Annotated in this window: 100 protein-coding genes and 1 pseudogene (1 of these 101 only partly in view); 40 read left to right on the top strand and 61 right to left on the bottom strand. The window is 55.8% G+C overall.

Annotated elements, in window-relative coordinates; genetic code table 11:
- Positions 1–8 precede the first annotated feature (8 nt).
- The 14 genes from phnC (at position 9) to phnP (ending at position 10,741) form a co-directional block, all read left to right on the top strand.
- Complete coding sequence (gene phnC, locus CSE01S_RS17435) at positions 9–797, top strand: phosphonate ABC transporter ATP-binding protein (protein WP_042291065.1); 789 nt, start codon at positions 9–11, stop codon at positions 795–797.
- Positions 798–846: 49 nt separating this feature from the next.
- Entirely contained in the window at positions 847–1,863 is a 1,017-nt protein-coding gene (phnD, locus tag CSE01S_RS17440) for a phosphonate ABC transporter substrate-binding protein (protein WP_042291067.1), read from the top strand.
- 78 nt (positions 1,864–1,941) lie between these two features.
- Positions 1,942–2,721, top strand: coding sequence for a phosphonate ABC transporter, permease protein PhnE (phnE, locus tag CSE01S_RS17445; protein ID WP_042291069.1), 780 nt, complete (start codon positions 1,942–1,944; stop codon positions 2,719–2,721).
- 20 nt (positions 2,722–2,741) lie between these two features.
- The gene (gene phnF, locus CSE01S_RS17450; RefSeq protein WP_042291072.1) at positions 2,742–3,467 is read left to right on the top strand and encodes a phosphonate metabolism transcriptional regulator PhnF; all 726 of its coding nucleotides are present in this window, start codon (positions 2,742–2,744) and stop codon (positions 3,465–3,467) included.
- A complete protein-coding gene (gene phnG, locus CSE01S_RS17455; protein WP_042291074.1) occupies positions 3,468–3,920 on the top strand; it encodes a phosphonate C-P lyase system protein PhnG in 453 nt (150 codons plus the stop codon).
- Positions 3,917–4,513 (top strand): phosphonate C-P lyase system protein PhnH, encoded by a 597-nt coding sequence (gene phnH / locus CSE01S_RS17460; protein WP_042291077.1) that lies wholly within the window; start codon positions 3,917–3,919, stop codon positions 4,511–4,513. Before phnG ends, phnH begins: the two co-directional genes overlap by 4 nt.
- On the top strand, positions 4,513–5,580 hold the full coding sequence (locus tag CSE01S_RS17465; RefSeq protein WP_042291079.1) for a carbon-phosphorus lyase complex subunit: 1,068 nt from the start codon (positions 4,513–4,515) through the stop codon (positions 5,578–5,580). The genes phnH and CSE01S_RS17465 overlap by 1 nt, the downstream gene beginning before the upstream one ends.
- 46 nt (positions 5,581–5,626) lie before the next feature.
- Positions 5,627–6,418 carry an alpha-D-ribose 1-methylphosphonate 5-phosphate C-P-lyase PhnJ gene (phnJ, locus tag CSE01S_RS17470; RefSeq protein ID WP_042291331.1) on the top strand — a complete coding sequence of 264 codons (792 nt, stop codon included), beginning with the start codon at positions 5,627–5,629 and terminating at the stop codon, positions 6,416–6,418.
- Complete coding sequence (gene phnK, locus CSE01S_RS17475) at positions 6,415–7,173, top strand: phosphonate C-P lyase system protein PhnK (RefSeq protein WP_042291081.1); 759 nt, start codon at positions 6,415–6,417, stop codon at positions 7,171–7,173. The genes phnJ and phnK overlap by 4 nt, the downstream gene beginning before the upstream one ends.
- A gap of 9 nt (positions 7,174–7,182) precedes the next feature.
- Entirely contained in the window at positions 7,183–7,863 is a 681-nt protein-coding gene (gene phnL / locus CSE01S_RS17480; protein ID WP_042291083.1) for a phosphonate C-P lyase system protein PhnL, read from the top strand.
- Complete coding sequence (gene phnM / locus CSE01S_RS17485; protein WP_042291085.1) at positions 7,860–8,996, top strand: alpha-D-ribose 1-methylphosphonate 5-triphosphate diphosphatase; 1,137 nt, start codon at positions 7,860–7,862, stop codon at positions 8,994–8,996. Before phnL ends, phnM begins: the two co-directional genes overlap by 4 nt.
- A 2-nt stretch (positions 8,997–8,998) precedes the next feature.
- Positions 8,999–9,553: a ribose 1,5-bisphosphokinase gene (gene phnN, locus CSE01S_RS17490; RefSeq protein WP_042291088.1), complete on the top strand. Its 555-nt coding sequence runs from the start codon at positions 8,999–9,001 to the stop codon at positions 9,551–9,553.
- Entirely contained in the window at positions 9,540–9,974 is a 435-nt protein-coding gene (gene phnO / locus CSE01S_RS17495) for an aminoalkylphosphonate N-acetyltransferase (protein WP_042291090.1), read from the top strand. Before phnN ends, phnO begins: the two co-directional genes overlap by 14 nt.
- Positions 9,975–9,982: 8 nt before the next feature.
- Positions 9,983–10,741: a phosphonate metabolism protein PhnP gene (gene phnP / locus CSE01S_RS17500; protein WP_042291093.1), complete on the top strand. Its 759-nt coding sequence runs from the start codon at positions 9,983–9,985 to the stop codon at positions 10,739–10,741.
- A gap of 40 nt (positions 10,742–10,781) precedes the next feature.
- Here the strand turns inward: phnP and yjdP are convergent, their stop codons facing one another.
- From yjdP to CSE01S_RS23630, 8 genes are all read right to left on the bottom strand, one after another.
- Positions 10,782–11,105 (bottom strand): DDRRRQL repeat protein YjdP, encoded by a 324-nt coding sequence (gene yjdP, locus CSE01S_RS17505; RefSeq protein WP_042291095.1) that lies wholly within the window; start codon positions 11,103–11,105, stop codon positions 10,782–10,784.
- Positions 11,106–11,200: 95 nt separating this feature from the next.
- A complete protein-coding gene (locus CSE01S_RS17510; protein ID WP_042291098.1) occupies positions 11,201–12,985 on the bottom strand; it encodes a T6SS phospholipase effector Tle1-like catalytic domain-containing protein in 1,785 nt (594 codons plus the stop codon).
- A 3-nt stretch (positions 12,986–12,988) separates the two neighbouring features.
- The gene (locus tag CSE01S_RS17515; RefSeq protein WP_042291099.1) at positions 12,989–13,507 is read right to left on the bottom strand and encodes a DUF3304 domain-containing protein; all 519 of its coding nucleotides are present in this window, start codon (positions 13,505–13,507) and stop codon (positions 12,989–12,991) included.
- 15 nt (positions 13,508–13,522) lie between these two features.
- Entirely contained in the window at positions 13,523–14,071 is a 549-nt protein-coding gene (locus CSE01S_RS17520; protein WP_042291101.1) for a DUF3304 domain-containing protein, read from the bottom strand.
- Between the two features lie 15 nt (positions 14,072–14,086).
- The gene (locus CSE01S_RS17525; protein WP_042291105.1) at positions 14,087–14,635 is read right to left on the bottom strand and encodes a DUF3304 domain-containing protein; all 549 of its coding nucleotides are present in this window, start codon (positions 14,633–14,635) and stop codon (positions 14,087–14,089) included.
- Positions 14,636–14,644: 9 nt separating this feature from the next.
- On the bottom strand, positions 14,645–15,472 hold the full coding sequence (locus CSE01S_RS17530; protein WP_042291106.1) for a DUF4123 domain-containing protein: 828 nt from the start codon (positions 15,470–15,472) through the stop codon (positions 14,645–14,647).
- A gap of 3 nt (positions 15,473–15,475) precedes the next feature.
- Positions 15,476–17,815: a type VI secretion system Vgr family protein gene (locus tag CSE01S_RS17535; protein ID WP_072015017.1), complete on the bottom strand. Its 2,340-nt coding sequence runs from the start codon at positions 17,813–17,815 to the stop codon at positions 15,476–15,478.
- A 111-nt stretch (positions 17,816–17,926) separates the two neighbouring features.
- A complete protein-coding gene (locus CSE01S_RS23630) occupies positions 17,927–18,244 on the bottom strand; it encodes a hypothetical protein (RefSeq protein WP_042291108.1) in 318 nt (105 codons plus the stop codon).
- A 258-nt stretch (positions 18,245–18,502) separates the two neighbouring features.
- On the opposite strand from CSE01S_RS23630, the gene fdhF reads away from it, so the two are divergent.
- Both fdhF and yjcO read left to right on the top strand, forming a co-directional pair.
- Positions 18,503–20,650, top strand: a complete 2,148-nt coding sequence (fdhF, locus tag CSE01S_RS17550; protein WP_084589031.1) for a formate dehydrogenase subunit alpha — start codon at positions 18,503–18,505, stop codon at positions 20,648–20,650.
- A 115-nt stretch (positions 20,651–20,765) separates the two neighbouring features.
- Positions 20,766–21,455 carry a Sel1 family TPR-like repeat protein YjcO gene (gene yjcO / locus CSE01S_RS17555; protein WP_042291118.1) on the top strand — a complete coding sequence of 230 codons (690 nt, stop codon included), beginning with the start codon at positions 20,766–20,768 and terminating at the stop codon, positions 21,453–21,455.
- 47 nt (positions 21,456–21,502) lie between these two features.
- Here the strand turns inward: yjcO and gltP are convergent, their stop codons facing one another.
- From gltP to nrfA, 7 genes and pseudogenes are all read right to left on the bottom strand, one after another.
- On the bottom strand, positions 21,503–22,813 hold the full coding sequence (gene gltP / locus CSE01S_RS17560) for a glutamate/aspartate:proton symporter GltP (RefSeq protein WP_042291121.1): 1,311 nt from the start codon (positions 22,811–22,813) through the stop codon (positions 21,503–21,505).
- Positions 22,814–23,156: 343 nt separating this feature from the next.
- Complete coding sequence (gene nrfG, locus CSE01S_RS17565) at positions 23,157–23,765, bottom strand: heme lyase NrfEFG subunit NrfG (protein ID WP_042291123.1); 609 nt, start codon at positions 23,763–23,765, stop codon at positions 23,157–23,159.
- A pseudogene (gene nrfF / locus CSE01S_RS17575) lies at positions 23,752–25,906 on the bottom strand (heme lyase NrfEFG subunit NrfF). The gene nrfG and the pseudogene nrfF overlap by 14 nt, the downstream one beginning before the upstream one ends.
- Complete coding sequence (gene nrfD, locus CSE01S_RS17580) at positions 25,899–26,855, bottom strand: cytochrome c nitrite reductase subunit NrfD (RefSeq protein ID WP_042291132.1); 957 nt, start codon at positions 26,853–26,855, stop codon at positions 25,899–25,901. The pseudogene nrfF and the gene nrfD overlap by 8 nt, the downstream one beginning before the upstream one ends.
- On the bottom strand, positions 26,852–27,523 hold the full coding sequence (gene nrfC, locus CSE01S_RS17585) for a cytochrome c nitrite reductase Fe-S protein (RefSeq protein ID WP_042291135.1): 672 nt from the start codon (positions 27,521–27,523) through the stop codon (positions 26,852–26,854). The genes nrfD and nrfC overlap by 4 nt, the downstream gene beginning before the upstream one ends.
- Positions 27,520–28,083 (bottom strand): cytochrome c nitrite reductase pentaheme subunit, encoded by a 564-nt coding sequence (gene nrfB / locus CSE01S_RS17590; protein WP_042291137.1) that lies wholly within the window; start codon positions 28,081–28,083, stop codon positions 27,520–27,522. Before nrfB ends, nrfC begins: the two co-directional genes overlap by 4 nt.
- A gap of 46 nt (positions 28,084–28,129) precedes the next feature.
- Positions 28,130–29,566, bottom strand: coding sequence for an ammonia-forming nitrite reductase cytochrome c552 subunit (nrfA, locus tag CSE01S_RS17595; protein WP_042291139.1), 1,437 nt, complete (start codon positions 29,564–29,566; stop codon positions 28,130–28,132).
- A 432-nt stretch (positions 29,567–29,998) separates the two neighbouring features.
- Between nrfA and acs the strand changes: the two genes are divergently transcribed.
- From acs to CSE01S_RS17615, 4 genes are all read left to right on the top strand, one after another.
- Positions 29,999–31,957, top strand: a complete 1,959-nt coding sequence (gene acs / locus CSE01S_RS17600) for an acetate--CoA ligase (RefSeq protein ID WP_042291141.1) — start codon at positions 29,999–30,001, stop codon at positions 31,955–31,957.
- Between the two features lie 232 nt (positions 31,958–32,189).
- Entirely contained in the window at positions 32,190–32,504 is a 315-nt protein-coding gene (locus tag CSE01S_RS17605; RefSeq protein ID WP_042291143.1) for a DUF485 domain-containing protein, read from the top strand.
- Positions 32,501–34,150 (top strand): cation/acetate symporter ActP, encoded by a 1,650-nt coding sequence (gene actP, locus CSE01S_RS17610; RefSeq protein ID WP_042291146.1) that lies wholly within the window; start codon positions 32,501–32,503, stop codon positions 34,148–34,150. Before CSE01S_RS17605 ends, actP begins: the two co-directional genes overlap by 4 nt.
- 155 nt (positions 34,151–34,305) lie before the next feature.
- A complete protein-coding gene (locus CSE01S_RS17615; RefSeq protein ID WP_042291148.1) occupies positions 34,306–35,595 on the top strand; it encodes a Gfo/Idh/MocA family protein in 1,290 nt (429 codons plus the stop codon).
- Positions 35,596–35,610: 15 nt separating this feature from the next.
- On the opposite strand, the gene CSE01S_RS17620 is transcribed toward CSE01S_RS17615, so the two are convergent.
- Both CSE01S_RS17620 and CSE01S_RS17625 read right to left on the bottom strand, forming a co-directional pair.
- A complete protein-coding gene (locus tag CSE01S_RS17620) occupies positions 35,611–36,300 on the bottom strand; it encodes an LrgB family protein (protein WP_042291151.1) in 690 nt (229 codons plus the stop codon).
- Positions 36,293–36,703: a CidA/LrgA family protein gene (locus CSE01S_RS17625; protein WP_042291154.1), complete on the bottom strand. Its 411-nt coding sequence runs from the start codon at positions 36,701–36,703 to the stop codon at positions 36,293–36,295. The genes CSE01S_RS17620 and CSE01S_RS17625 overlap by 8 nt, the downstream gene beginning before the upstream one ends.
- Before the next feature lie 103 nt (positions 36,704–36,806).
- On the opposite strand from CSE01S_RS17625, the gene CSE01S_RS17630 reads away from it, so the two are divergent.
- From CSE01S_RS17630 to CSE01S_RS17645, 4 genes are all read left to right on the top strand, one after another.
- Positions 36,807–37,718 carry a LysR family transcriptional regulator gene (locus CSE01S_RS17630; protein ID WP_042291157.1) on the top strand — a complete coding sequence of 304 codons (912 nt, stop codon included), beginning with the start codon at positions 36,807–36,809 and terminating at the stop codon, positions 37,716–37,718.
- 254 nt (positions 37,719–37,972) lie between these two features.
- Positions 37,973–38,641 carry a glutathione S-transferase family protein gene (locus tag CSE01S_RS17635; protein ID WP_042291160.1) on the top strand — a complete coding sequence of 223 codons (669 nt, stop codon included), beginning with the start codon at positions 37,973–37,975 and terminating at the stop codon, positions 38,639–38,641.
- A 343-nt stretch (positions 38,642–38,984) separates the two neighbouring features.
- Positions 38,985–40,334: a guanine/hypoxanthine transporter GhxP gene (gene ghxP / locus CSE01S_RS17640; protein WP_042291165.1), complete on the top strand. Its 1,350-nt coding sequence runs from the start codon at positions 38,985–38,987 to the stop codon at positions 40,332–40,334.
- Positions 40,335–40,482: 148 nt separating this feature from the next.
- Positions 40,483–42,129, top strand: coding sequence for a Na+/H+ antiporter (locus CSE01S_RS17645; protein WP_042291168.1), 1,647 nt, complete (start codon positions 40,483–40,485; stop codon positions 42,127–42,129).
- Positions 42,130–42,174: 45 nt separating this feature from the next.
- Here CSE01S_RS17645 and soxR read toward each other — a convergent pair whose 3' ends face one another.
- On the bottom strand, positions 42,175–42,633 hold the full coding sequence (gene soxR, locus CSE01S_RS17650) for a redox-sensitive transcriptional activator SoxR (RefSeq protein ID WP_042291170.1): 459 nt from the start codon (positions 42,631–42,633) through the stop codon (positions 42,175–42,177).
- Between the two features lie 85 nt (positions 42,634–42,718).
- On the opposite strand from soxR, the gene soxS reads away from it, so the two are divergent.
- Positions 42,719–43,042, top strand: coding sequence for a superoxide response transcriptional regulator SoxS (gene soxS, locus CSE01S_RS17655; RefSeq protein WP_042291172.1), 324 nt, complete (start codon positions 42,719–42,721; stop codon positions 43,040–43,042).
- Between the two features lie 2 nt (positions 43,043–43,044).
- Here soxS and pdeC read toward each other — a convergent pair whose 3' ends face one another.
- Positions 43,045–44,631 carry a cyclic di-3',5'-guanosine monophosphate phosphodiesterase PdeC gene (gene pdeC / locus CSE01S_RS17660; protein WP_042291175.1) on the bottom strand — a complete coding sequence of 529 codons (1,587 nt, stop codon included), beginning with the start codon at positions 44,629–44,631 and terminating at the stop codon, positions 43,045–43,047.
- 580 nt (positions 44,632–45,211) lie between these two features.
- On the opposite strand from pdeC, the gene CSE01S_RS17665 reads away from it, so the two are divergent.
- Positions 45,212–45,493 (top strand): YjcB family protein, encoded by a 282-nt coding sequence (locus tag CSE01S_RS17665; RefSeq protein WP_042291177.1) that lies wholly within the window; start codon positions 45,212–45,214, stop codon positions 45,491–45,493.
- Positions 45,494–45,539: 46 nt separating this feature from the next.
- Here CSE01S_RS17665 and CSE01S_RS17670 read toward each other — a convergent pair whose 3' ends face one another.
- From CSE01S_RS17670 to CSE01S_RS17685, 4 genes are read right to left on the bottom strand one after another with little or no spacing between them, the layout of a single operon-like run.
- Positions 45,540–46,415, bottom strand: coding sequence for a 4Fe-4S binding protein (locus CSE01S_RS17670; RefSeq protein ID WP_052406308.1), 876 nt, complete (start codon positions 46,413–46,415; stop codon positions 45,540–45,542).
- Complete coding sequence (locus CSE01S_RS17675) at positions 46,415–47,203, bottom strand: dimethyl sulfoxide reductase anchor subunit family protein (RefSeq protein WP_042291180.1); 789 nt, start codon at positions 47,201–47,203, stop codon at positions 46,415–46,417. Before CSE01S_RS17675 ends, CSE01S_RS17670 begins: the two co-directional genes overlap by 1 nt.
- Positions 47,196–47,825 carry a DMSO/selenate family reductase complex B subunit gene (locus tag CSE01S_RS17680; protein WP_042291182.1) on the bottom strand — a complete coding sequence of 210 codons (630 nt, stop codon included), beginning with the start codon at positions 47,823–47,825 and terminating at the stop codon, positions 47,196–47,198. The genes CSE01S_RS17675 and CSE01S_RS17680 overlap by 8 nt, the downstream gene beginning before the upstream one ends.
- Positions 47,822–50,206, bottom strand: a complete 2,385-nt coding sequence (locus CSE01S_RS17685) for a DMSO/selenate family reductase complex A subunit (protein ID WP_042291185.1) — start codon at positions 50,204–50,206, stop codon at positions 47,822–47,824. The genes CSE01S_RS17680 and CSE01S_RS17685 overlap by 4 nt, the downstream gene beginning before the upstream one ends.
- A gap of 1,073 nt (positions 50,207–51,279) precedes the next feature.
- Here CSE01S_RS17685 and CSE01S_RS17690 point away from each other — a divergent pair.
- The gene (locus CSE01S_RS17690; protein WP_042291188.1) at positions 51,280–53,991 is read left to right on the top strand and encodes a cation-transporting P-type ATPase; all 2,712 of its coding nucleotides are present in this window, start codon (positions 51,280–51,282) and stop codon (positions 53,989–53,991) included.
- 62 nt (positions 53,992–54,053) lie between these two features.
- Here the strand turns inward: CSE01S_RS17690 and ssb1 are convergent, their stop codons facing one another.
- Positions 54,054–54,578, bottom strand: a complete 525-nt coding sequence (ssb1, locus tag CSE01S_RS17695; RefSeq protein ID WP_042291190.1) for a single-stranded DNA-binding protein SSB1 — start codon at positions 54,576–54,578, stop codon at positions 54,054–54,056.
- Positions 54,579–54,832: 254 nt separating this feature from the next.
- Between ssb1 and uvrA the strand changes: the two genes are divergently transcribed.
- A complete protein-coding gene (gene uvrA / locus CSE01S_RS17705; protein ID WP_042291194.1) occupies positions 54,833–57,655 on the top strand; it encodes an excinuclease ABC subunit UvrA in 2,823 nt (940 codons plus the stop codon).
- Between the two features lie 42 nt (positions 57,656–57,697).
- Here the strand turns inward: uvrA and CSE01S_RS17710 are convergent, their stop codons facing one another.
- From CSE01S_RS17710 to dnaB, 6 genes are all read right to left on the bottom strand, one after another.
- Positions 57,698–58,054, bottom strand: a complete 357-nt coding sequence (locus CSE01S_RS17710) for an MmcQ/YjbR family DNA-binding protein (RefSeq protein WP_042291198.1) — start codon at positions 58,052–58,054, stop codon at positions 57,698–57,700.
- A 2-nt stretch (positions 58,055–58,056) separates the two neighbouring features.
- On the bottom strand, positions 58,057–58,473 hold the full coding sequence (locus CSE01S_RS17715) for a secondary thiamine-phosphate synthase enzyme YjbQ (protein WP_042291200.1): 417 nt from the start codon (positions 58,471–58,473) through the stop codon (positions 58,057–58,059).
- Between the two features lie 107 nt (positions 58,474–58,580).
- The gene (gene aphA / locus CSE01S_RS17720) at positions 58,581–59,333 is read right to left on the bottom strand and encodes an acid phosphatase AphA (RefSeq protein WP_042291203.1); all 753 of its coding nucleotides are present in this window, start codon (positions 59,331–59,333) and stop codon (positions 58,581–58,583) included.
- Positions 59,334–59,528: 195 nt separating this feature from the next.
- A complete protein-coding gene (gene tyrB / locus CSE01S_RS17725; protein WP_042291207.1) occupies positions 59,529–60,722 on the bottom strand; it encodes an aromatic amino acid transaminase in 1,194 nt (397 codons plus the stop codon).
- A gap of 158 nt (positions 60,723–60,880) precedes the next feature.
- Entirely contained in the window at positions 60,881–61,960 is a 1,080-nt protein-coding gene (alr, locus tag CSE01S_RS17730) for an alanine racemase (RefSeq protein ID WP_042291210.1), read from the bottom strand.
- Positions 61,961–62,111: 151 nt separating this feature from the next.
- Positions 62,112–63,527 (bottom strand): replicative DNA helicase, encoded by a 1,416-nt coding sequence (dnaB, locus tag CSE01S_RS17735; RefSeq protein ID WP_042291212.1) that lies wholly within the window; start codon positions 63,525–63,527, stop codon positions 62,112–62,114.
- A 64-nt stretch (positions 63,528–63,591) separates the two neighbouring features.
- Between dnaB and CSE01S_RS17740 the strand changes: the two genes are divergently transcribed.
- On the top strand, positions 63,592–64,575 hold the full coding sequence (locus tag CSE01S_RS17740; protein ID WP_042291338.1) for a quinone oxidoreductase: 984 nt from the start codon (positions 63,592–63,594) through the stop codon (positions 64,573–64,575).
- A 180-nt stretch (positions 64,576–64,755) separates the two neighbouring features.
- On the opposite strand, the gene pspG is transcribed toward CSE01S_RS17740, so the two are convergent.
- From pspG to CSE01S_RS17755, 3 genes are all read right to left on the bottom strand, one after another.
- Positions 64,756–64,998: an envelope stress response protein PspG gene (gene pspG / locus CSE01S_RS17745; RefSeq protein ID WP_042291214.1), complete on the bottom strand. Its 243-nt coding sequence runs from the start codon at positions 64,996–64,998 to the stop codon at positions 64,756–64,758.
- Between the two features lie 133 nt (positions 64,999–65,131).
- Positions 65,132–66,127: a tRNA dihydrouridine(20/20a) synthase DusA gene (gene dusA, locus CSE01S_RS17750; RefSeq protein ID WP_042291216.1), complete on the bottom strand. Its 996-nt coding sequence runs from the start codon at positions 66,125–66,127 to the stop codon at positions 65,132–65,134.
- Positions 66,128–66,210: 83 nt separating this feature from the next.
- Positions 66,211–67,521 carry a conjugal transfer protein TraF gene (locus tag CSE01S_RS17755; protein ID WP_042291219.1) on the bottom strand — a complete coding sequence of 437 codons (1,311 nt, stop codon included), beginning with the start codon at positions 67,519–67,521 and terminating at the stop codon, positions 66,211–66,213.
- Positions 67,522–67,803: 282 nt separating this feature from the next.
- On the opposite strand from CSE01S_RS17755, the gene zur reads away from it, so the two are divergent.
- On the top strand, positions 67,804–68,319 hold the full coding sequence (gene zur / locus CSE01S_RS17760; RefSeq protein ID WP_042291221.1) for a zinc uptake transcriptional repressor Zur: 516 nt from the start codon (positions 67,804–67,806) through the stop codon (positions 68,317–68,319).
- A 78-nt stretch (positions 68,320–68,397) separates the two neighbouring features.
- Here zur and CSE01S_RS17765 read toward each other — a convergent pair whose 3' ends face one another.
- The 4 genes from CSE01S_RS17765 to CSE01S_RS17780 form a co-directional block, all read right to left on the bottom strand.
- Complete coding sequence (locus tag CSE01S_RS17765) at positions 68,398–68,607, bottom strand: CsbD family protein (RefSeq protein WP_042291340.1); 210 nt, start codon at positions 68,605–68,607, stop codon at positions 68,398–68,400.
- Positions 68,608–68,738: 131 nt separating this feature from the next.
- Positions 68,739–70,064: an MATE family efflux transporter DinF gene (gene dinF / locus CSE01S_RS17770; protein ID WP_042291223.1), complete on the bottom strand. Its 1,326-nt coding sequence runs from the start codon at positions 70,062–70,064 to the stop codon at positions 68,739–68,741.
- Between the two features lie 120 nt (positions 70,065–70,184).
- Entirely contained in the window at positions 70,185–70,793 is a 609-nt protein-coding gene (gene lexA / locus CSE01S_RS17775) for a transcriptional repressor LexA (RefSeq protein WP_042291226.1), read from the bottom strand.
- Positions 70,794–70,915: 122 nt separating this feature from the next.
- Positions 70,916–71,284 (bottom strand): diacylglycerol kinase, encoded by a 369-nt coding sequence (locus CSE01S_RS17780; RefSeq protein ID WP_042291228.1) that lies wholly within the window; start codon positions 71,282–71,284, stop codon positions 70,916–70,918.
- A gap of 170 nt (positions 71,285–71,454) precedes the next feature.
- Here CSE01S_RS17780 and plsB point away from each other — a divergent pair, with 170 nt between their 5' ends.
- Complete coding sequence (gene plsB, locus CSE01S_RS17785) at positions 71,455–73,875, top strand: glycerol-3-phosphate 1-O-acyltransferase PlsB (RefSeq protein ID WP_042291230.1); 2,421 nt, start codon at positions 71,455–71,457, stop codon at positions 73,873–73,875.
- A 36-nt stretch (positions 73,876–73,911) separates the two neighbouring features.
- Here the strand turns inward: plsB and ubiA are convergent, their stop codons facing one another.
- The 5 genes from ubiA to malK form a co-directional block, all read right to left on the bottom strand.
- Positions 73,912–74,784, bottom strand: a complete 873-nt coding sequence (ubiA, locus tag CSE01S_RS17790) for a 4-hydroxybenzoate octaprenyltransferase (protein ID WP_042291233.1) — start codon at positions 74,782–74,784, stop codon at positions 73,912–73,914.
- A gap of 12 nt (positions 74,785–74,796) precedes the next feature.
- Positions 74,797–75,294, bottom strand: coding sequence for a chorismate lyase (gene ubiC / locus CSE01S_RS17795; RefSeq protein WP_042291236.1), 498 nt, complete (start codon positions 75,292–75,294; stop codon positions 74,797–74,799).
- 190 nt (positions 75,295–75,484) lie between these two features.
- Complete coding sequence (malM, locus tag CSE01S_RS17800) at positions 75,485–76,423, bottom strand: maltose operon protein MalM (protein WP_042291237.1); 939 nt, start codon at positions 76,421–76,423, stop codon at positions 75,485–75,487.
- 108 nt (positions 76,424–76,531) lie between these two features.
- Positions 76,532–77,857: a maltoporin gene (locus CSE01S_RS17805; protein WP_042291240.1), complete on the bottom strand. Its 1,326-nt coding sequence runs from the start codon at positions 77,855–77,857 to the stop codon at positions 76,532–76,534.
- Between the two features lie 113 nt (positions 77,858–77,970).
- Positions 77,971–79,080, bottom strand: a complete 1,110-nt coding sequence (gene malK / locus CSE01S_RS17810) for a maltose/maltodextrin ABC transporter ATP-binding protein MalK (RefSeq protein ID WP_042291242.1) — start codon at positions 79,078–79,080, stop codon at positions 77,971–77,973.
- Between the two features lie 370 nt (positions 79,081–79,450).
- Here malK and malE point away from each other — a divergent pair, with 370 nt between their 5' ends.
- From malE to xylE, 4 genes are all read left to right on the top strand, one after another.
- Positions 79,451–80,641 carry a maltose/maltodextrin ABC transporter substrate-binding protein MalE gene (malE, locus tag CSE01S_RS17815; protein WP_042291245.1) on the top strand — a complete coding sequence of 397 codons (1,191 nt, stop codon included), beginning with the start codon at positions 79,451–79,453 and terminating at the stop codon, positions 80,639–80,641.
- A 129-nt stretch (positions 80,642–80,770) separates the two neighbouring features.
- The gene (malF, locus tag CSE01S_RS17820) at positions 80,771–82,315 is read left to right on the top strand and encodes a maltose ABC transporter permease MalF (protein ID WP_042291248.1); all 1,545 of its coding nucleotides are present in this window, start codon (positions 80,771–80,773) and stop codon (positions 82,313–82,315) included.
- 14 nt (positions 82,316–82,329) lie between these two features.
- Positions 82,330–83,220: a maltose ABC transporter permease MalG gene (gene malG / locus CSE01S_RS17825; RefSeq protein WP_042291250.1), complete on the top strand. Its 891-nt coding sequence runs from the start codon at positions 82,330–82,332 to the stop codon at positions 83,218–83,220.
- A gap of 321 nt (positions 83,221–83,541) precedes the next feature.
- Complete coding sequence (xylE, locus tag CSE01S_RS17830; protein WP_042291255.1) at positions 83,542–85,017, top strand: D-xylose transporter XylE; 1,476 nt, start codon at positions 83,542–83,544, stop codon at positions 85,015–85,017.
- A 55-nt stretch (positions 85,018–85,072) separates the two neighbouring features.
- Here xylE and CSE01S_RS17835 read toward each other — a convergent pair whose 3' ends face one another.
- The 11 genes from CSE01S_RS17835 to pgi form a co-directional block, all read right to left on the bottom strand.
- Positions 85,073–85,777 (bottom strand): GntR family transcriptional regulator, encoded by a 705-nt coding sequence (locus CSE01S_RS17835; protein ID WP_042291256.1) that lies wholly within the window; start codon positions 85,775–85,777, stop codon positions 85,073–85,075.
- Positions 85,778–85,816: 39 nt separating this feature from the next.
- Positions 85,817–86,680, bottom strand: coding sequence for a DUF7916 family protein (locus tag CSE01S_RS17840; RefSeq protein WP_084589032.1), 864 nt, complete (start codon positions 86,678–86,680; stop codon positions 85,817–85,819).
- A complete protein-coding gene (locus tag CSE01S_RS17845; protein WP_042291258.1) occupies positions 86,677–87,726 on the bottom strand; it encodes an oxidoreductase in 1,050 nt (349 codons plus the stop codon). The genes CSE01S_RS17840 and CSE01S_RS17845 overlap by 4 nt, the downstream gene beginning before the upstream one ends.
- On the bottom strand, positions 87,726–89,420 hold the full coding sequence (locus CSE01S_RS17850; RefSeq protein WP_042291261.1) for a PTS transporter subunit EIIC: 1,695 nt from the start codon (positions 89,418–89,420) through the stop codon (positions 87,726–87,728). Before CSE01S_RS17850 ends, CSE01S_RS17845 begins: the two co-directional genes overlap by 1 nt.
- A 24-nt stretch (positions 89,421–89,444) precedes the next feature.
- Positions 89,445–89,765, bottom strand: coding sequence for a PTS lactose/cellobiose transporter subunit IIA (locus CSE01S_RS17855; protein WP_042291262.1), 321 nt, complete (start codon positions 89,763–89,765; stop codon positions 89,445–89,447).
- A gap of 143 nt (positions 89,766–89,908) precedes the next feature.
- Positions 89,909–90,319, bottom strand: coding sequence for a phosphate-starvation-inducible protein PsiE (gene psiE / locus CSE01S_RS17860; protein WP_042291264.1), 411 nt, complete (start codon positions 90,317–90,319; stop codon positions 89,909–89,911).
- A 161-nt stretch (positions 90,320–90,480) separates the two neighbouring features.
- On the bottom strand, positions 90,481–92,577 hold the full coding sequence (locus tag CSE01S_RS17865) for a YjbH domain-containing protein (protein WP_042291266.1): 2,097 nt from the start codon (positions 92,575–92,577) through the stop codon (positions 90,481–90,483).
- Positions 92,577–93,314: a capsule biosynthesis GfcC family protein gene (locus CSE01S_RS17870; protein WP_042291268.1), complete on the bottom strand. Its 738-nt coding sequence runs from the start codon at positions 93,312–93,314 to the stop codon at positions 92,577–92,579. Before CSE01S_RS17870 ends, CSE01S_RS17865 begins: the two co-directional genes overlap by 1 nt.
- Positions 93,311–93,949 carry a YjbF family lipoprotein gene (locus CSE01S_RS17875; RefSeq protein ID WP_042291275.1) on the bottom strand — a complete coding sequence of 213 codons (639 nt, stop codon included), beginning with the start codon at positions 93,947–93,949 and terminating at the stop codon, positions 93,311–93,313. The genes CSE01S_RS17870 and CSE01S_RS17875 overlap by 4 nt, the downstream gene beginning before the upstream one ends.
- Positions 93,950–94,062: 113 nt before the next feature.
- Positions 94,063–94,305 carry an exopolysaccharide production protein YjbE gene (gene yjbE / locus CSE01S_RS17880; protein ID WP_042291277.1) on the bottom strand — a complete coding sequence of 81 codons (243 nt, stop codon included), beginning with the start codon at positions 94,303–94,305 and terminating at the stop codon, positions 94,063–94,065.
- A gap of 417 nt (positions 94,306–94,722) precedes the next feature.
- The gene (gene pgi, locus CSE01S_RS17885) at positions 94,723–96,369 is read right to left on the bottom strand and encodes a glucose-6-phosphate isomerase (RefSeq protein ID WP_042291280.1); all 1,647 of its coding nucleotides are present in this window, start codon (positions 96,367–96,369) and stop codon (positions 94,723–94,725) included.
- A 314-nt stretch (positions 96,370–96,683) separates the two neighbouring features.
- Here pgi and lysC point away from each other — a divergent pair, with 314 nt between their 5' ends.
- The 3 genes from lysC (at position 96,684) to CSE01S_RS17900 (ending at position 99,563) form a co-directional block, all read left to right on the top strand.
- Complete coding sequence (gene lysC / locus CSE01S_RS17890; protein WP_042291284.1) at positions 96,684–98,033, top strand: lysine-sensitive aspartokinase 3; 1,350 nt, start codon at positions 96,684–96,686, stop codon at positions 98,031–98,033.
- A 195-nt stretch (positions 98,034–98,228) separates the two neighbouring features.
- Positions 98,229–99,155, top strand: coding sequence for a ketopantoate/pantoate/pantothenate transporter PanS (gene panS / locus CSE01S_RS17895; protein ID WP_042291287.1), 927 nt, complete (start codon positions 98,229–98,231; stop codon positions 99,153–99,155).
- A gap of 135 nt (positions 99,156–99,290) precedes the next feature.
- Positions 99,291–99,563 (top strand): YjbD family protein, encoded by a 273-nt coding sequence (locus tag CSE01S_RS17900; protein WP_042291290.1) that lies wholly within the window; start codon positions 99,291–99,293, stop codon positions 99,561–99,563.
- Here the strand turns inward: CSE01S_RS17900 and rluF are convergent.
- Positions 99,560–100,435, bottom strand: a complete 876-nt coding sequence (gene rluF, locus CSE01S_RS17905) for a 23S rRNA pseudouridine(2604) synthase RluF (protein WP_042291291.1) — start codon at positions 100,433–100,435, stop codon at positions 99,560–99,562. The genes CSE01S_RS17900 and rluF overlap by 4 nt on opposite strands.
- A 158-nt stretch (positions 100,436–100,593) precedes the next feature.
- Positions 100,594–101,553, bottom strand: coding sequence for a YbgA family protein (locus tag CSE01S_RS17910; RefSeq protein ID WP_042291296.1), 960 nt, complete (start codon positions 101,551–101,553; stop codon positions 100,594–100,596).
- A gap of 187 nt (positions 101,554–101,740) precedes the next feature.
- Here CSE01S_RS17910 and CSE01S_RS17915 point away from each other — a divergent pair, with 187 nt between their 5' ends.
- A complete protein-coding gene (locus CSE01S_RS17915; RefSeq protein ID WP_042291299.1) occupies positions 101,741–102,271 on the top strand; it encodes a lipocalin family protein in 531 nt (176 codons plus the stop codon).
- Between the two features lie 36 nt (positions 102,272–102,307).
- Here CSE01S_RS17915 and CSE01S_RS17920 read toward each other — a convergent pair whose 3' ends face one another.
- From CSE01S_RS17920 to metH, 3 genes are all read right to left on the bottom strand, one after another.
- The gene (locus CSE01S_RS17920) at positions 102,308–104,305 is read right to left on the bottom strand and encodes a BCCT family transporter (RefSeq protein ID WP_042291302.1); all 1,998 of its coding nucleotides are present in this window, start codon (positions 104,303–104,305) and stop codon (positions 102,308–102,310) included.
- Between the two features lie 243 nt (positions 104,306–104,548).
- Positions 104,549–106,183, bottom strand: a complete 1,635-nt coding sequence (locus tag CSE01S_RS17925; RefSeq protein ID WP_042291306.1) for a Na/Pi cotransporter family protein — start codon at positions 106,181–106,183, stop codon at positions 104,549–104,551.
- Between the two features lie 162 nt (positions 106,184–106,345).
- On the bottom strand, positions 106,346–110,029 hold the full coding sequence (gene metH / locus CSE01S_RS17930; RefSeq protein WP_042291308.1) for a methionine synthase: 3,684 nt from the start codon (positions 110,027–110,029) through the stop codon (positions 106,346–106,348).
- 196 nt (positions 110,030–110,225) lie between these two features.
- Between metH and iclR the strand changes: the two genes are divergently transcribed.
- Positions 110,226–111,050, top strand: a complete 825-nt coding sequence (gene iclR, locus CSE01S_RS17935) for a glyoxylate bypass operon transcriptional repressor IclR (protein WP_042291309.1) — start codon at positions 110,226–110,228, stop codon at positions 111,048–111,050.
- 36 nt (positions 111,051–111,086) lie between these two features.
- On the opposite strand, the gene aceK is transcribed toward iclR, so the two are convergent.
- The 3 genes from aceK to aceB form a co-directional block, all read right to left on the bottom strand.
- Positions 111,087–112,829 (bottom strand): bifunctional isocitrate dehydrogenase kinase/phosphatase, encoded by a 1,743-nt coding sequence (gene aceK / locus CSE01S_RS17940; RefSeq protein ID WP_042291311.1) that lies wholly within the window; start codon positions 112,827–112,829, stop codon positions 111,087–111,089.
- Between the two features lie 105 nt (positions 112,830–112,934).
- Positions 112,935–114,239 carry an isocitrate lyase gene (aceA, locus tag CSE01S_RS17945; RefSeq protein WP_042291314.1) on the bottom strand — a complete coding sequence of 435 codons (1,305 nt, stop codon included), beginning with the start codon at positions 114,237–114,239 and terminating at the stop codon, positions 112,935–112,937.
- A 31-nt stretch (positions 114,240–114,270) separates the two neighbouring features.
- Positions 114,271–115,343 carry the 3' portion of a malate synthase A gene (gene aceB / locus CSE01S_RS17950; protein ID WP_042291316.1) on the bottom strand. The gene runs 529 nt beyond the window's last position, so 1,073 of the gene's 1,602 nt are visible here — the last part of the coding sequence; its start codon lies beyond the right edge, outside the window; it ends in the stop codon at positions 114,271–114,273.

Below are 115,343 nucleotides of genomic sequence, written 5' to 3' on the forward strand. Positions count from 1 at the left end.
GCCGCATCATGCAAACGATTATTCGCGTCGAAAAACTCTCCAAAACGTTCAATCAGCAGCAGGCGCTGCACGCCGTCGATCTGAACATCGTTTCCGGTGAGATGGTGGCTCTGCTTGGGCCGTCGGGTTCCGGCAAATCCACCCTTTTACGTCACTTAAGCGGGCTGATCACCGGTGACAAAGCGCCGGGCAGCCACGTCGAGCTGCTTGGTCGCACCGTCCAGCGCGAAGGCCGTCTGGCGCGCGATATCCGCAAAAGCCGCGCCCATACCGGCTATATCTTCCAGCAGTTCAACCTGGTCAATCGCCTGACAGTACTTGAGAACGTCCTGATTGGCGCGCTCGGCAGCACGCCGTTCTGGCGCACCTGCTTTAGCTGGTTCACCCAGGAACAGAAGCAGCGCGCGTTACAGGCGCTGACCCGCGTCGGCATGGCGCACTTCGCGCACCAGCGCGTTTCTACCCTTTCCGGCGGCCAGCAGCAGCGCGTGGCCATCGCCCGCGCCCTGATGCAGCGGGCGAAAGTGATTCTGGCCGACGAGCCGATTGCCTCGCTGGACCCGGAATCCGCGCGCATCGTGATGGATACCCTGCGCGACATCAACCAGACCGACGGCATCACCGTCGTCGTCACGCTGCATCAGGTGGATTACGCCCTGCGCTATTGCGAACGCATTGTGGCGCTGCGTCAGGGGCATGTGTTCTACGACGGCAGCAGCCAACACTTCGATAACGATCGCTTTGACCATCTGTACCGCAGCATGAACCGCGTCGAACAGAACGCGCAGGCTGCTTAATTCAAAAAGACCAGGCAAGTGAAATAGCCTGGAACAATGCGAGGATATTATGAATTACAAAACGGTTGCCGCGTTGGCGTTTACCAGCATGTTCAGCGTCAGCACCCTGCTCACCCCGGCACATGCCGAAGAACAGGAAAAAGCGCTGAACTTTGGCATTATTTCGACCGAGTCACAGCAAAACCTGAAACCGCAGTGGGACCCGTTCCTGAAGGATATGGAAAAGAAACTGGGGGTCAAGGTCAATGCCTTCTTCGCCCCGGACTACGCCGGGATCATCCAGGGGATGCGCTTTAACAAAGTGGATCTCGCCTGGTACGGCAATCTTTCCGCGATGGAAGCGGTAGATCGCGCCAACGGCCAGGTCTTCGCCCAGACTGTCGCCGCTGACGGATCGCCCGGCTACTGGAGCGTACTGATCGTCAACAAGGACAGTCCGATCAACACTCTCGACGATCTGATCGCCCAGCGCAAAGATCTCACTTTCGGCAACGGCGATCCTAACTCCACCTCTGGCTATCTGGTTCCCGGGTATTACGTCTTCGCAAAAAACAATATCTCCGCCAGCGACTTCAAACGCACCGTTAACGCCGGTCATGAAACCAACGCACTGGCGGTAGCGAACAAGCAGGTCGACGTCGCCACCAACAACACCGAAAACCTCGACAAGCTGAAAACCTCCGCGCCGGACAAGCTCAAAGAGCTGAAGGTGATCTGGAAGTCGCAGCTGATCCCGGGTGATCCCATCGTCTGGCGGAAAAATCTTTCTGAAACCACCAAGGACAAGGTGTACGACTTCTTTATGAATTACGGCAAAACGCCGGAAGAAAAAAGCGTGCTGGAACGTCTGGGCTGGGCGCCGTTCCGTGCCTCCAGCGACCTGCAACTGGTGCCGATTCGCCAGCTCGCCTTGTTTAAAGAGATGCAGGGCGTGAAGGACAACAAAGGACTGAGCGACGAAGAGAAAGCTAGCAAAACCTCGGCGATTAAAGGGCAACTGGACGATCTCGACCGTCTGACTGCCGCGCTCGGCGCCATGACCAGCGTGAACAAAGCGGTGCAATAACCCCTGGCTATAGGCCGGATGACGCTGTGCTTATCCGGCCTATACCCGCGTCAAATCGTCGTCACTTATGGAGCAACTATGCAAACCATTACCGTCCCCCCGCCGAAGCGAAGCTGGTTCTCGCTCTTGAGCTGGGCCATCCTGCTGGCTGTACTGGTCGTGTCGTGGAAAGGCGCCGAAATGGCCCCGCTGACGCTGATTCAGGATTCCGGCAACATGGCGACGTTCGCCGCCGACTTCTTCCCGCCGGACTTCAGCCAGTGGCGGGACTACCTCGGCGAAATGGCCGTCACCCTGCAAATCGCCGTCTGGGGCACCGCGCTGGCGGTCATCCTGTCCATTCCTTTTGGTCTGATGTGCGCCGACAACCTCGTACCGTGGTGGATTTACCAGCCCATGCGCCGTCTGATGGACGCCTGCCGCGCCATCAACGAAATGGTGTTTGCGATGCTGTTCGTGGTCGCCGTCGGTCTCGGTCCGTTTGCGGGCGTGATGGCGCTGTTTATCCACACCACCGGCGTGCTGTCGAAACTGCTTTCCGAAGCGGTCGAAGCTATCGAACCCGGCCCGGTAGAAGGTATCCGCGCCACCGGCGCCAATAAGCTCGAAGAAATTCTCTACGGCGTACTGCCGCAGGTCATGCCGCTGCTCATCTCCTATTCGCTGTACCGCTTTGAGTCCAACGTCCGCTCCGCCACGGTGGTCGGCATGGTGGGCGCAGGCGGCATCGGCGTCACCTTGTGGGAGGCGATACGCGGTTTCCAGTTCCAGCAAACCTGCGCGTTGATGGTGCTCATCATCATCACCGTCAGCCTGCTGGATTTCCTCTCCCAGCGTTTACGTAAGCACTTTATCTGATTCGCGAGGCATTGATGGCTATGCACTTGTCTACACATCCGACCAGTTACCCGACGCGTTATCAGGAGATTGCCGCGAGACTTGAGCAGGAGCTTCGTCAACATTACCGCTGCGGCGACTATCTTCCGGCGGAGCATCAGCTTGCCGCCCGTTATGAGGTGAACCGCCATACCCTGCGCCGGGCCATCGATCAGTTAGTTGAACGCGGCTGGGTGCAGCGTCGTCAGGGTATCGGCGTGCTGGTGCTGATGCGCCCGTTCGACTACCCGCTGAACGCCCAGGCGCGCTTTAGCCAGAATCTGTTGGATCAGGGCAGCCATCCCACCAGCGAAAAGCTGCTGGCGGTACTGCGACCGGCTTCCCGCCACGTTGCTGATGCCCTCAGCGTGCAGGAAGGCGACAACGTCATTCACCTGCGAACGCTACGCCGGGTCAACGGTATCGCCCTGTGCCTGATCGATCACTACTTTTCCGACCTCAGCCTCTGGCCGCTGTTGCAGGGCTTCCATAGCGGCTCGCTGCATGACTATCTGCGCGAACAGTCCGGGCTGACGCTGATGCGTACCCAGACGCGCATCAGCGCCCGCCGCGCGCAGGCGAAAGAGAGCAAGGTACTGGAAATCCCGAACATGGCGCCGCTGCTCTGCGTGCGCACCCTGAACCATCGTGAAGGTGAGGAGCAGGCAGCGGAGTACTCCGTCAGCCTGACCCGCGCCGACATGATCGAATTCACTATGGAGCACTGAATGCACATCGATACCGCCACCCGCCAGCGCTGGATGCGCGCGTTGTCCTGGAGCAACGCCGAAACGCTGAACGCACTGATGCAGGCGCTGAAGCTGGCGCCGGAATACACGCTTATCCGCGCGCCGGAAACCGGTCTGATGCAGATCCAGGCGCGCATGGGCGGCACCGGCAACCGTTTCTTTGCCGGCGATACCACGCTCACCCGCGCGGTGGTGCGCCTGAACAGCGGCACGCTCGGCTACAGCTACCTGCTGGGACGCAATAAACAGCACGCCGAACGGTGCGCCGTCGTCGACGCGCTGTTACAGGAGCAGGCCCATTTTCAGACGCTCATGGAAACCTTAATCGCCCCGCTGGAGGCCGAACGCGAGGCGCAAATCGCTGCCCGCCGCGCTGAAGTGAACGCCAGCCGGGTCGACTTCTTTACGCTGGTACGCGGAGATAACGAATGACACGATCCACGGAACTACAAACCGCCTTTACCCTGCCCGTTCAGGACGCGCAACAGAGCTTTCGCCGCCTGCTGAAAGCAATGAGCGAACCGGGCGTGATTGTCGCCCTGCATCAGCTTAAGCACGGCTGGCAACCGTTGAACCTTGCCACCACCAGCGTCCTGCTGACCCTGGTCGATGGCGACACGCCGGTATGGCTGTCACCTGCGGTGAACAACGACATCGCCAGCCAGAACCTGCGTTTTCATACTCAGGCGCCATTGGTCGAGCAGCCGCAGCTGGCAGCGTTTGCCGTCACCGACGAGCGCATCAGCCGCGAGCAGCTTAACGCCCTTTCTGCGGGTTCCGCCGTGGCGCCGGAAACCAGCGCCACGCTGATCGTCCAGGTCACCAGCCTCAGCGGCGGGCGGATGCTGCGCCTGACCGGGGCGGGGATCGCCGAAGAACGGATGATCGCGCCGCAGTTACCGGACTGTCTGATCCACGAACTGACCGAACGCCCGCATCCCTTCCCGCTGGGCGTCGATCTGATACTTACCTGCGGCGAGCGCCTGCTGGCCATCCCTCGCACTACCCACGTGGAGGTGTGCTGATGTACGTCGCCGTTAAAGGGGGCGAGAAGGCGATAGCCAACGCCCATGCGCTCCAGGAGAACCGCCGTCGGGGCGATGCCGCCATCGGCGAACTGAGCGTGGCGCAGATTGAACAGCAGATGAACCTGGCGGTTGACCGGGTGATGACCGAAGGCGGTATCGCCGACCGCGAACTGGCGGCGCTGGCGCTGAAACAGGCCAGCGGAGATAACGTCGAAGCCATCTTCCTGCTGCGCGCCTACCGCACCACGCTGGCGAAGCTGGCGGTGAGCGAACCGCTGAACAGCGCGGAGATGCGCCTGGAGCGGCGTATTTCCGCCGTCTATAAAGACATTCCCGGCGGGCAGCTTTTAGGCCCGACTTACGACTACACCCATCGCCTGCTCGATTTCACCCTGCTGGCGAACGGCGAAACGCCGCCTCTGCGCACCGCCGATCACCCAACGGAACCCGCGCCGCACGTCTTTTCCCTGCTGGCGAAGCAGGGGCTGGCAAAGCGCGAAGAGGATACCGGCGCACAGCCGGACGATATCACCCGCACACCGCCGGTCTACCCCTGCTCGCGCGCCTCACGCCTGCAACAGCTCATGCGCGGCGACGAAGGCTACCTGCTGGCGCTGGCCTATTCCACCCAGCGCGGTTATGGCCGCAACCACCCGTTCGCGGCGGAGATCCGCAGCGGCTACGTTGAGCTGGAAACGGTGCCGGAAGAGCTGGGATTCGCGGTAAACGTTGGCGAACTGCTGGTGACCGAATGCGAGATGGTCAACGGCTTCGTCGCCCCGGACAATGATGCGCCTCACTTCACCCGCGGCTACGGGCTGGTGTTCGGCATGAGCGAACGCAAAGCCATGGCGATGGCGCTGGTGGATCGCGCGCTACAGGCACCAGACTACGATGAAACGGTCACAGGACCGGCGCAGGACGAGGAGTTCGTGCTGGCGCATGCGGATAACGTCGAGGCGGCGGGTTTTGTTTCGCACCTCAAGCTCCCTCATTACGTCGATTTCCAGGCCGAGCTGGAACTGCTTAAACGCCTGCAACAGGAGGCCGACCGTGACGACTAACCTCTCCGGCTACAACTTTGCGTACCTTGATGAACAGACCAAACGCATGATCCGCCGCGCTATCCTGAAGGCGGTGGCGATCCCTGGCTATCAGGTGCCGTTCGGCGGCCGCGAAATGCCGATGCCCTACGGCTGGGGCACCGGCGGCATTCAGATCACCGCCAGCGTGATCGGCGAACCGGACGTGCTGAAAGTGATCGACCAGGGCGCCGACGACACCACCAACGCGGTGTCGATCCGCAACTTTTTTAAGCGCGTCACCGGCGTAAACACCACCGAACGTACGGAAGACGCGACGCTGATCCAGACCCGCCATCGGATCCCGGAAACGCCGCTGACCGAAGATCAGATCCTGATCTTCCAGGTGCCGATCCCAGAGCCGCTGCGCTTTATCGAACCGCGCGAAACCGAAACCCGCACCATGCATGCGCTGGAAGAGTACGGCGTAATGCAGGTGAAACTGTACGAAGATATCGCCCGCTTCGGCCACATCGCCACCACCTACGCCTATCCGGTGAAGGTGAACGGGCGCTACGTGATGGACCCGTCGCCGATCCCCAAATTCGATAACCCGAAAATGGACAGGATGCCCGCTCTGCAACTGTTTGGCGCCGGGCGCGAAAAGCGCATCTACGCCGTACCGCCGTACACCCGCGTGGAGAGTCTCGATTTCGACGATCATCCGTTCAGCGTCCAGACCTGGAATGAGCCGTGCGCCATTTGCGGGTCAACCCATAGCTATCTCGACGAAGTGGTGCTCGACGACAGCGGCAAACGGATGTTTGTCTGCTCCGACACCGACTACTGCAGCCAACAGAGTGAGGCCCAACGCCAATGACGCAGCCGCTGCTTTCAGTGAATCACCTGACCCACCTTTACGCGCCGGGCAAAGGCTTCAGCGATGTCTCGTTTGACCTGTGGCCGGGCGAAGTGCTGGGCATTGTCGGGGAGTCCGGTTCCGGTAAAACCACCCTGCTGAAGTCAATCTCTTCGCGCCTGACGCCGCAGTCCGGCGAGATCCAGTATCAGAACCGTTCGCTGTATGCGATGAGCGAGGCCGACCGTCGCCGCCTGCTGCGCACCGAATGGGGCGTGGTGCATCAGCATCCGCTGGACGGCTTGCGACGCCAGGTCTCAGCGGGAGGCAACATCGGCGAACGGCTGATGGCGACCGGCGCGCGCCACTACGGCGAAATCCGCGCTACCGCGCAAAAATGGCTCGAGGAAGTGGAAATTCCGGCCTCGCGCATTGATGACCTGCCGACCACCTTCTCCGGCGGAATGCAGCAGCGTTTGCAAATCGCCCGCAATCTGGTCACCCATCCAAAGCTGGTGTTTATGGATGAACCGACCGGCGGGCTGGACGTTTCGGTGCAGGCCAAACTGCTGGACCTGCTGCGCGGGCTGGTGGTGGAGCTGGATCTGGCGGTGGTGATTGTCACCCACGATTTGGGCGTTGCGCGCCTGCTGGCGGACCGTCTGCTGGTGATGAAGCAGGGCCAGGTGGTGGAAAGTGGATTAACCGACCGCGTGCTCGACGATCCGCATCATCCATACACGCAGTTGCTGGTGTCGTCGGTATTACAGAATTAAGAGGCCAACATGATTCGCGTTGAAAACGTCAGTAAAACCTTTGTTCTCCACCAGCAAAACGGCGTGCGTCTGCCGGTACTGCAAAACGCCTCGCTGACGGTAGCGCGCGGCGAATGCGTGGTGCTGCACGGTCACTCCGGCAGCGGAAAATCGACGCTGCTGCGCTCGCTGTACGCTAACTATCTGCCCGACGAAGGGCAGATCCGGATTCGTCACGGCGACGAGTGGGTGGATCTGGTGCAGGCGCCAGCGCGCAAGGTACTGGAAGTACGTCGTTCTACCATCGGCTGGGTCAGCCAGTTTCTGCGGGTGATCCCCCGCGTGTGCGCGCTGGACGTGGTAATGCAGCCGCTGCTGGACCTCGGCGCGCCGCGAGAAGCATGCGCCGCCAAAGCCGCGAGTCTTCTGACCCGCCTCAACGTACCCGAGCGCCTGTGGCATCTCGCCCCCTCGACCTTTTCCGGCGGCGAGCAGCAGCGGGTCAACATCGCCCGCGGCTTTATTGTCGATTATCCCATCCTGCTCCTCGACGAGCCCACCGCCTCGCTGGATGCCAAAAACAGCGCCGCCGTGGTGGCATTGATTACCGAAGCGAAAGCGCGCGGCGCGGCGATTGTCGGCATTTTTCACGATGAATCCGTGCGCGACCGGGTGGCGGATCGTTTGCATCTTATGGGAACAACACCATGATTATCAACAATGTAAAGCTGGTGCTGGAAGACGAGGTAGTGCAGGGATCGCTGGAAATGCACAACGGGATGATCCACGCTTTTGCCGAAACCCAGAGCCGTCTGCCGGAGGCGCTGGACGGCGAAGGCGGCTGGCTGCTGCCGGGACTGATTGAACTGCATACTGATAATCTGGATAAATTTTTCACCCCGCGCCCAAAGGTGGACTGGCCCGCCCATTCAGCGATGAGCAGCCACGACGCGCTGATGGTCGCCAGCGGTATCACCACCGTTCTGGACGCGGTGGCGATTGGCGACATGCGTGACGGCGGCGACAGGCTGGAAAATCTGGAAAAGATGATTAACGCGGTGGAAGAGACGCAAAAGCGCGGCGTCAACCGCGCCGAGCATCGCCTGCATCTGCGCTGCGAGCTGCCGCATCACACCACCCTGCCGTTGTTTGAAAAGCTGGTCGGCCGCGAGCCGGTCACGCTGGTTTCCCTGATGGATCACTCGCCGGGCCAGCGCCAGTTCGCCAACCGCGAGAAGTATCGCGAATATTATCAGGGCAAATATTCCCTCACCGACGAGCAGATGGCCCGCTATGAAGAAGAACAGTTGGCGCTCGCCGCCCGCTGGTCGCAACCTAACCGCAGCGCTATCGCCCGGCTTTGCCGCGAGCGCAACATCGCGCTGGCAAGTCATGACGACGCTACGCCCGACCACGTGCGCGAGTCACATCAGCTTGGCAGCGTGATCGCCGAATTTCCCACCACCTTCGCCGCGGCGCAAGCGTCGCGCGAGCATGGCATGAATGTGCTGATGGGCGCGCCGAACATCGTGCGCGGCGGTTCACACTCCGGTAACGTCGCCGCGCATGCGCTTGCCGAGCTGGGGCTGCTGGATATTCTTTCGTCCGATTATTACCCCGCCAGCCTGCTCGACGCCGCCTTTCGCGTCGCCGATGACGATGCCAACCGCTTTACCCTGCCGCAGGCCATTCGTCTGGTGACCCGCAACCCGGCGCGGGCGCTGAATCTGAACGATCGCGGCGTTATCGCCGAGGGCAAACGCGCCGACCTGGTACTGGCGCACCGCAAAGGCGACCACGTGCATATCGATCACGTCTGGCGTCAAGGAAAAAGGGTGTTCTGACTATGGGAAAACTGATCTGGCTGATGGGGCCGTCCGGCTCCGGTAAAGACAGTTTGCTGGCGGCGCTGCGCCAGCAGGAACATGCGCAGCTCCTGGTCGCGCACCGCTACATTACCCGCGCGGCCAACGCCGGAAATGAAAACCATATCGCCCTGAGCGAACAGGAATTTTTCACCCGTGCGGGACATAACCTGCTGGCGCTGAGCTGGCACGCCAATGGTTTATACTACGGCGTCGGGGTGGAGATCGACCTGTGGCTGAACGGCGGATTCGACGTGGTGGTTAATGGCTCCCGCGCCCATCTTCCCCAGGCGCAGGCGCGTTACGGCACAGCGCTGATGCCGGTCTGTTTGCAGGTCTCCCCCGCCATTCTGCGCCAGCGGTTACAGGCGCGCGGACGCGAAAGCGAAGCGGAGATTGCCGCCCGTCTCGAACGCGCCGCCCGCTACGCGCCGTTTGACTGCCATACGCTGAACAATGACGGCAGTCTGCTACAGTCAGTCGATACGCTGTTAATGCTGATCGGACGAAAGGAGAAAAGCCATGCCTGCCTGTGAACTGCGTCGCGCCACGGCGGACGACACCCACGCCGTCTATGCCCTCATTTGCGAACTAAAGCAAGCCGAGTTCGATCATCAGGCGTTCAGCGCCGGCTTTGCGGCGAACCTGCGGGATAGCAATCTGCGCTATCAGCTTGCGTTGCTCGACGGCGAGGTGGTGGGCATGATTGGTCTGCATATGCAATTTCATCTCCATCACGCCAACTGGATCGGCGAGATTCAGGAACTGGTGGTAATGCCCCAGGCGCGCGGCCTGAAAATCGGCAGCCAACTGCTGGCCTGGGCAGAGGACGAAGCCAGACGCGCGGGGGCGGAGATGACCGAGCTTTCCACCAACGTGAAGCGTCTTGACGCCCACCGCTTTTACCTGCGCGAAGGTTACACCCAGAGCCATTTTCGCTTCACCAAAGCGCTGTGAGGCAACCGATGAGCCTGACCCTCACCTTAACCGGAACCGGCGGCGCACAAGGCGTTCCAGCGTATGGCTGCGACTGCGCGGCCTGCCGCCGGGCGCGCCAGCATGAAGCGTATCGTCGTCGCCCGTGTAGCGGCGTGATTAAATTTAATCATGCGGTAACATTGCTGGACGCGGGCTTGCACGATCTTGCGGATCGCTGGCCTGCCGGATCTTTTGAGCAATTTTTACTCACCCATTATCATATGGATCACGTGCAGGGGCTGTTTCCGCTGCGCTGGGGCGTGGGCGCGACGATCCCGGTGTACGGGCCGCCTGACGAACAGGGCTGCGACGATCTGTTTAAGCATCCCGGCATTCTCGACTTCAACCATACCGTCGAGCCGTTTGTGGTGTTTGATTTGCAGGGATTGCAGGTGACGCCGCTGCCGCTGAATCACTCAAAGCTGACCTTTGGCTATCTGTTGGAGTCTGCCCACAGCCGGGTGGCGTGGCTTTCGGATACCGCCGGGCTGCCGGATAAGACGCTGAAATTTTTGCTCAACAACCGCCCGCAGGCGATAGTGATCGACTGTAGCCATGAACCGCGACCAGACGCGCCGCGCAACCATTGCGATTTAAACACCGTGATTGCGCTGAATGAGGTGATTGGCTGCCCACGGGTGATCCTGACGCATATCAGCCATCAGTTTGACGTGTGGATGATGGATAACCCGCTGCCGGACGGCATCGAAGCGGGGTATGACGGGATGGTACTGGTGCTGGACTAAGCGTTTTCCCTCCTCCGCGGGAGAGGGCAACAGACTGCCCTTACCACCGTTCGTAATCTTCTTCCAGCCTGCGTTCGTCCTCTTCTAATCGACGTCGGTCGTCATCCAGCTGGCGCTGGCGTTCGTCTAAACGGCGGCGCCTGTCCTCGAGCTGTCGGCGGCGATCGTCGTACTGTCGACTGTCGGTTTGACGGCTGCGATCGTAACGATCGTCATCATCGTCATTACGGCTGCTGCCGGGGTTATAGGCGTCGTTGATCGCCTGCTGAATATTGCCAATGGTGTCATCAATCACATCGGCCTGCGCCAGTTGGCTGGTTAAAGTCAGCAGACCCAATAGCAGGGCGGAAGAGTAACGTTTCATAAGGCCAGACTCACAGGTGAACTGGCCTTAAGGTAATGACTGGCTATTGGCTGGAGTAGCGGAGGAATCTCAAATTCTGTCGCGATCAGTCCTCATCAGGCCTCAGGCATCTCCATTGAGCGGATCACAAAAAAGTCCTGCGAAATACCCGCGCCTTTTTCAACGGTTTGCAGGTCGTGTACAAACCACGCGTACATTTCTGGCGGTGCTGCATCTATGGGAAATGGCTGGGGCTTACCGAGGTGCGCCGCATGAAAATAATCCAGAAATCGCTTCGCACGCCACAGCGCGGGTCCATACACGTTCGGTACGATATCCCTGCGCCTGTCCATGGGATTCTGTTCCATACTGTTTCGCATTCTTATGGCAGTATCCTTCACATCATCAAGCCAGCCCCAGTTTTGCTGTAACACAGACAGTTCACTGGCGTACTGCCCGGCGGTCTCTTTCGCCTCCTGCGTAATGCCTGCAAACCCTGCCGATGCGCCAGCAGAGGCCAGCGTATCGCCGCGCTGCTTTTCGTATTTCATGCATTCTGTTCGGTACTGATAGTACTGACGACCCAGCCAGTCGATATAGCTGTCCAGATGACGATTTTGGCTTGCGGTACTTAATAAAGTAAAGGGCAATGCGCTCTGGTAAGCTTCTGCCCACTGCAGTACGGACTGGTTTTTGACGTTGTCCTGGATGATGAAATATTCAGCAACCACGGGGTTGCTTTCATTCAACGTCTGAAAATCAGGGAAAGGCACACCCGCCATGGTCGCCTCGCGGTACATTCTGTGCAGCGCCACGCGGCAGAGTTCCGCACTGGGTTTCTGTTCGTCCGGTTTCAGGCCACCGCCAATATCCTCCGCGCATCCGGGATAGAGTTCTTCCTTGTGCGCCGGGTTATTGCCGGTGCGGTACAGGCTGCGCCAGACGCGGGTTTCATGGGCGGCGACGAGATGCAGGCTTTTCTTTACCGCCTTAGGCAAGGGGGTGTCCTGGTCGATGGATTTGTCTCCCAGAAATACGCTGATTCCTTTTAATGGCCCGCCAAACGCAGAGATAAAGTAATCTACGCCGTTGTTGTTGCTGGCTGACGTACGCCGTGAGCAGTCAAACAGGCCGGTAAAGACGATATCGACAGGTATGCCCTGGTAGGTATATTTATCCCCCTCTTTCTGACAAATATCTTTCAGCAGACTGTCGAGAAATTTACGTGCCAGGGTAGCGCCGAGATCGAAGCCGAACAGAGAGACAGAGATAAGCCTGATGGGAACCGGACTTTTTTTAACAGCTTCTTTGTATCCTTCTTCAAACGATATTTTTGTCGATGCAATACGGGTATCAGCACCCGTTACCAGCATATCTGCTATCACAGGGTTATCACGAAGCCAGGGGGTTGCTTCGATAACACTTTTTTTGGCAGCCTTTTTTGTCGTATCGGAAGCCAGTTTTTTCCATTCCGTAGGGTTAAGAAGTTTCTTTCCCTGGTTTTTTAAAACCTCGTACCAGTTGTTGCCTTTTATAGAATCCATGCCCGCGTCTTTGGCCATTTCGCCGGGCTGCTCTTTTAAATTATCCTTTATGCTGTCCAGACCGCTATCCATGACGGTGTGAAGTTTTTCAACGAGAGTTTCATTAAAAGGAGTGCCCAGGCCTGAAATGTAAAATGCATCATACGTTTCTCGAGGGGTGTTCTGTTGTATGCTTGGAAATGCTCTATACAAACGCGCAATATTGCTGAGACGATTCTCCGGTGCATCCTGTTCGATATTTCGATGAATTCCATCAAAAAAGAACCCCACATGCCATACCCGTGAACAGTTCCCTAAACCAGCATCTTCCGCCTGCTGGGCCCGGTTTGCCGCGGCAATAAGGCTTTCAATATCCATATGTTAGTTTCCTTTTTTTAATTCTGAGGCCTGGTCTTTGATATCGTGAGAATCAGGATGATTAAATCCGGTACTCCACCATAACCGGACATTATCTTCAGGCAGAAAATAGACATGAAGATAGTTTTCACCCCACTGGCGGACGGGCATAGGCATTACCGTGCGGCGTGATTCTAATCTCATACCCTTAAGGTATTGCTCGTGAGTTATATCCAGTGTCCAGATCACTTCCGCCTTATCCCCGCTGATACTGCCGCAGCAGGTGGCGCCGCCCCCGCCATGAGCAAATGCGTTCGCACCTGCAACACCATTCACGCTAAACCCTAAAACAGGTCTGTCGAGTTCATTGTGAATAATCAGCGTCACCGGCCCCGACGGCGGTCCCCAGACCGCCGCCCACACCGACCAGCCAAGATAAATCACCACCGGCAGTATCAGTGCTCCCCAGAGCCATTTTCCCCAGCGGGCATAACCCCGGTTAACCGCACCGTCTATTTTGGCGAACGCCTTAAAAAATCCCATTTTAATCCCTCAGAATCAGTGCCTGTTCTGGCGCTGCTTTTCTGCCACCTGTACGGCTATCTCCTCAGCGGACGGACTGTTAAAACCCGTGCTCCACCATAAATAGACTTTGTCATCGGGCAGGAAATAGACATGGAGATAATTTTCGCCCCACTGGCGCTGCGGCATGGGTAATATTTTTTTGTGGACTTCTGTACGCACCCCCGCTTTGTATTGCGCAAGTGTGTAATCGACAGTCCAGATAATTTCAGCCTTATCCCCGCGGATGCTGCCGCAGCAGGTTGATTTACCAGGACCAGTCCCGTAAGGATTACTTTTATCGCGTGCAAACGCATTTCCTCCCGCCACGCCATTTACGCTAAATCCTCTTATGGGCCTGTCGAGTTCACTGTGAATAATCAGCGTCACCGGCCCCGACGGTGGTCCCCAGACCGCCGCCCATACCGACCAGCCAAGATAAATCACCACCGGCAGTATCAGTGCTCCCCAGAGCCATTTTCCCCAGCGGGCATAACCCCGGTTAACCGCACCGTCTATTTTGGCGAATGCCTTAAAAAATCCCATTTTAATCCCTCAGAATCAGTGCCTGTTCTGGCGCTGCTTTTCTGCCGCCTGTACGGCTATCTCCTCAGCAGACGGACTGTTAAAACCCGTGCTCCACCATAAATAGACTTTGTCATCGGGCAGGAAATAGACATGAAGATAGTTTTCACCCCACTCACGTCCTGGCAAAGGAAGTGTTAACTTGCGGGTCTCTTTACGCAGCCCTGCGTCGTATTGGGCTCTGGTGGTACTGAGTGTCCAGATCACTTCCGCCTTATCCCCGCTGATGCTGCCGCAACAGGTGGCTGCACCGGGACCAGTCCCGTAAGGATTACTTTTATCGCGTGCAAACGCATTTCCTCCCGCCATGCCATTCACGCTAAATCCCAGAACAGGCCTGTCGAGTTCACTGTGAATAATCAGCGTCACCGGCCCCGACGGTGGTCCCCAGACCGCCGCCCACACCGACCAGCCAAGATAAATCACCACCGGCAGTATCAGTGCTCCCCAGAGCCATTTTCCCCAGCGGGCATAACCCCGGTTAACCGCACCGTCTATTTTTTTATACGCACGGAAAAATCCCATATTCTGGTTTCATCCCTGACGTTGAATAATATTTTTGAATACTTGCTCCAGCGAGACTTTTCCCTGCGCAACATTTTCTAATGCAGAGTGCATAGCTCCTGACTCCAGTATTTTCTTGCCACCATTGAGATAAAAAAAGGCATACAGTTTTTGCTCTGCACCCATTTTCATCTTCGCTTCGCATGCCTTGTTCAGCGCTTTCTTGACCATATCGCGCTGTACACACGGAGAGAAATGCTGACTGGAGGGCAACTTTTGCCAGGCGGTTAATACACTGGTGACAACCGGGTCATCTGCGATGTATTGCCATTCTTCTTTATTCATCCGTATGGCGCTATCTCTGGCATTTATTACCCGCGAAGGGGGAATATTTACAGGCTGCCATCCATTCTCTTCAGGTGACCACCACTGAGAAACCCCTCTAAATAATATACTGTGCCATTCCCGATCGTTACGGCTCGCCAGCAGACTCATGACATTCCGGACATAAAAACGCACTAATGACGCAGATCCATCGGGCGAAATAATTGTGCATGCAGCAGAAAGCTGAACGGCTAAAGCTCCGCCTGAGCGTGAAGAAGCGATAACAGCCGCTAAACCCGGCATGGAATCAATATAACGCTCTACCGCCTCCTTATTTTTTAAAGCGAACAACCAGGGTCCATAGTTTCTGAATTCTGCAAGTTGTGGATGGAGATAAAGCGAATACAGAGCCGATGCGTGTTCATTATAAAAAGTTTGAAAAGCATCCGGTGTTTGCGCGCCGCCTTCCAATAGCAGAAAGAGATGAGTGGTCGTTGATTCAGGTAGCGCCTGCATCATTTTTGTGGCATCCATTGACTACGCTCCCTGAACAATAGCGTCGTTGGCTTTGATGGCATTGAGAAGACACTCAATACATATTGAGCCTCTAAGCGGCGGATACTGGCCGGGGATAAGCGGAATGGGTAACGGCATGGTGGCCGGAGCCGCCGCCATCGTCCGCTTCGTCCGCCGCAGGTACGTCCCCGTGGTGCCGTACTCGACTTTCCCCGCTTCCAGCCGCAGGTAGCTCCCGCCACCAATCAGCGTGATGCGTTTCTTCCCGGCAAACGTGATGTCACTTGTCGACGTCAGGATCAGTTTCTTCTCCGCAAAAAGCTCTATTTTCCCGTTCTGCGCCTGCATCTCCACCGGGCCTTCGCTGGCTTTCAGGCTCAATTGCCCCGTCCGGGCAAACAACCCCATTTTTTCACCCGCCAGCGCCGTCATGTTACCCATCACGCCGGCGCTGATATCTCCTCCGGCGTTGATGGCGACATTTTTTGTTGCGGTTATCTGCATATGTTCCCCGCTGGTCAGCGCCATCCCTTCGGGTGCGGAGAACAGCAGGGTTTCGTTCAGCGGCTTCAGGCGCTTTTCAAACATCTGTATCTGGCTTTCACAGTCAGCCTTCAGCGCCTGCGCCTGCTCCGCCGCCATCTCCAGTTGCTGAAGCTGTTGCAGGCAGATGTCGATTTCCTTAAGCGCGGTGTTCATATCCAGCACCTCGCCCTGTGCCTTCTGCTGCCCGTCCGCGGTGATAAAGAGCCCCTTCGCCACCCGTATCACACCGTATTCATCTGTCCGGAGTTCAAAGCCCTTACCGCGGGGCTTCTCCTGTGCATCCACCAGATGTCCGGAGTTCAACTGGGTCTTGCCGTACTCTGTGGCGAGTTTGATATGTTCTTTCTGGCGCTGGTCTTCCATCCGCAGCTTGTTGTTCGCGGGCGTGCGCAACACGTTGCGGGTATGGTTGTCGCGGGCAACATGATCCGGGTGCTCAGAATCATGCAGGGCGTAAGCGATATACGGCAGGTCGATGTCGCCGTTGCTGTACGCGATGGCCACTTCGGTGCCGTCGATAAGCGGCGTGTGCCAGCCGTACGTTTCCCCGGCATACGGCTTCGCCATCCGCAGCCACAGGTACGCGAAACCCTGCTCCGCATCGTTCCGGTCAAAGTCCAGCCTGACGCGGTAGCGGCCCTGTTCGTCCAGGTGAGCGTAAATGTCGTTCTTCTCCCGGCTCTCAATGCGGGCAGGCAGGGTGCCGTGTACTTCCGGGCGATGCGTTTCCGCCGGGCGGAAGCAGTAACGCTCCGTGTAGGGCATCCCGTCGACGGAAACATGCAGGCGGGTGTCACGGGCGGCGTGGTACTTTACTTCCGTTATCACCATGCCGTCCCGGAGCGCGCGAATCACCTCCCCTTGCGGCTCCAGCACCTGGCCGGGCATCAGGCCGGCGGCGTTACTCTCAAGATGAATACAGGCCGACGCGTTCAGCTCGCGTTCATGGTGGATACGGGCATAAAAGGCGCCGGATTCGGTCTCCGGCTCCGGGTCAGTATCGTCGCCCGCCTCCCGGTACGGCGCGGCGTACCGGTAGTGCTCTCCGGTGGTCACCGCGTCACTGCGCACGCTCACCGTGGCGTCCATCGGTGTCCCGGCGGTGCGGTAGTTGTAATCCCGGGCGCTGACCATGACTGGCACCGCCTGGTTCAGGGTGTACACGTCCCACACCGACTCCTCTGCCCCGTCATACAGCCCGGACGGTTCGCGGTACGGCAGGCTGACGTCAAATCGGTAGTTCAGCTGGCTGTCGGCAAAAATCACCACTTCGAGCCCGCGCGCCTCGTCCGTCTCCGTGCGCCAGAAAATCCCGACCTCTGAAAGTATGCGCTGCACAAACTCCAGGTCCGTCTCCCGCCACTGGGTTATCAGTTCCCGCGCCGGGTACGTCCGCTCCAGGCGGAAGTCAAAATCCGCGCCTTCCAGGCCATGTCGGCGTAATACCTGCTCCACCACCTCCGGCACGGACTGGTGTTGGAAAATGCGGCACTGGCGGGTGCGGCTGAGCAACGCCAGGCGAGAGCTCATCACCACCTGGTAATGCGACTGGTCGGCGGTGGTGGAAATCCACTCAAGACGGGTGATGATGCCGTGCACCGCCTTGCCGCTGCGCATGCGCAGGGTGGCGTGTTTCATCAGCGCGTCTTCCGGGGCGAGGTTGTTCTGCGGGGTGGTGAAGTCGATGGTCCAGCGGAATGGTTCGCTGAGGGCTTCGCGCCCGGTAAACTTCAGTACATCCACTTTTACCGGGCTGTCGTAAATTTCCAGCAGATAGCGCGCCTGCCCGTCAAACAGCACTAGCCAGTTATCCATAACTAAGACCTGATTTAAAATTGTGGTCAAATCAGGATAGTTGCATGCCGAAACAGTAGTGTAAATAGCTGAAACAGGAGTTAAATTCTGAAATAGTAGGGCTTTTTCAAATTACCAGCCCCTTATGCCGCGTCCGCGCCCGCCGCTGCGGGTAATACGTTGGTTCCTGGTTCGGGTTTTAATCACGCCGCTTTGCCCTTCCATCGCATCCCGGGCGTATATCACCAGGTGGATAATCGCGTTTTCCCGCTGGCTGACGTCAATCCATGCGGACCATGCCGGCGTTTGCGTCTCACTTTCCAGCGTAGAGCAGGTTATTGAAATCATGCGCCAGCCCGCCGTCAGTTGTCCTACGGCTTTCATTTTGTGGCTGTGTAGCAGCCCGCAAACTGCGACATCGTCTTCAGCCACCAGAATCACCGGTTTCATCGCATGGTTCCATTAGGCAATTATGTTAAGTCTGCACCATTCTGTCGTCCGCACCAGCCGGCATGTTTTTTTTGCATGACGGAAATTAAATCCATGTCACATCTCCTGCCCTTTCGACACGTCAATTTTGACGATTGCCTGTTTTTCGTCAGGGTTTTGCCCAATAAAGGGTCGTAAAGTCAGGAAATACTCACAACAAAAACATGGCATAGAAGCTGCATAATGGGCAGGTAAGAACTGTTTAACTGGAGCAAAGTGATGAAAAAAGTCGTCACGGTTTGCCCGTATTGCGCATCAGGTTGCAAAATCAACCTGGTGGTCGATAACGGCAAAATCGTCCGGGCTGAGGCAGCGCAGGGGAAAACCAACCAGGGGACCCTGTGTCTGAAGGGCTACTACGGCTGGGATTTTATTAACGATACCCAGATCCTGACCCCGCGCCTGAAAACCCCTATGATTCGTCGCCAGCGCGGCGGCAAACTGGAATCCGTTTCCTGGGATGAAGCGCTGAATTATGTCGCTGAACGCCTGAGCGCCATCAAGGCGAAATACGGACCCGACGCCATTCAGACGACCGGTTCGTCGCGTGGCACCGGGAATGAAACCAACTACATCATGCAAAAATTTGCGCGCGCCGTTATTGGTACCAATAACGTTGACTGCTGCGCTCGCGTCTGACACGGCCCATCGGTTGCAGGTCTGCACCAGTCGGTCGGTAACGGCGCAATGAGTAACGCAATTAACGAAATTGATAACACCGATCTCGTGTTTATCTTCGGGTATAACCCGGCGGATTCCCACCCCATCGTGGCGAATCACGTGATTAACGCGAAACGTAACGGCGCGAAAATCATCGTCTGCGATCCGCGCAAAATTGAAACCGCGCGCATTGCCGATATGCACATCGCGTTGAAAAACGGCTCGAATATCGCGCTGTTGAACGCCATGGGCCACGTCATTATTGAAGAAAACCTGTACGACCAGGCGTTTGTCGCTTCGCGTACGGAAGGCTTTGAAGAGTACCGTAAGATTGTCGACGGTTATACGCCGGAATCTGTTGAGGATATCACCGGCGTCAGCGCCCACGACATTCGTCAGGCGGCGCGGATGTATGCCGGGGCGAAAAGCGCATCGATCCTGTGGGGCATGGGCGTCACCCAGTTCTATCAGGGCGTGGAAACCGTTCGTTCGCTGACCAGCCTCGCGATGCTGACCGGTAACCTCGGTAAGCCGAGCGTCGGCGTCAACCCGGTGCGTGGCCAGAACAACGTACAGGGCGCCTGCGACATGGGCGCGCTGCCGGACACCTATCCGGGCTATCAGTACGTGAAGTTCCCGGAAAACCGTGAGAAGTTCGCCAAAGCCTGGGGTGTCGACAGCCTGCCGGAACATACCGGCTATCGCATCAGCGAGCTGCCGCACCGGGCGGCGCATGGCGAAGTGCGCGCGGCGTACATCATGGGCGAAGATCCGCTACAGACTGATGCCGAGTTGTCAGCCGTGCGTAAAGCGTTTGAGGACCTGGAACTGGTTATCGTGCAGGACATCTTTATGACCAAAACCGCGTCGGCGGCGGATGTGATTTTACCGTCTACGTCGTGGGGCGAGCATGAAGGGGTCTTTACCGCCGCTGACCGTGGTTTCCAGCGCTTCTTTAAAGCGGTCGAACCGAAGTGGGATCTGAAAACGGACTGGCAAATTATCAGTGAAATCGCCACCCGGATGGGCTACCCGATGCACTATAACAACACCCAGGAGATCTGGGACGAGTTGCGTCATCTGTGCCCGGATTTCTACGGCGCCACGTACGAGAAAATGGGCGAACTGGGCTATATCCAGTGGCCGTGTCGCGACACGTCCGACGCCGATCAGGGCACCTCGTATCTCTTTAAAGAGAAATTTGATACCCCGAACGGTCTCGCGCAGTTCTTTACCTGCGACTGGGTTGCGCCGATCGACAAGCTGACCGAAGAGTACCCGATGGTGCTGTCGACGGTTCGTGAAGTTGGCCACTACTCCTGCCGCTCAATGACCGGTAACTGCGCGGCGCTGGCTGCGCTGGCGGACGAGCCGGGCTATGCGCAAATCAACGCCGCCGACGCCGCGCGTCTGGGCATTGAAGATGAAGCGCTGGTCTGGGTTCATTCGCGTAAAGGCAAAATCATCACCCGTGCGCAGGTCAGCGAACGCCCGAACAAAGGGGCGATTTACATGACCTACCAGTGGTGGATTGGCGCCTGTAACGAGCTGGTTACCGAGAACTTAAGCCCGATTACCAAAACGCCGGAGTACAAATACTGCGCCGTACGCGTTGAACCGATCGCCGACCAGCGCGCCGCCGAGCAGTATGTGATTGACGAGTACAACAAGCTGAAAACCCGTCTGCGCGAAAGCGCAATGGGTTGATTCTGACATGCCTTACCTGGCATGTTTAACGACAGCAGCCTCCTCCGTGGAGGCTGTTTTTTTATCCAGACGATCTCTTTATACTGTCTTTTCCGTACCCTAACTAAAACGCAAAATGAAACCACTTCTTGCATTGATGTTATTCATGACATTCTTTGCCCATGCTGCCGCCCCGGAACCGGGAAGCCAGTATTTGCAGGCCGCAGAGGCAGGAGACAGACGCGCACAGTATTACCTCGCTGACAGTTGGTTTAGCTTTGGCGACTTAAGCAAAGCCGAATACTGGGCGCAGAAATCCGCCAGTAATGGCGATGCCGACGCCTGTGCGCTACTGGCGCAAATCAAAATCACCAACCCGGTCAGCCTCGATTACCGTGAAGCGAAAACGCTGGCCGAAAGGGCGGCGCAAGCGGGCAGTAAAGCGGGCGAGATCACCCTCGCGCGGATTCTGTTGAACACCCAGGCCGGGAAGCCCGACTACCCGAAAGCGATTTCCCTGCTGCAAAACGCCTCGCAAAATCTCGAGAGCGACGTGGCGGTTGATGCGCAGATGCTGCTTGGACTGATTTACGCCAACGGCGTCGGCATTCCGGCAGACGATGACAAAGCGACCTGGTATTTCAAACGCAGTTCCGCCATTTCCCGTACCGGCTATTCCGAATACTGGGCGGGAATGATGTTTCTGAACGGTGAACAGGGCTTTATTGAGAAGAACAAACAGAAGGCGCTGCACTGGTTGAATCTGAGCTGCACCGAAGGATTCGATACCGGCTGCGAGGAGTTTGAGAAGTTAACGAACGGGTGATTCAGATTGCCGGATAACGCGATGCTTATCCGGCAACCTGTTAACCGTTACTGGGCGGTTTTATCAAATTTGCCCAGCACCTCGCGCTCGTAAGCCAGCGCTTTCTTGCGGTCAAACTTGTGTTCCCACTTGGAAATGACCAGCACCGCCAGCGCATTCCCCACCACGTTCAGCGCGGTACGCGCCATGTCGAGGATACGGTCGACACCAGCGATGAACGCCAGACCTTCCAGCGGAATACCCACGCTGCCTAATGTAGCCAGTAGCACCACAAATGACACGCCCGGCACGCCGGCAATCCCTTTCGACGTAACCATCAGCGTCAGCACCAGTACGATCTCCTGCCACAACGACAGGTCGATCCCGTACAGCTGCGCAATAAAGATGGCGGCAATACTCTGGTACAGGGTGGAACCGTCAAGGTTAAAGGAGTACCCCGTTGGCACGACGAAGCTGGTAATCGACGCTGGCGCGCCGTAGGCTTCCATCTTTTCGATGATACGCGGCAGCACACTCTCGGAGCTGGCGGTGGAGTAAGCCAGGATCAGCTCGTCTTTCAGAATGCGAATCAGGATCCAGACGCTAAGTCCACACAGGCGCGCGACAATCCCCAGCACCACCAGCGCGAAGAACAGAATCGCGAAGTGAACCAGCAGCACCAGTTTTGCCAGCGGCCACAGGGAGGCAAAACCGAAGTTAGCGACGGTCACGGCAATCAGTGCGAACACCCCGACCGGCGCATAACGCATGACCATATGGGTGACTTTAAACATGGTTTCGGAGATGGAGCGGAACACCGTCACCAGCGGTTCACGGTGTGTGGCAGGCAGCGAAGAAAGCCCCAGGCCAAACAGTACCGAGAAGAAGATGATCGGCAGCATGTCGCCTTTCGCCATCGATGCCACGATGTTGGTTGGCACCAGCGAGAGTATGGTGCCCATCAGGCCATGCGCATGGCTCTGCACCTCCGCCGTCGTGTTCTGGTATTTCGAAATATCCACGGTCGCCAGTTGCGACATATCAATGCCGGAACCGGGTTGAAACACATTCGCCAGCGTGATACCCAGAATGATGGCGATGGTCGTGATCACTTCGAAATAGATAATGGTTTTGGCGCCGATACGCCCAAGCTGTTTGGCATCACCCACCCCGGCAATACCGACAATCAGCGTCGAAATCACGATAGGGACGACGATCATTTTGATCAGATGGATAAAGATATCCCCTGCCGGTGACAGCAGGTTAGCAATCAGCCATTCACGGCTGTCGCTGTGATAGTGCAGGTAACTCCCCAGTAGAATGCCCAGCACCATGGCAATCAAAATCTGCCAGGCCAGGCTGAGTTTAAAACTTTTCATAACAGCGGACTTCCTCAATGGAGCGCCAGTCCCCTCGTCAAAGCGGGAATGGATACATACTGAAAGGGTATGAATTGTGTTGCGTTGGGTTATAGAGTTTTTTAACGCGCATAATCAGTACCATTTGCAAGGCATCTTGCGCAACCCTTTCAGAACAGCGCATTTAGCTGAAATAATGCATAATAACGCGAGTTTATGGCGTTTATTATGAATAACTATTTGTTATGGAAAGATTTTTAAAAGTGCGTTTTTGAATTATAACTTTCAGGAATTATTTTGCGTATGATGTTCATTTGCCTGTTTTTTAAACAGCAAAAACGACATAAATCACAAAAAAACAAAATCATTTCTGACGATTCTGCAACAACTTCGCCATATTTATTGCGTCAATCACCTGTGCGCGGTTTACCCGGGGTGAATTGAGATCAAGGGCTTTTTGCCACTGGATAATCGCCTCGCGGTAATCAGCCTGCATAAACGCATCCGAGGCCAGGAGCATCAGCGCGGTCACCTCACTGGCGTCCAGCGCTAATGCTTTATCAATCATCTCACGGGCCAGCGGCGTCATATGCTGTCCCGCCTGATAGTAAAGCACCGTCGCCAGCGCGGCGTAAAGCTCGGCGTTCTCCCCGCGCAGTTGCAGCGCCTGACGATACGCCCGCTGCGCGTTAGCGTAGTCGTTACGCCAGAGATAATACTCGCCGAGTAACGCCCACTTTTCGCTGTCCTGGGGATTCGCGCGAATCTGGTTCTGCAACGTTCGCAGTTGCGCTTGTGGAGTTTGCGCGTCGGTAAACGCATGCAGCGGATCTGCCAGACGCTGCTGTTCGCTGCGTACCGCCTGCCATTTCGGCGACAGCAGATAGCCGCTAAAGCAGATAATCACCATCAGCATGACGGCCGCCGCCAGACGTTTTACGGGCAGAGAACGGTGGGAGTCAGGCTGCATCATCGTTTGTCCTTTTGGGCGTTACCGCGCGCCACAGGATCCCCACCACCACCAGCAGTAACAGACACGGCAGCGCCCAAAGCAGCAAAGTTTGTCCGTTCAGCGGCGGATTGTAGCGAACAAAGTCGCCGTAGCGTTCGGTCATCCAGACAGTAATTTCCGCTTCGCTTTTCCCCTCCGCCACCATTGTGTAGACCTGATGGCGCATACTGACCGCCACCGGCGCGTTGGATTCCAGTAAGTTCTGGTTCTGGCACTGGGGACAACGCAACCGGCTGGCGACAGAAAGCGCTTTCTCCTGCTGCTGCGGGTTAGCGAAGGTCCAGGTATCGACGACCTGAGCGTGGACGGTAAGCGTGAAAAAAAGTAGCGTAACCAGGATGAACAGCCTGTGAAATGGCGCCGTATTACGCATTTTCCCTCCTCCCGCGCCAGCCGCTCAGTAGCGCGCCGACAATCATCAGCAGCCCACCGCCCCAGATCCAGCGCACGCCGCTTTGAACGTACAACCGCATGGCGTAACGTTCCGGACCGGTTTTCTCGCCCATTACCGCATACCAGTCGTGTATAAGGTTCCAGCGAATGTCCGGCTCCATCATCTGCTGGCGGCGCGCGGTATAAAACCGCCGCTCCGGTGTCAAATTGCCAATACGATTCTCCCCCTGCCACAGCGCAATCTGCGCTTTCTCGGTAGTGTAATTGCCCTTTGCTTCAAGCTCGAGCCGGTCGAAGCGGAAGGTGTATCCTGCCAGCGCCACCTGCTGCCCCGGACGTAAATTCAGGCTAATCTCCTGACGGCTGACGCTGGACACCACAATCCCCAGCGCCGCGATCAGCACGCCTGTATGGGCAATCAGCGCCGGAAGCTGTCGTCGCCAGGCAGATTTACGGTTTCTTATCGTCGCCACAACGATGACGACCAGCATCAGCAGGCCGAACGGCAGCGTAGCGCGATTGAAATAAGGCGCGCCTACGGAAAGACGTCCCCAGCCAAGCAGACCGTAAATCATCGGGTAAAGCGTCCCCACCAGCACGATCAGCAGTACCGCGCAAAAAAGCAGTAGCGTCGCGAGTATCAACGTTTCGCGCGACCCGTTCCCCGCACGCGCTGTCGGTTGACCATCACGCGCCCGCCAGGCGTACAGCGCAAGCGAAGCGAGACTCAGCACGGCGAACAGCGCAAACAGCGGCGCCGCGCGCACGTTATCCAGCGCAAAAGCATGCACAGAGACCAGAATGCCGGAGCGCACAATCAGCGTGCCCAGCAGTGAAAGAATCAGGGTGACGACCGCCAGCAGCAGTGACCAGTGGCGAAAAATCCCCTGTCTGCGCGAAAGCGACAGACTGTGCAGCAGCGCGCTGGCGGACAGCCAGGGCAACAGAGAGGCGTTTTCCACCGGGTCCCAGAACCACCATCCGCCCCACCCCAACTCGCAGTACGCCCACCAGGAGCCGAGGATGATGCCGAGGGTCAGCGCGCACCAGCCGGGCAGCGCCCAGCGCCAGCACACCCGGGCGGCCGCGGCAGTAAAATCGCCGTGAAGCAGCGAGGCGAGCGCCACGCCCGTAGCCACCATCAGCCCGCCATAGCCCAGATACAGTAGCGGCGGATGCAGGATCAACCCCAGATGCTGCAGCATCGGGTTGAGATCGCGCCCTTCTATCGCGGGAGAGAAAATACGTGCAAACGGATCAGACCACACCACCACAAACAGCAGCAGCAACGCGGTGATCAGAGAAAGAAGGCTGAGCGTCAGCGGAAACAGCGCATCCGATTGTTGACGGTAGCGCCAGGCAAACAGCGCGCTCCAGGCAGAAAGAAACAGCACCCATAGCAGTAAGGAACCTTCATGTCCGCCCCATACCGCCGCCAGCTTTAGCCCCCACGACAGCAAGCTGTGGCTGTGCTGCGCCACGTAGATGACCGAAAAGTCGCTGCTCAGAAAGGCGTTTATCAACAGCGTAAACGCCGCCAGCAAAAGCGCGAACTGCGTCCAGACGCCGACGCTCGCCAGGCGCATAACGCCCAGCCAGCGCCGCTGAATCCCGGTCAGCACGGCAAGCGGGGTCAACACGTTGACCCCAAGGCTTAACAACAGCGCCAGAAAACCGGCTTCAGGTAGGAACACGTCCAGGTTATGCAACCGTCAGTTGCCCCGCATACAGAATAAAGAAACGTAACAGCAGAACGCCGGTCAGGCTGGCGCCGCAGGCCGCCAGCACACCGTGGAAGGTGGATCCACGATTCGCCCACGGCTTCAACAGCATCGGCACAATCAGCCCCAGCCCCGCGACGCCGATCCAGAACCACCAGGTCCAGAATCCACCGCCTAACGCGGCGGAAAGCGCGCGCATTTTGCCGTCATCGCCCAACGCCAGGCCAACAAAAAAGGCCGCCAGCAGGAAGATTTCCAGCCACACCACCGGTGTTTCCATTCGGTGAACAAAGTGCGCTTCCGTACTGTGTGGGTTGCTGCGCTGGCGCAAGGCCATTGCAATGAGCGCCACCGCCGCGCCGGAAGAGATCCCCGAGAACAGGAACAACACCGGCAGGACCGGGTTATTCAGGAACGGGTAGGACTTGAGCGCGGAAAGCAAAAATCCGGTGTAGGCGCCAAGCAGTACCGCCAACACCAGCATCAGCGTTTCAAGCGCGCGATGAAACGGCGTGATGAGCGACAGCGCTTTTGGCAGCACACTCAGACGCGGCAGCCAACGCTGTTGCAGAGCAATCAGCTCTTTTTCAAAGATTTTCGCCAGCCACAGTACCAGCACCACCATGTACAACTGGAACAGCATGACCCCCATCGACATCACTGACGTAAAACTGTAGTGAAACATCAGTTTCCAGAAGGTCCACGGACGCGTCAGATGGAAGATCAGAATCAGCAGGCCGAGAATTATCGCCCCCGGCCCGACCACCAGCGTTGTACGCAGCAGCGTACTGTCAGCGCCGCCCGCCTCCGGATGGAAACGACGCAGCAGAATCGCCAGCGTGACCAGCCCGGCGGAGATACCGATCAAAAACAGATAGATGGCGATGGGCCAGTCCCACACCAGCGATTCAAAGTGGAAAGCAGATGCGTTTGTCATTGGCTCACCTCCCCAAATTTAAAGGGAACGCGGTAGACCTTCGGTTTCGTGCCCAGCGCCAGCTTGTAACGGTAGGTGGGTTTCTGCTGTAACAGCCGCGAAATATCACTGTTGGGATCGTCAAGATTACCAAAGGTCAGCGCCTTCGTCGGGCAGGCCTCAACGCAGGCTGGCAGCTTGCCCGCTTTCAGGTTGGTCTTACGGCAGAAATCGCACTTATCCGCCGTTTTCGTCACCGGATGAATAAAGCGCACCCGGTATGGACAAGCGGCGATACAGTACTGGCAACCGACACAGAGATCCGGGTTGACGTCCACAATACCGTTGGCGGCATCGCGATAGGACGCGCCGGTCGGACAGACGTCCACGCACGGCGCATGATCGCAATGCTGGCATGAATGACGGAAAAAGCGGTACTTCACGTCCGGAAACGTCCCCTGCGGTTCGCTGCGAATAATCGTCAGCCGCGAGACGCCTTCCGGCACGTTGTTCACTTCCCGACAGGCATCCATACAGGCGGTACAGCCGATGCATAACGATTCATCATGCACCATGCCGTAACGCACGCCGTTGATATTCAACGTTTTCGCTACCACGCGTCCTGCTGTGCCGCTAACCGCCACCAGCGCGCCGACGCGGGTGATAAACTGGCGACGGGAGCAGCTCATGGATGCTCCTTAAGCAAGGGAACCGACGCCGGATTAAAGTTCGGATTGTTGCGCTGATCGCTGTGGCAATCGACGCAGATTTTAATCCGCCCTTTATCGCTTAACGTCTGCATTGCGTCTTGCTTCGGATGCAGTGAGTGACAGCTGGCGCAGGCCACTTTCGTGACGTGAACATCGTGCGGCCAGAAAGCTTTTTGCAGTTGCTCGGGCAGGTGACAGGACATACAGACGCTGTTTTGCTGCTCGACGTTGTACATCGGCTCGTTAAAGCGCATCACATCCTTCACCCCTTCACGGTGCTGCGGCGACGGCTGGCCGTGGCAGTTAGTACAGGTGACCGGCAGTTTATTATTCGGATTGGTGGCGGACGCATGCTTGCCGTGCATCCCGTCGGTGTCCGGCTTATGACAGTCCAGGCAGGCGGCGTCCGGGCTACGCTGTGGCGTGACCTCCCAGCGATCAGACTCCTGCGGCGTTGGCGTGGCGGTTGCCCCACTCAGGCTCCATAACAGACCTGACGCCAGCACCCCAGCAGTTAATAACGAACGTAATACGCTCATATTCACTCCGTTGAGTAATCCGCCCCTGTGTGTGGGGCGGAAGGGGTTATTGGCTTAACAGACCGTTTTTACGCGCCTGGTCTTCCCACTGCGGAATCACCGTTTTGATGAAGTCCTGTTTTTCAGCGTTAATCTGCTGCATGTTCAGACCGATCGCCGCCTGGGCTTTCTCTTTGGTGGAGATATCCGGCAGGGCGATCTCGTGGGTGATGCCTTTGGTCGCCAGCAGACGCGCCAGTTTGGTACGGGCATCAGCGGCTTTATCCATCGCGCCGCCCAGCATCCGCAGCCCTTCTTCCGGCGCATGCATATGAATGCCGTGAGAGGCGATCGACAGATCCCAGCGCCATTGCGCATGGCGAATGTCTTCCAGAATCGGCTTCATTTCCGCTTCCGTCGCTCCGGCATCCCAGGCCGCCTTCGCTTCGAAGTGGGCATGAACCAGTTGATCCTCGACGTTGATTTTCAGCTCGTTGATCGACTTTTTACGCTCGGCGACCACGTTTTGCAGCGCAGCCTTGTCCTGGGTATGGCAGTTCGCGCAGGTCTGGGCGAAGTTGTCGAATGGATTGCCAATCTTGTGGTCGGTGTAGAGTTTACCTTCCGCGTTCTGCACTTTTGGCATGTGACAGTCAATACAGGTCACGTTGTTTTTACCGTGAATACCCGCGCTCCAGGTCTCATATTCCGGGTGCTGCGCTTTTAACATGGGCGTTTTCGACAGCGAGTTGGTCCAGTCAGAGAACGCGATGGCGTCGTAGTATTTCTCCATGTTCTCGACCTTCATTCCCTCATCCCACGGGAACTTAACGGCTTTGTTTTTACCGTCGAAATAGTATTCTACATGGCACTGACCGCAGACCATTGACTGCTGGTCAAAGCGGCTGGCCTTATCGAACGGCTTGCCGATGGTTTCCATTGCGCGTTCCGCATAGGGGCGCGACAGGGTCAGTTCCGGCTTGCCTTTCGCGAAATCGGCGGATGCGGTGTTATGGCAGTCGGCGCAGCCTAAGTTATTGACGATCTCCGGTCCCCCACGCGCCCATTTGCCGTGGAAGTAGCCATCTTCCCCCTCTTTTTGGATCAAACGCGCCACGTCCGGGCTTTTGCAGCTCCAGCAGGCCATCGGCAGCGGACCGTCTTCGGCGTTTTTCGGCGCGCCCGTACGCAGGGTTTCCCGCACGTCGGTTACCGCATACGCGTGCCCGCGCGGTTTGTTGTAGTCACGAGAGAAGGGATAACCTGCCCACAGGATCACCAGCCGCGGATCTTCCGCCAGCGCGTCTTCCCGCGTGGACTGTTCCGACGTGGCTTTCCAGGAGAGGTATTGATCGGGATGTTGAGGCGCGAAGACGTCATTTTTCGCTTCAACGGTAACGGTTTTTGCGGGTGCGGCAGTTTGCTCAGCGTAAACAGCAGAAATGAAAAAAAGCGGTACTATCAGGCTGAAAAAACGGCGTGCACGATGTGTAATCCTTGTCATAGAGGTCTCATCCAGATTGCGCCATTGCTCTTAATGACGGTTCTTTTTTATTCTTTCCATGACGATAACCGCACATAACCGTCATGACATTGCCCTAATCTAGATGTAACAAAAAACCACACGGAAAATGTTGTCTTTAATCAATTGTAAGTGTATGTAAAATACCACTTTAGAGTTAGCCAGCCCATTTTATCGCTACTCCCTTTGTGCTTTTCCTCGTCGAAACACCTTCATAAAAAATTAACATAACCGTCTGTTGCGAAAAGAATTCCCCAACTTTTTTTGGCCTTCTTCAAAAAACGTATTGCCGATTATTTGCACAGTTCCGTTATTGCGTGATCTGCCGCGCAAATACTAAACAAAACTGACTAAACCCCTACATTTAACGTTTATGAGACATATTATTAACATCTTACAAGGAGAACAAAAGCCATGAGCCAAATACATAAACACGCCATTCCCGCCAATATTGCGGACCGTTGCCTGATAAACCCGGAGCAGTATGAGGCAAAATATCAACAATCAATTAACGAGCCGGATACCTTTTGGGGCGAGCAGGGCAAAATTCTCGACTGGATCAAACCGTATACACGCGTAAAGAACACCTCTTTCGCGCCGGGCAACGTCTCGATTAAATGGTACGAAGACGGCACGCTCAACCTGGCGGCGAACTGCCTTGACCGCCATCTGGCGGAAAATGGCGATCGCACCGCCATCATCTGGGAAGGCGACGACGCATCGCAGAGTAAACACATTAGCTACCGCGAACTGCATCGTGACGTCTGCCGCTTTGCCAATGCCCTGCAGGCGTTAGGCATTGAGAAAGGCGACGTGGTGGCGATTTATATGCCGATGGTGCCGGAAGCCGCCGTCGCGATGCTGGCTTGCGCGCGCATCGGCGCGGTGCATTCGGTGATCTTCGGCGGTTTTTCGCCGGAGGCGGTTGCCGGACGCATTATCGACTCCAGCTCGAAGCTGGTGATCACCGCCGATGAAGGGGTGCGCGCCGGGCGCAGCATTCCGTTGAAGAAAAACGTCGACGATGCGCTGAAAAATCCGAACGTAACAAGCATCGAACATGTGATTGTGCTCAAGCGCACCGGCGGCACTATCGACTGGACGGAAAACCGCGATTTGTGGTGGAGCGACGTCATTGAAAATGCTAGTGCTGAGCATCAGCCTGTTGAAATGAATGCGGAAGATCCGCTGTTTATTCTTTATACCTCCGGCTCTACCGGCAAGCCGAAAGGCGTGCTGCATACCACCGGCGGGTATCTGGTGTATGCCGCGAGCACCTTTAAATATGTGTTCGACTACCATCCGGGCGACATCTACTGGTGCACCGCCGACGTGGGTTGGGTCACCGGACACAGCTACCTGCTGTACGGCCCGCTGGCCTGCGGCGCCACGACGCTGATGTTCGAAGGGGTGCCCAACTGGCCGACGCCAGCGCGTATGGCGCAGGTGGTCGATAAGCATCAGGTCACGATTTTGTATACTGCACCGACCGCGATCCGTGCGCTGATGGCGGAAGGCGACAAAGCGATCGAAGGCACCGACCGTTCCTCCCTGCGCATTCTCGGCTCCGTTGGCGAGCCGATCAACCCGGAAGCGTGGGAGTGGTACTGGAAAAAGATCGGCAATGAGAAATGCCCGGTGGTCGATACCTGGTGGCAGACCGAAACCGGCGGTTTCATGATCACCCCGCTGCCGGGGGCGACAGAGCTGAAAGCCGGTTCCGCCACCCGTCCGTTCTTTGGCGTGCAGCCTGCGCTGGTGGATAACGAAGGCAATCCGCAGGAAGGGGCGACCGAGGGCAACCTGGTGATCACCGACTCCTGGCCGGGTCAGGCGCGCACGCTGTTCGGCGATCATGAGCGTTTCGAGCAGACCTACTTTTCGACCTTTAAAAATATGTACTTCAGCGGCGACGGCGCGCGTCGTGACGAAGATGGCTATTACTGGATCACCGGTCGCGTGGACGACGTGCTGAACGTGTCCGGTCACCGTCTGGGCACCGCGGAGATTGAGTCCGCGCTGGTGGCGCATCCCAAAATCGCCGAAGCGGCGGTGGTGGGTATTCCGCACAGCATTAAAGGCCAGGCGATTTATGCCTACGTGACTCTGAACCACGGCGAAGAGCCTTCTCCGGAACTGTACGCGGAAGTGCGCAACTGGGTACGAAAAGAGATTGGTCCGCTGGCGACGCCGGACGTGCTGCACTGGACCGATTCCCTGCCGAAGACCCGTTCCGGCAAAATTATGCGCCGTATTTTGCGCAAGATCGCGGCAGGCGATACCAGCAATCTGGGCGATACCTCGACCCTTGCCGATCCTGGCGTGGTAGAGAAACTGCTCGAAGAGAAGCAGGCTATCGCGATGCCTTCATAATGAGAACAGGCCGGATGGCGCTGCGAAGCGTTTTATCCGGCCGACATTTCTGACCTTACCCCTCTCTTCATCGGGAGGGAAAATATAAAACCCCCCAAAGGATTTCGTGTTGCAGGAAGGCGGCAAACGAACACATCCCCAGTCGCAGAGTGAACCAGGCGACTGGGGTGGGTAAGTGCGGCCAACGCACCTGTGGCGCGAAAGACGCAGGGGGCCTCTGGAGAGCTCTGTGATGAATGACACTATTTATCAGCGGATAGAAGACAGTGCGCGTTTCAGGGAGTTAGTCGAAAAAAGGCAACGGTTTGCCACCCTTCTGTCGGTCATCATGTTGGTGATTTATATCGGCTTTATTTTACTGATTGCTTTCGCGCCTGGCTGGCTGGGTACGCCGCTCCACGCGGGAACCAGCGTCACCCGGGGTATCCCCATTGGCGTCGGGGTCATTCTGATCTCCTTTATTCTGACCGGCATTTATATCTGGCGGGCGAACGGCGAATTCGACCGTCTTAATAATGCAGTACTGCACGAGGTTAACGCATCATGAAGAGAGTCCTGACGGCGCTTGCCGCCACACTACCCTTCGCGGCCAACGCGGCGGATGCCCTTAGCGGTACAGTAGAGCGCCAGCCAACCAACTGGCAGGCCATTATTATGTTTTTAATTTTTGTCGTATTTACGCTCGGAATTACCTACTGGGCCTCTAAACGCGTGCGTTCGCGCAACGACTACTACACGGCGGGCGGCAATATTACTGGTTTTCAGAACGGACTGGCGATTGCGGGCGACTACATGTCTGCCGCCTCTTTTCTGGGCATCTCCGCGCTGGTGTTCACTTCCGGCTACGACGGCCTGATTTACTCGCTGGGCTTCCTGGTGGGCTGGCCGATCATTCTGTTTCTGATCGCCGAGCGCCTGCGTAATCTGGGACGTTATACCTTTGCCGATGTGGCCTCCTACCGTCTCAAGCAAGGCCCGATCCGCATTCTTTCCGCCTGCGGTTCGCTGGTGGTGGTGGCGCTGTATCTGATCGCCCAGATGGTCGGCGCGGGCAAACTCATCGAACTGTTATTTGGTCTGAATTACCACATTGCGGTGGTGCTGGTCGGCGTGCTGATGATGATGTACGTGCTATTCGGCGGTATGCTGGCGACGACGTGGGTGCAGATCATCAAAGCGGTGCTGCTGCTGTTCGGCGCCAGCTTCATGGCCTTTATGGTGATGAAGCACGTCGGTTTCAGCTTCAATAACCTGTTTACCGAAGCAATGGCGGTTCATCCGAAAGGCACCGCCATCATGAGCCCTGGGGGGCTGGTGAAAGATCCGATCTCCGCGCTGTCGCTGGGCCTTGGTCTGATGTTCGGGACCGCCGGTCTGCCGCATATCCTGATGCGCTTCTTCACGGTGTCAGACGCGCGCGAAGCGCGTAAAAGCGTGTTCTACGCCACCGGCTTTATGGGTTACTTCTACATTCTGACCTTTATTATCGGCTTTGGCGCGATCATGCTGGTCGGGGCAAATCCGGCGTACAAAGACGCGGCGGGCGCGCTGATTGGCGGCAACAATATGGCGGCGGTACATCTGGCTAACGCGGTCGGCGGCAATCTGTTCCTCGGCTTTATCTCCGCGGTCGCTTTCGCCACTATTCTCGCGGTGGTGGCCGGACTGACGCTGGCGGGCGCGTCGGCGGTTTCGCACGATCTGTACGCCAACGTGTTTCGTAAAGGCGCCACCGAGCGCGAAGAACTGCGGGTGTCGAAAATCACCGTACTGGTGCTGGGCGTCATCGCCATTATTCTTGGCGTACTGTTTGAAAACCAGAACATTGCCTTTATGGTCGGCCTGGCGTTTGCCATCGCGGCAAGCTGTAACTTCCCGATCATCCTGCTTTCCATGTACTGGTCGAAGCTGACCACCCGTGGCGCGATGATGGGCGGCTGGTTAGGGTTACTGACGGCAGTGGTGTTGATGGTGCTTGGCCCGACGATTTGGGTACAGATCCTCGGTCACGAAAAGGCGATCTTCCCCTACGAATACCCGGCGCTGTTCTCCATTACCGTGGCGTTCCTCGGCATCTGGTTCTTCTCGGCCACCGATAACTCAGCGGAAGGAAACCGCGAACGCGAGCAGTTCCGCGCCCAGTTTATCCGTTCCCAGACCGGATACGGCGTCGAACAAGGCCGCGCCCATTAATCACTCTCCCCCTCCCCGGTCTTTATGGCCGGGGATCACATTTTTCTTCCTGCGTTCTACCCATCTCCCGCGATAGCGCTACAGTACCCAAACAAGAGTGAAACGCTGTTTTTATTACATCAACACGTTAATTCATTTTAAGAGAAGGGAATGCGATGAAGAAATATGCCCTGGTGGGAACCGGCGGTCGCGCTGGATTGTATATTTCGGCAATTGGCGGGCAATGGAAAGAGAACGCCCGGCTGGTTGCCTTCTGCGATACCAACCAGACCCGGATGAACTACGCCAACACATTACTGGAAAAAGAGGGCGCTGCGCCGGTACCGACCTGGAAAGCGCAGCAGTTTGAGGAGATGATCCGTGAAACGCGCCCGGACATTATCATCGTTACCACCATGGACCGCACCCACGATGATTACATCGTCCGGGCGCTGCATGCGGGCTGCGACGTGATCACCGAAAAACCGATGACTATCGACGAAAAGCGCGCCCTGCGTATTCTGGATGCCATTGAAGAAACAGGCCGCCAGGTGCGCGTCGCCTTCAACTATCGCTATGCCCCACACCACAGCAAAGTGCGCGAACTGCTGATGAACGGCACGATCGGCGAGGTTTACTCCGTCCACTTCGAATGGCTGCTGAACACCGAGCATGGCGCAGACTATTTTCGTCGCTGGCACCGCGAAAAGCGCAATAGCGGCGGCCTGCTGGTGCATAAATCGACCCACCATTTCGACCTGATGAACTTCTGGTTGGCCAGCACGCCAGCGCGCGTTTACGCTGAAGGCGGCCTGCGTTTTTATGGCAGAGAGAACGCCGAACGACGCGGCGTCACGCAGTTTTATCCCCGCGCCCACGGCTACCCGCAGGCGAAAGACGACCCGTTTGCCCTGCAAATGGCAGAGAATCCGCAGTTGAAAGCGCTCTATCTGGATGCGGAACATGAGGATAGCTACTTCCGCGACCAGAGCGTGTTCAGCGACGGCATTACCATTGAAGATACGATGTCGGTGCTGGTGAAATATCAGAATGACGTACAGCTGACGTATTCACTGAACACTTATCTGCCCTGGGAAGGGCTGAACGTGGTCTTTAACGGCAGCAAAGGCCGTCTGGAGATGAAGATCGTCGAGAAATCGTACGTTAACGCTGGCGGCGAACGCGCCAACGAAGGCAGCCTCGAGACCTGCGATATTACCGTCTTCCCAATGTTTGCCGCGCCGTGGAAAGCTGACTTCACGCTGGGCGAAGGCGGACACGGCGGCGGCGACAACGCGATGCTCGCCGATCTGTTTGGCGAGGTGAAACACGACCCGCTTCAGCGCGCCGCCGACCACCGCGCCGGGGCGATGTCGATCCTCACCGGCATCGCCGGAAACCTCTCCATGCAGCAGCAGCGTCCGGTCCACTTTAACGAATTTGCGCTGGCGTCGCGTCTGACATAACCCAACCGCCGCCGGTCAGAACATCAGCTTCGCGACCAGCGGCGCAATGAGCACCATCACGACGCCGGAGAGCATCATCACCAGGCTGGCGACGACGCCCTCCTGCTGCCCCAGTTCGTAGGAGCGCGCCGTTCCTGCGCCGTGAGACGCCGCGCCGAATCCGGCGCCTTTCGCCATACCTTCGCGTATCGACAGCCGCAGAAACAGCGCATCGCCAACCGCCATGCCAAACACGCCGGTCACCACCACGAACAGCGCCACCAGATCCGGCTGTCCGCCGATAGGCTCCGCCGCCGCCAGCGCAAACGGGGTGGTCACCGAGCGAACGGCCAGGCTGCGCTGGATTTCATCGGAGAGCGTAAACAGCCGCGCCAGCCAAACCGAACTGGTGACCGCCACCACCGTTGCCGTCACCACGCCTGCGCTAAGGGACATCCAGTGACGTTTGATGATGGCAAAATTGTCGTAGACCGGCACTGCAAAGGCGATGGTCGCCGGACCAAGCAGCCACAATAACCAGTGCGACTCGCCAATATAGCTTTGCCAGGAGATATGCCCAAACACCAGCATCAACACCAGCAGCGCCGGGGTGAGCACCAGCGGCATCAGCGGCAGTCGGCGAAAGCGGCGATACAGGCGCTTGTTGAGAAAATAGATGACCAGTGTGATGACCAGACAGAGCGCGCTAAGCTGAAAATTACTCACGATTTAACCTGCGCAACTCATAGCGATACACCTTGTCCACCACCCACGCGGTCGCACCGAGTACCATCAGGGTGCTGAGCGCAATCACGGCAAAAATACGCCAGCCGTCGATCAACAGCAGTTGCGCATAGTTCACCACCGCCACCACCGCGGGCACAAAGAACAGCAGCATTTCCGCCAGCAGCCAGCGGGCCCCCACCCGCACCCAGCGCAACGGCAGGATCCGACACACAATCAGCGTCAGCATTAGCACCATGCCCACCAGATTGGCCGGAAGCGGCAAATGCAGCCAGGAGACAAGGTTTTGCGCAACGATAAACAGACCAGCGTACAGCAGAACCTGAACCGGAACCTGAAGTCGCTGTACGACAACAGGCGTAATGCGGCGTATCGCCACAGCCATGAAGGGATGTCCTGAAAAATAATTCGGAGCGCCAGTATAGAGAGCGCCCGTCGATGAAAGAAATGAATTAAAATCATTGCGGTCATAGTCGTAAGGAATAGTCATGGACATCAGAACGCTGCGTTATTTTGTCGAGGTGGTGCGCCAGCAGAGTTTCACCCGCGCGGCGGAGAAGTTGTATGTCACGCAACCCACCATCAGCAAAATGTTAAAAAATCTTGAAGACGAGCTTAACTGCACGCTGCTGATCCGCGACGGGCGCAAGCTTTTGCTCACGGACACCGGACGGGTGGTGTTTGAGCGCGGGCTGGCGATTCTGGCGGAGTTTCGCCAACTGGAAGCGGAGCTGGGAGACATCAACCATCTCAACAAAGGCCTGCTACGGTTAGGCATTCCGCCCATGGTCGGCATGTTGATGGCGGGGCCTATCAGTCTGTTTCGCCAACGCTATCCGGGCGTCGAGCTGAAGGTCGCGGAGTTTGGCGGCCTGACGGTGCAACAGGCGGTGATGAATGGCGAACTGGACGTGGCGATGACCGCGCTGCCGATAGAAGCTGAAAGCGGTCTGGCGACCCTGCCGCTGTTTAACCATCCGCTTTGCGTCCTGGCGCCCCGTGCCGGTCAGTGGACAACCTGTGAGTCCGTTTCCCCCGAAACGCTGGCGGAGCACCCGCTGCTGATTTACAACGAAGATTTCGCCCTGAGCCGTCAGTTGATGCAGCTTTTTAGCGAACGCAACGTCAAGCCGCGCATTGCGGTACGCAGCGGACAGTGGGATTTTCTTGCGGCGATGGTACAGGCAGGCGTCGGCATTGCTATTCTGCCGGAGCCCATCTGTGAACGGCTGGATAAAAACACGCTGCGCTGGATCCCGCTGGAAAGCGAACTGCGCTGGCAGCTCGGGATGATTTGGCGCGAAGGGGTCTACCTTTCCCATAGCGCCAAAGCGTGGCTTTCATGTTGCGAAGGATTCTGGGCAGGGGCATCGCAAACCATCAACCCGGCAAAAAACTAAAGCGCCACAAGGGCGCTTTAGTTGTTTTCCGGTCTTTGTCTTTCTCTCTATCCCGCTGAGTTCACGGGAGGGTTTCCCCCGACGTCAACACCCCTCATTCGAGCACGTGGTGGAGGTTCCGGTTTGTGTTGATACTGTAAGTGTATGCCGAGGCCGCCTGTTTGCCAGCCGACATGGTGATTTTTTAGCCGAATTTTTTTCGTCATCTTCCACAATTTTCTATAGTTAAGAAGATGAATTCACAGGAGCCTCACATGCTAACGGTACATCATTTAAACCAGTCTCGTTCCCAGCGCATTCTCTGGGCGCTGGAAGAACTATCGCTGCCCTACCAGATTGTCCGTTACCAGCGTGAAAAGACCCTGCTTGCCCCGCCGGCGTTGAAAAAAGTGCATCCGCTCGGCAAGTCGCCCGTGGTGGAGGATAACGGCGTCGTCATTGCGGAATCGGGTGCAATCCTTGAATACTTGCAGGAAACCTACGACAACGAAGGCAAATTTAAACCCGCCGACGCGGAACAGAAGCGGCAGTACCGATTCTGGCTGCACTATGCGGAAGGTTCGCTCATGCCGTTACTGCTAATGAAACTGGTCTTTGTCAGTCTTGGCAAGCCGCCGGTTCCCTTTGGCTTGCGCGCGCTGGGCGGTGCGCTGGGAAAAGGCGTGCAGAAAGCGTATCTCAATCCACAACTGGAAACCCACGCGCGTTTCATTGACGCTCACCTTGCCGAACATCTCTGGTTTGCCGGAGAACCGTTCAGCATGGCCGACATTCAGATGAGTTTCCCGCTGTTTGCTCTACTGGCGCGCGGCGGCATCGATAATCTCTCCCACATCGAGGCATGGAAAAAACGGGTGGAAATGCGTCCGGCCTGGCAGCGGGCGATTCAACAGGGCGGCCCCTTTGAGATCCCCGGGGGGTGAGGACGAAAATGTCTCCTGTGCCCCGCGCATGGGCGAAACGACACGGCAAATTATGTTGCCAGATTGCGCATCGACGGTAACGTTTGCGCATCAGTTGATGATTTCTTCGTCGTTAACGCAAGAAATGCATAAAAAGCGACAAAGTTCAGTTGAAAATCGCCATATGATCGCTGGATAATCGTTTGCTTTTTTTTACTACCCGTTTTTTTATGCGCGGAGCTAAACGTTTGCTTTTTGCGACTCCCCTTTTGTCGCGACAGAGCACAGGGAATTGACGTTTCGCTGGCAGTGGATTGTCCACCACGCATAAAGACGAAAAATAAACTCTCAGGGGATGTTTTCTATGTCTACGCCTTCAGCGCGTACCGGCGGTTCACTTGACGCCTGGTTTAAAATTTCACAACGTGGAAGCACTGTCCGTCAGGAAGTGGTTGCCGGGTTAACAACGTTTCTGGCGATGGTGTACTCGGTTATCGTGGTGCCGGGCATGCTGGGCAAAGCTGGCTTTCCGCCTGCCGCGGTATTTGTCGCGACCTGTCTGGTGGCGGGGTTAGGCTCCATCGTTATGGGGCTGTGGGCGAATCTGCCGCTGGCGATCGGTTGCGCCATTTCACTGACCGCATTTACCGCGTTCAGCCTGGTGCTCGGTCAGCAGATCAGCGTGCCGGTGGCGCTGGGCGCGGTATTCCTGATGGGGATTCTGTTTACCATTATCTCTGCGACCGGCATTCGTAGCTGGATTTTGCGCAACCTGCCGCAGGGCGTCGCGCATGGCACCGGTATTGGTATCGGCCTGTTTTTGCTGCTAATTGCGGCAAATGGCGTAGGCCTGGTAATCAAAAACCCACTGGATGGCCTGCCGGTGGCGCTGGGTGACTTCGCAACGTTCCCGGTGATCATGTCGCTGGTCGGACTGGCGGTAATCCTCGGCCTTGAAAAGCTGAAAGTGCCGGGCGGCATTTTGTTGACCATCATTGGTATTTCGATTGTCGGGCTGATCTGTGATCCGGCGGTGAAATTCTCCGGCATTTTCGCGATGCCGTCGCTGAGCGATGAAAACGGCAAATCGCTGATTGGCAGCCTGGATATCATGGGCGCGCTGAATCCGGTGGTGCTGCCAAGCGTGCTGGCGCTGGTTATGACCGCAGTGTTTGACGCAACCGGCACCATCCGCGCCGTGGCGGGGCAGGCGAATCTGCTCGACAAAGACGGCCAGATCATCGACGGCGGCAAAGCGCTGACCACAGATTCCCTGAGCAGCGTGTTCTCCGGTCTGGTGGGCGCAGCGCCGGCAGCGGTGTATATCGAATCCGCGGCAGGGACGGCAGCGGGCGGTAAAACCGGCCTGACAGCGATCACCGTCGGCGTTCTGTTCCTGCTGATCCTGTTCCTCTCTCCGCTGTCCTATCTGGTGCCGGTATACGCGACGGCGCCTGCGCTAATGTATGTGGGCCTGTTAATGCTGAGCAACGTGGCGAAAATTGATTTCGCCGACTTCGTCGACGCGATGGCGGGTCTGGTCACAGCGGTGTTCATCGTGCTGACCTGTAATATCGTTACCGGCATCATGATCGGCTTTGCCACGCTGGTGATTGGTCGTCTGGTTTCCGGCGAATGGCGCAAGCTGAACGTGGGTACGGTGGTGATCGCCATCGCGCTGGTGACGTTCTACGCGGGCGGCTGGGCGATTTGATCGCGAAGTGATTCCGAAAACGGGTGGCTTTGGCCGCCCGTTTTTATTTTCACCGCACATTTCGTTGTCTTTTGCGATACTCTGAAAAAGGTAAAATCGAGGCACGAAGCCTCTCAGGCACATAAAAAACATCGCAAACAGGGAACGCATGGAAATTTTTTTCACAATACTCATCATGACCCTTGTGGTCTCGCTGTCCGGGGTATTTACGCGCGTATTGCCCTTCCAGCTCCCCTTACCCCTTATGCAGATTGCCATCGGCGCACTGCTGGCATGGCCCACATTTGGTCTGCATGTGGAATTTGATCCCGAACTGTTTTTAGTTCTGTTTATTCCGCCGCTGCTGTTCGCCGACGGCTGGAAGACGCCGACGCGCGAATTCCTTGAACACGGGCGAGAGATCTTCGGTCTGGCGCTGGCGCTGGTGATTGTCACCGTTGTCGGCATCGGTTTTCTGATTTACTGGCTGGTGCCGGGCATCCCGTTGATACCCGCTTTTGCGCTGGCGGCAGTACTGTCGCCAACCGATGCGGTGGCGCTTTCCGGCATCGTCGGTGAAGGACGTATTCCGAAGAAGATCATGGGCATTTTACAGGGCGAAGCGTTAATGAATGACGCTTCTGGTCTGGTGTCGCTGAAGTTTGCCGTCGCGGTGGCGATGGGCACAATGATCTTTACCGTTGGCGGCGCAACCGTGGAATTTCTTAAGGTGGCGATTGGCGGTATCCTCGCGGGCTTTGTGGTCAGTTGGCTGTACGGGCGTTCGCTGCGTTTTCTTAGCCGCTGGGGCGGCGATGAACCCGCGACACAGATCGTGCTGCTGTTCCTGCTGCCGTTCGCCTCTTACCTGATTGCCGAACACATCGGCGTGTCGGGAATTCTGGCGGCAGTCGCCGCCGGGATGACCATCACCCGTTCCGGCGTCATGCGCCGCGCGCCGCTGGCCATGCGCCTGCGCGCCAACAGTACCTGGGCGATGCTGGAGTTTGTGTTTAACGGCATGGTCTTTTTACTGTTGGGCCTGCAACTGCCTGGTATTCTCGAGTCGTCGCTGGTGGCGGCGGAAGCCGATCCAAACGTCGAAATCTGGATGCTGTTTACCGACATCGTGCTGATTTACGTCGCGCTGATGCTGGTGCGCTTCGGCTGGCTGTGGACGATGAAAAAATTCAGCATGCGTTTTTTGAAAAAGAAACCGATGGAGTTTGGATCGTGGACCACGCGTGAAATTCTTATCGCCTCTTTTGCGGGGGTGCGCGGGGCGATCACGCTGGCGGGTGTGCTCTCCATTCCTCTGCTGCTGCCGGATGGCAACGTTTTCCCGGCGCGTTACGAACTGGTGTTCCTCGCCGCCGGGGTGATCCTGTTCTCGCTGTTCGTTGGCGTGATAATGCTGCCGATACTGCTGCAACATCTGGAAGTGGCTGACCATTCGCAGCAACTGAAAGAGGAACGCATCGCGCGCGCGGCAACGGCAGAAGTGGCGATAGTAGCGATTCAGAAAATGGAAGAGCGCCTGGCGGCGGATACCGAGGAGAACATCGACAACCAACTGCTGACCGAAGTGAGTTCGCGGGTCATCGGTAACCTGCGTCGCCGCGCTGACGGACGCAACGATGTCGAAAGTTCGCTACAGGAAGAGAACCTCGAGCGTCGTTTCCGCCTTGCCGCGCTGCGTTCTGAACGCGCGGAGTTGTACCACCTGCGCGCCACGCGTGAGATCAGCAATGAGACCCTGCAAAAGCTGCTGCATGACCTTGATTTGCTGGAAGCGCTGTTGATTGAGAATCAGTAATCCTGTCGCCCGGATGCGCTTAGCGGTCCGGGCCGGCGAAAAACGTTAATCATCCTCCAGCAGCCGCGCGCCGGTACCCTGTTCACCAAGTCGGTCGCCAGGGTTCCGCAACGGGCAATCCTTACGCGATAAGCAGCCGCAGCCGATACAACCGTCCAGCTCATCGCGCAGCGCCACCAGCGTATGAATGCGACGGTCCAGTTCATCCCGCCATTGCGAAGAGAGCTGCTTCCACTCCTTCGCACTCAACGTATGGCCTTCCGGCAGTACCCCAAGCGCCTCGCTGATGGTCGCCAGCGGAATGCCGATCCGTTGGGCAATCTTAATGATCGCCACATAACGCAACACATCGCGCTTATACCGCCGCTGATTGCCGCTGTTACGAGTACTGCTAATCAACCCTTTACTTTCATAGAAGTGCAGCGCGGATACCGCCACACCGCTGCGTTTCGCCACTTCGCCCGGCGTCAGCAAGGCTTTTATGCGGGGTAATTTCTTTTCCATAAATCGCTTTACCTCAAGTTAACTTGAGGAATTATACTCGCCCGCAGACAAAAGACGAATCGAACCCTGAAAAAGAGGCAACGCTATGTCCCATCAGCAAATTATTCAGACCCTTGTTGAATGGATTGATGAACATATCGACCAACCGCTGAACATTGATGTGGTCGCGAAAAAATCAGGCTATTCAAAATGGTATTTACAAAGGATGTTCCGCACCGTGATGCGCCAGACGCTCGGCGACTATATCCGCCAGCGCCGACTGCTGTTAGCCGCCGTGGAGTTGCGTAATACCGAGCGACCCATCTTCGATATCGCTATGGATTTAGGCTACGTATCACAACAGACCTTTTCCCGCGTTTTTCGCCGGGAGTTTGATCGTACACCCAGCGACTACCGCCATCGTCTGTAAGTTTACTGCCCGCGCGACATCAGACGTGCGGGCGGCTGCTGTAGCCAGTCGATGAACGCCTGCGGCGGCAGCGCTTTCGCGAAGTGCCACCCCTGACAATACTGTACGCCGCGCTTAAGCAACCAGTTGACCTGATCCGCCGTTTCCACGCCTTCCGCGATGGTTTTCAGCCGCAGGCTTTGGGCCATCTCGATAATATGCTCCGCGATCAGGTGGCTGGTGCTGTTCGTGGTGAGTGTGTCGATAAACGATTTATCGATCTTCAGGATATCCACCTTCAGGGAATACAGGTTATGCAGGTTGGAATAGCCGGTGCCAAAGTCATCGATCGCCACTTCGTAGCCCGCCTGACGAAACGCCTGAATAACCGGCGTGGTTTTCGGCACGTCGATAAAGCCCCGCTCAGTGACTTCCACTTTGATCTGTTGCGCAAGCACACCGTACTGACGCGCTTTGTTGGCGATCAGGGCAATCAGTCGGGAAGAATGGAAGTCTGACGCGGAGAGATTGATCGAAATATACAGCGACGGGTTTGCCGCCAGAAACGCCCCCATCTCCCGGAAAACGTCCTCCACCACATAATCGGTGATCTGCGCGATCATCCCCTCTTTTTCCGCCAGGGGGATAAATTCGGCGGGACTCATGACCTGTCCGTTGTATCCAGGCCAGCGCAGCAACGCTTCCGCGCCCACGCATTTCTCATTTTTGATGTCCATAATCGGCTGATAGTGTACGCACAGTTGGCGCTGTTTAAGCGCCCGCTGCAGCATCCGCGGCGGCGACCTGTATTGCCGACGCGCCCGCGACCAGAGCAGCAACAGCAGTATGCTGCAAAGCACGGCAAGCGGAAGGGTGAAAAGCAGTTGCTGGTACAGATTTTGATAAAATCGACCGGTCGTTGTCGAAACAATCACCGCGATGGGGCGTTTATCGGAATGAACGAGCGTGTAAAAACGGCCATCCTGCTGAAACACGGACTGACCGCGGCGCACCAGCGGCAGTAGCTCCGCAACCCACGCTTTTTCGCTGACGGAAAAGAACGTATCGGTAACCGTGTCGAAAACGCCCCAGGCAAGCGCCGGATCGTCTGTCATCACTTCGCTGAAGGATAAGGGATTGATCACTGCAACGTAATTGCCACGCTGCATATACGTCATTTTGTAGCCTGTAAAAAAGGGCGTGTCACGGAAGTAATAAATCGCGACATCAGGTTTTCGTTTATACTCAGCGTCCGGCATAATAAAGGGCGTGGTCGGCGCCATGACCGTTGAACATAAAAAGCGATTACCCTGAGCATAAATTAACTCATTGATATAAAGACGCCCACGAATAATATTTAACATTCTTTGCCGATGTGCGGGGGTACAGGCTTGTCCCTGATACTGTTCGGCGGCGTCGCGCGCTAAATCAGCCTGTAAAATAACCAGTTCAGTTTTATCTAATGTCAGTTGTGCGAATATACGCAATTGATGACTGGTCTGGGATACGGCTCGCAATTGGGCAAACCATAGCGCTAACATCATGGGAAGCAACACCACCATGATTATCCCGAGAAACCTCAGCATCTTCCGTCGCGCCTGATGATTCATTTCAGCCCTATATCCCTGCATATTATACGCCTGTTATTATCGAGGCCGGATGCCATACCTGGATAATTGCCATTGCCGCCAACGCACGGGCAATCTGAAGCCTGACAGGTATAAATCACACAGGGGTGTTACGTTGCATGAATCCTACAATATTAGCAACTGACTTTTATTAGTAAAAGTCTGATAATATCAGGGGTTATTAATATCATTTCGTGGTTCATTCCTGGCAAGCCATCATTTCTATTAAGCAGTGGCGTTCAATTTCCCGGTATTATTTTGGACAAACCAAAAAAGGTCGACTTAATCGCGCGTTATTAACGCTCTATTCCGACCAGACGCCCCGATGCTTTTACTTCCGCTGAACACCTTTACCCACACGCAAAGCATGGTTAAAAAGCAAACAAAAAATCCTCGCCCTGGCTGGAAAATAAGCTCATTAACGTGATATAGTTCACAAAAATTATGAAACAGAAACAACGTTTCATTCGTGTTAATGTGAATGCCTGTCGATAGCCAGAGTGTTACACGCCCGTGAAAACGCCGCGCTGTCCGGGCACCTGCTTTTCAGAGGAAATGTTTCATGGCAACCCTAACCACTGGCGTGGTGCTTCTCCGCTGGCCACTGCTGAGCGCCGTGCTGATGTTTTTAGCCAGTACGCTGAATATCCGTTTTCGTAAATCCGACTATATTGGCCTGGCTGTTATCAGCAGCGGTCTGGGCGTTATCGCCGCCTGCTGGTTTGCCACCGGGCTGCTCGGCATCACCCTGATGGATATCTCCGCCATCTGGAAAAACATCGAATCCGTTATGGTCGAAGTGATGAGCCACACCCCGCCCGAATGGCCGATGGTATTGACCTGATTCCCGGCCCCGCGTTTGCAATCCCGACGGGGGCCTGGTCAGTCCATTACCGCCCCCGCATTCCGTATTCATGCCGCTGGCAAATGGGACACCGTGTGTCGTCTGCGCCAAACGTGGCGAACACCCGGCGACAGTCCCGGCAGACCTTACGCGTAAACGGATAGTGCTCTGGCTGACTCTCGCCCACGCTGTGCCTGGTCGTAATCGCTTTTGTCGGGCAAACTACCGCGCAGTTATTGCACCCCGTACAACGTGACATCTCTGCGCGTAACGCCCGTTCGCCAATCTGAATCGCCTTCTCCTGACAAACCCGTTCACACGCTCCGCAGAGTACGCAACTGGCGATATCAAGCTGTAGCGCATAGTCCTGCATGTGCGGCATACGGCTTCGGCGCAAACGCGGCGACGGGTTCACGCTCGCGGTCTGCACCTTCTCTTCGCTGACGTGCAGTAAATGACGTCGCGCCACGTTCACGCGCTTCGCGGACGGCGGAATCACTTGCCAGAGTGGTTCCCCCAGCGCCCTAAGGCGAATATTTAACGCCGCCACGGCAAGCGCCCACGTGGGATATGCATCGATGTCGATTTCCAGTCCGCGAATCTGATACTGAAGATGCCACATCAGCAGTTCTTCTACACTCGCCGCCTGGGCGGTAAACGGCGCCACCAGCGTTTGCTGACGGTAAGAACGCCGGGCGGTTGGCAGATCTTCCAACGCATCGACAGGACAAACAAACGTACAATGACCGCATCGAATGCAGCGATCGTTGTCCAGCGTAACCGTAGAGGCAGAAAACGAAATGGCCTGCGCCGGACAGGCCTGACGGCAGGCGTCACAGGTATGTTGAGGAAAACGCTTACGTACGCAGGAGGCGCCCACACCCGGCGGTGTGGGCGTTTTCATCAGGGTAAAAAGGGCCATTAAAGAATGCTGAAGAACATAAAGCGCAGCAGCGCCTCAGCCACAACCAGCCCCAGCCCGCCCAGCAGCATCGCCGTGCGGCACGAGCGCCATGCGCCAATGGCGAACAGCAAGGAACCCAGTACGGAAAGTCCCCAGGCAACGTTTCTTAGCCCTGTCAGTTGGTGAAACGCGACCAGCGGCTGATGCGGCAGCGTGACCACCTCGTTCAGGCTTGCGGATGCCAGAAAGTTGACATAGTCCGGCTGCACCAGCAGACGAATGGCGGTGATCGCCACCACCAACACCGCGGCCATCCGCAGAAGCCGTTTGATACCCGGCAGCAGGCCGTTGCCGATCGCCGCACCCAGAATGCCCGCCGCGCCAAAGAACATGACCCAGGTATTGATATGCTGCCAGGTCACGACCGACGAATGGACATAAATTGCGCCCATGCAGTAGATATCCACCAGTCCGGCCAGGGTCGCCAGCGCCAGCAGGAGGCGCGAAGGCTGTTTTTTCAACATCACCAGCAGCGTTGCCAGGCCCAGAATCGCCAGATAGAGGCTGGCAAAGACGATCTCCCGGCTCAGCCATGAACTTTCCACATGGCGCAGCGCATTAAACGCATTCAGCGGGTAACCGAGGTGCAGCGTCGAGGCGATCAGCCCCAGTCCGCCCATCACGCAGGAAACCAGCATCGCCGGCAGCAGCGACCGCTTCTCGCCCGTCGCCAGGGCAATAAACAGCGTCAGCCCTACGGAGCCCTGCACCAGCAGGGTGAAAATCAGCAACGGTAACTCATGCATGGCGTTTACCTCCCTTCTCTGCGCCCTGGTGCGGTTTGATCACTAAATTCGGATGGGTAATGGAGGAGTCTGGCAGCCCCTGCACATCGCAAACATCGCCGTATTTAGCGCGCAGTTCGTCAATCGGACCGAACTTAATCGCCTCCAGAGGACAGGTCGCCACGCACACCGGCTGCTCGCCTTTTACCAGCAGGTCGATGCACATATCGCATTTCGACATCTGTCCGGCCTCGGTGTCCATCTGCGGCGCGCCGTAGGGACAGGACCAGGCGCAATAGCCGCAGCCGACGCATTTATCGGTATTGACCCGCACAATGCCGTCGCCTGGACGTTTGTGCATCGCCGTGGTCGGGCAGTTCTTAGTGCAAATCGGGTCGTCACAGTGGTTGCACGAGATCGACATCGTGTACGCGTAAACGTTGTTCGCCACGCCGCCCTGTCCGGTGGAGATAAACCCTCCGCCATTGACTTCATACACCCGACGAAAACGGCGTCCCACTTCCAGATTATGGCGATCTTTGCATGCCACCTGACACGCCTTACAGCCGGAACAGCGCGACGTATCGATAAAGAAACCAAGCTGTTTGTCGCTAACGGGCGGATACTCTTTAAATTGACTCATGCTTTAACGACCTCCACCAGCATGGTTTGATGTGAATTCCCTTTTGCAAGAGGCGTAATACGCGTTGAGCTCAGCACGTTCGGACAACCGCCATGATCGACGCCCTCTGCGTCAGGTTGCCACCACGCGCCGGCCTGCATCGCCACCACGCCGGGAATAATGCGCGGCGTGACCTCTGCTGGCACCTGGCAAATACCACGGTTGTTGTGGATACGCACGGTGTCGCCGTGGGCAATGCCGCGTTTTTGTGCATCAACCGGGTTAATCCACAGCTTCTGTTCCTGCACTTCCTGCAGCCACGGGTTCGCGTACTGGGTAGAGTTCGCGCGGTTTTTGCCTTTCCAGGTGATCATCTGTAACGGGAAGGATTTCGTTAGCGCGTCCTGTGGCCCCTCGTGTGCGGGCACGTAGTGCGAAAGCGCCGGAATTTCCGGATGCTGCATGTCGTAGAGACGCTTCGAGAAGATCTCAATTTTACCCGACGGCGTTGGGAACGGATGGTTTTGCGGATCGCGAATGTTGTCCTCAAAAGCCACATACGGCTTGCTCTTGAACAGATGGCGACGCTTCACCTGTAATTCAGCAAAGTCCGGCAACTGCTGTTCCGGCATTGACAGCCGCGTCTGTTCCCAGATGTGCTCAATCCACTCTTTCTCACTGCGGCCCTCGCTGAACGCGGGTTCCACGCCGAGCTTCGCCGCCACTTCGCGGATCCAGTCGTAGTCGGAGCGACGCTCAAAGTCGGGTTCCACCAGTTTTTCCGACAGCACCAGGTAGTTTGCCGTTCCCCAGGTTTCGCCAATGTTCCAGCGCTCCATAAAGCTGGTTTCCGGCAGCAGAACGTCGGCATATTTCGCGCTCGGCGTCATATACAAATCGCTGACCACGATGAACTCGATTTTCGACTCGTCGGCTAGGATCTTTGCCGCCTGATTAACGTCCGGGTTCTGGTTCACCAGATAGTTGCCCGCCAGCGAAAAGAGAATGCGGATGTTGCTCTTAAGCTGCTCTGCATCCTTCAGCCCTTGTTCCGGGGTCACCTTGCTGGCATCGTCCGCCGCCTGCACCCAGTTCATGATCGAGATTTTCTCTTTCACCGGGTTTTCCGGCATTTCCGGACCGGTGGTGAACAGGCGATTGCCGCAACCGCCGTAGCCCGCCGCCCAGCCACCTTTAACGCCAACGTTGCCGGTAATGGTCGCCAGCAGAGTGGAACCGCGCGCGGTACGTTCGCCGCAGATATGACGCTGTGGGCCCCAGCCCTGAATCAGCGCCGCCGGTTTGGTGGTGGCATAGTCGCGCGCCAGCTGGCGGATGGTCTGCGCAGGCACATGGGTGATTTTTTCCGCCCACTCCGGCGTTTTAGGTACGCCGTCTTTATCGCCCATCAGGTAAGCGACCAGCGACTCGTTCGCCGGAACGCCTTCCGGCATGGACGCTTCATCAAAGCCGAGCGTATAGCGTTCAATAAACGCTTTATCATGCAGGTTTTCGCTGATGATGACGTACATCATCGCGTCCATCAGCGCGTTATCGGTGGTCGGAAGCAGGGGGACCCATTGATCGGCCAGCGATGAAACGGTGTCGGAATAACGCGGATCCACGACAATAAAACGCGTGCCGTTCTGCTTCATCCGCTGGAAATAGTGGTTGGTATGACCAAAAATGGTTTCTGTCGGGTTATGCCCCCACAGTATTACCAGCGGTGTATTTTCCAGCGTATCCAGCGAGTTGCCGCTGGCGGCGACGCCGTAGGTATAGGGGGTGGCGGCAACCGTATTGCCAAGACTCACCGAATGGTAATATTCCAGATAGCCGCCGGTTTGATTTAACAAGCGACGAATCATTTTATCGCCGGAAAAAGTTCCGCCGCTGGTCGCGGTGTTATTATGAACAAAGCGAGAAGCCGGGCCATATTTTTCGGTAATACGTTGTAAATTATCCGCAATAAGTGTGACGGCTTCCGCCCAGGAAATACGTTCAAACTTTCCTTCACCGCGTTTTCCCACGCGTTTCATTGGGTATTTCAGACGGTCGGGATGATAAACAAATTTACGATAACCCCGTCCGCGCACGCAGGCGCGCATAATGGGCATATCCGGATCTAATTCATTATCGGGACGGGTGGTGATTTGCGTCACCACGCCATCGCTAACGTGGGCGCGGATATCGCACTTTCCGCCACAGTCGAAGGTGCTACAGGTAGGTACTACACGCTCTGCCGGGGTATCTACCGACGCGTCGGCGTGTCCGGTCTCTGCGGCTTTTGCCTGTTCCGACAAAATAAAAGGCAGCGTGACTAACGCTGCGCTCGCTTTTAACATGCCCCGCCGGGAGACATTCAGAGAGGGCGTATCCTCTCTTATTTCGTGATCTTGCATTTCATCCCCTCAAAAAGCGTATCATCAGGGGTAATTCATTTTGGGTATTTGATTTTTATCAACCGAAATAAATAGCCATGGTGTTTTTGAAGACTTTTTATAATAATAAGAAGCATTCCCAAATATTTTTACTTTCTCTTTAACTCATTATTCACGAAATAATTGCTTTCCTAACACTTACTCAAAAAAGGGAAAAAAAGCACAACCTCCCGGTGTGAAATAAAATCGTCCACAAATTTGAAGTGAGAACTATTCTCATATTAATGGGCGCCAGGAAAAATTAACTGTCGAAACGATTGGCTAAGCCTACTCCTGTTCATTGCGCACCTTATGCGCCTGAGCACCACGACGGGTTAACGTCCGGGCGGGCGCGCAAAGTGCGGTTGGCCTTTGACACCAACGAGATGGCAGGTTACGTCGATTGTTCTGTGGGATGAACCCACAACCCGCCTCGACTCAATGAGCAGGTAGTATTGATGGGACAAATACAGACGTTCAGACAAGCGGGGAAAACGGTGGCGCAAGGAGACGCCGCCCACGTAATGCAACCTCGTGTTTTATAGCAAATATGTAATATTCATACTGAAATACCTCCTGAACCTGTTTTTGGAAAACCACTGTGTATTTTCCGTTAACGACACGTGGTCTGATTAATTACCAGACCGCGTATAGGATAATTATTAAAACTGCATAAGAATCTGCCTAATGTCATTATTATTCAGGTTTTAAAAGTTATGTAAGGAAGACTATTTTTATTTCTTTTAACCCAGATATTTTACGAAAGCATAGGTTGAAATACCGCTGACAACCGCAATTGCTATCGCAAAAATAATCAATACAATCAACCTCTTGCCATTATAAATGCCAAACATACACCCTCCTTTCTAAAATTTACAAAAGCCATTAAGACACTGAGCAACATGAATAATTCGCTAACAATGGCAACGATAAAATAATATTTAGCGAAACGCTATTGATTAATATCAAAAACCGGAACGCATTATTCCAATAGCATGCTCTGGCTTTTTAAATATTATAATTTTTATACTTCGAGGAATTTTACATTGACCAGAATGCCGAACAGCAATCGTCTCCATTCTGCGCCATGCGCTGGAAAAAAACCGTACCAGCTTTCTGTGGATGAGGTCTTAAACAACCTGCAGAGCCAGTCAAGTGGACTGACTCAAAACGAAGCCAGCGCCCGTCTCGCCAGAGACGGCGCTAACGCCCTGCCGGAAAAAGCCGGTAAACCCGCCTGGCTGCGCTTTCTGACCCATTTTCATGATGTATTAATTTACGTGCTGATAGCCGCCGCGGCCCTGACGGCCATTATGGGTCATTGGGTCGATACCGCCGTCATTCTTGGCGTGGCGGTCATCAACGCCCTGATTGGGCACGTTCAGGAAAACAACGCCGAGAAATCGCTAAAAGGCATTCGCAATATGCTTTCCAGCGCCGCCGTGGTGATTCGCAACGGTCAGCATGAAACGGCGCCGACCACCGAACTGGTCGTCGGCGATATCGTGGTGTTACGCGCGGGGGATCGTATCCCCGCCGACCTGCGTGTCATGGAAGCGCATAATCTGCGGGTGGAAGAAGCCATCCTGACCGGCGAATCCACCGTGGTCGATAAGACGGCGGAAGCGCTGGAAGGGGAACTGCCGCTCGGCGATCGTAAAAACCTGCTGTTTTCCGGCACCACCCTCAGCGCAGGCGCCGGACTTGGCGTGGTCATTGCCACCGGCGAAGCCACAGAGCTGGGCCACATCAATCAGATGATGACCGCCATCGAGAAGCATCGTACGCCGCTGCTGGTACAGATGGATAAGCTCGGCAAAGCGATCTTCTCTCTGATTCTTGCCATGATGGTTGGGCTGTTTATTTTCAGCCTGCTGCTGCGCGATATGCCAATGGGCGAACTGCTGCTGTCGCTCATTAGCCTTGCCGTCGCGGCGGTTCCGGAAGGCCTGCCCGCCATTATTTCTATCATCCTGTCGCTCGGCATCCAGACGATGGCCCGCAAACGCGCCATTATCCGTAAGCTGCCAACGGTCGAAACGCTGGGCGCCATGTCGGTGATTTGTTCCGATAAAACGGGCACCCTGACGATGAACGAGATGACGGTGAAAGCCATCATTACGGCAGATAAAAACTATCGCGTGCAGGGTAACAGCTACGAACCCACGGGCGAGATCCTCGTTGAGAACGACGCCACGACGGCGGAAATGCGTCCGGGTAGTGTGCTGGAAACCTACCTGCGCACGATCGATCTGTGTAATGACAGCCAACTGATGCGGAACGAGCAGGGGCACTGGGGCATTACCGGCGGGCCAACCGAGGGCGCGCTAAAAGTGTTGGCCGCAAAAGCGAACCTGCCCGCCATCGATACAGAACTGCGCAGCAAGATTCCGTTCGACTCGCAGTACAAATATATGGCGACCCATTTCCGTATCGGCCAGGACGAGCGCGTGCTGGTGACCGGCGCGCCGGACGTTCTGTTTAAACTCTGTCAGCAGCAGCAAACCGCCACCGGAACAGAAGCTTTTACTCAGGCACACTGGGAAGCAGAAATCGCCCGCTATGCCAAAGAGGGGTTGCGCATGGTCGCCGCCGCCTGGAAACCCACGCGTGCCGATGCCGGTACGCTAACGCATGACTGCCTGAGCGATGGGCTGATCTTCCTCGGCATTGCCGGAATGATGGATCCACCGCGCCCGGAAGCGATTGATGCGATCGGCGCCTGCCAGCAGGCTGGGATCCGCGTCAAGATGATCACCGGCGATCATCCGCAAACGGCCATGAGCATTGGCGGTATGCTCGGGATTCATAACAGCGCCCACGCGGTGACTGGCTATGAGCTGGAGCAGATGGACGACACCGCGCTCGCTGAAGCCGCTGTGACGTACGATATTTTTGCCCGCACCAGTCCGGAACATAAGCTGCGCCTGGTGAAAGCGCTGCAAAATAAAGGCGAAATTGTTGGCATGACGGGCGATGGCGTGAACGATGCCCCAGCCCTTAAGCAGGCTGACGTTGGCATCGCGATGGGGATCAAAGGCACCGAAGTGACCAAAGAGGCCGCTGACATGGTGCTGACGGACGACAATTTCGCCACCATTGCCAGCGCGGTGCAGGAGGGGCGCCGCGTCTACGACAATCTGAAGAAAACGATCCTGTTTATTATGCCAACCAACCTCGCGCAGGGATTGTTGATTATTGTCGCGCTGCTGGCCGGAAACCTGATGCCCCTGACGCCGGTACTGATTCTGTGGATGAACATGGCGACGTCCGCTACGCTGTCGTTCGGCCTGGCGTTCGAAGCCGGAGAGAGCAATATTATGCGCCGCCCGCCACGTCGGCCCCACGAAAACGTGATGGATGGTTTTGCTATCTGGCGCGTCGGCTTTGTCGGTACGCTGATTGCCGCCAGCGCCTTTATGCTGGAAGCCTGGCTTCAGCCGCGCGGCCATAGCCCGGAGTTTATTCGAACCGTACTGCTGCAGACGCTGGTCACGGCGCAGTGGGTCTATATGCTGAACTGCCGCGTATCGGACGGTTTCTCGCTGGGGCGTGGGTTGCTGATGAACAAAGGCATCTGGCTGGTGAGCGGCATTCTGCTTCTGCTACAGCTGGCCATTATCTATGTGCCTTTCCTGCAAATGATGTTTGGTACCGAAGCACTGCCGCTGCGCTACTGGGGTATCACATTGGCCATTGGCGTCGCGCTGTTCCTGATTGTTGAAATCGAGAAACCGCTGACCCGCAAATTCCGCCGGACGGCGTAATCAGAATAACGTAAAGGCCTCCATTTTCGGAGGCCTTTACGCTGGAATGCCTGACGGCGCGCTTAGAACGGAATATCGTCGTCAAAGTCCATTGGCGGTTCGTTAGACGGTGCCGGTGCAGACTGCTGCTGCGGACGAGACTGCGCGCCGCCGCTGAACTGGTTGCCGCCCTGAGGCTGCTGCGGCTGACCCCAACCGCCCTGCTGCTGCTGACCGCCTGCCGGCGCACCGCCGCCCTGACGGCCACCCAGCATTTGCATGGTGCCGCCCACGTTAACCACAACTTCCGTGGTGTATTTGTCCTGACCGGACTGATCAGTCCATTTACGGGTACGCAGTTGACCTTCGATGTATACCTGAGAGCCTTTACGCAGATATTCGCTGGCCACTTCCGCCAACTTACCGAACAGCACAACACGGTGCCATTCAGTCTGCTCTTTCATTTCACCGGTCTGTTTATCACGCCAGGATTCGGAAGTAGCCAGCGTAATGTTGGCAACTGCGCCACCATTCGGCATGTAGCGTACTTCCGGGTCCTGGCCCAGATTACCCACGAGAATAACCTTATTTACGCCTCTGCTGGCCATGATCGAGTCTCCTGAAAAACGTTTCTTAATAAGTGTAAACGCGCGATTGTAGCATTACCAATGGCGGTTTTACCACGTTGTGACGCTGATTCCGCGAAACAACCTTAGCCGGACATTGTTACACACTACACTGCGTTTTGCATTCCAATACTGTATATCCATTCAGGTTATATTGTGTCATAATTAACCGTTTGTGATCGCCGGTCGCACCATGCATGCAGCCGGGCAAAAAGCGTTTAATCCGGGAAAGGTGAATGGATAAGATCGAAGTTCGGGGCGCCCGCACCCATAATCTCAAAAACATCAACCTCGTTATCCCTCGCGACAAACTGATTGTCGTGACCGGGCTTTCGGGGTCTGGCAAATCCTCGCTTGCTTTCGACACGCTGTATGCCGAAGGGCAGCGTCGTTACGTAGAATCCCTTTCCGCCTATGCGCGTCAGTTTCTGTCGCTAATGGAAAAGCCGGATGTCGATCACATTGAGGGGCTGTCTCCGGCTATCTCAATTGAACAAAAATCGACATCACATAACCCGCGTTCCACGGTCGGCACCATTACTGAGATCCACGACTACCTGCGTCTGCTGTTCGCCCGCGTCGGCGAACCGCGCTGTCCGGATCACGACGTGCCGCTGGCGGCGCAGACGGTGAGTCAGATGGTCGACAACGTGCTCTCACAGCCGGAAGGCAAGCGCCTGATGCTGCTGGCGCCGGTGATTAAAGAGCGTAAAGGCGAGCACACCAAAACGCTGGAAAACCTGGCAAGTCAGGGGTATATCCGTGCCCGTATCGACGGTGAAGTGTGCGATCTCTCCGATCCGCCGAAGCTGGAACTGCAAAAGAAACACACCATTGAGGTGGTGATTGATCGCTTCAAAGTGCGTGACGATCTCAGCACCCGTCTGGCGGAGTCGTTTGAAACCGCGCTGGAACTTTCCGGCGGTACGGCAGTGGTTGCCGATATGGACGATCCGAAAGCGGAAGAGCTGCTTTTCTCGGCGAACTTCGCCTGCCCGATCTGCGGCTACAGCATGCGCGAGCTGGAACCGCGCCTGTTTTCGTTCAACAACCCGGCGGGCGCGTGTCCGACCTGTGACGGCCTCGGCGTACAGCAATATTTCGACCCGGACCGCGTGATCCAGAATCCGGATCTGTCGCTGGCTGGCGGCGCAATCCGCGGCTGGGATCGCCGTAACTTCTACTACTTTCAGATGTTGAAATCGCTGGCGGAGCACTACAAGTTCGACGTAGACGCGCCGTGGGGAAGCCTCGACGCCAGCGTGCACAAAGTGGTGCTGTACGGTTCCGGCAAAGAGAACATTGAATTTAAATACATGAACGATCGCGGCGACACCTCGGTGCGTCGCCATCCGTTCGAAGGCGTGCTGCACAATATGGAGCGGCGTTATAAAGAGACGGAATCCAGCGCGGTACGCGAAGAGTTAGCCAAGTTTATCAGCAACCGTCCGTGCGCCAGCTGCGAAGGAACGCGTCTGCGTCGCGAAGCGCGCCACGTCTTTGTTGAAAATACGCCGCTGCCGACCATTTCCGATATGAGCATCGGTCATGCGATGGACTTCTTTAATAATCTCAAACTGTCCGGCCAGCGAGCGAAAATCGCCGAGAAAGTACTGAAAGAGATTGGCGATCGCCTCAAATTCCTGGTGAACGTCGGTCTGAACTACCTCACGCTTTCCCGCTCAGCCGAAACGCTTTCCGGCGGCGAAGCGCAGCGCATTCGTCTGGCAAGCCAGATTGGCGCGGGGCTGGTCGGCGTCATGTACGTCCTTGATGAGCCGTCCATCGGTCTTCATCAGCGCGATAACGAGCGTCTGCTGGGCACACTGATTCATCTGCGTAATCTCGGGAATACCGTCATTGTGGTGGAGCACGACGAAGACGCGATTCGCGCCGCCGACCACGTGATCGACATCGGTCCGGGCGCGGGCGTCCACGGCGGTGAAGTGGTTGCCGAAGGTCCGCTGGAAGCGATTATGGCGGTGCCGGAATCGCTGACCGGGCAGTACATGAGCGGCAAACGGAAAATCGACGTGCCGAAACAGCGCGTTCCGGCGAATCCGGAAAAAGTGCTGAAGCTGACCGGCGCGCGCGGTAACAACCTGAAAGACGTGACGTTGACGTTGCCGGTGGGACTGTTCACCTGCATTACCGGGGTGTCCGGCTCCGGTAAGTCGACCCTGATCAACGATACCCTGTTCCCGATCGCCCAGCGTGCGCTGAACGGCGCGACGATCGCCGAACCTGCGCCCTATCGCGACGTTCAGGGGCTGGAGCATTTTGACAAGGTTATCGACATCGACCAAAGCCCGATCGGGCGCACGCCGCGTTCTAACCCGGCGACCTATACTGGCGTGTTTACGCCGGTTCGCGAACTGTTTGCCGGTGTGCCGGAAGCGCGTTCGCGCGGCTATACGCCGGGACGTTTTAGCTTCAACGTTCGCGGCGGGCGCTGCGAAGCCTGTCAGGGCGACGGCGTCATTAAGGTTGAGATGCACTTTCTGCCGGATATTTATGTCCCCTGCGACCAGTGCAAAGGCAAGCGCTATAACCGCGAAACGCTGGAGATAAAGTACAAGGGCAAAACCATCCATGAAGTGTTGGACATGACCATTGAAGAAGCGCGCGAGTTCTTTGATGCCGTACCGGCGCTGGCGCGTAAGCTGCAAACCCTGATGGACGTGGGGTTGACCTACATCCGTCTCGGCCAGTCGGCGACCACCCTCTCCGGCGGCGAGGCCCAGCGCGTGAAGCTGGCGCGCGAACTGTCGAAGCGCGGCACCGGCCAGACGCTGTATATTCTGGATGAGCCGACCACCGGTCTGCACTTTGCCGATATCCAGCAACTACTGGACGTACTGCACCAGTTACGCGATCAGGGCAACACCATCGTGGTGATTGAGCATAACCTCGACGTAATCAAAACCGCGGACTGGATTGTTGATCTCGGTCCTGAAGGCGGGAGCGGCGGCGGGGAAATCCTCGTCTCCGGTACGCCGGAAACGGTGGCGGAATGTCAAGCGTCCCACACCGCCCGCTTCCTCAAGCCGATGTTGTAAAACGAAAAACGCCGTTCATTGTCAGAAGAACGGCGTTTTTCTTTATGACTGTACCAGCAGCTTACGTTTTTCTTCCGGCAGCGTGTTCACCGCCTGCTGATACGACGCATCCACCAGATAGTAAATCTGCGAGTCCGGCAGCGAACCGTCAAGGTATACGGTGCTCCAGTGCGCTTTGTTGAGATGCCGGCTCGGGCGCACATCGCTGTGCTGCTGGCGCAATAATTCCGCCAGTTCGGGGCTGGTTTTCAGAGATACCGCCGGGCGTTCTTCCACCTCTTTCACCATGGCAAACAGCACATCTTCAACTTTAATCTGGGTGGCTTTCCAGTCGCTGTGCACGCTCTGTTCTGCGCCAGGTTTTGCCATGCAGTATTGCAGTAACTCTGAGTTAGTCATCTTTATTCCCCTTGTAGTGTCGCGATTATCTGGCGCGAACCGCCGTGGATGCGATGCTCACCGAGCCAGATGCCCTGCCAGGTACCCAGCTTTATTCGCCCTTTATGAACCGGCAGCAGTAGCGATACGCCAAGCAGGGACGATTTGATATGCGCTGGCATATCGTCTGGCCCTTCGTAGTCATGTTCGTAGTTGCCATGATCGGGAACGGCTTGCAGAAAGAAGCGTTCCATATCGTGCCGAACGGTGGGATCACAATTCTCGTTAAGCGTCAGAGAAGCGGAGGTATGTTGCAGCAAAAGGTGCAGCAGCCCGGTCTCTACGCGCGGCATATCCGCCAGAAGCCCGAGGATCTCATCCGTGACGAGATGAAACCCGCGCGGCTTCGTGTGTAAAGTCAGGGTTTGCTGATACCACATAGGCTGCTCCTTGTTGAAACGTCTTTATTCAGTTTGCAGCAAGTCAGCGAAAGGTAAAAGCTACGCGCTCATTTTTGTTTAAAAAAACAGCGAATCGCGGGCGTTTCTTAATATTCCGAATTGACGATCACCTCTTCGCCATACGCTCCTGCCTGCGGCAAGGGTTTATAGGTCGAGTTGGACGCGCGCAAAATGCGGATGCCGCGAATACCCATTTCGCGCGCAGCGCTGATATCGTTATCCGAATCGCCGTAGAAGATGCGAATATTTTTCGCCTGTAGCCACTGGGTTTTGGTGTTCTGTCCCGGCTTATCGCCCGCGAAGATCACCGGATTCATATTTGCCGCCGGAATATGAAAGTCATCGGCCAGCGTTTTCGATACCGTTTCGGTTTTGGTCTGGCTTCGTCCGGTGACAAAGTAAATGTCGTCGCCACGACGCACATGCAAGGCGATCAGCTGGCGCGCCACCTCTTTGGGAATGCTGAACTCATCCCAGCCGTTATTCATCTTTTCCCAGAATGCCGGATTCGTCAGATACGCTTCGCTGTCCGGCGAGTACATTTTCTTTCCGCGCCAGAAGCCCGGGCTGGAAAATAATACGGTATCGTCGATATCAAACCCGACCGCCATCGGCGGACGCCCGGTGAGGCTGTTTTCGATCTGTGTGACCGACACCCAGTGGACCGGCGCTTGTTCAGCGAGTTTTGCAACGTTAGTGCCCGGATTAAGCGGAGACGGCGGGGATGCAAGCGCGCTGGCGGAGTGATTTAACGTGAAAAGCAGACAGAGGGCGCTGGCGGAGTGATTTAACGTGAAAAGCAGACAGAGGGCGCTGAAGGCCAGTGTGATCTTACGCATACTTTTCCCTTCAAAGTCATTTAGTTATGATTTTTAGTGCGACTATTCAAAACGCTCTGACCTTAACCCCGACGACAAATGAAGGGAAGAAATTTCTACGGTTTTGTCATAGAAAAAGAGAATGATCACAGCTGAAGAAAGTAAGCCCATAAGCCGGATGAACAATGTGCCATCCGGCCTGCTGACGTAAAAATGTTACATAACGGCGGCAAAGGCTTTTGCCACGCGCTGAACGTTGCCGGTGTTTAGCCCGGCGACGCACATGCGTCCGCTGGCGATAAGGTAAACGCCGAACTCGTCGCGCAGGCGATCCACCTGGGCGGCGCTCAGGCCGGTATAGCTGAACATGCCGCGCTGTTTTAGCAGATAGTCAAAGTTTCGCCCTGGAATGGTCGCCGTCAGCACGTTCACCAGTTCCTGACGCATCGCCAGAATCCGGGTGCGCATCGTTTCCACTTCCGCCAGCCAGTTCGCTTTCAGCGTCTCATCGCCCAGCACTGTCGCAACCAGTTGCGCGCCAAAGTTTGGCGGGCTGGAGTAGTTACGCCGTACGGTGGCTTTAAGCTGTCCCAGTACGCGCCCGGCGGCTTCTGCATCGTCGCAGATCACGGAAAGACCGCCGACGCGCTCGCCGTAGAGAGAGAAAATTTTAGAAAAAGAGTTGCTGACCAGCGCGGGCAATCCGGCGCTGGCAATAGCGCGAATCGCCCAGGCGTCATCGTCCATCCCTGCGCCAAACCCCTGGTAGGCGATGTCGAGGAACGGGATCAGATCGCGCGCTTTCAGGATTTCGGTGACTTCGTCCCACTGGGCATGGCTTAAATCCGCCCCGGTGGGGTTATGACAGCAAGGATGCAACAGCACGATGCTACGTGCGGGCAGCGTTTTCAGGGTAGCCAACAGGTCGTCAAAACGCACGCCGTTAGTGGCGTCGTCATACCAGGGGTAAGTACTTACTTCGAATCCAGCCCCTTCAAATATGGCGATATGATTTTCCCAGGTCGGGTCGCTGACCCACACGCCGGAATCCGGGAAATAGCGCTTGAGAAAATCCGCGCCAACCTTCAGCGCCCCGGAGCCGCCCAGCGTCTGGATCGTGGCGACACGCTGCTGCTGGAGAACCGGATGATCGACGCCAAACAGCAGTGGCGCAATGGCGTGGCGATAGCTGTTCAGACCTTCCATTGGCAGATAAAGCGAGGCGCCATGCGGTTGCGCATTCAGGCGTGCTTCCGCTTCGGCTACCGCGTTGAGCTGTGGAATGATCCCGTCTTCGTTGTAATACAGGCCGATACTCAGGTTCACTTTGTCACTGCGCGGGTCGTCTTTAAACCGCTCCATGAGCGAAAGAATCGGGTCGCCAGCATAGGCGTCAACTTTTTGAAACACGCGATGGTTCTCCAGGTTTACAGGCAGGGGTTAAGACACAATAAACCGGATAACCGTGAAGATCGAGAGGATGTTGCAGAGAATATGCCGCGCTTTGCCGGATGGCGACAACGACTCCGGCCTGCAGTGAGATCAACCCAGGCCGGAGAGCCGTACGCTTAATCGATATACTTCATCGCCACCCGTGATGTCAGGCGCGTGATAAGTTCGTAAGCACTTACTTTCGTTATTTCAGCGATGCGTTCGACGGGCAGCCCTTCGCCCCAAAGAATCACCGGATCGCCTGCATTGTCCTGCGCCTGCGGGCCGAGATCTACGCAGATCATGTCCATCGCCACGCGTCCCACAATCGGCACTTCACGACCGTTCACCAGCACCGGGGTGCCGGTCGGCGCCGCGCGCGGATAGCCGTCGCCATAGCCCATCGCTACAACGCCAAGCCGCGTGTCTCGCTCGCTTCGCCACGTTCCTCCGTAGCCTACCGGTTCCCCGGCTTTGTGCTCGCGCACCGCTATCAGGCTGGAGGTCAGGGACATCACCGGCTGGCAGCCGAAGTCCGCGCCGGTAGACTGGTTTTCCAACGGCGAAACGCCATAAAGGATGATCCCCGGGCGCACCCAGTCAAAATGCGACTGTGGCCATAGCAGGATCCCGCCGGACGCGGCAATGGAGCGCTGCCCAGGCTTTCCCGCGCAGAAGGTGTTGAAAATCGCGAGCTGCTTTTCCGTCGCACCACATTCCGGTTCATCGGCACGGGCGAAATGGCTGACGATATTGACCGGCTGACGCACATTTTTGCATCGGGTCAGACGCTGATAAAACGCGTCTGCCTGCTCCGGCAGCACGCCCAGACGGTGCATACCGGTGTCGAGCTTCATCCACACGCTTACTGGCGCATCCAGTTCCGCCGCTTCCAGCGCAGCCAGTTGTTCTTCGTTATGTACCGCCGTATGCAGATGCTGTACGGAGATAGTGGGTAGATCAGACGCCTCAAAAAAGCCTTCCAGCAGCAGGATAGGCTGGGTGATCCCTCCCGCGCGCAGGCGCAACGCCTCTTCAAGTCGCGCGACGCCAAAAGCGTCAGCATCGGGGAGCGTTCGCGCGGTCTCTAACAGACCGTGTCCGTAGGCGTTCGCTTTCACCACCGCAACCAGCTTGCTGGCAGGCGCCAGTTGACGCAGACGTTGCAGATTGTGTCGCAGAGCGCGGCGATTAATCATGACGGTTGCCGCTTGCATTTGAGTTCCTTAAATTATATGTCTCAAATTTGGCGTTATTGTTGCAGCGAGTTTGGGTGCGGCCAGCGCGCAGCCACCGGAGCGTACTGAAGTACGTGAGGATGGCGAGCACTGCCCAATCCCAAAATCGCAAATAAAATAGCCAAATTATTTATTCGTCGTCGTATTGTGGCCCGGCATAATTATCAAAGCGCGACCATTGCCCGTTGAATGTCAGACGCACCGTGCCGATGGGGCCGTTACGCTGCTTACCAATAATGATTTCCGCGATGCCTTTCAGGTCACTGTTCTCGTGATAAACCTCATCACGGTAGATAAACATAATCAGGTCGGCGTCCTGCTCGATAGAGCCGGACTCACGCAGGTCGGAGTTGACCGGACGCTTGTCGGCACGTTGTTCCAGGGAGCGGTTAAGCTGCGACAGCGCCACTACCGGCACATGCAGTTCTTTCGCCAGCGCTTTCAGCGAGCGGGAGATTTCGGCGATCTCCAGGGTACGGTTGTCGGAAAGCGACGGTACGCGCATCAGCTGAAGATAGTCGATCATAATAAGCCCGATGCCGCCATGTTCGCGGGCAATACGGCGCGCGCGGGAGCGCACTTCCGTCGGCGTCAGGCCGGATGAATCATCAATATAGATATTGCGTTTTTCCAGCAGAATGCCCATCGTACCGGAAATACGCGCCCAATCCTCGTCGTCGAGCTGACCGGTACGGATGCGGGTTTGATCGACGCGGGACAGCGACGCCAGAGAACGCATCATGATCTGTTCCGAGGGCATTTCCAGACTGAAGATAAGCACCGGCTTGTCCTGCAACATCGCCGCGTTTTCAACGAGGTTCATCGCAAAGGTCGTTTTCCCCATCGACGGACGCGCGGCGACGATAATCAGATCTGAAGGCTGTAAACCGGCGGTCTTTTTATTGAGGTCGTCATAGCCAGTGTTCACGCCGGTCACACCATCGTGCGGCTGCTGGAATAGCTGTTCGATACGCGCGACGGTAGCGTCGAGCACATCGGCAATATTTTTTGGACCTTCGTCTTTATTGGCGCGGCTTTCGGCGATTTTGAACACGCGGGATTCGGCGAGATCGAGCAGGTCTTCGCTGGTGCGCCCCTGCGGATCAAACCCGGCTTCGGCGATTTCATTTGCCACCGAAATCATTTCACGGACAACGGCCCGTTCGCGGACAATGTCAGCATAAGCGCTGATATTCGCCGCGCTTGGCGTATTTTTTGACAGTTCCGCCAGATAGGCGAATCCGCCAACGCTGTCCAGCTGTCCCTGGCGCTCCAGCGATTCCGCGAGCGTAATCAGGTCGATAGGGCTGCCGCCTTCCTGCAGGCGACCCATTTCAGTAAAGATGTGACGGTGCGGACGGGTGTAGAAATCATCCGCTACCACACGTTCGGCAACGTCGTCCCAGCGCTCGTTATCCAGCATTAAACCGCCCAACACCGACTGTTCCGCTTCAATCGAGTGCGGCGGCACTTTCAGCCCGGCAACCTGCGGGTCGCGCTCCCGGACATCAGTCTGTTGTTTGTTGAAGGGTTTATTTCCTGCCATAGTGAATGGAGTTACCGAAATAATGATTGGGTCGAAAGATTACCACATTTCTTTTGGAGGAAGCATGGCAACACGTATTGAATTTCACAAGCATGGTGGCCCTGAAGTGCTTCAGGCCGTGGCGTTCACCCCGGCAGATCCGGCGGAGAACGAAATCCAGGTCGAAAACAAAGCGATTGGCATTAACTACATCGATACCTACATCCGCAGCGGGCTTTATCCGCCGCCAGCGCTGCCCAGCGGGCTGGGTACCGAAGCAGCGGGCGTAGTGAGCAAAGTGGGCAGCGGCGTAACGCACATCAAAGCGGGCGATCGCGTCGTGTATGCGCAATCTGCGCTCGGCGCCTACAGTTCAGTGCATAACGTCGTGGCCGATAAGGCGGCGATTTTACCCGACGCGATCTCTTTCGAGCAGGCCGCTGCCTCGTTTTTGAAAGGGCTGACTGTCTTTTACCTGTTGCGTAAAACCTATGAAATCAAACCCGATGAACCGTTCCTGTTCCATGCGGCGGCAGGCGGCGTGGGTTTGATTGCCTGCCAGTGGGCGAAAGCGCTGGGCGCAAAACTTATCGGTAGCGTGAGCAGCGCGCAAAAAGCGCAGCGGGCGCGGGATGCAGGCGCGTGGCAGGTGATTAACTATCGCGAAGAAAATCTCGTAGAGCGGGTCAAAGAGATCACCGGCGGGAAAAAGGTCTGCGTAGTGTACGACTCGGTGGGGAAAGACACCTGGGAGTCCTCGCTGGACTGTCTGCAGCGTCGCGGCCTGATGGTCAGCTTCGGTAACGCGTCCGGCCCGGTGACCGGCGTGAACCTGGGGATCCTGAATCAGAAGGGTTCCCTGTACGTCACGCGCCCTTCTCTGCAGGGCTACGTCACCAATCGCGATGAGCTGACTGAAGCCAGCAACGAACTGTTCTCGCTAATCGCCAGCGGCGTGATCAAAGTCGATGTGGCGGATAGCCAGAAGTTTGCCCTGCAGGATGCGCAACGCGCGCATGAAATGCTGGAAAGCAGGGCTACGCAAGGGTCCAGCTTGCTGATTCCGTAAACCGGGATCCGCTGAAAGAATTAGGGCTTCCACCTGGGAAGCCCTTTCTTTTTTTAGTTCGGCTGTATGTAGGGTACAGCACGATGAATCCGTTAGACGCGCAATAGTGACAGATTTGATTATCAATTCCTATTTGGTTCTAAAGGCAAAATTGCAGGTTGTGACGAACCCCACAATACCCTAGTAACGCCAGCGGTTATTGCGACGATATTGCGGCACTTTCGGCGATTTGATTGCCTTGATAACCCATACCACAGCAACCGCCAACAGCAGCCATGGCAACAGTTTGATCATCAAAGCAAACATTCCGCCCAGGAACATCACCGCGGTTGCCACCACCAGCGCAGCCAGGATGCCCAACAGCGAAACGCCAGTGACCATCAGCATGATAAAAAAGCCAAGCACAAAAAGTAGTTCCAGCATGACGCTCTCCCATAATGAAATTCTGATCAATGCTTTACAAAATGCGTGCCAACATTAATTCGTTGATATATAAACAAAACGCCCCGCAGCAATGCGCAGGGCGTGGTGAAATTGACTAACTAATGGTGAAATTTTAACGCTTATCAGCGACCAGTTTTAATGCATGCTCAAGCACGTTGATATCCGCACCGGCTTTATGGGCATTTTCGCTCAGGTAACGACGCCATTGACGCGCGCCCGGAATGCCCTGGAACAGGCCGAGCATATGGCGGGTGATATGGCCTAAATAGGTCCCCTGCCGCAGTTCCCGCTCAATATACGGATACATCGCCCGTACCACGGCCACCGGATCGGCATCCGCGGTGTCAACGCCGAAAATCTCCCGGTCAACCGAGGCCAGAATTCCCGGATTCTGGTACGCTTCGCGCCCGACCATAACGCCATCCATATGGGCAAGGTGCGCTTTCGCCTGTTCCAGTGACGTAATACCGCCGTTAATCGACAGGGTGAGATGCGGAAAATCCCGTTTGAGCTGATAAACCCGTGGGTAATCCAGCGGCGGAATTTCTCGGTTCTCTTTCGGGCTTAATCCGGAAAGCCAGGCTTTTCGGGCATGAATGATGAACATGTCGCATTCACCGTTACCTGAAACGGTATTCATGAAGTCGCAGAGAAATTCATAGCTGTCCTGGTCGTCGATACCGATGCGCGTTTTAACGGTCACCGGAATCGACACCGCATCACGCATCGCCTTCACGCAATCGGCTACCAGCTGCGCGTTCCCCATCAGGCATGCGCCAAACATACCGTTCTGCACGCGATCCGACGGACAGCCGACGTTAAGGTTGATCTCGTCATAGCCGCGAGCCTCCGCAAGTTTTGCACACTGCGCAAGCTGAGCCGGATCGCTTCCCCCCAGTTGCAGTGCCACCGGATGCTCCTCATCGCTGTACGCCAGGTAATCGCCTTTGCCATGAATAATGGCGCCTGTTGTGACCATCTCGGTATAGAGCAACGTCTGGCGAGACAGCAGGCGCAAGAAATAGCGGCAATGTCTGTCCGTCCAGTCGAGCATCGGTGCGATGGAGAAACGGTGAGCGGGAAAGGCAGCGTGTAATTCTGATGACATGGCGATTTTTTGAGCGTCTGGTGAACAAGGGGCGCTACTATAGCACAAAGGTAAACCGGAGACGTAACGTCTCCGGTGCTGCCTCAGAACGTCATGCTGAGCTGCGCGCCTGCCCCCCAGGTTTCGTCTTCACCATACAGACCCATCAGATCCACATGAACGCGGTTGAACGGAGAAAACCCAACGCCGCCGGTAAAGACATTGCTGTCGTTCGCCTTCACATCAGCACGGTAGCCTGCCCGAACGGCCAGCCAGTTCAGCGGACGAACCTCTGCGCCGACGCCTACATACTGAGAATCATCTTCGCTCTTAAAACCTTTCGTTTCGGTTAGATCGCCATCCGCTGTCAGCGTCACTACGTCGTTATGCCAGGCGACACCCGCGGTGACCAGCGGGCGAATCTGATAGGTATCCTGATAATTACGCGTTTCGCCGGTCAGGCCGTTGGTAATGTAAATCGATTTGGTGTCGATATCGCGCGAGATAAGGTTTTGCCCGCTGACGCCCAGCGTCCAGTTTTCGCCAAAGTCCGCCGCAATCCCGGCATCGACGTTAAAGCCGGTGTCATCGTTGCGGTATCGGCTGCTGTTCCAGTCGCTGCTGTCGTAGTTATAAATCGAGGTCGTGTAATTATAGAGCCAGGTTTTTTGCAGTTTCGGCGTGACGCCAATAGAAAGCGGCACGTCGCCTAAGGCAAACTGACGCGCCACCGCGATACCGTAATCGGAGACGATTGCCGCCCGGCCGGATGCCGTGGAGTTAAGGTGTTTGGTGATTTCATCAGAGCCCTGCAGCGCCGCCCTGCCCGCTTCAACTAACGCATAGGCATCGCTACCCTCGATTCTGCGCAGATAATCAATATCGCCTTGATCGATTGACGCGCTTACACGGCCATGCGCATAGCCTTTCGCCACAAACGCAACGGATAACACCTCGTTGGGAATACTGACCGCCAGTCCGGCCCCGGCGTTAGCATGCGCCGTCTTCCCTTTCAGGTACTCCAGCTCATCGGCAAGATCGCGCGCCGCCCCCTGAAACTGGTTTAACACGCCGCGAGGGTTCAGCAGAACCTCGGCTGGCGTCAGGTTATCGACGACGTCATCGTAGTAGTCGATTTTGTCGCTGATTTCATCAATCTCATCCTGCAAGTTATCCTCGTCGGTAATTTGCGCCCCAACCGCAGGAAGGATGACGGTAATGCTGTCCTCAGGTTTAGCCTTCGCCAGCAAAGCCGGGTTGATGAGAACCCCACTGCCATAATGTGCCGAAGCCACGCCCGTCCCGCCCATTGCATCGTTACGCGCTTCCGCCCAGGTATTTGCCGCGTTCGCCTGGTGTGATACCCAAAACGAAACCGCGATCGCCACCACCGAAAAGTTAAAATTTTTATTCACAGTAAACCCATTTTTATTAGCAGGTGAAATAACGCCTCTGCCAGTATCAACGCAGCAGAGGAGAACTATTGCTGTGAAAAAATGAATAAAAATGGTGCTATTCGCTTCATGCAGAATGGGGCTGAAGCGTTCTCTTTTTGTGATACGCCTCAATATGTATAGAAGACTTTATTAAGCGCGGAAAGATTCGCAGACGATATATCGTCACTGGCAGGATCTCGGCGTTTCCTGCAGAACATGATAAAGTGAGGGTTTATCACCCCACGCTAACCGAGGTGCCCAATGGAAAAGACCACAACGCAAGAGCTGCTGGCGCAAGCTGAAAAATTGTGCGCGCAACGCAATGTGCGACTGACCCCGCAGCGCCTCGAAGTGTTACGCCTGATGAGCCTGCAGGACGGGGCAATTAGCGCTTACGATCTGCTCGATCTGCTGCGGGAGTCAGAGCCACAGGCCAAACCGCCGACGGTTTACCGGGCGCTGGATTTTCTGCTAGAGCAAGGGTTTGTGCATAAGGTGGAATCCACAAACAGCTACGTACTTTGCTATCTTTTCGATCAGCCGACGCATACCTCAGCCATGTTTATCTGCGATCGCTGCGGCGCGGTGAAGGAAGAGTGTGCGGAAGGGGTGGAAGATATTATGCATACGCTGGCGGCAAAAATGGGTTTTGCCCTGCGTCATAACGTGATTGAAGCGCATGGGTTATGTTCAGCGTGCGTGGAGGTTGAAGCCTGTCGTCATCCCGGCGATTGCCAACATGACCATTCTATTCAGGTGAAGAAAAAACCCCGTTAATGGCGCGAGCGGCAAGGCGCGCCGCTCACTGTAAGCAAATAAAGGGCAGTACGTCCTTGTACTTTTGGGCAGGAGGGTTTACCAGCGGTAGTCGTTGCGGGTTTCCCAGTCACCCACCTCTTTTTCCGCCTGATCTTTCTGGTAGCCATAACGTTCCTGGATTTTACCTACCAGCTGATCGCGCTTACCTTCGATAACCGTCATGTCATCGTCGGTTAATTTGCCCCATTGCTCTTTCACCTTACCTTTGAATTGTTTCCAGTTACCACCGGCTTCGTCTTTATTCATCATAAAGTCCTCTTCGTTAGGCTGTGAATAGCGAGTCTACGTCATCCAACGTTGCTACGTTTCTTGCTGGACGTGATATTAAGTGTAGTCAGGGATTCTGGGTTCGGTTGAGTATTCAGAATATTTAACCGTCACGTTGCCGAAAACCAGGTACCGTTACGCCAGTGCCGCCGCCAAATCCATGCTAACGAAAGTCCGCGCAGCGCCAGGAAAACCGCCAGCGCCAGCCACAAACCGTGATTCCCCAATGCCGGTACCGCCAGCAGCGTTAACGCAAAACCCGTCGCCGCCACCGCCATACTGTTACGCATTTCCGCAGCGCGGGTCGCGCCAATAAACATGCCATCCAGCAAGTAGCACCAGACGCCGACCAACGGCAGGATCACCTGCCAGAACAGATAACGATCGGCTAACTGCTGCAACTGCGGCAGTGAGGTCAGCAGCGCGATTATCTGCTCCCCCAACAACAGGTAGGTCAAAGAAAACAGCAGTGCTACGATGCCTGACTGACGACACGCCGCCCGCCAGACCTCCAGCAATTGACTGCCGTCCCGCGCGCCATACGCCTGGCCGGAATGCGCCTCAACAGCGTAGGCAAAGCCGTCCAACGCATAGGCGGTAAAAGTAAGCAGCGTCATGAGCACTGCGTTCACGGCAATGATGTCGCCGCCGAGCCTTGCGCCAAGAACAGTAATGGCGCCAAAGCAGAGCTGGAGCAGCAGCGAACGCAGCATAATGTCGCGATTAAGCGCCAGCAGGCGACGAATATTCCCGCGCCAGGCCTGCTTTAGCATCGCCATCGAAACGCCGCGCAGATGCAGCACCTTGCGCACCATCAGCATTCCCAGCAATAGCGTGGCGTATTCAGCTATCACCGTGGCCAGCGCAGCGCCCTGCACGTTCATATGCAGACCCATCACCAGCCACAGGTCGAGGATAATGTTGAGGATGTTACCGACAATCAGCAGAATCACCGGCGCCCGCGCATACTGCACACCGAGCAGCCAGCCCAGCAGGACCAGATTGGCCAGCGAGGCGGGCGCGCTAAGCCAGCGGATTTCCAGGAAGCGTCTTGCCTGCGCCAGCACCGCCTCGCTACCGCCGACGATATGCAGCGCCAGATCGATCAGCGGCGTTCGGCAGAGCGCAATGAGCAGGCCAGCGCCCAGCGCCAGCAGCAATGGCTGTACTAACGCGCGCGCCAGCGCCTGTGGGTTCTTCGCTCCAAACGCCTGCGCCGTAAGCCCGGTAGTGCTCATTCGTAAAAAGAGCAGCAGCATGAACAGAAAACTGGTAGCCGTCGCCCCAACCGCCACCCCGCCGAGGTAAACAGGACTGTCAAGGTGGCCTATCACCGCGGTATCCACCAGCCCAAGCAGCGGCACAGTGATGTTGGAGAAAATCATGGGTAAGGCAAGACGCCAGAGCGCTTTATCAGCAGATGCAAAGAACGGCATGAGAAGAAGCCTGAGGAGCAGTTATCGTAGATTTAAAATTATACAGGCCTGATAAGCACAGCGCTGCCAGGCCTGGCGCCGGATAACGGCGCGTACGCTCTTATATCCGGCTAAATGAAATTACAGCCATTCACCGTTGCGGATGACGCCGACGGCCAGCCCTTCAATCGTGAAGCTTTGTTCACGCAGATCCACGACGATCGGTGTAAATTCGCTGTTTTCTGGCAGAAGCTCGACTTTGTTGCCCTGTTTTTTCAGGCGTTTTACCGTTACTTCGTCATCAATGCGCGCCACGACCACCTGACCGTTACGTACATCCTGCGTTTTGTGTACCGCCAGCAGATCGCCGTCCATAATGCCGATGTCTTTCATCGACATACCGCTGACGCGCAGCAGGAAGTCGGCGTTCGGTTTAAACAGTGACGGATCGACCTGGTAATGGCCTTCAATGTGCTGCTGCGCCAGCAGCGGCTCGCCTGCCGCAACGCGACCGACCAGCGGTAAGCCATCTTCTTCTTCCTGCAGCAGTCGAATGCCGCGGGACGCGCCGGAAACGATTTCAATCACCCCTTTGCGCGCCAGCGCTTTCAGGTGTTCTTCAGCGGCGTTTGGGGAACGGAACCCCAAACGCTGCGCGATTTCCGCACGCGTCGGCGGCATACCTGTCTGGCTGATGTGATCCCGAATAAGATCAAACACCTCTTGCTGCCTGGCCGTTAACGCTTTCATTCCGCCCCCTGGGTGTATATACAGTTATGCTGTGAGTATATACAGCTAAAGGTGATTTTGGAACCACAAACTGCACAATGATCCGCAGTTTTATGCGGTTATGGAACGGAGCGCGTATGTTGTTAGTGAAAATGGGCCCACAGCAGAATGCCCCAGGTGATCAGCGCGACAATAATGGAAAGCAGCACTGCCGCCGATCCCATGTCCTTCGCCCGTCCTGACAGCTCGTGATATTCGGATCCAATACGGTCGACGACGGCTTCAATTGCACTGTTTAAAATTTCAACAATCATGACCAGCAGCACCGAGCCAATCAGCAGAACGCGGGTAATAGCATCGACATCCAGCCAACAGGCGATGGCCACGCCTGCCAGCACCGCAATGCTTTCCTGACGGAACGCCGCCTCGTTGACCCATGCTGCGCGAAACCCCTTCCAGGAGTAACCGGCTGCTTTAATAATTCGGGTGAATCCAGTGGTATTGTTAGCCATTAAAAGAACCTTTTTGCATTATTGGCGTCAATGACAATGCTTTGTTAGCGCGTATAATCTGAGTGCGGGCAACGCGGCGCGAAGTATGACCGTATACAACAGAAATTCACATGACTTTCTGATATCCTTGCAGCGCATTTGCATTATTAACCAGAGGCTTTACATCGTTTATGTCCGGCTGGCCACGAATTTACTATAAATTACTGAATTTACCATTAAGCGTACTGGTAAAAAGCAAGTCTATTCCGGCGGATCCTGCCCCGGAACTGGGACTCGATACCTCTCGCCCAATTATGTACGTTTTGCCGTATAACTCCAAAGCGGACTTACTCACACTGCGCGCGCAGTGTCTGGCGCACGATCTTCCCGACCCGTTAGAGCCGCTGGAGATCGACGGCACGCTGCTGCCGCGCTATGTCTTTATTCATGGCGGACCGCGTGTCTTTACGTATTACACGCCGAAAGAAGAATCTATCAAGCTGTTCCATAACTATCTCGACCTGCATCGCAGTAATCCAGACCTGGATGTGCAAATGGTGCCGGTCTCGGTGATGTTTGGCCGCTCGCCTGGACGTGAAAAAGGCGAAGTGAATCCGCCGCTACGTATGCTTAACGGCATTCAGAAATTCTTTGCCGTCTCCTGGCTGGGGCGCGACAGCTTTGTGCGTTTCTCGCCGTCCGTGTCGCTGCGCCGCATGGCCGATGAACACGGCACCGACAAAACCATCGCGCAGAAACTGGCGCGCGTGGCGCGTATGCACTTCGCCCGTCAGCGTCTGGCGGCGGTCGGTCCGCGTCTGCCGGCGCGACAGGATCTGTTTAACAAACTGTTGGCCTCGAAAGCCATTGCCCGCGCGGTAGAAGACGAGGCGCGGAGCAAGAAGATCTCCCACGAAAAAGCGCAGCAAAACGCCATTGCCCTGATGGAAGAGATCGCTGCGAACTTTTCTTACGAGATGATTCGCCTGACCGACCGCATTCTGGGCTTTACCTGGAACCGGCTGTATCAGGGGATCAACGTCCATAACGCCGAGCGCGTGCGCCAGTTGGCCCACGACGGGCACGAAATCGTCTATGTGCCGTGCCACCGCAGCCATATGGACTATCTGCTGCTCTCGTATGTTCTTTACCATCAGGGGCTGGTGCCGCCGCATATCGCTGCCGGTATCAACCTGAACTTCTGGCCTGCGGGACCGATTTTCCGTCGCCTGGGCGCGTTCTTTATCCGCCGCACTTTTAAAGGCAATAAGCTCTATTCGACGGTGTTCCGCGAGTATCTCGGCGAACTGTTCAGCCGCGGCTATTCCGTTGAATACTTTGTCGAAGGCGGGCGTTCCCGTACTGGCCGTTTACTGGATCCGAAAACCGGCACCCTGTCGATGACCATCCAGGCGATGCTGCGCGGCGGTACCCGTCCGATTACGTTAGTCCCGATTTACATCGGCTACGAGCACGTCATGGAAGTGGGCACTTACGCCAAAGAGCTGCGCGGGGCGACGAAAGAGAAAGAGAGCCTGCCGCAGATGCTGCGTGGCCTGAGCAAACTGCGTAATCTCGGTCAGGGCTACGTTAACTTCGGCGAACCGATGCCGCTGATGACGTACCTCAACCACCACGTTCCCGACTGGCGCGAGTCTATCGACCCTATTGAAGCGGTGCGTCCGGCCTGGCTGACGCCGACGGTTAACGGTATTGCTTCTGAACTGATGGTGCGCATTAACAACGCAGGGGCGGCGAACGCCATGAACCTGTGTTGCACCGCGCTGTTGGCGTCACGTCAGCGTTCGCTCACTCGCGAGCAGTTGACCGAGCAGCTCAACTGTTATCTGGATCTGATGCGCAATGTGCCGTACTCCTCTGACTCAACGGTCCCGTCGGCCAGCGCCAGTGAACTGATCGATCACGCGTTGCAGATGAATAAGTTTGAAGTCGAAAAGGATACCATTGGCGATATCATCATTCTGCCGCGCGAGCAGGCGGTACTGATGACCTATTATCGCAACAACATTGCCCATATGCTGGTTCTGCCGTCGCTGATGGCGGCGATCATTACCCAGCACCGCCGTATCTCCCGCGACGCGTTGCTGCAGCACGTGGATGTCCTTTACCCAATGCTGAAAGCCGAGCTGTTCCTGCGCTGGGAGCGCGATGAACTGGCTGGAGTCATTGACGCGCTGGCGACAGAAATGCAGCGTCAGGGGCTGATTACCGTACAAAACGACGAGCTGCATATTCATCCTGCGCGTTCCCGCACGCTGCAACTGCTGGCGGCAGGCGCACGCGAAACGTTGCAACGTTACGCCATTACCTTCTGGCTTCTGAGCGCGAACCCGTCAATCAACCGCGGTACGCTGGAAAAAGAGAGCCGGACCGTGGCGCAGCGTTTGTCGGTTCTGCACGGCATCAACGCGCCGGAGTTTTTCGACAAGGCAGTGTTCAGTTCGTTAGTGCTTACTTTACGTGACGAAGGCTATATCAGCGATACCGGCGATGCAGAACCTGGCGAAACCATGAAGGTGTACCAGATGCTGGCGGAGTTGATTACCTCGGATGTGCGTCTCACTATCGAGAGCGCGACGCAAAGCGAGTAACGTATAAAAAAACCGGTCGAATGACCGGTTTATTGTTTATAAATGCCAGTAGCTCATCGCCAGCCCGATAAACAGCGCCAGTCCGACATAGTTATTGTTCATAAACGCTTTGAAGCAGGCTTCACGTTCGCGGTGAGCGATCAGCTTCTGCTGATACGCGAACAGCGCGCCAGCGACCACAATCGCCCCGTAAAATCCTATCCCCAGTCCGTTCAGCCAGCCAATCAGCGCCATCAATACCAGCACCGCGACCTGCAAAATACCGATGATCAGCTTGTCGTTTTTACCAAACAGAATAGCGGTCGACTTAATACCGATCTTCAGGTCATCGTCACGGTCAACCATCGCATACTGTGTGTCGTAGGCCACCGCCCAAAGTATGTTAGCCAGGAACATTAACCAGCAGCTCAGCGGCACCGATTCGCTCACTGCGGCAAAGGCCATCGGAATCGACCAGCCAAACGCCGCGCCCAACACCACCTGCGGCAAATGGGTGTAGCGCTTCATAAACGGGTACACCCAGGCAAGCGCCAGCGCGGCAACGGAAAGTAAAATAGTCATGGTGTTGAGCGTCAACACCAGCAGGAAGGCGAGCATCACCAGCACGACAAACAGCGTCCGCGCCTCTTTTTCAGTCACTGCGCCGCTGGGTAACGGACGGTTCGCCGTGCGCTTCACGTGGCCGTCAAATTTGCGATCGGCATAGTCGTTTACCACGCACCCGGCGGCGCGCATCAGCCAGACGCCTGCAACGAAGACCGCCAGAATCCACAATGGAGGCACGCCAGGGGTCGCGACCCATAACGCCCATAGCGTCGGCCAGAGCAGCAGTAAGGCGCCAATGGGCTTATCCGTCCGCATTAAGCGATGAAACGCCAGAAGCTTGTTCTGCGTCAGACTCCACTCCATTTTATTTTCCTCTTAGTACAACGGTGATGCCGGTAAAAACAACTCGGTCAGCAACAGCGGCTTACCGCTCAGCCGCAGGCGCGAACGCCGCCCCCAAAGCCCGGCATCACAACCAATCTCAATAAAATCTCGGGTTAATGTCGATGATGTAAAAAGATAGCGCCCTAACGGGATTTTGCCCAATTTTTGTAGGGCTATTTCCGGGCCGCTGAGAGTGGATTCAGGCACCACTGTGCGTCCGGCAAGCCAGGGTTCGTCATCGGCGCATAACAGGATTTCACGCAGCCAGTAGCGGGACTCTTGCGGCAGCAACGCCAGTTCGTCCGCTACCTCTTGTTGCCCGACAAAGCCTTCTCTTATCAGCGTCACCGTGACCCGTTTTCCCTGCTGCTCAAAACGTTTTGTCATGGAATCTTCCAGTAACAGCCAGTCGAGCTGTTCTGCATCCAGCGCAGGGATCGCTTCAAAATAGCGCAGCGCACGCAGTTGCGTTAACGCGGGGTGTGACATGCTGACTCTCCGTTTCATAACTGAAAGTCATTGTATCGCAGAAAAGCGATTACAGAAGGAAGAAACGCAGTTAAGTGATCTGTTACGCAACAGAAACGTAACAATTCGCATCGAATGCTAAAACGAGGGCGAAAAAAAGGTGCGCCACAAGACGCACCAGTTGTTGCAAATCAGCAATGTGGGGAGAACCTTACCCCTTGCCTTTTACACTGCTGATAAAGGTGGAACGAGCAGATGTCGACCCCAGGCGTTCAGCTTCATCAAGCAGTTTCAGCGCTTTATCCACGTCACCTTTGGCGACGGCGTCTTTAATCGCCTTGTTAAAGTAGCTTTCAGTGTCGTTCAGCATCGGCTCGCTTTTCTTAACCGGCGCAGGTGTCGGCGCGGCAGCGGGTGCGGCATAGGCAGGCGCAGGCGCGGCGGTATTACCGACCGTCACCGGACCCGGGCCGGACGATCCAAACAGCGGCCCTACCAGCACGCTGGAGCTGCTGCTGGTTTTCACTTTCAGTGTCAGCAGGCCGTCGGTGGTGTGACGGGCCACGGGGTCCGGAATATCCGGTACGGCGTTACCGACACCTTTGGCATAGGCTTTGGCCGGATCAAGCAGCGTAGTGGTCTGCTGGAGATCTTTCTCGGTGGTAAAGACCAGCACGTAGAGCTTCTGCTGGCCCAGCGCTGGCGTCAGACGCATCACCCCTTCCAGACGATCCGCGCTCATTACGCCCGGCGCCTGGTAAGTGAAATAGCTGCTGGGGAAAAACGCGGATGGCGTCATGTTCTGATCAAGAATCAGCACGTTCGGCGCAAAGACGCTGGTTTGTTTATTTACTTCGCTGGAAAGCGTAATGTTCAGTTCGCCGATATTCGCCGGGACGCTCCAGGCCGCGACGGGGCCGGTAATGCCCGCCACGTCGAGGCGCTGGCCGCCGGTTGAAAGCTGGACAGATTGCGTTTTAGATTGATCGGCCGGCGTCCAGGTTAATTGCTGGAGCGCAGCGGTCGGAATAGTCGGCGCGGCGCTGGTGTTTTGCGGCACATAGTTGACCTCAGCCAGGCTGATGCCCGGCGCGCTGGCGAGTAACCCTGCGGATAAACAAAGGGCGACGAGACTTTTCTTCATTTTCATTGTTATCACCTCAGAAAGCATGGGTTCAGCGGTGGCCAGGCAATAGCGCGCTAAACCGCGAGAAAACAGAGGGGCTTACGCCCCTCGTTACGTCAGGTTAATGCCGGATTACCACCAGATTTCCATCTGGGCGCCGAAGGACCACTCATCGTTGTCGCCACGGCTGAAGGTACGGGCGCTGGTATCGCTATAGGCGATGCCGTTGTCATAACCCCATTTTTCATCCCACTTCGCGTAAGTTGCGAAGACACGGATAGCCGGACGAGACCAGATGCTGTCGCCCGCCTGCCACTGTTGCGCCAGGGTGATTTTGTACTGGTTGTTGGTGTCGTCGGTACGCTGAGATTTCACGTTGTCGTAACCCACTTCCATCAGGGTGCTCATGATCGGCGTCCATTTGAACATTGGGCGCACACCCACGGTCCACCAGCGCGTACCGTTTTTGTCGTCACGGTCGATATCCTGATACATACCGACGTACATCAGATCCCAGCGATCCCCCAGCGAGATGGCGCCGTGGTCAAGGATACGTACCAGCGAACCGTTGTTATTGATTTGGTTGTTAATGTAACCAATCTCATTATCGCCGTCGTAGTTATTGCCGGTGTAGGAGCCTTGCGGAACCCCTTTACCCTGCGTCGTCATTGCGTCGGTAGCGTACTGAACTACAAACTTGTTGTAGCCCTTCAGCATGCTCTGGGTGTGTTCAGCGGTGAACATCCAGCCGTCTTTGGTTGCGCCGTCGGCGTAACTGTAGCCGTCGGTTTTGTTAGCGCGACCATAGTCAACGCCCAGCTCCAGTACGCCGTCCGGGTTGGTTTCCAGTCCTGCTAAACGCACGTCGAACACGTCGTTCGCTGTGTCTTTATAGTCACGATAGATATCGTTGCTGGAGAAAATATAAGAACCGCCCGCTTCCTGAGAACGGGTCGCGGCCAGAGACAGTTTACCGAAGCCCAGATCGATGTTTTCAATACCGGCGCCAGGACCGGAAATATCCCAGTAGTAGAAGTCGATCATGTGGACGTCATGACGCTGATAGAAGCGCTTACCGGCCCAGATAGTGGAGCCCGGCAGCCAGTCGATCAGGTTTTTACCCTGTACGTTGGCTTCACGGAACGCCGGATCGGTGGCTTCCCAGTCGTTCTGCTGCGCGACGGAGTAAGCGACGTTGGTATCGAAGTAAAAACTCTTATCGCCCTCTTTCCACACTTCCTGACCCAGTTTCAGTTCCGCGTAGGTTTCACATTCGTTACCGAGACGGTACTTACTTTGAGCGCCGGTTGCCTGGAAGCACTGTTGTTCGCCGCCACTGCCCGTCCAGCCAATACCGGAACGAGCATAACCATGGAAATCCACGGCCATTGCCTGAACAGACATCATGCCTGCTGCTACGGCAACCGCCAGGGGGAGTTTGCGCAGAGTAATCATCATTCTATCTCCTGAGATCATTGCTTTTCTTTAAACGCGTCACCGGTCGGGCTGCCGCTTTGTTGGCTTGATGCCGCCACGTCGGGTTTTACGTTTTGTTTTTTTAATGGGGAGCCTTAAACGCCCGGTTCCTTGTGCAACCGACGACATGCGGTGCCATCCTCACGGAACAGATGGCAACGCTCTGGCGGCAGGCCGATAGCGAATGTGGCGCCCTCTTCTACCAACACCACGTCGTTCTGGCGGTAAACCAGGTTCTGACGGATGGCGGGGATCTGGATATGAATTTGCGTTTCGTGACCGAGTTGTTCGACAACCTGCACTTCACCTTCCAGGGTGACGTCGGCGATGTCGCTCGGCAACAGGTGTTCAGGACGAATCCCTAAGGACATGTTTGCCCCCACCTGGACATTCGCGCTGTCGACAGGCAGCCAGACGTGCTGGCGGTTAGGCAGCTCAACCTGCACCTGGTCGATGGCGGTGGCGGTGACTTTCACCGGCAGGAAGTTCATCTTCGGCGAGCCGATAAAGCCCGCGACAAAGCGGTCAGCCGGATAGTGGTACAGCTCCAGCGGCTTGCCGACCTGCGCCACGCGTCCGGCGTCGAGCACCACAATTTTGTCCGCAAGCGTCATCGCTTCGACCTGATCGTGGGTGACGTAAATCATCGTGCGGCCCAGGCGTTTATGCAGGCGGGAGATTTCAATACGCATCTGGACACGCAGCGCGGCGTCAAGGTTGGACAACGGTTCATCGAGCAGGAACACGCGCGGTTCCGCCACCAGCGTACGGCCAATCGCCACGCGCTGGCGCTGACCGCCGGAAAGCGCCTTCGGCTTACGCTCCAGCAGGTGCGCCAGTTGGAGTACTTCCGCCACCTGATTGACGCGCTGGTTCATCACCTCTTTTTTGGCGCCCGCCAGCTTGAGGCCAAACGACATATTTTCCGCAACGGTTAAATGGGGATAGAGCGCATAAGACTGAAAGACCATGCCAACGCCGCGTTCTGCGGGCGGGATATCGTTCATTCGGGTGTCACCGATGAAAAGATCCCCGCTGGTGATGGTTTCCAGCCCGGCAATCATACGCAGCAGTGTGGATTTTCCGCAGCCTGACGGTCCGACAAACACCACGAATTCCCCTTCGTGAATGTCGAGGTTGATATCTTTCGATACCACCACGTCACCCCAGGCTTTCGTTACATTTCGCAGCTGTACGCTCGCCATGCCCTTCTCCCTTCGTTACAACCTGTCATCGACAGCAACATTCATGATGGCCTGACTATGCGTGATTCATTGATTGCGTAAATCCTCCACCCCCCGGCTTTTTTATGGGGGAGGAGTCGGGAGGATGAGAGAAGGAGCACTGAGACCGACGCCAGGCAGCAGCAGGGAATTTCGTGATGTCGCTTGCAAAAATGGGACTGTTTTTATGTGCGCCAGTACGCATTACTCACATTTATGTAACACAGATCACATAAAGCGGGGGTGGGGCGTAGGGGGAAGGATGATGGAAAGAGGATGTCAATTAAGGAGACTGGGGCACGTTGAACCACTGAAGTCGTACCACGAGCACATCACCAAAAGGATGGCAGATATGAAGATTAAGACTGGCGCACGCGTTTTCGCATTGTCCGCCCTCGCAGCAATGATGATTTCCGCACCTGCGCTCGCCAAAATTGAAGAAGGCAAGCTGGTTATCTGGATTAACGGCGACAAGGGCTATAACGGCCTGGCCGAAGTGGGCAAAAAATTCGAGAAAGACACCGGCATTAAAGTGACCGTTGAGCATCCGGACAAGCTGGAAGAAAAATTCCCGCAGGTCGCGGCCACCGGTGACGGCCCGGACATTATCTTCTGGGCGCATGACCGCTTTGGCGGCTACGCGCAGTCTGGCCTGCTGGCTGAGATCACCCCGGACAAAGCGTTCCAGGACAAACTGTATCCGTTTACCTGGGATGCGGTGCGTTATAACGGCAAGCTGATCGCCTACCCTATCGCGGTCGAAGCGCTGTCGCTGATTTATAACAAAGACCTGGTACCAAACCCACCGAAGACCTGGGAAGAAATTCCGGCGCTGGATAAAGAACTGAAAGCGAAAGGTAAGAGCGCGCTGATGTTCAACCTGCAGGAGCCGTACTTCACCTGGCCGCTGATCGCCGCTGACGGCGGTTACGCGTTCAAGTTTGAAAACGGCAAGTACGACGTGAAAGATGTCGGCGTGGACAGCGCGGGCGCGAAAGCCGGTCTGACCTTCCTGGTTGACCTCATCAAGAACAAACACATGAACGCGGATACCGATTACTCCATCGCCGAAGCGGCCTTTAACAAAGGCGAAACGGCAATGACCATTAACGGTCCGTGGGCGTGGTCAAACATCGACAAGAGCAAAGTGAACTACGGCGTTACCCTGCTGCCGACCTTCAAAGGCAAGCCGTCAAAACCGTTCGTGGGCGTGCTGAGCGCCGGTATTAACGCCGCCAGCCCGAACAAAGAGCTGGCGAAAGAGTTCCTTGAAAACTACCTGCTGACCGACGAAGGCCTGGCGGATGTGAACAAGGACAAACCGTTGGGCGCCGTGGCGCTGAAATCCTATCAGGATCAGTTAGCCAAAGACCCACGTATTGCCGCCACCATGGATAACGCCCAGAAAGGCGAAATCATGCCGAACATTCCGCAAATGTCCGCCTTCTGGTATGCGGTACGCACAGCGGTAATCAACGCCGCCAGCGGTCGCCAGACTGTTGACGCCGCGCTGAAGGACGCGCAGGGCCGTATCACCAAGTAATGTACAGGTAAGGTGCCGGATGGCGGCATCCGCGCTTTATCCGGTCTGCATAACGCTGCAGGCCGGATAAGCGCAGCGCCATCAGACACACTGACCTGCAGGATTTCAATGTTGTTGAGGAAGATCCCCATGGATGTCATTAAAAAGAAACATTGGTGGCAAAGCGACGCGCTGAAGTGGTCGGCGATCGGTCTGCTTGGCCTGCTGGTGGGTTACCTTGTAGTTTTAATGTACGCACAAGGGGAGTATCTGTTCGCCATCATGACGCTGATTTTAAGCTCTGTTGGCCTGTACATTTTCGCTAACCGTAAAGCATACGCCTGGCGCTATGTTTATCCGGGTCTCGCCGGGATGGGGCTGTTCGTCCTGTTTCCGCTGATCTGCACTATAGCCATTGCGTTTACTAACTACAGCAGCACCAACCAACTGGCGCAAGAGCGCGCGCAACAGGTTCTGCTGGACCGCTCTTATCAGGCGGGTAAAGCCTATAACTTTGGATTATACCCGGCGGGCGACGACTGGCAGTTGGCGCTGACCGACGGGGAAACCGGTAAATATTACGTTTCTGACGCCTTCACATTTGGCGGCGAGCAGAAACTCGAGTTAAAAGCAGCGGACGCCCTGCCTTCCGGCGAGCGCGCCAACCTGCGCGTCATTACCCAGAATCGCCAGGCGCTGAACCAGATCACCGCCGTGCTGCCGGATGAAAGCAAAGTCATCATGAGCTCGCTGCGCCAGTTCTCCGGCACCAGACCGCTGTACACGCTGGCCGACGACGGCACGCTCACCAATAACCAGAACGGCGTACAGTACCGTCCGAACAACAACATCGGTTTTTATCAGTCCATTAACGCCGATGGCAACTGGGGCGATGAAAAACTGAGTCCGGGCTACACGGTCACTATCGGCTGGGATAACTTCACCCGCGTCTTCACCGACGAAGGCATTCAGAAGCCGTTCTTCGCCATCTTCGTCTGGACCGTCGTGTTCTCGGTGCTGACCGTCATCCTTACCGTCGCAGTCGGTATGGTGCTGGCCTGCCTCGTGCAGTGGGAGTCGCTGAAAGGCAAAGCGATTTATCGTGTACTGCTGATTCTGCCGTATGCCGTCCCGTCGTTTATCTCGATTCTGATTTTCAAAGGGCTGTTTAACCAGAGTTTTGGTGAAATCAACATGATGCTGAGCGCGCTGTTCGGTATCAAACCGGCCTGGTTCAGCGACCCGCTGACCGCCCGCTCGATGATTATCATCGTGAATACCTGGCTGGGTTATCCGTACATGATGATCCTGTGCATGGGGCTGCTGAAGGCCATCCCGGACGACCTGTACGAAGCGTCGGCGATGGACGGCGCAGGCCCGTTCCAGAACTTCTTCAAAATTACGCTGCCGCTGCTGATTAAACCGTTGACGCCGCTAATGATCGCCAGCTTCGCCTTTAACTTTAACAACTTCGTGCTGATTCAACTGCTGACCAACGGTGGCCCGGATCGTCTCGGCACCACCACGCCAGCCGGGTATACCGACCTGCTCGTCAGCTATACCTACCGCATCGCCTTTGAAGGCGGCGGCGGGCAGGACTTTGGTCTGGCGGCGGCAATCGCCACGCTGATTTTCCTGCTGGTGGGCGCGCTGGCTATCGTTAACCTGAAAGCCACACGAATGAAATTTGACTAAGGAGGGCATCGATCATGGCTATGGTTCAACCCAAATCTCAAAAGCTGCGCCTCCTCGTGACGCACTTAGGGCTGCTGATTTTTATCGCGGCGATCATGTTCCCCCTGCTGATGGTTATCGCGATCTCACTACGTGAAGGGAACTTTGCCACCGGCAGTCTGATCCCGGAAAAAATCTCCTGGGAGCACTGGCGGCTGGCGCTGGGCTTCAGCGTCGAGCATGCTGATGGCCGGGTCACGCCGCCACCCTTCCCGGTACTGTTGTGGCTGTGGAACTCGGTGAAGATTGCCGGGATCACCGCCATCGGTATCGTGGCGCTCTCGACCACTTGCGCTTACGCCTTTGCCCGCATGCGCTTTCCGGGTAAAGCCACGCTGCTTAAAGGGATGTTGATTTTCCAGATGTTCCCGGCGGTCCTGTCGCTGGTGGCATTGTATGCCTTGTTTGACCGTCTTGGTCAGTACATTCCGTTTATCGGCCTGAACACGCACGGCGGGGTGATCTTCGCCTATCTTGGCGGTATTGCGCTGCACGTCTGGACCATTAAAGGCTATTTCGAAACCATCGACGGCTCGCTGGAAGAAGCGGCAGCGCTGGATGGCGCCACGCCGTGGCAGGCTTTCCGCCTGGTATTGTTGCCGCTGTCGGTACCGATTCTGGCGGTGGTGTTTATCCTGTCGTTTATCGCCGCCATCACTGAAGTGCCGGTTGCTTCTCTGTTACTGCGTGATGTCAACAGCTATACCCTGGCCGTGGGGATGCAGCAATATCTCAACCCACAAAACTATCTGTGGGGCGATTTTGCCGCGGCGGCTGTGCTTTCTGCTATTCCGATCACCCTGGTGTTCCTGCTGGCCCAGCGCTGGCTGGTTAACGGCCTGACGGCAGGCGGTGTGAAAGGATAAGTTTTACGCTGTACCCGCCCGGAAACGGGCAATGCCACTGCACCCTCAACGTGTATTTATCCAACTTGTGACTGTAATTCGGCGCTCCCCGGAGCGCCTTTTTTTATGTTATTTGATAATGCCGTTATGATTATTATCTTTCGTGCTCACGGTCACTGCTTTTCTATTTTCCTTTTATCATCCGGCGCAACAAACAGAATTAAGATCACAGAAAAGACATTACGTAACCGCAATGTAAAAAATGATAATTGTTTTACCTGCCTGTTAAACCCACCATCTTCGACACTGATAAAAAGAACTGTATCCGCAAGGCAGGTCTGAATGAACACCCCATATAATTCCCGATATATTTTTTCGATTACCTTAGTCGCAACATTAGGAGGGTTATTATTTGGCTACGATACTGCGGTAATATCCGGTACCGTTGAGTCATTGAATACCGTCTTTGTTGCCCCACAACATCTCAGTGAATCCGCCGCCAACTCGTTGCTCGGCTTCTGTGTCGCCAGCGCCTTGATCGGCTGCATCATTGGCGGCGCGATCGGCGGCTATTGCAGCAACCGCTTCGGTCGTCGCGATTCGCTTAAAATTGCCGCACTGTTGTTCTTTATTTCCGGTGTCGGTTCCGCCTGGCCGGAATTAGGCTTTACCACCATCAATCCGGATAATACCGTCCCCGTTTATCTGGCCGGATACGTTCCTGAATTTGTTATTTATCGTATCATTGGCGGTATTGGCGTCGGGTTAGCATCCATGCTGTCGCCAATGTATATCGCTGAAATGGCGCCAGCGCCAATCCGCGGGAAACTGGTTTCGTTTAACCAGTTCGCGATTATTTTCGGCCAACTCCTGGTGTACTGCGTCAACTATTTTATTGCCAAATCCGGCGACGCGACCTGGCTGAATATCAACGGCTGGCGTTATATGTTCGCCTCGGAATGTATTCCTGCCCTGCTCTTTTTACTGCTGCTGTATACCGTTCCGGAAAGCCCGCGCTGGCTGATGGCGCACGGCAAACAGGAACAGGCCGAAGGCATTCTGCGCAAAATTATGGGATCCTCGCTCGCCACGCAGGCCGTACAGGAGATTCACCAGTCGCTGGAGCACGGCCGCAAAACCGGCGGACGCCTGCTGATGTTTGGTGTGGGAGTCATTGTGATTGGCGTTATGCTCTCAGTATTCCAACAGTTTGTCGGCATCAACGTGGTCCTTTATTACGCGCCGGAAGTGTTTAAGACGCTGGGCGCCAGCACCGACGTGGCGCTGTTACAAACCATTATCGTTGGCGTGATCAACCTGAGCTTTACCGTGCTGGCCATTATGACGGTAGATAAATTTGGCCGTAAGCCGCTGCAAATCATCGGCGCGCTCGGTATGGCTATCGGGATGTTTAGCCTCGGCACCGCGTTTTACACCCAGGCGCCGGGAATCGTCGCCCTGCTGTCGATGCTGTTCTACGTCGCCGCGTTTGCCATGTCGTGGGGTCCGGTATGCTGGGTTCTGTTGGCGGAAATCTTCCCGAACGCGATTCGTGGCAAAGCGCTGGCTATCGCCGTCGCCGCTCAGTGGCTGGCAAACTATTTTGTCTCCTGGACTTTCCCAATGATGGACAAAAATTCGTGGCTGGTCGCTCATTTCCACAACGGTTTCTCCTACTGGATTTACGGTTGTATGGGCGTGCTGGCAGCGCTGTTTATGTGGAAGTTCGTGCCGGAGACCAAAGGCAAGACGCTGGAAGAACTGGAAGAACTGTGGGCACCTGCGGAGAAAAAATCCCGCGAAGCCCCCGCACAGTGATTACTCTGACCTTCAACGGCGGCCTGCGGGCCGCCTTTTGCTGTTTAGCGCAACGCTAGACACGTACAAAGTCGGTTTCGAAATTAAAGGTATGCCAGAGATGACGCGCGCAGGAGTACTCGAAAAGGCGACCATTGTCGAGAAAGGCCGTTTGTTCCACCTGAATCAGGATAGTCGGCTCGCTTAAGTCCAGCCACTGCCGCTCCTGGTCACTGGCGTTCCGCCCGGTTACCGTCATATGCGCACTGTGAATAATCTGCCCCAGTTCACGGGTAATGTAAGCGTAAATGGAGTGCTGAATATGACGGAGGTTGAGATGAGGGAAAAGCGCCACCGGCATCCAGGTGTACTCAACAATCGATGGGATCGCGTCAATAATACGCACCCGCTGAATCTCATGGACCAGTTCGCCTTCCGGGATTTGCAATTTTTGCGCAATGTCCTGCTTCGCAGGCACAGCGGCATACTGCTGGACGCGTGTCGACAACGTTTTACCGTAGCTGGCACACCGCTGCGCGGTGCCTATGAGATGAGAATTGCTGGCGGCAGAAACCTGACGCTTTACAAAAGACCCCAGCCCGCGTTTACGTAACACCAGACCTTCTCTGACCAGCAGATCCAGCGCCTTCGCCACCGTTAATTCGCTACAGGCAAATTCAGCCGCCAGTTTCGCGCCTTCGGGAAGTTTTTTGTCCGGAGCATAAATGCCCGCCACAATGCGATGTCGCACCTTGTGGTATATGTCCATATATTTCGGCATAGTTCCTCCGCAAACGGCCCCTTACGGGGCCGGTTCTTGTTATCGGGATAGTGAGGCCGCCATCCGCACCCAGGTATGTCGTCGCCCACGAATCGCAATCGACAAGGCATTGAGCGCCTGCGGATCGGCCATACCCGCCACGCCGGCGTCGCCAAAATTATGCATGTCGCTGCCGCAACGCTTACTGGCAAGGCCAATTTCGCGCACCGTAGCACAATCCGCCCCTTCCTGACTACTGCTCAGGGTGGTGACGGCAAGACCGCCGCAGTCGTGCACCGCCTGCACAATTTCCGCTACACGGACTTCCGACGCGCCGCGACAGCCCGCAGGCGCCGGAAAGATTACGCCATGCGCGCCAGCCCGGATATAGCTGGCATACTCTTCCGGCTGCCCCAGCCCTGTCGTCAAGAATTTCGCGACCAGAATCAGTTTATCTGTTTGCGCACGGAGCTGGCTAATCGCCTGGCGCAGACGTTCAGGCGTGACGCCGGGTTTGTCATAGCCGGTGAGGCAGAAGAAATCTGCATGTGCCATCGCATGGAAATGCGCGGGCGAAAAAGCATTGGGCGTTGAGGCATCACCTTCTCCGCTGATTTCAAAACTGACGCCAGTTAAGCGCCCGGTTAATCGTTTCACCTGGGTGACAGGATCGTTGCCAAACCGGCCGTCGCCGCCGTTGAGCTCAGGTTGCAGGCAGTTAACGCCCTTCAGCAACAGCAAATCTGCGCCGAAGGCGCTAATCAGTTCCGCGTTGGTCACTTCTGCAAACAACGGCGGTGACTGTACGGCGATCTCGGCCATAATGACTCGCCCTTCGCTGACCATAATGGCTTCGCGCAACTCATCGCCCATGACGGGGAGAGAAAAGTCGCTGGCCCGACAGTTGAGGATCCGTTTCATCATGCAACCTCCCCGCCGAGGGTGACAATGGCAGGAGACGGTTGGCGAAATGCCGTTTCAAGGATTTCGAGGTTGGTCAGCGCCTCGCTTTCACTAAGGTAATTCGCCTCTCCGCAGGTCAGGGTCGCATACAGCGAATCGTAAACGCGGCCATAATCACCCGGAACCGCCGCAAACGTCTCGCGGACGGTATCCCCGTCAGCATTCACATATTCCAGCACAGCCATTTCTTGATCCGCGCCAAATGCGGCGTCTCCTGGCATAATACCGGCTTTCAGGCTGGTCTCTTGTTGATCGATACCATAGCGAATAAACGACCCCCGGGTACCATGAACGATAAACCGCGGCCCGGCTATTTTGACCAGATGACTGGTTTTGACAATCGCGGTGATGGTGCCGTAATAGAGATGTACTTCAAAGGTATCGTCAGGATTATGCGGATTTCTCAGCTTACGGAGATGGTATCCAACCTGCTGCGGACGACCCAATAGCGAGAGGATTTGATCAACGGTGTGCACGCCCAGGCCATAAAACGCGCCGGTGAAATCGCTGCCCGGACAGGTTTCTGCATCGGGGCGAAAATAGTCGAAGTGGCTTTCGATGTCGACAATATCGCCGAGTTTGCCGCTCTCAATAGCCTGTTTCATGGTCAGAAAGCAGCTATCGAACCGTCTGTTCTGAAAGGGTGTGACGGTAAGTCCTTTTTCGCGCGCCAGCGCAAACAGCGTTTTGGCTTCCTCCAGCGTGGTGGTAAACGGTTTCTCCACCAGCACGTTTTTACCTTTTTCAAGGCATAATTTTGCGTATTGGTAATGGCTGTCAGGGTGGGTACAGATCACCACCAGTTGGATTTCGCTGTCGTTCAGAATATCGTCAGGATTCGACGTGAAAGTAATGTGCTGATAGCGTTCGCTGGCTTCAATTTCCGGCTTACGCTGAATATCATAAATACGTTTAACGTTGAATTTATCTTTGCGATGCAGAACATACGGCAAATGATAACGGGTGGCGCTTTTACCAAAACCGATATAAGCACAATTAATCATGATTATTCCTTAATAAAAAAAGATAAGGCCGCGTGAACCGCAGCGGGTCCGTCGAGTTTGCTAAAATGCTGAGGATCTATCGTGACAACAGGGCAGTGATGATTAATCTCCTGCGCGATCGTTTCCTGAAGATAAGCGAGCTGCGGCCCGAGCAAAATCAGCTGCGCCTTTTCATACTCTTGCGCCAGTTTTCCGGCGTTAACCGCATAAACAGTCAGCGTGCAACTCTGGCTCTCGGTATATTTACGCATTTTCGATGCCATCAATGAGGTGGACATGCCTTCATTGCAGGCCAGAATAATGGTTTTACCGTCCAGCAGATGAATACCTTCTGCGTCATCGCCATGGGTCTCAGCGTTTTGCTCCGCAACGATTTCGTCGATGACCTTTTCATTGCGGTTCTTGATCATTGCGCTTTCGTAGGCTTTCAAAAATGGCATATAGATAATCACCCCCAGCGCCAGCAAAACCGCCTGCAAAATCACATTGCGGTAATCACCGCCGGAACCCAGCCATCCGGAAATAAATGGCGGAACAGACCACGGGACATACGCGACTATTTTCGACACCCATCCCCAGGACGTCGAAAAATAAGCGATAATAAAATTAATTTGTGGGTAAACGATGAATGGAATCATCATTAACGGATTATAAAGCACCGGGAAACCAAATATTACCGGTTCGTTGATATTGAAGAGGCCCGGCGCAATGACCGTTCGGGAAAATTTACGATGGCTGGATAATTTACTACGAATAAATACGGCCAGCAGCAGCGCCAGCGTGCTCCCTGTCCCGCCCATATGACCGTAAAGATCGCGAAACGGTAGCACGATGATATGCGGCGGAACTTGCCCGCTGGCAAAAGCCGCCATATTTTCCTGCATCGCCACCAGTAGCGGCGGCTCCAGGACAGGATTGATAATACCGCCGGGATGAATCCCTAATGCAAACAGGATATTGGTAAGCGTCGTCAGCACCAGAAAGCCAGGAAGATTGGTGGTTAAATGCACTAATGGCGCCTGTATAAGCCGCTGTATCAGGGCCTGAACCTCTGTGTGCGCCAGCGTGCTTACCGCAAACGCCGCCAGCGCGAAACTGGCTATCGTCAGCATTATCGAAAACATGGCCTGAAAGGATTGCACCACCATTGGCGGGACGTCGTCACCAAGGCGAATCTGTAGCGCCTGACATTTTGACACCCACAAGAAGAGATTGGTTGAGAGTATCGCCGTGAGTATCGCCAGAAAGACGCCCCCGGCATTGGTACAAGCGTAAGGCACGATACCCGACAGTGTAATCTTCTGACCATCTGCCAGGGTTTGCGTTGTTTCGAGCGGCATCAATACATAGAATACCGCCAGCGCGACCATCGCGGGTATAACCGGCGTCGGGTGTTTTTTCTTACTGGCGACGTGATACGCCACTAATATTACCAGCATCAGCGATAATATATTCATCGTGCCATTAAGAATTCGCTCACCAATATTACGCAGACGTAATAAGGCTTCGGCAGATAAAAAGTTGCTCAATAGGCCATTGGTATCAAGAATGACATAATTGAGCATAATAAATAAACCCGCCAGCACGAGGAAGGGAACCGCAATAATAAAACTATCGCGTAAGCTCCGTAAATGAACCTCGGCGGCCATCTTCTGCGAGGCGTCAGTAATCCGCCCCAGTATTGAGGATTGAAACATACCGTATCCCTGTCGAAAAGAGGATTAACGCGGAGCGGGGAAATTCAGCGCGATCATTTCCTGAATAAGTTCCCGGGCGAGCATGGCCGTCATTAAATGGTCCTGTGCATGGACCATAATTAAATGAACCGGTACTTTCCCTTCTCCTTCATCATATTCAATTAGTCGGGTTTGTAAGGCGTGGGCTTCTTTCGCGGCTTGTTCAGACGCGGCCATTTGCTTCGCTGATTCAGAAAAATTGCCTTTTCGGGCCTCCTGTAACGCCTTAAATGCGCAGCTTTTACACTGCCCGACATTAACAATCAGGCCCATCACGGTCTCTTCATAGCCTGTTTCGCTAAACATATGCACTCTCCATGAAATGCGAATGACGACATCCACCTCTGGTGAGATCCCTCACCGCCCTCAGGTTTCATGGAAAAGCATTTAAAACTATATAGTTTTAAATTAAATCTATATAGATCACATTTTAAACACTGCCTGAAGCGTCACTCCCGCTTAAGCCGTTTCGAATTACATAACCATAGCGTGATCACCAACAGCAGGATCGCCGCCGAGTAGATCAGCACATCCAGTGGAGAGGTATGATCGACGATGATCAGCCGCACTATCGCAGTGATCCCGATATACACAAAATAACGTAGCGGAAAGTGAAAGCCGGACTGAAAGTACTTAACAATCAGAGCGATAAATTCGAAATAAAGAAAATAGACCACCAGCCCTTCCACCAGCTCATATTTGCTGGTTTGCTCAGGCGCAAACAAGACATCCGCGAGATGCAGCGTCTCTTTTCCGAGGAAGACAACGAGGATCAGCCCCAGACTCAGCAGGCCCAGGTTCAGAACAGTCTGAAGCACGGTGGAGATAAACTCCGCGCGTGGACGAGATAATGACGTCATAACGGCACCTCTTTCTCAGTGGCGAGGTTCCTGTATAACGCAAAAATGTGACGGTGATCTATATTTTTTGTTTATGTTTGCTTATTCATCCGATGGCGCTGCGGTTAGCGGAGCGACAAAAACGTTAGCCGGGCAAGCGCTGTACCGCCCGGCTAACAGCATTAACGGAAATTCACGCTCCGGTCGCTGGTCATGTTGTACAGCTGGAATTTACGTCCCAGTTGCTGACCACCGTCACGCGTCAGCGGCGTCCAGCCAACCGCCGCCCGGCTGCGGGTCGGGCCGGCGGAGAAGAGATCCAGCGGAATCGAGACATACACCCCTTTGGTGAAGTCCCCTTCGCCGTATTCGTCCGGCGACACATTTGTGATGGTGGCGTAACCGCCCACCACCACGCCGCTGTCGAAGCGTTTAGAGATATCCAGCGTTCCGCCCTTATCGCCCGCCAGATACTGACCGACACTCGCTTTCACCAGCACATCCTGCGCAAACGACGGCGTCCAGTAGGCGGTCAAATGCCCGGTCTTAACGCTGTAGTCGGTGAATTTCATCATCTCTTTCGCGCTGCGCCAGTCACGCTGTTTCACGTAATTCGCGTCGAGACCAAAGGCCCAGTTGCTGTCTACCGGACGGTAAAGAACCTCTGCCCCCGCGCCGCCGTACATGGTTTCCAGATAACCCCCGTAGACCTGGCCGTAGAAGCCGTTGCCGAAATACTGGAAGTAATTGGCCTGTAGGTTATTGACGTAAGCGTCGTTCTGCACATATTCACGCACCCGGGTACGCACACGCGGCAGCTTCGAGTCATTTGGCGGATTAGTGTAGTTAAACTTGTCATAGTTGTTGGCAAGGTTGCCAAACAGGCTACCGGTGGTCAACAGATGGTCGGTGACCCACAGATCGGCCGTCGCCATAACGCCCAACTGGTACATGTAGAAGTTTTCCGGCCCGCCCACGGACTGGTTCAGCACCGGATCGATGTGGAAAGCAAAGCGAGACTTGTCGATATACCAGCCCTGCTCGGTACTTTCAGGAACCACAGGCTCGAGGCGTTTTTGCGCCAGCGGCGTTTCGTGTCCCAGCGGTTCCCCTTCAAGATGACGTTTCAGGCTGGAGACGTCCGTCTCGGTGGTCACCTGCGGCAGGTTAAGCCGGTTTTCGGTTACGCGGATCGTGCGGATCCCCTCTGGCAGATCGTTCATCACGATCCGGTTCGCACGTTCAATCCCTTCACGCGAGTCGCGGTATTTCACCTGCTCGCCGGTGACATACAAGGTATCCCCCTTCACCTGAATCTTTGGATCCGCCAGTCCGGCATTGTATTTCAGCAGCGTAAGCTGGTTCGCTACCACCGAGTGTTGCAGGATCGCGTCCTGAGGCTGCGGTTGGTATTTCGGTCGGGCGTTATCGCTGTAAGAGGGGCGCAAATCGTTGAAGTTTGTACGCAGCGTGACGCCAAACATAAAGGTGTTGCCGCGCTCATAGCTGAGGTTAACGTCGGCCCAATCGGTGACGCGATAAATGGCGCCGACGTTAAACTTGCTTTTCTGTTCCAGCTTGCCCGCGAAGTCCTGCTGGTAATTATTCCCTTCATATTCCAGCTTCAGACGTAGCGGCTGCCAGGGTGTCTGGTATTCAACGCCGCCAAACAGCGAAGCCGGGCCGTGGAACATCTGGCTACCGTCAATGGATCCCGCCTGCTTATAGCTATTATCGCGGTAACAATATTTGTCGCTGTAGGAACACAGCGGGTTTGTGACGTTGCCGCTGGTCCCCAGATAACCCCAGCCGAGCCCAAGTGAAAAATCAAACGGACCCCAGGCCTTGCTCGCCACGATGTATTCGGCGTCAAACAGGCCGGTCCCCCCGATATCCCGCGCGCCCACCGCCACCTGCGGCATCCAGTAGCTTTCTTCCCAAAGTCGCAGCTTCAGATCGAAGGCTTTATCTTTATAGGTTTGATCGCCGGAGAAAGACTCTACGCTACTGTATTGTCGGGTTCGCACGTCGGTATAACGCAGTGTGGTTTCCAGCCAGGGGAAAAGCTGTACGGAAGCCGAGTAGTAACGGTACTGATCGTTATCACGATAGTTGAGACTCAGCTCACCCTCACGCGCCATGCGCGCGGTCGGGGTTTGTAATAATCCTACGCCGCCAAAGTCAGACTGAGAGGGGCCAATGGGCGCCGGGTACGTTTCGGCGTGGCAGGCCGCGCTGATGCCCAGCGCCAGTAAGCTGAGCAGATGTGTTTTTTTCATTATTCGGGTATCCGCTGCGTCAGGGTATGGAGAATGTCGGCGTTCAGCGCGTCCGGTTCGCTGCTCCAGACAGAATCGTCAAGCCCTACAAAAATGATACTGCCCGGCATCGGTTCAACGTGACGCTTATTCCAGTAAGCGACCGGCACTTTCTGACTGCGTCCATCAGGATAAACAACCCACGCGTAGCTGCGATCCGCGCCACTGAGCAGGTTTTGTCCGTCAAGATAATGGGTGACATCGCGTCCGGGCATAAACGGTTGTTTTCCGGGACGGCTCAGCAGGCCGAACAGAGTGACCTCCGTGGGCTGCGCGCCTACCCACAGCGTGTAGTTTCCCTGGAGCGGCGGATTACCGCGTTCGCTAACGCGCACCACGTCCGGGTCGAGCGTGATATGTTGCCTGCCGGTGATCTTCAGCGCCTGAATTTGCTGGCGCAGGGTGTTGATAGCGGCGGCATCGTCACCGCTCTCTTCCGCGCTCAGCGCCGCCAGTCGCGCGACCAGCGCCTGCTGTTGACGCAGTGCCGTGGCGGTAGCCTGTTCTTCGCTAATGACCGCCCCCGGCCACCAGCTGTTCGCCAGCCTCGGCTGGCCGACCAGATCGATCAGGTGTTCCGCGCCGGTCAGCGTTTTGGCTTCCTCGCCCCCTGCCATAAAGACCTTGACGGTGCCCGCGGCAATAACCGATGACGCGCTCAGGCTCAAGAGCAGCGCGGTAAGCGTTCGTCTCATCATGATTTTGCCGCCTTGATCAGCGTGGTTTTCACCGGGAAGAAGTCCGCCCCCAGATACTGCTCTGACTGGCGAATCTGCCCTTCGCTGTCTACCCAGTAGCGGTTATGCCAGCGTGCCTGGTCGGTGGTCACCGCCTCGTCCAGCACACGTACCGGCGTTTCATCACTGCCCACCTTCACCGTATCGCTGCCGTCCCACGTAAAGACCGAGCGCGCGGTGGCGTAGCGAACCTGCCTGAATTCGGTCCAGCCCATCGTGCGGATCCAGGTGGCGCCGTCGACGATCTGGTTGGGCTTTCTTAGCGGGTCTTCAGCGAGGTTATTGACCTCTATAAGGTTGTCGCCGCCGAGCAGCGTTTTCACCAACCGACCATGCTGGGTCACGAGAGTCGCCTGATCCTGGGTCACCCATTTCTGCTGCCCGTTCTCCGCGAAGGCGAGCACCACGAACAGCTGCGGTCCGCCGTTAAGCTGCATATACTGACTGGCATAGGGCATATTCTGGATATCGTCGTCCGTCAGTTGGACGCCAGGCGTACCGAACATGCTGTCCCACAGTGAGTTGCCCAGTTCTTTGGTGGTGGCTGAGCATGCCTGTAACAGCAGGCAAATAAAGATGATTCCAGGTCGCTTCACGACTCTTCTCCGCATGGTTGCCAGGGGTGCGTAACCCTGTCCTTCAGGCCCACAGGCTTTCGGAAATCTAAAATAACCACACCGAAGTGTGGTTATGGTTAAACGTACCGGTGTTACTGGGTACTGGTGGTCGTGGTGGTGGTGGTCCCGGTATTGGAACCGTCACCGCCGCCGGTTGCCGCCAGAGCGACACCCACCGCTGAGCTTACGGTGCTGGCGCTGGTCGCGGAGGAACTGCCCGCTGACACCGACGTCGCCGCCGAACCTGCCGCTTCACCCACCTGAACGGGGGCTGCGTAGACAGAGCTCGCCGCAAGCGCAGATATGGCAAAAATGCCATACAGAACTTTTTTCATAACAATTTCCCTTCATTGAATGAATGGAGATTTACCCAAAAGCGTTTCGGGCGGGATCGAGTATACACAACTAAAGCATGCGGATTGCGGCGGGTCTAAATAGCGAAGTCGTTTTAGGATAATTGGACTTTTGGTGAGCAATTGATTTTAATGTAAATATGATTACGCTTTATAATCAATGCGTTGAAATTTCATGCGTATGCCTTTACCCTCCGTATTTTCCTAAAATAACTCAGGGTGATTTTAGGGGTATTCATTATTTTAGGATTAAGCTCAATATCATTATTTGCGCATCAGCACGGACAAACAGAATTATCTTATAAAAAAGCCGATATGAATATCGGCTTAAAATGAGTTCGACAAATTCATTGGAATGACAGCATGAACGCAGCCGCTACGGCTGCGTTTCAAAGCCGATTAGCGCCAGGCTTTATAGCGGTTGATTAACCCGTTGGTTGAACTGTCATGGCTGCTGATCTCTTTATCATCATTCAGCTCTGGCAGAATACGGTTAGCCAGCTGCTTGCCCAGCTCTACGCCCCACTGGTCAAAAGTGAAGATGTTAAGAATCACGCCCTGAGTGAAGATTTTATGCTCATACAGCGCGATCAGCGCGCCCAGGCTAAACGGCGTGATTTCGCGCAGCAGGATAGAGTTGGTCGGGCGGTTGCCTTCGAACACTTTGAACGGCACAACGTGCTCAAGCGTCGCCGGATCTTTACCCTGGTCGCGGTATTCCTGCTCAACCACCTCGCGGGATTTACCAAACGCCAGCGCTTCGGTCTGGGCGAAGAAGTTAGACAGCAGCTTCGGATGGTGGTCGGACAGCGGGTTGTGCGTAATCGCCGGGGCGATAAAGTCGCACGGTACCATTTTGGTGCCCTGGTGGATCAGCTGGTAGAACGCGTGCTGGCCGTTAGTGCCCGGCTCGCCCCAGATGATGGGACCCGTCTGGTAATCCACCGGATTGCCGTTACGGTCAACGTATTTGCCGTTGGATTCCATGTTGCCCTGTTGGAAGTAGGCCGCAAAGCGGTGCATATACTGGTCGTACGGCAGAATCGCTTCGGTTTCTGCGCCAAAGAAGTTGTTGTACCAGATACCGATCAGCGCCAGCAGCACCGGCAGGTTTTTCTCTGGCGCGGTGGTGGAGAAGTGCTTGTCCATTGCATGCGCGCCGGAGAGCAACTCAACAAAATTGTCGTAGCCCACAGAGAGGATAATCGACAGACCAATCGCTGACCACAGAGAGTAACGGCCGCCCACCCAGTCCCAGAATTCAAACATGTTGGCGGTATCAATACCGAACTCGCCGACCGCTTTCGCGTTGGTGGACAGCGCCGCGAAGTGCTTCGCCACATGCTTTTCGTCACCGGCGGTTTTCAGGAACCAGTCGCGCGCGCTGTGGGCGTTGGTCATGGTCTCCTGAGTGGTGAAGGTTTTGGAGGCGACCAGGAACAGAGTGGTTTCCGGATTCACTGTCTTCAGCACTTCAGCGATGTGGGTGCCATCGACGTTGGAAACGAAGTGCATGTTCAGGTGATTTTTGTACGGACGCAACGCTTCGGTAACCATGAACGGACCAAGGTCGGAGCCGCCAATACCGATATTCACCACGTCGGTAATCGCTTTGCCGGTGTAACCCTTCCAGCGACCGGAAATGATCGCTTCAGAGAAGGTTTTCATCTTCTCGAGTACCGCGTTGACTTCCGGCATCACATCTTTGCCGTCAACGATAATGGGGGTATTGCTACGGTTACGCAGCGCCACGTGCAACACGGCGCGGTCTTCAGTACGGTTGATTTTCTCGCCGGAGAACATGGACTTGATGGCGCCCGCCAGATCGGTCTCTTTCGCCAGATCCTGCAGTTTGCTCAGCGTTTCTTCCGTGATGCGGTTTTTGGAGAAATCCACCAGCATCAGATCGTCAAACGTTGCGGAGAATTTGCTGAAGCGATCGCTATCCTTCGCGAACAGATCCGCGATGGTAACGTCCTTCATCTCGTTAAAGTGTTTCTGGAGTGCCTGCCAGGCAGAAGTCTGCGTCGGGTTGATGTTTTTCATGAGCAATACTCTTCTGATTTGAGAATTGTGACTGGGATCGATTGTAACGCCAGTCACCGAAAAGTGTGATTGTTTTAATGCCGTTGCCCTGGCCATGGTCAAACGAAATGAAAAGAAGCCAAAAGTATAGACGTTATTAGCACCTTTACTGAGCCTAAACGCAGCATAAAAAATCCGCATAATCCCGGCGTTGACAGTCCAGGCCACTCATTTTATTTATAAATACGCGAGTTAAATTTGCATTTGCGCCTGCACCGGTTTCTGTTTTGCCCTTGTGCCATGGTCGCTTTCTCATTCCCTGACACGAGGTTGTTATGACAGAGCTAGTCGTCTCCAAATTTGGCGGTACCAGCGTAGCCGATTTTGATGCCATGAACCGTAGCGCCGACGTGGTGCTTTCCGACACCAACGTGCGCGTGGTGGTGCTTTCCGCTTCGGCGGGTATCACCAATCTGTTGGTTGCGCTGGCGGAGGGACTGGAGCCGCCTGCGCGTTTTGAAAAACTCGACGCCATTCGGCAAATTCAGTTCGATATTCTTGAACGCCTGCGTTACCCGAACGTGATCCGTGAAGAGATCGAACGCCTGCTGGAAAATATCACCACGCTGGCGGAAGCCGCCTCATTAGCCACCTCGGCAGCGCTGACAGACGAGCTGGTCAGCCACGGCGAACTGATGTCGACCCTGCTGTTTGTTGAGATCCTGCGCGAACGCAACGTGCAGGCGCAGTGGTTCGACGTACGGAAAATCATGCGGACGAACGATCGCTTTGGTCGTGCCGAGCCGGACGTTGCCGCGCTGGCGGAACTGGCATCGCTGCAGCTGGCGCCGCGCCTGAGCGAAGGGCTGATCATCACCCAGGGCTTTATTGGCAGCGAAAGCAAAGGCCGCACCACGACGCTGGGTCGCGGCGGTAGTGACTACACGGCAGCGCTGCTGGCCGAAGCGCTGAACGCGACGCGAGTGGATATCTGGACGGACGTTCCGGGCATTTACACCACCGATCCCCGCGTCGTGCCGGCGGCAAAACGCATCGACGAAATCGCCTTCGAAGAAGCCGCGGAAATGGCCACCTTTGGCGCAAAAGTTCTCCATCCCGCGACTCTACTGCCGGCGGTACGCAGTGACATCCCGGTTTTTGTCGGATCGAGCAAAGACCCAAAAGCGGGCGGTACGCTGGTGTGCAACAAAACCCAAAACCCGCCACTGTTCCGCGCGTTGGCGCTGCGCCGCAAGCAGACGCTGCTCACCCTGCACAGCCTGAATATGCTGCATTCGCGTGGCTTCCTGGCCGAAGTGTTCGGTATTCTCGCGCGTCATAATATCTCGGTCGATCTGATTACCACGTCGGAAGTCAGCGTGGCGCTGACCCTCGACACCACCGGTTCAACCTCGACCGGCGATACGCTGCTGACGCAGTCACTGTTGATGGAACTGTCCGCGCTGTGTCGGGTGGAAGTCGAAGAAGGTCTGGCGCTGGTGGCCCTGATTGGCAACGATCTGTCGAAAGCCTGCGGCGTCGGCAAAGAGGTGTTTGGCGTGCTGGAACCGTTTAACATCCGTATGATCTGCTACGGGGCATCCAGCCATAACCTGTGCTTCCTGGTGCCGGGCGCAGAAGCTGAACAGGTTGTGCAGAAGCTGCACCATAATTTGTTTGAGTGATTGAATTTTTATGCCGGAAGGCCCGATGCGCGCAAGCGTTATCGGGCCTTTTTATTTCATTACCGTCCGCACAATGCTTCCGACAAACATAAATTGTTTGAATATTAAACGCTTCCGCGATAAACAATAAGCATGGCCAGGCTCGATCCCGGCCTGTTTATAACGACACAACACACTTATCGCAAGGAATGAAACATGCTGGCCACTCTCACGCGGCTGTTCCCATTATGGGCGCTGCTGCTCTCTGTTATTGCGTATTACACCCCCTCCACTTTTACGCCGGTCGGTCCGTGGATCGCCACCCTACTGATGCTGATTATGTTCGGCATGGGCGTTCACCTTAAGGTTGACGATTTCAAACGCGTGCTTTCCCGGCCTGCGCCGGTGGCTGCCGGGATTTTCCTGCATTATCTGCTGATGCCGCTCGCGGCCTGGGTGCTGGCGCTGGCGTTCAGGATGCCGCCGGAACTGTCCGCAGGTATGGTGCTGGTGGGCAGCGTCGCCAGCGGCACGGCCTCAAACGTGATGATTTATCTGGCGAAGGGTGATGTGGCGCTCTCCGTCACCATCTCGTCCGTCTCGACGCTGGTCGGGGTGGTGGCGACGCCGTTGCTGACGCGGCTGTACGTTGATGCGCACATTCAGGTGGATGTGATGGGCATGCTGCTCAGCATTTTGCAGATAGTGGTGATCCCGATCGCTCTGGGTCTGGTGGTGCACCATTTGTTTCCCCGCGTGGTAAAAGCGGTAGAGCCCTATTTACCCGCGTTTTCGATGGTCTGCATTCTGGCGATCATCAGCGCCGTGGTGGCCGGTTCCGCCTCGCATATTGCCTCGGTCGGCTTTGTGGTGATTATAGCGGTGATCCTGCATAACACCCTCGGTTTGCTCGGCGGCTACTGGGGCGGACGCCTGTTCGGGTTTGATGAATCCACCTGCCGGACGCTGGCGATTGAAGTGGGCATGCAAAACTCCGGCCTCGCCGCGGCGCTGGGGAAAATCTACTTTGGCCCGCTCGCCGCCCTGCCCGGCGCGCTGTTCTCGGTCTGGCACAACCTTTCCGGCTCACTGCTGGCCGGTTACTGGTCCGGTAAGCCTATTGGGAAAAACAAGCATCAATAATTAACGGAAACAGAGGCCTGATAAGCTACGCGCCATTAGGCCATACAGGCCAGTTGGCGGCTTCGCTTTATCTGGCCTACAAAGCATCGTCTCTTTGCCGTACACTGGTTGCACTATCCGATTGAGGACACCCGCATGGCACTCCCCCGCATTACCCAAAAAGAGATGACGGAACGCGAGCAGCGCGAGCTGAAAACGCTGCTGGATCGCGCGCGCATTGCACATGGTCGTCCGCTGACGAACAGCGAAACCAACAGCGTGAAGAAGGAGTACATCGATAAACTGATGGCCCTGCGCGAAGCAGAAGCTAAAAAAGCCCGCCAGTTGAAGAAAAAGCAGGCTTACAAACCGGATTCAGCGGCGTCGTTCTCCTGGTCGGCGAATACGCCAACGCGCGGCCGACGTTAACGACCTTTCTTTTTACGCCCCGGCGAGGTGAAACGCTTACCGTTTGCCGCCGGGCGCGCTTTCTCTTTTTCTTTCGGTTTTTCGATCTTCACCACCGGCCGCTTTATCCCCGCGGTTTTCGGCTTCGATTTTGCCTTCGGTTTCGCTTCAGACGATGAGTTTTCGATCAGCTTAAACAACGTAATCAGTTCGTCATCCGTCAGATCGCGCCATTCGCCGAGCGGCAGCCCGGCAAGGCCCACGTTCATGATGCGCGTACGTTCAAGCTTCGTGACTTCGTAACCGAAGTATTCGCACATCCGGCGGATCTGGCGGTTCAGCCCCTGAATCAGGGTAATGCGGAACACAAATGGCGCTTCTTTTTTTACCTTACACTTTTTAGTGACCGTACCAAGGATCGGCACGCCCGCGCCCATACCACGAATAAACTCGTCGGTGATCGGCTTATCGACCGTCACCAGGTACTCTTTTTCATGATCGTTTCCGGCACGCAGGATTTTATTGACCAGATCGCCATGGTTGGTCAGGAAAATCAATCCCTGCGAGTCTTTATCCAGTCGGCCAATCGGGAACACGCGCTTACTGTGGTTAACGAAATCAACGATATTGTCACGCTCGCTGTCTTCAGTGGTGCTGACGATCCCCACCGGCTTGTTCAGGGCGATAAACACCAAATCTTCCGCTTCACGCGGCTCAATCAGCCGACCGTTGACCTTCACCACGTCGCCCGGCATCACCTGATCGCCGATGGTGGCGCGCTTGCCGTTAATGAAGACATTTCCTTGTTCGATAAAGCGGTCGGCTTCACGACGCGAGCAGATCCCGCTTTCGCTGATGTATTTATTGAGTCGGATGGATGAGTCGGGCAGCATAGTTTCTCCTGTAGACACTGCATTCTCCAGGGTGTTACTCCCTTGCCGCCTTGATACAGCCTGAATGCCGGTGTGTATTAAAAGCGAAATATACCTTACCTTTGGGGCGATAAAAAAGAACCACGTTGCTACGCCCCGCCATCACGCGCACCACCCACTCAGTTTACCGTCAGACGTAGGGCAAGATCCTGCGGGTAGGGATCAAAATAGTTTTGCGTCAGCAGGTAGCGATCCGGGTATTCGGCCAGATAGTGCTTCAGCAGCGTTAACGGGGCGAGGATCGGCAACACACCGGCGCGATAGTTAAGGATGACGTCGCGCAGCTCCCCACGCTGGCGGCTATTAAGTTGGTTACGGAAATACCCCTGGATATGCATCAGCACATTGGTGTGGTTTTTCCGCGAGGCCGGTTTTTTCAGGATCGTCATCAGCTTTTCGCGGTACACCACGAAAAACGCCTCCAGATCGTCCCATTCATGTAATGAGGCGACAAACGGCCCGATCTCGCGATACCCCGCCTGATGGTGCGCCAGCAACTGGAGTTTGTAGCGACTGTGGAAGTCCAGTAGCGCACGTCGCGTCAGGCCCGTTTCACGCAACGCGTTGAGTTCGTGCAGGGCAAATACCCGCTCAACGAAATTTTCCCGCAGCACCGGATCGTGCAGACGGCCATCTTCTTCAACGGGCAGCCAGGGATAGCTCGCCATTAAGGCGCCGGTGAACAGACCGACGCCCTCTTTACGCCCGCGATTGCCTTTTTCATCGTACAGCCGTACCCGCTCCATGCCGCAACTGGGTGATTTTGCACAGACAATAAAGCCTGCCAGATCGCCCAGACGCGAGAGATGGCTGTCGGTAAACGTCGCCATGTTGTCCGTCACATCCTCATGCGGCGCATGGCTAAAGCGCATCCGGATGTCCCCTGCCGCCGTCTGCACCAGGCGCAGCGCCGGACGCGGAACGGGCAGGCCAATCGCCATCTCCGGGCATATCGGTTTGAACGTGACCCACTGCGCCAGTTCATCCATGACAAAGCCCATACGCTTGTGGCCGCCGTCAAAACGAACGTTCGATCCGGTTAAACAGCCGCTGATACCAATAACGGGTTGCACGTTCATGCTCTTCTCCTGACTGTGAATCATAAGGCGTAATGATATTTTAGCTGCTGGGCATACTCTTATGTAACAGGCGCATAACAGTGGATAAAGATTACTCTCAATCTTCTGCCAATCACGCCGGTTTGAATGAAGCGCGAACCGTTTGCACTACACTTTACTTCCAACTGCGTAGATGAAAGGAGTTCTCATGAAGCTATGGCCTGTCGTAACCGGTGTCGCGATTGCGTTGACGCTGGTTGCCTGTAAATCCCCCACGCCGCCGAAAGGCGTTCAGCCCATTACGAATTTTGACGCCAGTCGCTATCTGGGCAAATGGTACGAAGTCGCCCGCCTGGAAAACCGCTTTGAGCGGGGGCTTGAGCAGGTGACCGCCATCTACGGCAAGCGCAGCGACGGCGGTATTAGCGTGCTTAACCGCGGTTACGACCCGGTGAAAAATATGTGGAATGAGAGCGAAGGGAAAGCCTATTTCACGGGTGAGCCAACCACGGCCGCGCTGAAAGTCTCGTTCTTCGGGCCGTTCTACGGCGGCTATAACGTGATTAAACTGGATGATAATTACCAGCACGCGCTGGTCAGCGGCCCGGACCGCAGCTATCTGTGGATCCTGTCGCGCACGCCCACTATCCCGGACGCGGTGAAGCAGGATTATCTCGCCACCGCGCGCAGTCTGGGCTTCCGGGTCGATCAACTGGTGTGGGTGAAGCAGACGCAATAAAGACTCATGCCGCCCTTCGGGACGGCATGAAAGGTATTACCGAACCAGATGCAAAAAGTGGAGATGTTTTTCATACTGGTCAAGAATGTCGTTGATGATTTGTTCCTGATTCCAGCCCATCACGTCGTAGTTTTGTCCGCCCTCTTTCAGATAAATTTCAGCACGATAATATTTATGCTGTTCATTCTGCTGCTCGTCATTTTCCAGTGCGGACAGGGCAAAGGTTGGAGAATTATACCCCCGCAACCTGACTTCATAGATGAAGTTCAGCTCGTTTCCCAGATCAACTTCCAGCCGGAGGCGATCCTCCGACGCATCGCTGATGTGGCTAAGCGTACCCTGTTTATTCAACTCTTCCTGGACCAGCACCATAGCAGGCTGGATCACATCATCCATAAAACGTTTAACCAGCGAGCGCTTCGGCAAATAGGCGATATTACGCAGCCTGCGCTGCCACGGTATCGGGTTTCTGGCGGCGGTTGGCGCAATCGTCGCCATGCTCTGGCTTTCGCGTTTGGTCAGATCCCGGCGCAGCGCTTTGAGCAAACCGTAAATCGAAATCAACAATATCGCTGAGAACGGCAGCGCACTGGCTATTGTCACCGTCTGCAACGCGCTTAGCCCACCCGCCAGCAGAAGGGCAATTGCGACAATGCCCATCAACGAGGCCCAGAAAATGCGCTGCCAGACAGGCGTATTGCTGGACCCGCCAGAGGCCAGCGTATCGACCACCATGGCGCCCGAATCGGCAGAGGTCACAAAGAAAACGATCACCATCGCCATAGCGATAAACGAAAGCGCCCCGGAAAACGGGAAATGTTCGAGGAAATTAAACAGCGCCAGGGCCACGTCCTGCTGAACGGTTGTAGCCAGATCGTTGGCGCCCTGGAACATAATCAGGTAGATAGCGCTGTTGCCAAACACGGTCATCCACATCAGCGTGAAACCGGCCGGTACAAACAGCACGCCCGTGACAAACTCCCTGATCGTTCTGCCCCGGGAAACTCGGGCGATAAACATGCCGACAAACGGAGACCAGGACAGCCACCATCCCCAGTACAGCAGCGTCCAGCCGCCCAACCAGTTACTGGACTTCGGTTCATAGGCGTACAGGTTGAATGTTTTACTCACCAGTTCCGATAAATAGCCACCGGTGTTTTCTACAAAGGACTTCAGTAAAAGCACCGTCGGCCCCAGCAGCAGAACCAACGCCAGTAGCAAAACGGCGAGACCGAGGTTCAATTCCGACAAAATACGAATACCTTTATCCAGCCCGGAAACCACTGAAATTGTCGCCAGCCCGGTAATTACCACGATCAGAATGACCTGAACCGTTTCATTTATCGGCACGTCAAAAAGATGATTAAGCCCGGCATTGACTTGCAATACGCCATAACCCAGTGACGTGGCCACCCCAAAAACGGTACCAATGACGGCAAAAATATCCACGGCATGCCCGATAGGGCCATATATGCGATCGCCAATAATGGGATAAAGCGCGGAGCGAAGCGTTAGCGGCAAGCCGTGACGATAGCTGAAAAAAGCAAGGATCAGCGCCACTATCGCGTAGATTGCCCAGGCGTGAAGCCCCCAGTGGAAAAATGTCAGACGCATCGCCTCTTTTGCCGCGGTGACGGTTTCAGGCGTACCCACCGGCGGCGAAAGGTAGTGCATGACGGGTTCAGCGACGCCAAAGAACATCAGGCCAATCCCCATCCCCGCGGAAAAGAGCATGGCGAACCACGAGTGATAGCTGAAATCCGGCTGTGCGTGGTCCGGGCCGAGCTTAATATCGCCGTAACGGGAAAGGCCAAGAAATGTCACGCTCAACAGGATCAACGCAACCGCCAGAATGTAAAACCAGCTGGCGTTGGTAAAAATGCTCTGCTGTAGCAGCTTGAAATTTTTGTCAGCGATTTCAGGAAAGATCGCTGCGAAGGCGACCAAAAGGAAAATTAACAAAGCAGACGTAAAAAATACTGCTTTGTTAATCTGGCTTTTTGATTTCAGGGGTGTCGTTTCTGTTTCACTCATAGAATATCCATTGCGTTGGAGGCTAATTTCGCATTAGGAAAAGACCTAATTACTGACATCCTAACAAAATTAATTCTAATTCTCAGGTCGTATATCCCGCAGGGTGCTCCTGAGATAAACGAATATTGAGGGTGAATCACACCGCTGAAGGTACTCACATCAGATAAATAACCACCAGGAAAATCGACGTTCACTCACTGGCCCGGCCAGCGCCACCGGGCTCGCTTTTCTCTCTCTTTACTGTCACTGATACTCGTCACGCTCGTCATCTTCATCCGGTTGCTCAAGCACGCTGTAGGCAACGGAGCAGAACAGCGAGTTCAGACGCTGCATGTCACCCAGCAGCCCCAAATGCAGAGAACTGGTTTCGATGCTTTGCACGTTCTGCTGATGCAGACGGTCGACGTGCGCGTGGGAATAGCGGCGGTTCAGTATACGAAAACGGTGCTTGCTGCGGCGCAGTCGTCGGGCGCTGGTGACGTCGCCAGAGAAGAATACCGACATCGCCAGCTGTAGGTTACTGAGCAGTTGATCGTGCAGCGCATCCAGCTCTTTTAACCCTTCGACAGAAAATGCGCGACGTGCCGCCAGCGATTTATCGGCAATTTCACTGCCCATGCGCTCGACGATATCCGATGCCTGCTCAAGGTTAAGCGACATTTCGATGATCTCCGCCCAGCGCGTAGACTCCTCTTCCGCCAGCTCTTCTTTCGGCATCCGCGCCAGATAGAGCTTGATAGCGGTATACAGCACGTTGATGTCATCCGCTATTTTGCGCAGCTCTTTCTCTTCACGCGGCTCGCCGTGCATCACCTTTTTCAGTCCAACCATCATCTGTTCCATCGCGTCGCCGATCCGCAACGCTTCCCGAGCGGCATTGGCCAGCGCCAGCGTCGGGGTATCCAGCGCGCTAACGTCCAGATGCTTCGGTTTCAGGTGCGCCTCCAGCTCCGGCTGGTCACGGATCAATCGCTGGCAAAGCCGCGCCATCGGTTCAGCGAACGGGATCATCGCCAGACAACGCACCAGGTTGTAAAAGACGTGGAAGTAGATCACCAGTTCGGACTTCGGCAGCGGCAATTCATCCATCAGGTCCGCCAGCGGATGCACGAACGGCAGAATAATCAGGCTGCCCACCAGCTTGAACAGCAAGCTACCCAGCGCCACGCGACGGGCAGCGGCATTGGCGGCGCTGTTGTTGAGCATCGCCAGCAGACCGGAGCCGAGGTTAGCGCCAATCACCAGACACAGCGCCACCGGGAACGAGATAATGCCCGCCGCCGTCAAGGTCGCGGTCAGCAGCACCGCCGCGAGACTGGAGTAACTGATGATGGCAAACATCGCGCCGATCAGCGCATCAAGCATGATATCGCCGGTCAGCGAGGCGAAAATCACCTGCACGCCGTTAGCCTGGGTGATCGGCGTGACCGCCTGGACAATCAGCTCCAGCGCCAACAGAATCAGTCCCAGACCAATACCAACACGTCCCAGTTGCCCGGCGCGGGACTGTTTGCGCCCGAGGAAGAAGATCACGCCGATAAAAATCAGCAGTGGCGACAACCACGATAAATCGAAGGTCAGAATACGCGCCATTAGCGCGGTCCCCACATCCGCTCCGAGCACAATCACCAGCGCAGGCGTCAGGGCGACCAGATCCTGAGCGACAAATGAGGTGACCAGCATCGTCGTGGCATTACTGCTTTGCACCAGCGCAGTGACGCCAATCCCCGCACAGAAGGCGAGTGGTTTCTTTTCTACACTACGGCTGAGGACGGTACGCAAGCGCGCGCCAAATACGCGCATCACGCCGGTACGCACAATATGGGTGCCCCACACCAGCAGGGCGACAGCAGAAAGCAGGTGTAACAGCGTTAACACGGAATCAGGTACTCCTTATATTTATATGTTTTCCTGAGGCTCATTAGCGATAAATTTTGCGCAGCGCCTGCCTTGAGTATAAGGGTTTAATTGTAAGAAAGAGACAGGGCGCTCAATGAGCGCCCCGGGAGTTGTAAGGAAACGTGACTTCAGTCTGACGGGTCAGTCCGCATCGTAGCCCAGATTAGGCGCCAGCCAGCGCTCCACTTCCGTTACGCTCATTCCTTTGCGGAACGCGTAATCTTCCACCTGATCGCGCTGAATTTGCGCCACCGCGAAGTACTTGCTGTCCGGATGGCTGAAGTACCAGCCTGATACCGACGCCCCAGGCCACATGGCAAAGGACTCGGTGAGCTTCATGCCGGTATGCTGTTCAACGTCCAGCAACTGCCAGATGGTGCCCTTCTCGGTATGTTCCGGGCAGGCAGGATACCCCGGCGCCGGACGGATCCCCTGGTAATTTTCGCGGATGAGATCCTCATTGCTGAGGTTTTCATTTGCCGCATAGCCCCAGTGCACCTTGCGCACACGTTCATGCAGGTACTCGGCGAACGCTTCCGCCAGGCGGTCGGCAATCGCTTTTACCATGATTTTGTTGTAGTCATCGTGCTGGGCCTCGAACGCGTCCGCCAGCGCGTCCTCTTCAAGCCCGCCGGTCACCGCGAAGGCGCCAATATAGTCGGCTTTGCCGGACAGCTTCGGCGCGACGAAATCGGCCAGGCAGTAGTTGGCAAAACCCACTTTTTCGGTTTGCTGTCGCAGATGATGGCTGACCGCAAGCACATGGGTGCGGGTTTCATCGCGGTAGATCTCGATATCGTCACCGATACGGTTCGCCGGGAACAGGCCGACCACACCGCGCGGGTTGAGCGTTTTCTCAGCGCTGAGTTTATCCAGCATGTCGTTGGCGTCTTTAAACAGGCGTTTTGCCTCCTCGCCCACCACTTCATCTTCAAGAATGCGCGGATATTTCCCGGCCAGCGACCAGGTCATGAAGAATGGCGTCCAGTCGATGTAATTACGCAGCGTTTCGATGCTCGCCTCTACTTCCTGTACGCCCAGACGGTGCGCCACCGGCGGCGTGTAGCTTGCCCAGTCGAAAGCCAGATCGTTATCCCGCGCGGCAGCCAGCGAGACAGGCGGCGTGCGCGGTTTTTTACGCCCGTGCTGAATACGTACGGTTTCGTACTCTTTACGGGTACGGGCGACAAACTCATCGCGTTGAGTGTCCGACAGGAGCGCCGCCACCACGCCCACCGTGCGCGAGGCATTCTGCACGTAAACCGTCGGGCCGCTGTAGTTCTGCTCGATCTTCACCGCCGTGTGCGCTTTTGAGGTGGTCGCGCCGCCAATCAGCAGCGGAATGGTAAAGCCCTGACGCTCCATCTCTTTCGCCACATTCACCATTTCATCCAGCGACGGGGTGATCAGGCCGGAAAGGCCGATCAGATCGGCATTCACCTCTTTCGCGGTTTTGAGGATTTTCTCCGCCGGAACCATCACGCCGAGATCGACAATTTCGTAGTTATTACACTGTAAAACGACGCCGACAATGTTTTTGCCAATGTCATGAACGTCGCCTTTCACCGTGGCGATGACCATCTTGCCATTGCTCGAGCCCTGCTCTTTACTGGCTTCAATAAACGGCTCCAGATACGCCACCGCCTGCTTCATCACGCGGGCGGATTTGACCACCTGCGGCAGAAACATCTTCCCTTCGCCAAACAGATCGCCGACCACGTTCATGCCGTCCATCAGCGGTCCTTCAATCACTTCAATCGGGCGGGCAGCCTGCTGACGGGCTTCTTCGGTATCCTGTTCGATAAATTCGGTGATGCCTTTCACCAGCGAGTATTCGAGGCGCTTTTTCACATCCCAGCTTCGCCACTCCGCCTGCTGGGCGTTGGCGGAATCATCAGCCTTGCTGCCGCGATATTTTTCCGCCAGTTCCAGCAGTCGCTCGGTGCCATCATCGCGACGGTTGAGGATCACATCCTCTACCGCATCGCGCAGTTCCGTCGGCAAATCGTCGTAAATCGCCAGTTGTCCGGCGTTGACGATCCCCATATCCATACCGTTGCGAATGGCGTAGTAGAGGAATACCGCATGAATCGCCTCGCGCACCGGGTCGTTGCCGCGAAACGAGAACGAGACGTTAGAAACGCCGCCGGAGATCAGCGCGTGCGGCAATTCGCGTTTAATGTCTTCACACGCGCCAATAAAATCCTGCGCGTAGTTGTTGTGCTCCTCGATTCCGGTGGCGACAGCGAAAATGTTCGGGTCGAAGATAATGTCTTCCGGCGGGAAGCCCACCTCTTCGGTCAAAATTTTGTACGCGCGGCGACAAATCTCGATTTTACGCGCGCGGGTATCCGCCTGGCCCTGCTCATCAAACGCCATGACTACCACCGCCGCACCGTAGCGGCGCAGCAGCTTCGCATGATGGATGAAGGTTTCAACCCCCTCTTTCATCGAGATGGAGTTGACGATGCCTTTACCCTGAATGCACTTCAGCCCTTTTTCGATCACCTCCCATTTAGAGGAGTCGATCATGATCGGCACGCGGGCGATGTCTGGCTCCCCGGCGATCAGGTTGAGAAAACGTACCATCGCCGCTTCGGCGTCGAGCATCCCCTCGTCCATGTTGATATCGATGATCTGCGCGCCGCTCTCTACCTGCTGACGGGCGACATCCAGCGCCTCGCTGTATTTTTCTTCTTTGATCAGGCGCTTGAACTTCGCTGAACCCGTAACGTTGGTACGCTCGCCGACGTTCACAAACAGACTGTCGTCGCCAATGTTAAGCGGTTCAAGCCCCGACAACCGGCAGGCGATAGCAATGTCCGGCAGTTTACGCGGCGGTAAGCCTTCTACCGCGCGGCTCATGGCGGCAATATGTTCCGGCGTGGTACCACAGCAGCCGCCGACGATATTCAGGAAGCCCGCTTGCGCCCATTCGCGGATTTGCTTCGCCATGGTATCGGCATCAAGATCGTACTCGCCGAAGGCGTTAGGCAGTCCGGCGTTCGGGTGGGCAGTGACGTAGCATTCGGCGATACGCGACAGTTCCTGCACGTACTGGCGCAGCTCATCCGGTCCCAGTGCGCAGTTCAGGCCAAAAGTGAGCGCTTCGGCGTGGCGCAACGAATTGTAAAACGCTTCGGTTGTCTGGCCGGAAAGCGTGCGTCCGGAGGCGTCGGTGATAGTGCCGGAAATCATAATCGGCAATTCCACGCCCAGCGCCTCAAATTCTTCTTTCACGGCGAATATCGCCGCTTTCGCATTCAGCGTATCGAAAACCGTTTCGATCAGAATGAGGTCTGCACCGCCTTCCACCAGCGCCCGCGTGGATTCACGGTAGGCCGCCACCAGTTGATCGAAAGAGATATTACGGAACGCCGGGTCGTTCACATCGGGCGAGATGGAGGCCGTGCGGTTAGTGGGGCCGAGGACGCCAGCCACATAGCGCGGTTTTTCCGGCGTGCGCGCCGTCCACTCATCGGCACAGGCTCGCGCCAGCTTCGCGGCAGCAAAGTTAATTTCCGCCGACAGCGACTCCATCTGATAATCCGCCATCGCGATGGTCGTGGAGTTAAACGTGTTGGTTTCGATGATATCCGCGCCTGCGTCAAAATAAGCGTCATGGATAGCGCGGATAACGTCCGGTTTGCTGAGCACCAGCAGATCGTTATTCCCTTTCAGGTCGCAAGGCCAGTTGGCAAAACGGTCACCACGAAAATCGGCTTCGCTCAGACGGTAGCTCTGGATCATCGTGCCCATACCGCCGTCCAGCACCAGAATACGTTCATTTAACTGCGCACGCAGTTGTTCAACTTTGCTGCTCACACTTGCTCCCGACAACGCTCAACCAGACCAAAAAAATCTCAACAGGTCATACTGGCACAAACGGAAGAGGTGGAAAAGAGAACAACAGACAACATGAGACATGTTCAGCTTCACTCATCCGATCAGTTTAAGTCTGCTTGCATTATAATTGAATAAAACGAAAATGATTTCCACGATACAGAAAAAGGAGTCAGCCATGGTTGCCACCGTTCCCGCGAAACGCGGTAGAAAACCCGCCGCGACGACAGCCCCCGCCGCCGGACAGGTTCAGTCGCTCACCCGTGGCCTGAAGCTGCTGGAATGGATCGCGGAGTCCAACGGTAGCGTGGCATTGACCGAGCTGGCGCAGCAGGCAGGCTTACCCAATTCCACGACCCACCGCCTGCTGACCACCATGCAGCAGCAGGGTTTCGTCCGTCAGGTTGGCGATCTCGGTCACTGGGCGGTCGGCGCGCATGCGTTCATTGTCGGCAGCAGCTTTCTGCAAAGCCGCAATCTGCTGGCGATTGTCCACCCAATCCTGCGACGTCTGATGGAAGATTCCGGCGAGACGGTGAATCTGGCGGTGCTGGATCAAAGCGACCATCAGGCGATTATTATCGACCAGGTGCAGTGTACTCAACTGATGCGCATGTCAGCGCCTATCGGCGGCAAGCTGCCGATGCACGCCTCCGGCGCGGGCAAAGCGTTCCTTTCCCAACTCAGCGAGGAGCAGGTCACCAGTCTGCTGCACCGTAAAGGACTGCATGCCTATACCCATGCTACGCTGGTGTCGCCTGTCCATCTGAAGGACGATCTCGCCCAGACCCGTAAGCGCGGCTATTCGTTTGATGATGAAGAACACGCGCTGGGCCTGCGCTGCGTGGCATCGTGCATTTATGATGAGCATCGCGAGCCGTTCGCCGCCATTTCGATTTCCGGCCCGATTTCGCGCATCACCGATGACCGCGTGACTGAGTTTGGCGCGATGGTGATCAAGGCGGCGAAGGAAGTGACGCTGGCATACGGTGGAATTCGTTAAGCCCGGTTTACCGGGTGGCGACGCGCCCTTTCCGGCCTACGCCGGCTCCGCAGAACCGGCGTACCGCACGCAAAACCGCTGCTTACGCCGGTAAGCATAGACATCCTCTACATGCCCTTCCCGTATACGCGTCTGTAACGCTCGCCAGTAGTCGGCGCGAAACAGGTCGGCATGCATCTCTTCAAACAACGGTCCGATGCGCGGATCGGCGCACAGCCAGTGGCGAAATTCTTCCGGAAACACATCGCCCGGCGATACGCTGTACCAGGGTTCGGCGCTCAACTCATCTTCCGGATACCGCGCTTGCGGGATATCGCGGAAATTGACCTCTGTCATGTAGCAAATCTCATCGTAGTCGTAAAACACCACGCGGCCATGACGGGTAACGCCAAAGTTTTTAAACAGCATGTCGCCGGGAAAAATATTGGCGGCGGCAAGCTGGCGAATGGCGTTGCCGTACTCCTCAATGGCGTCACGCAACTGCTGGCCATCAACCTGCTCAAGCCAGATATTCAGCGGTACCATTCGCCGTTCAATATACAAATGACGAATGATAATGTGATCGCCAAGGTCGGTGATTTTCTCCGGCGCTTCTTCACGCAATAGCGACAATAACGCCAGGTCGATTTGCCGTTTCTCCAGCACGAAGTTTTCAAACTCCTGGGTATCTGCCATACGCCCGACGCGATCGTGCTCTTTCACCAGTTGATAGCAGGCGCGAACATGGGCGGCAGACATCTCTTTTTGCGGGGCAAATTTATCTTTGATGATTTTGAAGACCCGGTCGAATCCCGGCAGGGTAAACACCAGCATCACCATCCCACGGATGCCCGGCGCTTCAATAAACTGTTCGTCGCAACTGCGCAAGTACAGTAAATACTCGCGATAGCTTTCGGTCTTGGCGTGCTTCTGGCAGCCGATCGCCATATACAGTTCGGCGGTGGTTTTCCCCGGCAGGATCTCGCGTAACCACTCCACCAGCGCGGCGGGCAGCGGCGCGTACACCATAAAATAGGAGCGGGCGAAGCCAAACACGATGCTGGCTTCCGCCGTAGTGGTCAGGCAGGCGTCGACAAACAGTTCGCCTTCATCAGTGCGATGAATCGGCAGCAGGAACGGCAAAGTGCCCTCGGGCATGACCAGCTTACCCACCAGCCAGGCCGCCTTGTTGCGATAAAACAGTTCGTTCGCCACCTGCAAATGGCTACGGGATAACACATCCGCGCCAAAGGTTTCCGTCAGATGCAGGGTGATATAGCGAATATCACGGCTTTTATTTTGCCACGGCAGACGCAGAGGGAGATCGCTGAGCACGCGCGTTAATAGCGCTTCCCAGCCGTGATCGGGAAAGAAATCTTTCGCCAGCGGGCGAGGAATGGTACGAAAGCGCCGCTCCGGCTGGGAGCTGAAGATAAACAGCCGCTCGGGGGTCAGCGAACGGTGATCGAATAACCGGCAGTAGACGGAGTTAAAAAAGCTCTCCGCTATCTCGAAGCGTGGATAGTCTGGTAACAGCCGGGTGTAGTGTTCTTTTACCCGCAGCAAAAAATCCGCATCGGTACTTTTGCCGTCGGTGATGCAGCGCAACTGTTCCACTACCAGACCAACATGGTGATCGTAAAGATGGATACGCTGTTTCATGGCCTGCTGAACCGCGTGCCAGTCAGCCTGTTCGAAGCGCTGCTGCGCCCCGGAAGTCACTTCCAGAAACCGACCATACTGGGCGTCAAAGCCTTGCAGAATGGTTTGTGCAATCAGTAATTCCAGGCCACGCGTCATCGCTTCTCCCCATCCTGCACATGATCATGCCAGATGGCGCATTCGCTTATCCGGCCTACAGGTTATCGTAGACCCGGTAAGCGCGCGCCACCGGACATCAGGTCATCAGAACTGCGACTCTTCTGTCGACCCGGTTAATGCGGTAACCGATGACGCGCCGCCCTGAATAATGGTGGTGACTTTATCGAAATAACCGGTACCCACTTCCTGCTGATGAGAAACAAAGGTATAGCCCTCTTTACCGGCGGCGAATTCCGGCTGCTGCACTTTCTCAACGTAGTGCTTCATGCCTTCGCCCTGCGCATAAGCATGTGCCAGATCGAACATGTTGAACCACATGCTGTGGATCCCGGCTAAAGTGATGAACTGATATTTGTAGCCCATATCCGACAGTTGCTGCTGGAAGCTGGCGATGGTCGTATCATCCAGATTCTTCTGCCAGTTAAATGACGGCGAGCAGTTGTAGGCCAGCAGTTTGCCTGGATATTTGGCGTGGATGGCCTCGGCAAAGCGTTTCGCCAGCGCCAGATCCGGCGTGGAGGTTTCACACCACACCAGATCGGCATACGGGGCGTAGGCCAGACCACGACTGATTGCCTGCTCGATCCCTGCGCGGGTGCGGAAAAACCCTTCGCTGGTGCGCTCGCCGGTAATAAATTCGCTATCGTACGGATCGCAGTCGGAGGTAATCAGATCCGCCGCGTCGGCGTCAGTACGGGCAATCAGCAGCGTAGGCACGCCCATCACATCCGCCGCCAGACGCGCGGCAACCAGTTTCTGGATCGCTTCCTGCGTCGGCACCAGCACCTTGCCGCCCATGTGACCGCATTTCTTGACGGAAGCCAGCTGATCTTCAAAGTGAACGGCCGCTGCACCGGCTTCAATCATCGATTTCATCAGCTCAAACGCGTTTAACACGCCGCCAAAACCGGCTTCCGCATCCGCCACGATCGGCAGGAAGTAGTCCACATAGCGCGGATCGTTTGGTTCAATCCCGCTGGACCACTGGATCTGATCCGCACGACGAAACGTATTGTTGATCCGATCCACCACCGCCGGTACCGAGTTCGCCGGATACAGCGATTGATCCGGGTACATGCTGGAGGCCAGGTTAGCATCCGCCGCCACCTGCCAGCCTGACAGATAGACCGCCTCAATACCGGCTTTCGCCTGCTGCAGCGCCTGCCCACCGGTCAGCGCGCCGAGGCTGTTGATGTAACCTTTTTTCGCCTCACCTTGCAGCAAGCGCCACATTTTCGCCGCGCCAAGCTGTGCCAGCGTGCATTCCGGATTGACCGAGCCGCGTAATTTCACCACTTCCTCCGCGCTATAAGGGCGACGAATGCCTTCCCAGCGCGGTTGTGTCCATTCTTTTTGTAATTCTTCAATTTGTTGGGTACGGGTTTTCATGTGCAGATGCTCCATATTGTTATGTGGTGAATTACGCCAGGAAGCGGTATCCCGGCAGGGTCAGGAAATCGATTAACTCATCTGATGTGGTGATTTGCTCCATCAGGCGCGCAGCGTCATCGAAACGCCCGCTGCTGTAACGGTGCTCGCCCAGCTCGTCCTGGATCACCCGCATCTCTTCGGCCAGCATCTGGCGGAACAGCGCTTTGGTTACCGGCTTGCCGTTGCTGAGGGTTTTTTCGTGGTGGATCCACTGCCAGATGGAGGTGCGGGAAATTTCCGCCGTCGCCGCATCTTCCATCAGGCCGTAAATCGGTACGCAGCCGTTACCGGAGATCCACGCCTCGATATACTGCACTGCCACGCGAATGTTGGCGCGCATCCCTTCTTCAGTACGCTCTCCTTCACACGGCGCCAGAAGCTGTTCGGCAGTGATTGGCGCATCCTCCTCACGGGTGACGAAAAGCTGGTTTTTGTTTTCACCCAGCACCTCGTTAAACACTGCCATTGCGGTATCCGCCAGCCCCGGATGTGCAATCCAGGTGCCGTCGTGGCCGTTTTTCGCCTCCAGCGCTTTATCCGCTTTTACCTTTTCGAGCACCTGATTATTACGCTCGGCATCTTTGCTCGGAATAAACGCCGCCATGCCGCCCATCGCGAACGCGCCGCGCTTGTGGCAAGTTTTTATCAGCAGGCGTGAGTAGGCGCTGAGGAAGGGTTTATCCATTGTCACCACCTGGCGGTCCGGCAGGACGCGATCCGGATGATTTTTCAACGTTTTTATATAGCTGAAGATATAATCCCAGCGGCCACAATTCAGACCAACAATGTGGTCACGCAGCGCGTGGAGGATTTCATCCATTTGAAAAACAGCAGGCAGCGTTTCTATGAGCAGAGTCGCTTTAATGGTGCCGCGTGGCAGATTGAAGCGATCTTCTGCGTAGCTAAAGACTTCACTCCACCATGCCGCTTCTTGCCAGGCCTGCGTTTTCGGCAAATAGAAGTAGGGGCCGCTGCCTTTGGCCAGCAGCGCCTGATAGTTGTGGAAGAAATAGAGCGCAAAGTCGAACAGGCTGCCCGGGATCGCCTCGCCGCGCCAGGTGA

The sequence above is a fragment of the Citrobacter sedlakii NBRC 105722 genome (assembly GCF_000759835.1).
Lineage (GTDB): Bacteria > Pseudomonadota > Gammaproteobacteria > Enterobacterales > Enterobacteriaceae > Citrobacter_A > Citrobacter_A sedlakii.

What these genes read in the sequence shown, in the direction of transcription:
- phnN (WP_042291088.1), top strand. Translation starts at nt 8,999, where the DNA reads ATGGGAAAACTGATCTGGCTGATGGGGCCGTCCGGCTCCGGTAAAGAC.
- CSE01S_RS17850 (WP_042291261.1), bottom strand. Translation starts at nt 89,420, where the DNA reads ATGTTTCAATCCTCAATACTGGGGCGGATTACTGACGCCTCGCAGAAG.
- xylE (WP_042291255.1), top strand. Translation starts at nt 83,542, where the DNA reads ATGAACACCCCATATAATTCCCGATATATTTTTTCGATTACCTTAGTC.
- yjcO (WP_042291118.1), top strand. Translation starts at nt 20,766, where the DNA reads ATGAAACCACTTCTTGCATTGATGTTATTCATGACATTCTTTGCCCAT.
- phnJ (WP_042291331.1), top strand. Translation starts at nt 5,627, where the DNA reads ATGATCCGCCGCGCTATCCTGAAGGCGGTGGCGATCCCTGGCTATCAG.
- alr (WP_042291210.1), bottom strand. Translation starts at nt 61,960, where the DNA reads ATGCAAGCGGCAACCGTCATGATTAATCGCCGCGCTCTGCGACACAAT.
- malG (WP_042291250.1), top strand. Translation starts at nt 82,330, where the DNA reads ATGGCTATGGTTCAACCCAAATCTCAAAAGCTGCGCCTCCTCGTGACG.
- CSE01S_RS17780 (WP_042291228.1), bottom strand. Translation starts at nt 71,284, where the DNA reads ATGGCTAACAATACCACTGGATTCACCCGAATTATTAAAGCAGCCGGT.
- CSE01S_RS17805 (WP_042291240.1), bottom strand. Translation starts at nt 77,857, where the DNA reads ATGATGATTACTCTGCGCAAACTCCCCCTGGCGGTTGCCGTAGCAGCA.
- pdeC (WP_042291175.1), bottom strand. Translation starts at nt 44,631, where the DNA reads ATGAATCATCAGGCGCGACGGAAGATGCTGAGGTTTCTCGGGATAATC.
- CSE01S_RS17840 (WP_084589032.1), bottom strand. Translation starts at nt 86,680, where the DNA reads ATGATGAAACGGATCCTCAACTGTCGGGCCAGCGACTTTTCTCTCCCC.
- yjdP (WP_042291095.1), bottom strand. Translation starts at nt 11,105, where the DNA reads ATGAAACGTTACTCTTCCGCCCTGCTATTGGGTCTGCTGACTTTAACC.
- CSE01S_RS17515 (WP_042291099.1), bottom strand. Translation starts at nt 13,507, where the DNA reads ATGGGATTTTTTAAGGCGTTCGCCAAAATAGACGGTGCGGTTAACCGG.
- CSE01S_RS17520 (WP_042291101.1), bottom strand. Translation starts at nt 14,071, where the DNA reads ATGGGATTTTTTAAGGCATTCGCCAAAATAGACGGTGCGGTTAACCGG.
- zur (WP_042291221.1), top strand. Translation starts at nt 67,804, where the DNA reads ATGGAAAAGACCACAACGCAAGAGCTGCTGGCGCAAGCTGAAAAATTG.
- pspG (WP_042291214.1), bottom strand. Translation starts at nt 64,998, where the DNA reads ATGCTGGAACTACTTTTTGTGCTTGGCTTTTTTATCATGCTGATGGTC.
- CSE01S_RS17645 (WP_042291168.1), top strand. Translation starts at nt 40,483, where the DNA reads ATGGAAATTTTTTTCACAATACTCATCATGACCCTTGTGGTCTCGCTG.
- nrfG (WP_042291123.1), bottom strand. Translation starts at nt 23,765, where the DNA reads ATGATGCAGCCTGACTCCCACCGTTCTCTGCCCGTAAAACGTCTGGCG.
- dusA (WP_042291216.1), bottom strand. Translation starts at nt 66,127, where the DNA reads ATGTCATCAGAATTACACGCTGCCTTTCCCGCTCACCGTTTCTCCATC.
- phnL (WP_042291083.1), top strand. Translation starts at nt 7,183, where the DNA reads ATGATTCGCGTTGAAAACGTCAGTAAAACCTTTGTTCTCCACCAGCAA.
- CSE01S_RS17615 (WP_042291148.1), top strand. Translation starts at nt 34,306, where the DNA reads ATGAAGAAATATGCCCTGGTGGGAACCGGCGGTCGCGCTGGATTGTAT.
- nrfC (WP_042291135.1), bottom strand. Translation starts at nt 27,523, where the DNA reads ATGAGCTGCTCCCGTCGCCAGTTTATCACCCGCGTCGGCGCGCTGGTG.
- aphA (WP_042291203.1), bottom strand. Translation starts at nt 59,333, where the DNA reads ATGCGTAAGATCACACTGGCCTTCAGCGCCCTCTGTCTGCTTTTCACG.
- actP (WP_042291146.1), top strand. Translation starts at nt 32,501, where the DNA reads ATGAAGAGAGTCCTGACGGCGCTTGCCGCCACACTACCCTTCGCGGCC.
- aceA (WP_042291314.1), bottom strand. Translation starts at nt 114,239, where the DNA reads ATGAAAACCCGTACCCAACAAATTGAAGAATTACAAAAAGAATGGACA.
- nrfD (WP_042291132.1), bottom strand. Translation starts at nt 26,855, where the DNA reads ATGACAAACGCATCTGCTTTCCACTTTGAATCGCTGGTGTGGGACTGG.
- gltP (WP_042291121.1), bottom strand. Translation starts at nt 22,813, where the DNA reads ATGAAAAGTTTTAAACTCAGCCTGGCCTGGCAGATTTTGATTGCCATG.
- CSE01S_RS17510 (WP_042291098.1), bottom strand. Translation starts at nt 12,985, where the DNA reads ATGGATATTGAAAGCCTTATTGCCGCGGCAAACCGGGCCCAGCAGGCG.
- CSE01S_RS17715 (WP_042291200.1), bottom strand. Translation starts at nt 58,473, where the DNA reads ATGTGGTATCAGCAAACCCTGACTTTACACACGAAGCCGCGCGGGTTT.
- lexA (WP_042291226.1), bottom strand. Translation starts at nt 70,793, where the DNA reads ATGAAAGCGTTAACGGCCAGGCAGCAAGAGGTGTTTGATCTTATTCGG.
- CSE01S_RS17525 (WP_042291105.1), bottom strand. Translation starts at nt 14,635, where the DNA reads ATGGGATTTTTCCGTGCGTATAAAAAAATAGACGGTGCGGTTAACCGG.
- CSE01S_RS17740 (WP_042291338.1), top strand. Translation starts at nt 63,592, where the DNA reads ATGGCAACACGTATTGAATTTCACAAGCATGGTGGCCCTGAAGTGCTT.
- malM (WP_042291237.1), bottom strand. Translation starts at nt 76,423, where the DNA reads ATGAAAATGAAGAAAAGTCTCGTCGCCCTTTGTTTATCCGCAGGGTTA.
- CSE01S_RS17665 (WP_042291177.1), top strand. Translation starts at nt 45,212, where the DNA reads ATGGCAACCCTAACCACTGGCGTGGTGCTTCTCCGCTGGCCACTGCTG.
- dinF (WP_042291223.1), bottom strand. Translation starts at nt 70,064, where the DNA reads ATGCCGTTCTTTGCATCTGCTGATAAAGCGCTCTGGCGTCTTGCCTTA.
- CSE01S_RS17530 (WP_042291106.1), bottom strand. Translation starts at nt 15,472, where the DNA reads ATGGATGCCACAAAAATGATGCAGGCGCTACCTGAATCAACGACCACT.
- CSE01S_RS17675 (WP_042291180.1), bottom strand. Translation starts at nt 47,203, where the DNA reads ATGCATGAGTTACCGTTGCTGATTTTCACCCTGCTGGTGCAGGGCTCC.
- CSE01S_RS17765 (WP_042291340.1), bottom strand. Translation starts at nt 68,607, where the DNA reads ATGAATAAAGACGAAGCCGGTGGTAACTGGAAACAATTCAAAGGTAAG.
- CSE01S_RS17910 (WP_042291296.1), bottom strand. Translation starts at nt 101,553, where the DNA reads ATGAACGTGCAACCCGTTATTGGTATCAGCGGCTGTTTAACCGGATCG.
- dnaB (WP_042291212.1), bottom strand. Translation starts at nt 63,527, where the DNA reads ATGGCAGGAAATAAACCCTTCAACAAACAACAGACTGATGTCCGGGAG.
- CSE01S_RS17835 (WP_042291256.1), bottom strand. Translation starts at nt 85,777, where the DNA reads ATGCCGAAATATATGGACATATACCACAAGGTGCGACATCGCATTGTG.
- CSE01S_RS17915 (WP_042291299.1), top strand. Translation starts at nt 101,741, where the DNA reads ATGAAGCTATGGCCTGTCGTAACCGGTGTCGCGATTGCGTTGACGCTG.
- malK (WP_042291242.1), bottom strand. Translation starts at nt 79,080, where the DNA reads ATGGCGAGCGTACAGCTGCGAAATGTAACGAAAGCCTGGGGTGACGTG.
- CSE01S_RS17855 (WP_042291262.1), bottom strand. Translation starts at nt 89,765, where the DNA reads ATGTTTAGCGAAACAGGCTATGAAGAGACCGTGATGGGCCTGATTGTT.
- CSE01S_RS17605 (WP_042291143.1), top strand. Translation starts at nt 32,190, where the DNA reads ATGAATGACACTATTTATCAGCGGATAGAAGACAGTGCGCGTTTCAGG.
- CSE01S_RS17465 (WP_042291079.1), top strand. Translation starts at nt 4,513, where the DNA reads ATGTACGTCGCCGTTAAAGGGGGCGAGAAGGCGATAGCCAACGCCCAT.
- phnM (WP_042291085.1), top strand. Translation starts at nt 7,860, where the DNA reads ATGATTATCAACAATGTAAAGCTGGTGCTGGAAGACGAGGTAGTGCAG.
- ubiA (WP_042291233.1), bottom strand. Translation starts at nt 74,784, where the DNA reads ATGGAGTGGAGTCTGACGCAGAACAAGCTTCTGGCGTTTCATCGCTTA.
- CSE01S_RS17670 (WP_052406308.1), bottom strand. Translation starts at nt 46,415, where the DNA reads ATGGCCCTTTTTACCCTGATGAAAACGCCCACACCGCCGGGTGTGGGC.
- rluF (WP_042291291.1), bottom strand. Translation starts at nt 100,435, where the DNA reads ATGCTGCCCGACTCATCCATCCGACTCAATAAATACATCAGCGAAAGC.
- phnP (WP_042291093.1), top strand. Translation starts at nt 9,983, where the DNA reads ATGAGCCTGACCCTCACCTTAACCGGAACCGGCGGCGCACAAGGCGTT.
- malF (WP_042291248.1), top strand. Translation starts at nt 80,771, where the DNA reads ATGGATGTCATTAAAAAGAAACATTGGTGGCAAAGCGACGCGCTGAAG.
- nrfB (WP_042291137.1), bottom strand. Translation starts at nt 28,083, where the DNA reads ATGAGCGTATTACGTTCGTTATTAACTGCTGGGGTGCTGGCGTCAGGT.
- lysC (WP_042291284.1), top strand. Translation starts at nt 96,684, where the DNA reads ATGACAGAGCTAGTCGTCTCCAAATTTGGCGGTACCAGCGTAGCCGAT.
- phnD (WP_042291067.1), top strand. Translation starts at nt 847, where the DNA reads ATGAATTACAAAACGGTTGCCGCGTTGGCGTTTACCAGCATGTTCAGC.
- phnE (WP_042291069.1), top strand. Translation starts at nt 1,942, where the DNA reads ATGCAAACCATTACCGTCCCCCCGCCGAAGCGAAGCTGGTTCTCGCTC.
- ghxP (WP_042291165.1), top strand. Translation starts at nt 38,985, where the DNA reads ATGTCTACGCCTTCAGCGCGTACCGGCGGTTCACTTGACGCCTGGTTT.
- phnG (WP_042291074.1), top strand. Translation starts at nt 3,468, where the DNA reads ATGCACATCGATACCGCCACCCGCCAGCGCTGGATGCGCGCGTTGTCC.
- yjbE (WP_042291277.1), bottom strand. Translation starts at nt 94,305, where the DNA reads ATGAAAAAAGTTCTGTATGGCATTTTTGCCATATCTGCGCTTGCGGCG.
- ubiC (WP_042291236.1), bottom strand. Translation starts at nt 75,294, where the DNA reads ATGTCACACCCCGCGTTAACGCAACTGCGTGCGCTGCGCTATTTTGAA.
- phnC (WP_042291065.1), top strand. Translation starts at nt 9, where the DNA reads ATGCAAACGATTATTCGCGTCGAAAAACTCTCCAAAACGTTCAATCAG.
- CSE01S_RS17685 (WP_042291185.1), bottom strand. Translation starts at nt 50,206, where the DNA reads ATGCAAGATCACGAAATAAGAGAGGATACGCCCTCTCTGAATGTCTCC.
- CSE01S_RS17870 (WP_042291268.1), bottom strand. Translation starts at nt 93,314, where the DNA reads ATGATGAGACGAACGCTTACCGCGCTGCTCTTGAGCCTGAGCGCGTCA.
- panS (WP_042291287.1), top strand. Translation starts at nt 98,229, where the DNA reads ATGCTGGCCACTCTCACGCGGCTGTTCCCATTATGGGCGCTGCTGCTC.
- CSE01S_RS17920 (WP_042291302.1), bottom strand. Translation starts at nt 104,305, where the DNA reads ATGAGTGAAACAGAAACGACACCCCTGAAATCAAAAAGCCAGATTAAC.
- CSE01S_RS17680 (WP_042291182.1), bottom strand. Translation starts at nt 47,825, where the DNA reads ATGAGTCAATTTAAAGAGTATCCGCCCGTTAGCGACAAACAGCTTGGT.
- iclR (WP_042291309.1), top strand. Translation starts at nt 110,226, where the DNA reads ATGGTTGCCACCGTTCCCGCGAAACGCGGTAGAAAACCCGCCGCGACG.
- nrfA (WP_042291139.1), bottom strand. Translation starts at nt 29,566, where the DNA reads ATGACAAGGATTACACATCGTGCACGCCGTTTTTTCAGCCTGATAGTA.
- psiE (WP_042291264.1), bottom strand. Translation starts at nt 90,319, where the DNA reads ATGACGTCATTATCTCGTCCACGCGCGGAGTTTATCTCCACCGTGCTT.
- phnF (WP_042291072.1), top strand. Translation starts at nt 2,742, where the DNA reads ATGCACTTGTCTACACATCCGACCAGTTACCCGACGCGTTATCAGGAG.
- acs (WP_042291141.1), top strand. Translation starts at nt 29,999, where the DNA reads ATGAGCCAAATACATAAACACGCCATTCCCGCCAATATTGCGGACCGT.
- CSE01S_RS17535 (WP_072015017.1), bottom strand. Translation starts at nt 17,815, where the DNA reads ATGGATAACTGGCTAGTGCTGTTTGACGGGCAGGCGCGCTATCTGCTG.
- plsB (WP_042291230.1), top strand. Translation starts at nt 71,455, where the DNA reads ATGTCCGGCTGGCCACGAATTTACTATAAATTACTGAATTTACCATTA.
- CSE01S_RS17865 (WP_042291266.1), bottom strand. Translation starts at nt 92,577, where the DNA reads ATGAAAAAAACACATCTGCTCAGCTTACTGGCGCTGGGCATCAGCGCG.
- CSE01S_RS17635 (WP_042291160.1), top strand. Translation starts at nt 37,973, where the DNA reads ATGCTAACGGTACATCATTTAAACCAGTCTCGTTCCCAGCGCATTCTC.
- ssb1 (WP_042291190.1), bottom strand. Translation starts at nt 54,578, where the DNA reads ATGGCCAGCAGAGGCGTAAATAAGGTTATTCTCGTGGGTAATCTGGGC.
- CSE01S_RS17625 (WP_042291154.1), bottom strand. Translation starts at nt 36,703, where the DNA reads ATGGCTGTGGCGATACGCCGCATTACGCCTGTTGTCGTACAGCGACTT.
- pgi (WP_042291280.1), bottom strand. Translation starts at nt 96,369, where the DNA reads ATGAAAAACATCAACCCGACGCAGACTTCTGCCTGGCAGGCACTCCAG.
- CSE01S_RS17900 (WP_042291290.1), top strand. Translation starts at nt 99,291, where the DNA reads ATGGCACTCCCCCGCATTACCCAAAAAGAGATGACGGAACGCGAGCAG.
- malE (WP_042291245.1), top strand. Translation starts at nt 79,451, where the DNA reads ATGAAGATTAAGACTGGCGCACGCGTTTTCGCATTGTCCGCCCTCGCA.
- phnK (WP_042291081.1), top strand. Translation starts at nt 6,415, where the DNA reads ATGACGCAGCCGCTGCTTTCAGTGAATCACCTGACCCACCTTTACGCG.
- CSE01S_RS17630 (WP_042291157.1), top strand. Translation starts at nt 36,807, where the DNA reads ATGGACATCAGAACGCTGCGTTATTTTGTCGAGGTGGTGCGCCAGCAG.
- CSE01S_RS17690 (WP_042291188.1), top strand. Translation starts at nt 51,280, where the DNA reads ATGCCGAACAGCAATCGTCTCCATTCTGCGCCATGCGCTGGAAAAAAA.
- phnO (WP_042291090.1), top strand. Translation starts at nt 9,540, where the DNA reads ATGCCTGCCTGTGAACTGCGTCGCGCCACGGCGGACGACACCCACGCC.
- soxS (WP_042291172.1), top strand. Translation starts at nt 42,719, where the DNA reads ATGTCCCATCAGCAAATTATTCAGACCCTTGTTGAATGGATTGATGAA.
- CSE01S_RS23630 (WP_042291108.1), bottom strand. Translation starts at nt 18,244, where the DNA reads ATGAAACCGGTGATTCTGGTGGCTGAAGACGATGTCGCAGTTTGCGGG.
- CSE01S_RS17710 (WP_042291198.1), bottom strand. Translation starts at nt 58,054, where the DNA reads ATGACTAACTCAGAGTTACTGCAATACTGCATGGCAAAACCTGGCGCA.
- aceK (WP_042291311.1), bottom strand. Translation starts at nt 112,829, where the DNA reads ATGACGCGTGGCCTGGAATTACTGATTGCACAAACCATTCTGCAAGGC.
- uvrA (WP_042291194.1), top strand. Translation starts at nt 54,833, where the DNA reads ATGGATAAGATCGAAGTTCGGGGCGCCCGCACCCATAATCTCAAAAAC.
- soxR (WP_042291170.1), bottom strand. Translation starts at nt 42,633, where the DNA reads ATGGAAAAGAAATTACCCCGCATAAAAGCCTTGCTGACGCCGGGCGAA.
- phnH (WP_042291077.1), top strand. Translation starts at nt 3,917, where the DNA reads ATGACACGATCCACGGAACTACAAACCGCCTTTACCCTGCCCGTTCAG.